Source organism: Endozoicomonas ascidiicola, assembly GCF_001646945.1.
Taxonomy (GTDB): domain Bacteria; phylum Pseudomonadota; class Gammaproteobacteria; order Pseudomonadales; family Endozoicomonadaceae; genus Endozoicomonas; species Endozoicomonas ascidiicola.
Genome location: NZ_LUTV01000011.1, coordinates 4,049 through 95,305 on the forward strand (window position 1 = coordinate 4,049; position 91,257 = coordinate 95,305).

Genomic DNA, 91,257 nt, shown 5'->3' on the forward strand with positions numbered 1-91,257 from the left:
ATCCGATATTTATCTGCGGTTTTATCGGGTTCGCATCATACATGGTTTGGGTCTGTGCAGTTTATAAAGAAGCCCGATCAAGTGGGGCATAACCCATGTTAGACCAACCAGTTGGTCTTTCCACATTAACAACCGTCCCAACAAAAAGCCCCTTCCGGGGCTTTTTTATGTCAACGATGCAAACAATTCCCGCTGCTGCTGCCGGTTCATCTGCCTTAGCTTGCCCATCATCTCCGTCGTGAAGTCCAGCGCCGACGGGGAGAGCGTGTGAGAAAAGGTCAGATGGGTCACAAAAGCGTGACCGCATTCGTGATTGTTGCAAGTGCAATACAGCGTTTTGAATTCGGCGCTGTCTTCTACCGAATCCTGAATAGTGGCAATCTCATTACAGCGATTGCAGCGAACCCTGACACTCATATCTGCACCTGAGTTATTATCGTATACGTTACATTGTATCTTATACGGGAGGTTCTTGCGTTTCAAAGGACACCTTGCCTATTTCGGGCAACCAATCGTTAATATCAAGCAACTGCTCACGAATGGGCAGCACCTCATTCTTTTCATACACCGCATCAACCTTGGTGATGTCCCCGAAGTTAGAGTTACCACTGGGCAATATACTAGCCATGGCTGCCGGTATCCGGTGCGCGGCGATGATGTCGTCCCTTGAAATGTTTTTGATTTTTTCCAGCTCATCCTTTGTGCTGAAATCGCCCACGGGCAAAATCTGAATATCTTTCTCCCTGCCCCCTGGCAGATGTAAAAACATATTGCGGAAGTTGCCTATGCCTTTGCTGCTCTGAATGGCTTCTTTAATAGCTTCCTGATCATCTTCACCCAGGCCTGCCGAGCTGGAATAGAAGATGTAGCCCATGTGCGCACCATTCAGGTAATACTTACGCCGGAACATGGTGGCATCTTCATTGAGCAGCATGGATTGAATGGCGCCCAGATACCAAGGCGTGCCGTAGATGTTTTGCACTACATCGTAGTTTTTGATGTGCAACACTTCGCCCTTTCGGAATGGCTTTAGCGTACCTTCGCTGTCCAGCCAGCCATATTGATCAGGCTTTTCCAGCCTGCGCATATTGATAGCAGGCAGGTGGATAGTCCGAACTACATCACCGGAATAATCCCTGACCAGCTGGAAGTACCCATTCAGAAACACGTTAAAGTCTGTCGCCACTGCGTGCATTACTCTGCGGCTAACCATGGGCGACGGCACAAACCCGCGCATCACCATATTGGTTTTGAATTCAAGTATCGGACCATGAAAAGCATTAGCCCGTAACAGTCGTGCCAGTCCTGCCAGTGGCGTTGGTGGATGGTAAAAACCTTCATCGGGGTCGAGGTGAGAGCCCATGGCGTCACTGACCGCACCCTTTAAAACACTTTCAGGCTGACCGAAAAAACTAAACGTCATTGATCCTGACGGAGCATTAGACGCATCGCTTCCGGAATCGTTAATCTCATTTTTAATGTTTTTATTGGCATTAAAGGCGCTCGCCTTTTTCCCAGCCTTCCGGCGGTTTTTCCTGCTCATGGTTTCTCCTTAGCCGAAAGCGACCCGACTGCAGTTCTGCCTGCCGGTGTCTAATGGTTCGTGAATCAGTGCGTGCATGGTTGCCCAGGCAACATCGGCATGGCCGGTGCTCATGGTTCGCCCTGCGCTGTAAGTCATGCCGCCACTATTTGTGCTGGTCTGTCGTATGGTCAGGAAGGCATGGGCAAAGTCAGTCCATTCTGCAGGGTATTCCATACGGCCTTCTTCCCAGACCGACTTGGCTTTTTGCACCAGTAGGTTCTTGCTGTTCACCGAGTAGTGAATCGACTGAGCAAGAGGGAAGAAGTTTTTAACCATATCGAACACACCCAAGCCGGGGCCGGTGGTGTCAACGCCGATGTGCTGGAAGTTGAAGCGCTCTGTTAATTGCTTGATCTGTTCTGCTTGCCATGTAAAATTTTTATCTTTCCAGTGGAACTTCTGCAGGGAACGGAATTTCCCCCCGGGCGTTAATGGCGGGGCAACTATGACAAAGCTGGCATCGTCACGGTGACGGCTGGGATCGTAGCCACCCCATACCGGCATATTGCCAAAAGGCCGCTGGGCTTTCGGGTCGAAGTCCTGCCAGTTATCCGGATCAACCGCGCCTTCCTGCAGGGTATTCAGTCGGAACACGCCGAGCGTGTCGTCCACAAAGTCACACATAAACAGCTGCTTGAATCGTTCAGGGCTGTATTCCTGCTGCAACTGCTTTTTATCAATCCGGTCAAAGCCGCCTTCTACTGCATCATCAAGGGTGATGATTTTGCGCCAGAAATTATCAGGGCAAAGCACGCCGCTTTGCAGTTCTTTAAATCCGGGAAACTCTACCCGCTTACGGGTAAATCGTTTGTTGTAAACCTCTCCCGACCAGAGCGGATAGGCTTCATGGTTGACCACCGAAGGTGTAGAAAAAATAGTTCTGGTCAAATGCTTATGTGTCGCCATGGCGGTTGCCACGTTATAGAGCTCATCAAATCCCCGTATCCAGAAAGCTTCATCAATATAAACATGCCCGCTTTCAGACTGGGCAGACATGGAGTTATTGCTGAGAAAGTGCAGGCCGCACTTACCGTTAGCGGTATTCAATAAAATGGGATTGCCAGAGAGCTCAATATCAAAGTCTTCTGCCACCAGTTTCCTGATGTACTTTCTGAACACTTCCGCCTGGCGTCTTGTTGCAGAAAGGAAAATCTGATCTTCCCCTTTCAGCACTGCCCTGATTAATGCTTCTTGTGAAAAGTACCAGGTAAAACCGATCTGTCGTGATTTCAGGCAGAACCGATTGCGGTGATGCTGGTTCTCGTAAAGATCCCGCTGACCTTTGTACCAGCGCTTAAACCATTTCTGCTCAAAGTCTTTTTCCGTCAGAAATGACAAATCGTTTTTAATTTTGTTCTTACGGTTTTTACTGCGCACCACTGCCGGAGCGCCTGCCATTTTCTTTCTGACATTCTGCATCATGTCGGAATCAGACGGCTCTGCTCTTAATTTAGTGTTACTGATTTCCGTTTGGCGATAACGACCGAGGGTATTTAACTGTTTAATTAGCCGGTCCATTTCGTTAAGGTGTTTTTCAGATTTGTCGTCTTTCTCAGCCAACAACGTAATACGGCGCTTGATCGCTTCTTCAACCGATTCATGACGCAGGAACGCTTCCCAGTCTCCTGCTTCCTGCCAGTAATAGAGCGTGCGTTTGGGTACCGATAATTCTAATTCGATTTCGGGAATGGTGTATTTCCGGAGATAGAGCGAACGGGCTGCTACTTTTATTTCTTCCGGATACTGTTTTTTACCCGCACTGGGCTTGCTACTGATAGACGACATACCCGAATAATAAAACCCATTGATCTATTACTCGTTTTATTCGCTTCTAATACCCTCTAAATCCGATTTAATTGAATGGTTGTTCTGACTCGCGCTAATTAAGATTCGATTATCAATCATTGAATTTTTAATTAACCAAAGCGAACCAGGACAATGTAAATGGCAAAGCTGGTAACCGATTGGGTCAAAGTGGCAGAAAGCGGGAAAACCATCGACGGCCGAGTTATTGAAGCGGCCTGGTTGCGTGATGCTGCTGAACAGTATTCAAAAGAAAAATACACCGCAGTCATTACCCTTGAACACTACCCACCAGAATATGCTGGCAACTACGGCACCATTGAAGCGTTGAAAGCGGAAGAAGCCGATGAAGTAGTCAGCCTATACGCGAAACTCTGCCCATCCGACAACCTGCGCTACATGAATAAGCAGGGTCAAAAACTCTTCACCTCCATCAAACTTCACCCTGATTTTCAAGGCACTGGCCGCTGCTATGTGATCCAGATCGGTGTCACTGACACCCCCGCTTCCATTGGCACCCAACAACTTGAATTCAGAGCGCAACCAGGTGAGCAGATCATGCCGGGTGTTGAGCTGTCGGCATTTAACTCTGTACCGGACGAACAAAGTTTACTGGAAAAAATCAAGGCGCTGGTCTTCAGCGCTCCAACTGAAGTGGACTCTGAAGATGAGGATGAGCCTATGAAACCTGAAGAACTGAAAGCCCTGCAAGACTCCATCACCAAAGGCTTTTCCGCACTGGCCGAGCAGCTGAAGCCAGCTGAAGCACCGGCAGCCGAACCGGAAGCGCCTGCAGCTGAAGAAGCGCCAGCGCCGGAAACCGTTTCCGCTGAGCAATTCGCAGCACTGCAAACAGAACTGGCAGACATCAAAACCCAGTTTACCGCCCTGACCGAAAAGCTGTCACAGGAAGTGCCGCCCACGGAAGTGGAAAACACCGGGCCTTCCGGTAACTCAGACAAGCTCGGATTCTAAGGAGAGAGCATGAACAAGGACACACGCAAACAGTTTAACGTCTATCTGGGCGACCTGCGGGAAGTGAACGACATTGAAGATACATCTGTATCGTTCAGTGTGGTACCCACTGCCGTTCAGGGCTTGCAGGATATGATTGTGGAGCAATCCACCTTCCTGCCAAAAATCAACGTCATTGGTGTTGAGCATAAAGAAGGTCAGAACGTAAAAACCGGCATTACCGGCCCTGCGTCTGGCCGCACCAAGACAACCCGCGACATTCGTCGTCAGCCAAAGCGCTCCATGGATCTGGCGGTCTATGGCTACAAAATGGAAAAGGTTGATACCGACCTTGAAATGACTTACGACCAGCTGGACGCATGGGCGCACCTGGGCGACCTGAATAAGCGCATTCGTCAGTACGCTGCAGAACAGATTGCCAACGACCGTGAAATCATCGGTTGGTACGGTGAGTCTGTCGCTGAAAACTCTGATCCATCCGAAAACACCATGCTGGAAGATGTGAACAAAGGCTGGCTGCAGTATATGCGCGACAACAAGCCAGAAAACGTGCTGTCTGAAGTCGTCGAAAGCAGTGGCGAAATTCGCATCGGTGCCGGTGGTGATTTTGAGAATCTGGACGCCGTTGTGGTTGATCTGATGGCAGCCATTCCAAAGTTCCTGCGCAAGGATTTAACGGTACTGGTGGGTGACGATCTGTTGATGCAGCAGAAGTCTCGCATCTACTCCGACAACTCCCTGACTCCATCCGAAAAGGCGCAAGCTATTGCCGCCCTGCGTGAGTTTGGCAGCCTGACCGCTGACAGCCCAAGCAACTTCCCAGAGCGTGGTCTGGTGATCACTTCCCTGAAGAATCTGTCTATCTACCATCAGACAGGCAGCCACCGCCGCAACATCAAGGAAGAGACCGAGTACAACCGCTGGATGGATTACAACTCCCGCAACGAAGCCTATGTGGTGGAAACACCAGAAGCGTTTGTCGCGCTGGAGTTCAAGAACGTCAAGCTGAAAGACGGTGATACCTGGGTGTAATTCGCCGAGATACCTTCGCAGCCGCTTGGGGGTGGTTTACCACCCTCCTTTTTAAAGGGCTTTCTGATACGGATGTCGGAGAGTTCTTTAAAAAGACCAATTAGAGCAAGGGGTGAGACCATGCAGTCAGTCATGAAACAGTACCAGACACGAATGAAAGGGAAGGCGCAACCCGCTATCCCTGACAAACCAAAAACGCCACAAAAGCCGGTTGGCTGCGTTATTCGTGAAAATCAAAATAATGCTCTGATGCACGCTGCCATGGAAGAAGACCTGAAAGGTCTGAAAGACATTCGCAGTGTTGCCCACAAGATTCAGTTGAAGCGTGAGCAACTGGTGCCTAAATACCGCTCGTTTGTTGAAGCCACCATGAACGGCAGCAAGACCAGCCCGATTTTAAGTCAGTTTCTGGTCTGGCTGTTCGACATCGGCGAAATCAGCGAAGCCACCAAGCTGGGTGAATACTGCCTGAAGCACAATATCCCACTACCTGAACGATTCCGCAGGAACCTCTCCATTTATATTGCGGACGAAGTGCTGGCATGGTCAGAGCGCGTTTGGGAGGAAGGACACAGTCCGAACCCGTATTTCAGTAACGAATTTAAGCGAACCGTTGACGACAGAAACGAGCGCCCTGATGAGCTCACGGCGAAGTACTTCCGATTAGCTGGATTGATAGCCCAGTCAGAAGGCCGTTTTGAAGACGCCGTCACCTGTCTGGAAGCCGCGAAGGAGCGAGGCGCAAAAGTAAAAACAGCGTTGAACAAGTGCAAAAGTGCACTGAAAGGACAAACCGAGGGTTGACCAACTCCTCACCCCACCCACCCGGGCGGCTGACGGTGCGAACAGTTACGCAAGTAACCGCCAAGCCTCAGTGGGTTAGCCCGGGAACTAACACGCAGTAGCAACAACAGGAACAGGTCCATGAGCGGATGGTCGGGCAAACAGAACACAGTAGAAAGCAAGCTGATTATCAATCAGCCGTTCTGGCCTGCGCTGGATCTGGCGGAGTTTATCAACCAGTACCGCACACCTTCCGATCTGCCGGTTGAAACGGTGGAAGCTGGCCTGATGCTCTCCATGGCATCGGTCAATAGTCGTTTAAACAGTTACCGCCAGCAGCAACAAGCAGCCGGCATCGATGCGCTGGACAATGTACCGACGGAACAAATCAACAATCAGTCCATTCAGCTGATTCTCTACAAACGCGCCGTATTCTGTCAGGCCAAAGCCTCCATTCTGCGAGACTGGCCCAGCATCGATCGACGCAGCGAAGCAGAGAATCAGGCACGCTCCAGCGAAGAAACCGAAGACCGTTATCTGGAATTCACTGACGAAGCCATCGCCCGTTTTCTGGGTCGTGGGTTTATTAATGCGGAGTCGCTATGAGCACAAAGCTGCAACGCCTCACCGAGTTTTTATTAGAGCACCGGCAGTGCCGCAAAGAAGACATCGACAGCTGGGTTGATCGTTGCACCCTGCGCCCGGAGTCTAGCTTTGAAGGCAAGTATCACCAGCTGCACATTGATCACAATGTCTGCTCTGTTTTAGTGGAACGCTTCTCCGGTAATGCGAACCTACTAAAGGCCATGGTCACCAGCTGGCTGCAGGATAACGACGACGTCAATATCCGCAATCGTTACGAATTGCCAGACCCATCCTTTGATATTGAAATGCTGGATAAATCCGGCAAGCGCTGGGACGTGGATATCACCATCGAATTCTTGGAACCGTTACTGGTGCAGGAAGACCCGCAAGGCGCTATCCACTGGCAAGGCTCTCGCTGGTCGGTGATTGATGCACCGATCATCGACACCGCCACCGAAGAAGACGGCGCGCACCCAGAGGAGAATGCACCATGAGCATCTCTTGCGATCCGAACCAGCGGCAATTTCTTTCCGCCAACCAATCCATGGATCTGATGTTACTCACATCAGGCCGCCGTAAGCGGGTACTGAAAAAGACCGCCACTGAAGTACGTCGCCGCAGTCGTCAGAACCTGGGCAGACAAAAGACCGTGGACGGACAACCCATGGCCGGCAGGAAAACCGGCAAGGGTCGTATGTTCCGCAAGCTGGGTAAAACCATGCAGGCCACGGCAACCACCAAACAAGGCAAGGTGAGCTGGGCGAACGCCATCACCGCCAAAATTGCTTACCGCCATCAACACGGCGTAGCGGAAACCTTCAATAAAGAGAAGATGGACCGCCGCTACGGAGAGCCGGATTACAACGCCCCAGCCACTCGCAAACAGGGCAAGGCGCTGCTGGAGTCCGGTTATCGACTCTATGCCGGCAAGAAGAAAGGCCGCACCAAGACAAAGAAACCCAGCCAACGCTGGATTATCGAGAATATGACCATCGGCCATGCGGGTTACCTGATCCGACAGCTGCGGGATGAAAAAGCAAAACGGAGCTGGACAGTGCGGACCCCCGCCCGTCCGTTCCTCGGGGTGACTGAAAAGGACGGCACCCGAATTCTGGCGGAAAACATAACAGCCGAGTGGGAACGCCAAGCCAATTAACAACGGACGAGGGATCAACCATGAGTTTGGGATCAGTCATCGTAAACAACCAGAACCTGATGCAGGGTTCGCCAACGGAGATCGAGCGCCTATACCTGTTTGTAGGTGTATTGGCTGCCGGACTCGCAGACAGCAATCTGGGCAAAGTGCACGCCATCGCCGCCCAGACCGATCTGGATGCACTGCTGGGTGAAGACGACAGCACCCTGAAAACACAAGTCAATGCTGCCCGTGAGAACGGTGGCCAGAACTGGTTTGCCTACGCTCTGCCACTGGCAGACAGTGCCGATCAACTGGAAGCCGTGGATTCAGCGATTGCGGAAGTGTCCGTGGAAGGCGTGGTGATGTGTGATCCGGTCGATCAAAAGAGCGACTTTGAGACCATGCACGCCAAGGCCGAAAGCATGATCGGCAAGTATCAGCGCCGTGTTCACTTCCTAGCCTGTTACCCTGCCATTGATAGCACACCATCCACAGGCCAAAGCTGGAGCGAATACGCCAGTGCTGCCAATGCCGCTACTGATGGCGTTGCTGCCGATCGCGTCTGTGCTGTAGCCATGCTTTACCCTGAATTCATCGGCGCACTGGCAGGTCGACTGGCTAACAAGTCGGTCACTGTTGCAGATTCCCCAATGCGCACCGCCACCGGTTCACTGATCGGCAGTTATGCGGAGCGCCCAAAAGACAAAGACGGACAGCCACTCACCAAGGCCGTACTGACTCAGCTGCACAATGAAGGCCGCTACTGCGTGCCAACCTGGTACGAAGATTACGACGGCACCTACACCAGTGACGGCTCCATGTTGGCACCGGTCACCAGTGATTACAGTGTGATCGAGAACCTGCGCCTTGCTGATAAAGCGGCTCGCAGAATCTACTTCCTGTTGGTTGCCAAGGTGGCAGACCGCAAGCTCAACAGCACACCCAAGAGCGAAGCCCAGCACATCACCTACTTTGGCAAGCCACTGCGGGAAATGAGCCACAGCACCACCGTGGGCGGTATCACGTTCCCGGGCGAAATCAAAACACCACAGGCGGGCGACATCGTCATTAGCTGGCCAACGCGCACCAAAGTGCAGGTGTATTTCAAGCTGCGCCCCTACGAAATCGCCAAGGAACTGGAGGGCAACATTCTGTTGGATCTCTCCACCCCGGCTGACCAGGCATAAGGACGAGGGATAACGAATGAGAATCTCAGGAAAGAGTTTTGACGTCACCATCGGCAGCAGCCTGGTGCATGTGGATGCCATGAGCGCATCCATCGAAGACAACCGCAGCACCGTTAAAGACGGTGGTGTGCCTAACGGTTATGTGGATGGCGATGTGGGCTGTTCCGGTGAGCTGGAGCTGGACTGGGACAACTTCCAACTGATGCTGGAAGAAGCCCGTCGTGCCGGATCATGGCGCGGCATGGACACCTTTGACATCGTCGTCTACGCCAACACCGGCAAGACCGAAGCCAAGGTGGAACTGTTCGACTGCCTGTTGAAGATCTCGGACTTGCTGGACATCGATCCCAACGGTGGCGAGAAGAGCAAGGTCAAGCTGCCCTTTGATGTGACCGGGCGGGACTTCGTACACATCGGCGGGCTTCCCTACCTGAGACCGGAAGAAATCGAAGACCTGAACTAAGGCCGTAAGGAGTAAACCGTCATGGATGATCTGGACAGAGCACAGCAAGTTGAAGAACTGGAACGGGCTGCTGCGCTGTCCTGTCGCCAGAGCGGGTTTGATCTTCCCAGCAACAGCGAGTGCGAAGAGTGCGGGGAAGAGGTACCGGAACAACGTCGCCAGCTGGGTGGCGTCCGGTACTGCATTGAGTGCCAGCGGTATTTTGAATTATTGCGGGAACCGAGGAACCGGAAATGAAGATAGGAAATCTATTCACCCTTTATGTTCAGGCAGTGCTGAATCAATTCTTTCTGCCCTGCTCTCCTGCGGTAGTGCAATTACTGGTGATGATTGCTGCCCATGAGTCCGGCGGTTTTCGTTACGTCAAACAAATGGGTGAAGGACCGGCAAAAGGTCTGCTGCAAATGGAGCCCATTGGTCTGCAAGAAGTGAAACGGTATCACCAGCTACGGGCTGAGCGGTTTGCATCGTTACCGGATCTGGAAGTGATCACGCTGGATCATCTGATATTTGATACCGCCATCGCCCTGATCTGCGCCCGAGTGTTCTTCATGGCAAAGCCGGAACCATTACCGGCAGAGGGTGATATTGAAGGGCTGGCCAAATACGCCAAGAAGTACTGGAACACCGAATCCGGCAAAGCCTCCTGGGAAGATTACGCAGAAGCGTATCGGAGGTATTGCTGATGGGTGTTATCTCCAGCTTTTTCAGTAAGTCCGCTGCGGAGCCTGTAGAAGCCGTTGGCAATGTTTTGGACAACCTGTTCACCAGTGACGAAGAGCGGCTGGATAAACAGGCCGTCATTGAACGCCTGAGACAACAGCCACAAATGGCACAGACCGAGATCAACAAAGTGGAAGCCAGTCATCGTTCCGTGTTTGTGGCGGGATGGCGTCCTTTTATCGGCTGGGTATGCGGTATTGGGCTGGCGTTTATCTTTGTGATCAACCCCATTCTGCAATGGTGGTCGGGCAAGCCCGGTCCAGCCATGGCAACGGACATATTAATGGAACTGGTGCTGGCACTGCTTGGCCTTGGCGCATTGCGCACCGTGGAAAAGAAACTGGGTATCAGTAAATAGGAGTAAGCCATGGATCTGGCTCTGTTAGACACATTAATCCGTATCGCTGTGCCGTTTCTTGTGGGCTGGAACGTGTTTCTGTTCAACCAGAGCCAACGCAACAAGGACGCCTTGCATACTTTCCAGCTTCACGTTGCTGAAAGCTATACCAGTAAAGCGGATCTCCAGAAGATGCTGACCAGTCTGGAAGAGCGTCTGGAAAAACAACTGAGCAATTTTTTCAAAACCATTCACAGGGGTGAATAACATGAGCGAAACCAAGAAAGCCGGCAAAACCGTTGAAGTGATGATGGGTGAAACCACCCTCACCTTCCAGATCGGGCTCACTGAGTACAACGACCTGATCAACAAAATGCAACCAAAGAACAAAGTTCAGCCTGCCCACAACTTCATGGTGCGCTGCTCCGCCAACGATGAGACCCGCGCCATCGTCAAGCAGTGCTACGAAGATGCGCTGACCATGGATCTGTTCGGCGAGGTGCTGGAAGGCTACAAGCCGAACGTGGAATTCGCGGTAAAGAAATAGAGGAACGGGCAAGGGCCATTAAAGACAACGGGATTGAGCAGCTGTTCTGCTACGCGCAGAAATGGCTGCCACACCACGAACCCGACGACGACACACTGGCCAGAGCTTTGTTCCTCGAACTGGACGACAGAGAGAACCTGGTGCACGCCGTCACCAGTGGCACCGTAAGAGCATGGAAGGGCAAGTGAGGAAAGAGTATGGCAAGAGGACTGGATAAACTGATGTTCACCATTGGCCTGATCGACAAGATCAGTGGTCCGGTGAGCAAAATTCAAAACTCCCTCGGCGGTATGGCCAACAAAGCCCGATCTGCCTTTGCGGCGATTGCCATTGGTGCGGCAGGCATTGCCGGTGCAGGCATGGCATTACAGGCCGGCCTGCAACCCGCCATTGAAATGAACCGAGCCATGGGAGAAGTAGAAAGTCTCGGGGTTCAGGGTGACGCCCTGGACATACTAAAAGCCAAGGCGCTTGATTTCTCCACCCAATACGGCAGCAGCGCCACGGAGTTTGTCTCCGCTTCTTACGATATTCAATCCGCCATTGCCGGGTTAAACGGCACCGAACTGGCATCGTTTACCGAAGCCTCTGGCGTACTGGCAAAAGCCACCAAAGCCGACACCGGCACCATCACCAGCTACATGGGCACCATGTACGGCATCTTTAAAAATCAGGCTGCCGCCATGGGGAATGATAACTGGGTAAAAGTGGTGGCAGGCCAAACGGCCAGCGCCGTGCAAATGTTCAAAACCACCGGAGCCGAGATGAGCAGTGCCTTCACCAGCATCGGCGCAGCGGCAACATCGGTGGGCGCATCCATGAATGAGCAGATGGCCATTCTCGGCACACTGCAAGCCACCATGAGCGGCAGCGAAGCCGGCACCAAATACAAAGCCTTTATTGCTGGTATCGATAAAGCCCAACAATCACTGGGAATGTCGTTCACCGACGCCAGCGGCAACATCCTGCCGATGATGGACATTCTCGACAAACTGAAAAACCAATACGGCGACACCCTCTCCGTCGCCGAATCCGCAGAACTGGCCAAAGCCTTCGGAACACAAGAAGCCGTGGGCATGATTCAGCTATTAATGGCCGACACCGACGGGCTGGCCAACAGCATCGAAAAGCTGGGCGATGTCAAAGGTCTGGATAAAGCCTCAGAAATGGCAGGGAAAATGGTGGACCCATGGCAACGCATGGGCGCCGGTATTGAAGCGGTAAAAATAGGCATAGGCTCTGCCCTGCTGCCGGTGCTGGAACCACTGGTGACTATGTTGGCAAACGGTGCAACCCAGCTCACCAAATGGACGCAGGAATACCCCGAAGTCACTAAATGGGTTGGCATGGCTGCAGTCAGCGTGCTGGCCATTGGTGCGGCATTGGCTGCCCTGAATATTGTAATGGGGCTGGCGTCGCTCATTGCTACCGGCTGGGGTATCGCCATGATGATTGCTACCTCGCCAATCACTCTGATCGTGCTGGGCATTGGCTTGCTGATTGCCGGTGTGGTGATGCTGATCAAATACTGGGATGAACTCAAAGCCGCTTTTCTGGATACCGCTTTCGGTAAACATCTAATGACCGTGATCGACGCCGTCAGAAACGCCATTGGCGGCATGATGGAAATGGCCGGCGGTGTATTAAGTTTCTTCGGCATGGGCGGCGATGAAACCGCCAGTGCGCCCAAAGTGAACAGCCTGCAAAGCAGCCGACAAGGTTCGGTGCCATCCGGTGGCGTGGGTAAATCCATCACCAATGCTATTAGCAACAACAAAGCCAACACCGTGCAGATCGGTTCCATTCAAACCAATCAACCTGCCGCCAGTATCGAGCAGGAACTGATGATGGCGGGAGCATGATATGGAACAGATAGAAGACATTCTGATTGTAGATCGTGATCTGGTGCTGGATGTCGCAGGCATCCCCACCAACACCCACGAGCGCAGCGTCATCGCCCAGGACTTGAAACACGCAATTATGGACACGGGAATTCTGGTAGAGCTGATAGCCGAAAGATCCCCGTTGAAGTGGGCGCAGAACATGACAAAACTGGCAGAACTGGCGGAAGAAGATCAGCGCATTATCCCCGGCACCGTGATTGTGGAACGCGACAAGGTCAACCCGGGGAGAGTGTTTATTTTTGCCGATACGAATCTGGGTCAGATCACCCTGAGCGGCACTACGGACGATGATCTGGAGACGGTTACCCAATGAACCACAAAGAAGACTTTACCCAAATCGTAAAAGACGCCGGCATCCCCACCACCGAAGCCGAGATGCAACAACAGTGGAACCAGATCAACACCGATCAGGGCAGCCTGATTAAAAACGACAACAAATATTCGTCTTTTTGGAAGCTGGTTTCCGCACTGGTAACCACGCCGGCCTTGTGGGTCGTACAGTTTCTGATAAACAACCTGCTGCCCAACAGTTTTATTAAAACCGCTGCCGGCAAGTTTCTGGATATTCTCGCCTGGGCGCTGGGGCTGGAACGTAAAGCCGCTGTGTTTACCCAAGGCATGATCACTTTTACCCGAGATCAGGTGGGTAATGTGCTCGTTGTTCCGTCTGGAACCGTGATTCAGACTCCACAAATAAACGGTGTCGTCTATTCACTGGTGACACTGGCGGACACTCAATTCCCCGATAATGCCGTCACAGTGGATATTGAATGCCGCGCCACCGGATCGGGCATCGCCTACAACCTGGCGCCGGGTTATTTCTCCATACTGCCGGAACCCATCGGCGGCGTGGTGTCCGTTCGCAACAACGACGACTGGATCACTGTATCCGGTGCCGATGCCGAAACCGACGAAGAATTACGCCTGCGCTGTCGCAACCAGTTCACCGCCGTGGGGCAGTTTCACCACGATGCCGCTTACAAAGCCATCATTTCAGAATTTGCCGGTTTACGGATTGACTACATCTGCTTTGAACACGGCGCACCCAGAGGACCGGGCAGTGCCAACACTTATCTGATGATCGATTCCGGCGCACCGGATCAACCCTTTGTGGATGCCGTCAATACCCATATCCGCGATAACGGCTACCACGGCCACGGAGATGATATGGAATGCTTCCCCATGCCCGAGGTGATCAATAACCTGAACCCTCACGCCTACCTGAACCCGAACCTGTCGCCAGAGCAACAGGCCATGGTGATGACCGGCATTGAAAACATGATCCGCTGCGCCTTCCGGGAGAATCAGGCCTTTACCGTCACCAAGACATGGCCGTTTACCCGTTTCTCCTTCTCGAAACTGGGGGAAGAACTGCACGGACAATTTCCGGATCTGATCAGCATCGAGTTTAACCAGGAAGATATTGTGACGCAGATGGAACTGCCGGTGATTGGCCAGCTGAACATGGTGAAACACTTGGGGGTTGAGGCAACATGATAAAGATCAATCTGAAATGGTGGATAGCCGGGCCAGAGCTGACCAAGCTGAAAAACGCCGCTGAAATCTGGTTTAACCGTGTCGCAGATTGGGCGAACTGGCCACTGCAACAGCTCGACCCGGAAACCTGCGCTCTCGGCTTGCTCCACCTTATCGCATGGCAACGAGGCATTGATCAGTTTGCCGGTGAGCCTGAGCGCCAGTATCGGTTGCGCACGAAATACGCTTATGCCAATGCATCCGACGCCGGTTCTAACATCGGCTTTGAACGCATCTTTGCCCGCATGGAACTGGGGGCGGTCTCCATCAATGAGCGAATGGAAGGCCGGGACTTTGACATTATCGAGCTGGAAGTCACCGACACCACCGTGGCCAACAATGCGGATTATCTGAACTGGTTGATTCAAACCTATGGCCGCACCTGTCGGCGCTATGAATGGAAGGTGGTCACGCCCATCAGTGTAGCGGTGAGACCCGGCACGTTTAGTTGTGATTATGGCACTTATTACTGCTCATAAACGGAGGTTTGCATGGCAGAACGATTAACCAACGCCGGCAGGAGTTTGCTGGCAAGCCACCAGGGCAACGGCACGCACCTGCAGGTGGATAAATTTATTTTGGCGAATATTCCCGGGCAGTTGCCGTCTGATGTGATTGATCCCGATCGGGGGATGCCATCGGCTGGGCAGATCGTCCATGAGCAGGTGGTGACAAAGGACGGATATGCATCACCGGATATGGTGGTTTATTCGCTGACGATGGATGCAACCGTCGGACCATTCACGTTTAACACACTCTACGTAGTGGCAAGCAGTGAAAACAACGCAGTGATTATGATCATCACGGTTCCGGAAACCTCAAAGATTGCCACGAATGTTGGTAGCGGTATTCGTGGTCAGTCAATGGTTCGCAATGCTGTGTTGGTTTATGACGATGCTGCAGCGATAACAAATATCACAGTGGAAGCAGAGGCATGGCAGTTTACTTATGAGCACGCCACAACTGAGATCAAGGGGCTAGGGGAAGTTGCCACAAAAGAAGAAGCCCTTTTGGGTAAGGATAACTGGAGATGGATCACGCCTTATACCCTGAAAGAATATGTGGCGGATTGGTGGGCAAAGTTGGACTTGGATTTAAGCTGGGATTCTATTACTGGGAAGCCTGGTTTTAAATCGGCGGCGTTGTTGGATGCAGGGCAGAATCAAGGGCAGGTTGCGTTGATTGGTTCTCCGTCAACCCAAGGGAGAACTGCTGTGATTGTATCTTCTGGTTCTAATGTTCATGGCTATTACCGGATTTGGAGTGATGGATTTATAGAGCAGTACGGTTTAAGCCCGGTGGTAACTCCAAATAACGAAGTTAAGCAAATATTTCCAGTTGCGTTTAACAGTCTTAAAAATGTCCAAGTGTCAGCGGCCGTCGGATCAAGTTCAGGCGGTAGTGTAGCCAGTGTCGGTAGGAGATCAGCAACATATTCTTATTTATGTAATGGGGATAGCGACACAGCTTTTTATATATTTTGGCGAGCAATAGGAGACTGAAATGGTTGATTTTTACAATCCGAAAACCAACTCACGACCTTCCTGGAATAAGGAAAAGCAATCCTTCAATCTATCCGACTGTGTCCATAAAGATGATATGCCTGCCGATTCTAAGGAATGGTTTGATAGAATTGCACGGAGTGGTTACGAGTGGGTTTGCCTAAACGGCAAATGGCCAGAAGAAGTCCCGGTTCAACCACCAAGCCACGAAAAACTATCCGAAACTGAACGCCAGTGGCGAAACCATGAGATAGGCCTGACTGACCGTGTTTTTGTTGCTGATTACGGCCCGGTCGGATGGACGACAGAGGACAGACAAACAGCACACGACACAATCATGGAATACCGCAAAGACCTGAAACAGTGGCCTGACCACCCGGAGTTCCCCAACAAAGAACACCGCCCAGTGTGGCCTGAATCCGTCCCGAGGCCTGCCGTATGATTCTACTGAATCAACAAAAAGTGCCCGGCCACGGAGTAAAGGTGCGGGCCAGCTTTCGCCTGGAAGATAAAGACCTTTCCGGCACAAGCAGCGCCACCGATACCGCCGAAGGGGGCATTAAACCCCAGTCGCTCTCGGTCTCCCTGAGCATCAAATACACCGATGACAGTGATTTAACTCGCCTGCTCGCCATGGCCAGAGCCATTGATACCCAAACAGGTAAACGACAGGTTTATAAAATCACCAACGGCACAGCCCAGGCTGGCAATATTCGCAAGGTGAAGTTTACGGAAAACTTCAGCTACGTGGAAAACGCCACCCTAAGAATGTGGGATGTGAGTTTCACCCTGAGAGAGTGTGAATCCGTACCGGAGAAGATCGAACAACGCCAGGCACAACCCGCCGCCACCGAACAAAGCGCCGAGGGTGACACCATCACCAGTGACGAACCGGCACCGGATACCATTACCGCCGTTGCCAACGCTGGCGGTGGTTCGGTGCAGGAAATGATGAAACGCTTTGAAGCCACACTGGGCCGCTGATTATGAAATTAATAAAGCGGTTATTAGTCAACGGTGAACCGGTTGAACTGATCGAAGAAGACACCCGTCTTTCATTAAAAAGCCCGGGGCGGGCAACCTATCGGGTAAAGACCAGCAAACCAATGGCGGGCGCCGTGGAGTTTTTTACCGGCTGGCAAAGTGAAGAAGGCGATCAATCGGTGCGGTTTTTTTCGGGCTTTATTGAAAACACCTCCACCGTGAACAGCAATGAAAAGCTGCTGTTTTGCCGTGAATCTTCCGCCCTGTTAAACCGTGATTTGCCCATGGGGTTGCGCAAAGTCACCGCCGCCGATGTGCTGAAACGCATCAGCAAAGAAACGGCAGCGCAGTTCATCACCAACAACCAGGAACACTTCAGCCGGATCTCTCCGTACTTCCATCATGTGGGCGGAGGCTATCAGGCCATGGACGCCATCGGCGATGTGTTTCAGATCCCGAACTATATCTGGCAACAACAAGGTGACGGCAAAATCTATGTGGGCAGTTGGGACAACAGCCGCTGGGCAGACCCGAAACGCCACGCCACCATTCCCGATAACTGGTTTACCGATCACATGGCACACAACACCGCCGCCATGACCATGATCCCCTGGGTGCGTCCGGGGGTAAAATTCAACCGGGGCATTATCACGGCGGTGCAACTGACACAGGAAAGAATGGTAATCACATGGAAGAAGCCATCAAACGCATTCTCCTGAGATTGTTTCCGGAGTTAAAGAACGGCTACCACAAACCCATGCTGGGCAGAGTGGAACGGATCGCCAACCCGCCGAAAGACGGCGGCGTCTCCACCCACGACGAACCCTTGCACGCCGTGGACATTCAGCCACTGGATGAACACTTCCGCCCAAAAGGCGAACTGCTACGCGACTTGGTATTCCCTACGCCGGCCAGCACCGGGGATTTTATGCCCTGCCGCATCTGGTGCATATTCGCGGGGTGATTCCGTGGGGTTTGGAACTGCCGAAAGTGGATGCTGGCGAGGCCATCTGGCAACACTCACAAACCTGTTATCAAAAGTACGACAAGGCCGGCAACTGGGACAAGATCGGCAAGGTGCACAACAGTGTCGCAGCGGTTAAGCAGCTGATGAAAGCGCCCAAGACTTGGGTAGGCTCTGATCAGGAGAATGTGCTGACGATACTTTCGGAGTTTATGGAAACAACAGCCGCCGCGCTGGAAGAACTGGCGGGGCATTCGCACCTGCCTAATTCGTTGCCGAATGTAAAACCTTCAGTTGAAGCGAAAGCGGCGAGTATTGAAAAGATTAGAGCCGGAAGGCTTGATCCTATAACTGAGTAGTAAGGATTAAATATGAGCAGTATGGAAACAATAAATGGTGCCAGTTTGCACCAGGGCGATTGCCTGCAAATCATGATGCAGATGCCCGGTGATTCAGTGGATGGCATTATCACCGACCCGCCCTATTCATCAGGTGGGATGTTTCGTTCGGACCGTGTGCAGACAACAGAAAACAAATACACCACTGGTGGTATTTTGTCGAAGTTTCCAAATTTTCCGGGAGATAACCGGGATCAGCGCAGTTTTGGTTTCTGGGTTTCGTTATGGCTTTCTGAGGCATACCGGATCTTAAAACCAGGTGCGCCCATCTGTTTATTCACCGACTGGCGGCAATACCCCATCATGAGCGATGTGTTGCAGGCTGCTGGCTTTTCATGGCGTGGTGCTTATGTGTGGGACAAGAAAAACGCTCGACCCAATAAAGGCAGATTTCGGCAGACTACTGAGTTTGTTTTATGGGGCAGCAAAGGACCAATGGCAAGCCATGACCGTGGTGTGGGTTGTTTACCAGGCATCACCAGTTGCGCAGTGAGCAAGGGTGGACGATTTCACCAAACCGGCAAGCCAGTGGAGTTAATGAAAGAGGTAATTTCTATTGTTGAACCTGGTGGCATTATTCTGGACCCATTCATGGGATCGGGCAGCACAGGGGTGGCAGCTCTGGAAACCGGCAGGCAGTTTGTGGGGATAGAGTACACCGAGCATTATTTTAATGTGGCGATTGAAAGGCTGGGGGGGGTTACCGTGGCGGCTTGAGTGGTGAACCGGGCGAGAGCCCGGGTTTTTATGTCAACGACATAAATGTCGTCAACATCACTTAACGGCTGCTTCCACTTTTGCCTGTGTTATTTCAACCGGCGCATAGTCAACACCAGGTGCCATATTCTTAGCGATGCCATTGGCGGCATACACCACACCATCCTTCACCCAGTAGCCAGCAGTTTCATTAATAACAACAGCAACCCCTTCATTCAAATCACCGCTGATGTAATTGTGCACGCTGCTTTTGCTGTCCGGAATAACAGACATAACATCAATCACTGCAGAGCCCATGCTGGGGCCATCATCACCAGAGGACGACCACAACCCAACAACAATCAGAATCGCACCCAGCACCATCATCTTTTTTGATTCTTCCGGTTTAACATTCGCCACTTCCTTTCCTTTCAGCTTTGCCAATCCAGCAAAAAGAAAGACCAGAAACCCGAGAACCAGCAATATTCCACCAAACATATTCACCCCTGATAATTTACAAAACCACAAACTCAGCATACGCCCAACAGCAACGTCAGAGAACATTCCACCCAAAAAAACCACGCCAGCCCAGAAAAACTCCCGCCTACAGAAAAAAATCACTCCTTCTCCCCACCTCACCTGCCGCGTTTTTGGCAAAAAATGCAATGGTTTTTAAGGTTTGTGCAGACAGAACAAAGGCTACAACCCAGAGAACACGAGGGGTTCAGATGTCAATTATTCATCGGGAGTTATTGCACAAACTGCAAGGTAATGAAGAAGAGTGCAAATTCATTGCACAACAACCAAACAACAGAAAACGTCTGAAGCCCTTGCAGGCTCTACAAAGAAGAAGTTTTTTTAAATATTGAAGCTGGAGGCGAGTACCGGAGTCGAACCGGTCTAAATGGAGTTGCAGTCCACTGCATAACCGCTTTGCTAACTCGCCTTAAAGAGATGGTGCCGCTGACCGGAATCGAACCGGTACGAGCTAACGCTCGACAGATTTTAAGTCTGTTGTGTCTACCAATTTCACCACAGCGGCTTTGCACAAACTTTCATAGCTTTTTATGTCGGTGTGTCACTTTGAAAGTTGACACGGATTTGACACAAATCACCCTATTTCACTGCTTTGACACACTAATGACACAGTTGAAAACTGTTGTCTTTTCCTTCTAAAACCCTTGCTATCAAAGGCTTTCGTCAGTCTTGAGCTTTTATCCACTGTCTTTTATAACAGCTATTTATGGATTTTAAGTCCCTTGTGTCTACCAATTTCACCACTCGGGCATAAGACCATATTACAAACTTATGCCATAAAAAAACAGGCTATTGCCTGCATTCTTTATGTAGAACATATAGAACGTTAAAACTGGAGGCGAGTACCGGAGTCGAACCGGTCTAAATGGAGTTGCAGTCCACTGCATAACCGCTTTGCTAACTCGCCTTCTATTAAAAACTGCAACACAGCTATTAATATTTGGAGCGGGAAACGAGGTTCGAACTCGCGACCTCAACCTTGGCAAGGTTGCGCTCTACCAACTGAGCTATTCCCGCTCTATCTCTCAAAACCTACTTAAGGAGTTACCTTCAAGAGTTGTGCTTCATACCGCAATACCAAGTTGTTTCTAACTATTTCAACTCGTTGCCACTGCCTGAGCACGAAGCGTATTTTAGGTTTTTCTCCTTTGATGTCAACCGCTTTCCGTCTTTTCAGTCAGGCTTTTGAAACGGCGACAGATCTGGCCACGCCGCTTTGAGATAAACGTACATTGACCACAGGGTTAAAACCACAGCCAGATACAGCAATACGATGCCCGCATAATCTGTCCAGGTATCCAGCGGTTTAGGAGACAATAGCAATAAAGTGATCGCCACCATTTGCGCCGTTGTTTTGGCCTTACCAATCATACTTACGGCAACACTGGTGCGCTTACCAAGTTCGGCCATCCATTCCCTTAAGGCAGAAATCACAATCTCCCTGCCGACAATGATCATGGCAGGTACTGTCATCCAAAAAGAACTGAACTCGTCAATCAGCAAACACAGCGCCGCAGCCACCATAATTTTATCCGCCACGGGATCAAAAAAAGCACCAAAGGGTGTGCTTTGATTCCATCGGCGAGCCAGATAGCCGTCAAACCAGTCGGTGACCGCCGCGAAGGCGAAAATCCCGGCACACACAAGATAGCGGGACTCGAAGGGTAAATAGAAAATGATTACCAGAAAGGGAACCAGAACAATTCTTGCAAGTGTCAGAAAATTTGGAACGTTCATGTTATGCCAAAAATTGATGCCGTTGTTATAAGCAGTAAGCAAACCGCTTAGTTTATTCAGTATTTATGCGGAGCATACGGTACACAGTACCTGACATTTTCGCTAGTCATTATGAAAATAATCATGAATCTGTTGAGCCATTTTACGACTAATCCCCTCCACCTTTGTCAGTTCATCGACAGAAGCATTATAAACGCCATCTTTACCGCCAAAGAACTTTAGTAGGGCTGAGCGGCGCTTGCTGCCAACACCTGGAATATCGTCAAGCACAGACCGATTACGAGCCTTCTGACGACGCTGACGATGTCCGGTGATGGCAAAGCGATGCGCCTCATCCCGAATCTGCTGTATGAGCAACAACGCAGCGTCATATCCTTCAGGGTTTAACTCTTTTCCATCATAAAGCAGTTTTTCAAGGCCTGCCTTTCGGGTGACACCTTTAGCAACACCCAGCATGGGAATCTGCAGCTCCAGTTCTGCAAGGGCTTCTGAGGATGCTGTCAGCTGCCCTTTACCGCCATCAATAATGATCAAATCTGGACGACCACCCTCTTCTTTCTCATCCTCCATGGAAGCCAGTCGATGATAGCGCTTTTTTAAGGCCTGGTTCATGGCGGCATAATCATCACCGGGTTCTATGCCTGAAATATTATACCGACGATACTCACTGCTCTTTGGGCCTTCAGCACCAAAAACAACACAGGAGGCCACTGTCGCCTCTCCCATGGTATGACTGATATCGAAGCATTCCATTCTGGTGATCGGCTTAGACAAGCCCAGCAATTTAGATAACTGCTGATAACGCTGAGTCAGATGACTTTTATTGGCAAGATGGCTCTCCAGGTTGTGTTGCGCATTTTTATTGGCCAACACTAACCAATCATGACGTTCTGAACGCACTCGATGTTTTATTTTCAGTTTTTTCGCTGCCAGTGATTCAACGGCTTGTTCCACCACTGAGGCGCCTTCAAACTCAAACGGCACAACAATTTCATCGGGAAAGTCTCGACTGCCAGCAAGCCGAACATAAAACTGAGCGACAAATTCTTCCAGGTAGTCAGCATTGGACGACTCAAGCTTAAACTCCGGAAAATAATACTTATGACCAAGCACATGGCCTGAGCGGATAAACAGCACATCAAAACAGGTCTTCCCTGCTATTTCGGCAAAGCCTATTACGTCCACATTACCCGATGCCTTCGTGACTGACTGCTGTTCTTGCACCGCTCTCAGATGTGAAATCTGATCACGAAGTGCTGCGGCAGCTTCAAAATCCAAAGACTCTGCCGCTGTTTCCATTCTTTTTATTAGTGAACGAATCAGTTGCTGGCTTTTTCCTTCCAGAAACTGACTGGTGTCGTGAATATCCTGAGCATATTCTTCTTCGGAAACCAGTCCTACACAGGGGGCTTTACAGCGATCGATCTGATACTGGAGACAGGGGCGAGTTCTATTTCGAAAGTAGCTGTCCGTACACGAGCGGATTTTAAACACCTTCTGCAATAGATGAAGGCTGTCTTTTACTGCAACCCCGCTGGGGTATGGACCAAAGTATTTACCCTTCTGTCGTTTACGTCCCCGACAGGATTCCATTCTGGGAAATTCATTATCATCAGAAATAAAAATATAAGGGTACGACTTATCATCCCTGAGCAGAATATTGTATTGCGGCCGTCGATCTTTAATCAGATTCTGTTCCAGCAGAAGCGCTTCGGTCTCTGTTTGGGTAACGGTTACCTCAATATCAACAATCCGGCTCACCAGCGCCATGGTTTTCGTGGTCAGGCCAGTGGCTCGAAAATAACTGGATAACCGGTTTTTAAGATTCTTGGCCTTGCCAATATACAAGGTTTTTCCATGACCATCGCGCATGTCATAAACACCTGGGCGCGTCGACACACTTTCCAGAAAGGATTTATGATCAAAAGGCTTGGAATCAGCAAGGCTTAACGGTTCACTGTCTGCCATATACATCCAGTTGGGCTACATATATCAGACCATTATATGGTATATGGGAGTCGGCTGCGCTATTGAACGGTATCAATCAATTCATGGCGAATCGCCAGATGGGTAAGCTCAACATCACTGGTGATATCCAGCTTTTCAAAAATACGGTATCGATAACTGTTCACGGTTTTCGGGCTAAGGCACAGCTTGTCGGAAATGGCCTGAACCTTTTCACAATTGACAATCATCAGAGCAATTTGAGTTTCACGATGGGAGAGTTGACCAAAGGGAGAGGCTGCATCCGGTTCCATGGATTTAAGCGCCATCTTCTGAGCAATCTCTGGGGATAGATATTTTTTCCCGGCATACACAGTTTGAATCGCTGTCACCATTTCCAGGATATTGGAACTTTTAGTGACATATCCGGAAGCACCGGCTTCAATCAATTTATTGGGAAAAGGATCATCAATACAGACGGTGACCGCAATGACTTTGGCCGAAGATTCAATCTGACAAATCTTTCGAGTCGCTTCAAGACCACCAATACCCGGCATTCTGACATCCATCAGTACTACATCAGGCTTTACTTCGCGAAAAAGGTCAATAGCCTCTTCCCCACTGGCCGCCTCAGCAACGATCTCAATATTGTCGATATCTGACAACATTCTTGAGATCCCGGTTCTCACCAGATCGTGGTCGTCCGCTAACAGAACTCGAATCACTGACTACTCCAGCACACTTATAATTATTATTCTGCATTTAAGGATTATTATGCATGGTATGGTCAGTTAAGAAAACCCTGCGGGCGTAAAAGACAGATGACTATTAGTCATCTGTCTATCTCTAATGGCTATTAGAGCTTGCCTTCCAACTCAGGCACCGCTTCAAACAAGTCTGCAACCAGACCGTAATCCGCTACCTGGAAGATAGGCGCTTCTTCATCTTTGTTGATGGCAACAATGACTTTACTGTCTTTCATACCGGCCAGATGCTGAATAGCACCGGAGATACCGACAGCGACGTACAGATTTGGCGCAACGATTTTACCGGTCTGTCCAACCTGCATATCGTTAGGCACATAACCGGCATCAACAGCCGCACGAGATGCGCCGACAGCAGCACCCAGTTTGTCCGCTACTTTGTAGAGAAGCTCAAAGTTCTCACCATTACCCATACCACGGCCACCGGATACAATAATCTCGGCAGCAGCCAATTCAGGACGGTCAGATTGAGCCAATTCTTCGCTAACAAAGCTGGAAACGCCAGCGTTGTTATCCGCAGCAATAGCTTCAATAGTCGCAGAACCACCTTCTGCAGCGGCTGGATCAAAACCCGTGCCACGAACGGTGATCACTTTAACCGCAGCGCTGGACTTAACCGTAGCAATGGCATTACCTGCATAGATTGGGCGCGCAAAGGTATCAGCACTTTCTACTTTGATAACATCCGACACCTGATCCACATCCAGCAGCGCAGCAACTCGTGGCATCATGTTACGGGCATCAGTGGAGGTAGACGACAGAACGTGGGAATAGTTTTTACCCAGCTCCGCAACCAGCAGGCTGACATTTTCTGCCAGATGGTGTTCAAAAGCAGCATTATCAGCCACTAGAACTTTCACAACACCAGCAACGTTAGCAGCTTGTTCAGCAACAGCACCGCAGTTAGCACCGGCAACCAGCAGATGGATATCTCCACCAATGTCAGCTGCGGCAGACACAGTATTCAGCGTCCCGGCACCCAGAGTTACGTTGTCATGATCAGCAACGACGAGTATGGTCATTAGATCACCTTTGCTTCATTTTTTAATTTTTCGACCAGCTCATCAACGCTGGCGACTTTAATACCAGCCTGACGTTCTGCGGGCGGCTCAACCTTCAGGGTTTCAACAGTGGACGACACGGTTACGCCCAGGTCTTCCGGCGTTTTCACGTCCAGAGGCTTACGCTTTGCCTTCATAATGTTTGGCAGGGACGCGTAACGCGGCTCATTCAAACGCAGATCCGTCGTCACCACAGCCGGGAGACTCAGGCTTAATGTCTGTAAACCGCCGTCTACTTCACGGGTCACATTCACTTTGCCATTATCAACATTCACTTCAGAGGCATAAGTACCTTGCCCCATGCCAGTCAGCGCTGCCAACATTTGACCGGTTTGGCCGTTATCGCTGTCAATCGCCTGTTTGCCCAAGAGCACCAGGTCTGGCTTTTCTTCATCCACAACAGCTTTGAGCAACTTGGCCACACTGAGAGAGCCTAAAGGCGCACCATCAGTTTGAATTTGAATGCCACGGTCTGCACCCAGTGCCAACGCAGTCCGTATCTGTTCCTGGCACTCTTTTGGGCCGATGGATACGGCAACAATTTCTGTTGCTACCCCTTTCTCTTTCAGTCTTACTGCTTCTTCTACAGCAATTTCACAGAAAGGGTTGATTGCCATTTTGACGTTGGTGAGATCGACGTCGGTATTGTCCGCCTTCACCCGAACCTTGACGTTATAGTCAATGACTCTTTTGACGGCTACTAGTATCTTCATAGGTTCGCAGCCTTCCCTTCTCGTTATTGGCTTGATTTGGAATGTTCAAACAGATAACGGAACAACCGGATGAATCATAATTGATTATTCAGTCACCTGTGTTCACACATCTGCGCAGACGCAGTCTACCAGCAGGCTTATAAGGGTTCAAACGTATGTTCCAAATAGTTCATACAAATGATTTCATTTGTATCTACGGCATTTATCATTTATAGCTCGGATTCTACGCAGCCTTTTACTATAAGGCAGTTGATGTTTACTTTTGCCTGCCAGGCTTTTTCCGTTTATAAGGTTTACGCACGTCCGGTTGCTTGAGATCAACACCAGCGCATTAAATATAGGCAACAATATTGCTCATTTCGGTAAACACTGATTATAATGCCAAGAAAATTCAAACACTTGTTTGAAAACGGCAGTAGAAAAGACCGTCTTCAGTGTTTGCCATAACCATTAGAAAATAACACTCCGACAGGGAGGAAGCTGATCATGGAACGCGAATCCATGGCATTTGATGTCGTTATCGTGGGTGCCGGCCCTTCGGGTTTATCGGCCGCCTGTCGTCTGATGCAACTGGCCCGGGAGCAAGAGAAAGAGCTTGCTGTCTGCGTTGTTGAAAAAGGTTCTGAAGTCGGCGCTCATATTTTGTCCGGTGCCGTTTTTGAACCCACCGCATTAAATGAACTGTTCCCGGACTGGAAAGACCGAGGAGCACCACTGAACACACCGGTGTCAGCGGACGATATTTTTGTACTCCGCTCCGAGACCAAGTCTATAAAAGTGCCCAACCTTTTTGTGCCGAAAACCATGCACAATGAAGGCAACTATATTATCAGCCTTGGTAACCTGACCCGCTGGCTGGCGGAACAAGCCGAAGCCATGGGCGTTGAGATATTCCCGGGCTTTGCTGCCCAGGAAGTGCTTTTTAACGACGATGGCAGTGTTAAAGGCATTGCCACCGGTGATATGGGTATTTCTGAGGCTGGCGAAGAGAAAGACAGCTATATGCCAGGCATGGAGCTCCACGCCAAGTACACGCTGTTCTCTGAAGGCTGTCGAGGCCACCTTGGCAAGCAGCTGATCAGTCATTTTGATCTGGATGCCAATAGCGATCCTCAGCATTATGGCCTTGGAATTAAAGAGCTGTGGGATATTGACCCTGACAAACATCAGCCAGGTTTGGTGGTTCACACGGCGGGATGGCCACTATCCGTTGCGGGTACAGAATCCACTGGCGGTGGCTTCCTCTATCACTTGGAAAACAATCAAGTGGTATTAGGCCTGATTACTGACCTGAGTTATTCCAACCCCCACCTGAGCCCTTTTGAAGAGTTTCAGCGTTATAAGCAAAACCCTGTGATCAAACAGTATCTGGAAGGCGGTAAGCGGGTTTCTTATGGTGCCAGAGCCTTGGCTAAAGGTGGCCCGATGTCACTGCCGGAAATGACATTCCCTGGTGGATTGTTGATTGGTTGTGACGCTGGCACCATGAATGGCGCCAAGATTAAGGGCTCTCATACCGCCATGAAATCCGGCATGATCGCAGCAGAAGAAGTGTTCAAGGCTATCGACTCTGGTGATGAGGGCGGCAAAAAGCTGGAAAGCTTTGATCAAGCCTTTAAAGATTCGTGGCTTTATAAAGAGCTGTATCAGCAGCGCAACTTTGGCCCAGCTATGCACAAGTTTGGCAACATTCTTGGTGCCGCGTTTGCCTTTACGGATCTGAACATCTTTAATGGCAAACTTCCGTTTACTCTGAGAGATAAGACGCCGGATCATGCGACCTTAAAGCCTGCGGCTGAAAGCACGCCAATCAACTATCCAAAGCCGGATGGTGTTATTTCTTTTGACCGATTGAGCTCTGTCTTCCTCTCGAACACCAATCACGAGGAAGATCAGCCATGTCATTTGAAGCTGGCCGATGACACAATTCCTCTTACTCAGAATCTGCCTATGTTTGATGAACCCGCTCAGCGTTATTGCCCGGCCGGCGTTTATGAAATCGTGCTGGATGATGTGAGTGGAGAGAAGCGATTCCAGATCAACAGTCAGAACTGCGTTCACTGCAAGACCTGCGATATTAAAGACCCCGCCCAGAATATTACCTGGGTCGCTCCGGAAGGTGCGGGTGGTCCAAACTATCCAAATATGTAACTCGATTACGCCATAAGACAGTGAGGGCGATTCATTCGCCCTCCTCTTTTAACACTCCGATCGAAAACAACTCGCCCCCGCTGGAAACCACAAGCTCAACACCCTCCTCAATCACTCGTTCTTGCGCATCGTTCACCAACTGATAGAAAACATTCCTATTCACTCGGGCATACAATCGATCACGAACCAAAACGTATAACATGTCAGCCAGAAAGCCTGCTCGCTCCCCAGAGAGTATTGGCGAACCCTTACCGACAACCACTTGATCACCGATATTTGTTGTAAGGTGATACTCTTTTCCAGCCTCACCATCCTGCACATCCGCAGCAATCACCACGAAAGGTACATCTTCCACTTGAATTCGCACCTTCTCCACCGGTGTAACCAAGTAGTAGTCATCATCATCCCGACGCATAACTGTGGCGAATAAAGAAACCATTTTCTCTCTGGCAATTGGAGAACCGTTGTAGTGCCAGCGCCCTTCACGATCGATGCGCATATCGATATCGCCACAAAACGGCGGGTTCCATGAGTGTACCGGCGGCAACCCTTTCTGCTTTTTCAGGAGCTGTAGGGATTTACCCACACCCTCAATACCGCTGACTTCATCCATTTAGGCCTCCCACAAAATACCTGTTACGGCTCATTAATCATTATTCATCGCCGCTATTTAAGAATACAGATTTAAAGTCAATTTATATGACTATTTAAAATCGATACCCACTGAAATGCTAACATAAAGTAATAAAAAACAGGCTTATGGACTCATAATGAAGCTCTTTAAGATACTCGCTGGATACCTCACTCGCTGGCTTAGCCACAATACCCAGAAAAAACACGCAGCTCTGTGTGATTTTGAGCGCATTCGTCATGAGGTAAAGCCCTGCGATGTACTACTGCTTGAGGGTCGAACCCGAGTCAGTCAGGTCATCAAGCAGATGACTCAGAGCCCCTGGTCTCACGCCATGCTGTACATTGGCCGAATCCATGATATTGAAGATGAGCAAGTCAGGCTAAGAATCAGCGAATCCTATGATGGCGCCCCGGACGAACAATTAATCATTGAAAGTGAACTGGGCGTCGGTACCGCCATTCGACCATTAAGTGTTTATGAAGGTGAACATTTAAGAATCTGTCGCCCCAAGGGGTTGAGCTACCCTGATAGCCAGAAAGCATTGCATTACGCGGTCAGCAGGCTGGGGATGGATTATAACGTTCGACAAATCCTGGATCTTGCTCGATTTTTCTTTCCTTATTCATTCCTGCCAAAACGTTTTGGCTCCTCTCTTTTTCATCATGCGCCCGGACAGGAAACCAAAACCGTTTGCTCAACGATGATCGCCGAAGCATTTAGCTTTATTCAATTTCCCATTCTGCCGTTGGTCAAACAAAGCTCCGAGTCCAGTGTTCAGTTATTTCAGCGCAACCCCAAACTATGCACGCCCAGCGATTTTGATTACTCACCTTATTTCCAGATCATAAAGTACCCATTTCTGGATTACGCACATCATTCTGACTACCGTCTACTGCCCTGGCATGGGCATGGAATACTTGAAGGTAAAGAAGCGGATATTTACATGTCATCTCTTCAAATGCAGCAGCTGCAAGAAGATGGTTTACCATCAAATCCAATCAACGAAAAAATCGAAAACACCCCTGATCAGCAAGGCCCGATCCACTGAACAAAAGCCACACAAAAAGAAACCCGCGCTTCTGGGGGAAGAAGGCACGGGCTAAGACCATTTAGGAGTAAACATCTGGCACACAATCAACGTACCACAGTCATATAGACCAAGACTGATTCAATCGTAGGGGGGAGTCGATCAAAATCAGCATGGTAATTATGGATCAAATTTCTAATACATCCACTCGAATTTAATATCTTTTCACGATATTAAGAATATCTTTACTTGTTAACTGATTATGACTGGGCGCAACAGCTGCTCAAACAGCTCATCGCAGCGTTGAGCCAACACTCTGTCTTTCTCAAAAACACCGCTCCCCTGTTTTGACTGATGAGTCCCCCAGGCAACGACAACCTTGCCCCATTCAACAACCATACGGGGATGATGCCCATTCAACTCAGCCAAACAGGCAACGGCATTGGCAAAGGCGAGCGCCGTGGAATACTTTTTAAAGGCGTAAGTGCGCTCAATATGCTCGATATCATCATATCGACAAATGTTCCAATCCTTCATGTATGCGCTCCCGCTGAAAGCTCAAATGAACTTAATGATTGATTTCACAGGATAGAAGGGATGCCAGCAACAGGAAAGGAATTTGTGCAAGGAAAAGGGAATATATCAATACTTCCGGCAACAACACAAAGCATGGGATTGAGTGGTTGCCGGTTATTGGGAATAGACGCTGCGATAGGCCTACTCCAAGACCAGAATCAGGCTTCTGCTTCAGCCTCTTCGGTTTTCTCGGATTCAGCTTTCAGCTGCTCCAGCTCCTGATTGGCGGTGTTCAGTTGCTGAGTCAATTGCTTCTGCTTGGTTTTCAGTGTTGCATTTTCGCCGGTCAGGGTGCGGTTTTGCTCCTGTAGACGCTTCACCTGCTTCTTCATGCGATCAGGATTGCTGGCGCGCAACTCCTTCAGTTCGCTCTCCATGTTTTTCAGCTGGGCTGCAGACTTTTCAGCTTTCTTTTCCGCTGTTTCCAGACGGGATTTCAGCTGACTGACTTCCTTGTTGTGCTGCTCTGTAATTTCAATAAGAGCGGCAAGACGCTGCTGTTCAATGATATCCATCTCATTGTTGGTATCAATATTTCCGCCCATGCTCAGGGTACCCATAGATGTGATTTCCTCCAGGAAATTCATTTGTCAGAAAAAGGGATAATACTTGCACCAGCGCACATAAAGTACACAGTAGTGTCGGTAGAAAAATTAAGTAGATCTGAATTATTCTTCATTAAGCGGCTGGCAGAAAGCAGAGTATCAAATAGATTAGGCGTGGCATTCTAATACATTAATTTGGACAATAAAAGCATTGCTCTGCAAAATAGTTGTATCAGGCCATGTTTTAACGGACATCAGTTTACACGGCCAGCCTGATTTAACAACCTTTTTAACGCAGTTTTTAACAAAGGCAAGCCACAAACTATGCAAGAAATTCTGACATTGCTGGCAGATTCAAACATTCTCTTCCCTGATCCTGAAAAAGCATTGGATGAACCGGACGGACTGCTGGCCGTTGGCGGGAACCTGAGCATTGATACATTACTACAGGCTTATCATAAGGGAATATTTCCATGGTTCAGCGAGGACGACCCTATTCTCTGGTGGTCTCCCGGCGAAAGAATGGTGCTGCACCCTGATCAATTCCATATTTCAAAATCCCTGCTTAAATTACTGCGTAAAAGTAAGTATCAGGTCACTATGGATCATGATTTCTCCGGCGTTATCCATCACTGCTCCACTTCGCGACAGAGACAGGAAGGCACCTGGATCACTGATGAAATGATGGCCGCCTACATTGATTTACACCGTGCCGGTTATGCCCATTCAGTCGAGGTCTGGCATGAGCAAACGTTAGTCGGCGGGTTGTACGGTGTTTCACTGGGAAGTTTATTTTTTGGGGAGTCCATGTTCAGTCTGCAAAGCAACACCTCAAAGATAGCCTTTGCCGCGCTGGCAAATCAGTTGCACCAATGGGGTTTTAAATTGATTGATTGCCAAATGCACTCGACTCATCTTGCATCACTGGGCGCCGTTACCATGCCTCGACAGGAGTTTACCGGATATCTCAACCGCTATTGCCGAACAACGCCCACAGGTGCACACTGGAAGAAAGCATGGCAATGGATTGACCATCAACAATGAGTGAACATAAAAACATTAAATTTTATGCCACACAGCCTCATCAGTGCAGTTATCTACCGGATGAAGAGGCGACCACCCTTTTTATTGACCCTAATATCACCACCGATCAGGCACTTTGCAGTAATTTATCTAATCTGGGGTTTCGCCGGAGTGGCCAACATTTATACCGGCCGCACTGCAACCAATGCAATGCCTGCATTGCATCCCGCATTCCAGCGACTGATTTCTCCATGCGCAGAACTCAGAGAAAGGTATGGTCAAGGAATAGCGATCTAAAGGTCGAAAAACGAACCCCGGAGTATTGTCATGAGCACTATGACTTGTATGAACAATACATCAATCAGTGCCATCATGATGGCGATATGTACCCGGCAACCGTTGAACAATACTCAGCATTTCTGATTGATAATCCCGGGTTTACGTCCTTTTATGAGTTTCGCCTGCAAGGGGAGCTACTGGCAGTGTCTGTGGTGGATGAATTACAGAATGCTTTTTCGGCAATCTACACCTACTACAGTCCAAAATATTCAAACCGAAGTTTAGGCAAATACTGTATCCTCTGGTTAATTCATCAGGCTAAGCAACAGCAGATAGATTACGTACACCTTGGGTACTGGATCAAAAACAGCCAGAAAATGAATTACAAAATTGAATTCCGACCCATAGAGCTATACATCAACCAGCAATGGCAGCTTTTAAAGTAAGGAAAAAAGCACAGAAATAACGCGACAAATCACTGCCATACACCAAGGGTACTTTGCTTTACAAATTATTTTCAGGCAGAATGCCCAGCAAAATCAATCACGCCGTACTAACACCTCTGAGGTAGCTATTTAATGGCAAAAGAAGAAAGTCTGGAAATGGAGGGTGTCGTTATCGATACCCTCCCTAACACAATGTTCCGTGTAGAACTGGAAAATGGGCACGTCGTCACCGCTCATATTTCAGGAAAAATGCGCAAAAACTACATTCGCATCCTGACTGGAGACAAGGTAAAGGTTGAACTGACACCTTACGATCTGACCAAAGGTCGCATCACTTACCGTTCTCGTTAAACAGGGGCCTTAAGCCCCTGTTTTTCTATCTACTGTCTAAACGTCCTACCGTCACTCTCCACTGTCCATCGCTTCGAGATCCGTTGTGCGCTGTTTCGTAGGTTCGTACTTCAAATGCAACTTTCCTTTGCGGACCGTCACCTTCACCATTCCACCACGCTCCGCCAGCTTGCCGAACAGAATCTGCTCAGCCAATGGTTTCTTGAGATGCTCCTGAATAACACGCCCCATCGGGCGTGCACCCATTTGGCGATCAAAGCCTTCTTCGGATAACCAACTACGAGCCTTATCATCCACATCCAACTGGACCATTTTCTCATCCAATTGGGCTTGAAGCTCGGTCAGGAACTTATCAACCACATGCTTGATGATGTCATCATTCAGTGCACCAAATGGAATGATAGAGTCCAGGCGATTCCTGAATTCAGGCGTAAATGTCTTCTTGATTGCCTCAGTACCATCAGTAACATGATCCTGCTCAAGGAAGCCAATGGAGCTTCGGGTCATTTTTTCTGCACCGGCATTGGTGGTCATAATCACAATAACATTACGGAAATCAGCCTTACGACCATTGTTGTCTGTTAGTGTTCCATGATCCATGACCTGCAACAAAAGGTTGAAAACATCAGAGTGCCCTTTTTCAATCTCATCCAGCAACAGCACGCAATGTGGCGTTTTATTGATGGCTTCTGTCAGCAGACCGCCCTGATCAAAACCCACATAACCCGGAGGCGCACCAATCAAACGGGACACGGTATGGGCTTCCATGTACTCAGACATATCAAAGCGCACCAGCTCAATACCTAACGCCTTGGCTAACTGACGACAGACTTCCGTTTTACCAACCCCCGTCGGACCGGAAAACAAGAAGGAACCCACCGGTTTTTCTGGTGCTTTTAATCCTGCTCTGGAAAGCTTGATTGCAGTAGACAGCGAAGTAATGGCTTCATCTTGACCAAACACAACCATCTTCAAGTTGCGCTCAAGCTTACCAAGCAATTCTTTATCAGACGAAGAAACCGATTTAGGCGGAATCCTTGCCATCTTGGCAACAATGCTTTCAACATCATCAACATCAATCACTTTCTTCCGCTGATCTTCAGGCTGAAGACGCTGATACGCACCGGCCTCGTCAATAACGTCAATGGCTTTATCCGGCATATGACGATCATTAATGTAGCGCCCTGCCAACTCAGCGGCAGCTTTTAATGCTGCATCCTGATATTCAATGCAATGATGCTCTTCAAACTTTTTCTTCAGGCCAAGTAATATCTGAAAGGTGTCTTCTACATCCGGCTCGACGATATCCACTTTTTGGAATCGTCTGGCAAGGGCTCTATCTTTTTCAAAGATCCCTCGAAATTCCTGGAAGGTCGTCGAACCCACACAACGAAGTTCACCGGATGTCAGCATCGGTTTTAGAAGGTTAGATGCATCCATAACACCGCCAGAAGCTGCACCGGCACCAATGATGGTATGAATCTCATCAATAAACAGAATCGCATGATCCAGTTTTTTCAGCTCACCCAGCAATTGTTTGAAACGCTTTTCAAAATCACCGCGATACTTGGTACCGGCGAGCAAAGAGCCCAAATCCAGAGAATACACAACACTCTCAGAGAGCACTTCTGGCACTTCACCGTCGACGATTCTACGAGCCAAACCTTCAGCAATCGCCGTCTTACCGACACCCGCTTCACCAACAAGAAGCGGATTATTCTTACGACGCCGGGTCAGAATCTGACAAACACGCTCAACTTCATCAGCACGACCCACCAATGGATCTATCCGACCTAAACGAGCCTGCTCGTTTAAATCAGAAGCGTACAGTTTTAATGGATTCTTCGATTTACCAGAGCTGCCAGGCTCTGATTCCATTTCTTCTGAAAGATCATGCCCAATTTCTTCCAGTTCCTGCCCAGGGGTTTTGGCAATACCATGGGCGATGAAATTGACCACATCAATTCGGGCAACATCCTGCTGTTTCAAAAAATAAACAGCTTGGCTTTCCTGCTCGCTAAAGATGGCCACAAGAACATTGGCGCCAGTGACTTCTTTCTTGCCTGAACTCTGTACATGAAAAACCGCACGCTGCAGCACTCGCTGAAAACCCAATGTAGGTTGAGTTTCACGCTCAGAGTCACCGTCGGGAATTAAAGGTGTTGTGGAACTGACAAACTCCATCAAATCCTGACGGAGTTTTTTGAGATCGATACCGCAGGAAATCAGCACTCTTGAGGCCGATTCATTATCGAGAAGAGCCAGCAAGAGGTGCTCAACCGTCATAAATTCATGTCGGTTTTCCCTGGCATCTTTAAATGCATTATTCAGTGTCGCTTCGAGATCTTTGTTGAGCATATGGTTCAACCTTGAAAATGCTAATCGGCCTTTTCTGTTTTACACAGCAGGGGATGGTCATTTTCTCTGGAATATTCATTTACCTGCTGTGCCTTGGTCTCTGCGATATCCTTGCTAAACACGCCACAAACTGCTTTTCCCTGCGTGTGTACCATCAGCATGGTCTGGGTCGCCTTTCCCTCTGGCATACTGAAAAATTTCTCCAGTACCTCAACAACAAAATCCATGGGTGTAAAGTCATCGTTCAGGAGTAAAACCTGATACATGGGCGGAGGCGCAAGTCTGGTTTTCTCCGGGGCTACAGCGACACCCAGATCTGCATCCAGATCACCTTCCTCTCTATCCAAGCTTAGACGAAACAGTTCGAGATTACTCATGGTTTATGGCTGTAACCTTAACATTCAAACTTACCTTCTGATTACTCATACCGCATCCGGAGCAACAAAAGCAACGATTAAGTCTTAGTACCAAGGGCCAATCATAAAATTCATTGAGCGTTAAAAAGCTGATCGGCACGCCAGGATAAGTTTTGACAAAATCTCAGGATTTGGCATCCATGCATTAAAAATTGACAATAACGATAGGTATTTTAACACTATCCATTGTCTGATGACGCAATATTAACGAGAGGCGATCAAAAAACAAGCAGCGAAAAAATAAATCAAGAAATGGAATAAACCTGATTTTACCCAATCAAAAAAGCCGGACATAAAATCCGGCTTTCGTGATCACAACATCAAACGCATATTACATATGCTTAATGATCTCATCACCAAACTCAGAGCACTTCACTAAAGTTGCTCCATCCATCAGGCGCTCGAAATCATAGGTAACGGTCTTGGCGCCAATGGCTCCATCCATACCTTTGATGATCAAATCAGCTGCTTCATTCCAACCCAGGTGACGCAGCATCATTTCTGCAGACAGAATCACTGAACCAGGATTCACTTTATCCTGACCTGCATACTTTGGTGCTGTACCGTGTGTAGCTTCGAACACAGCAGTCGGCGCACCAATGTTGGCGCCTGGAGCGATACCAATGCCACCCACCTGTGCCGCCAGGGCATCAGAGATATAATCGCCATTCAGGTTGAGAGTAGCGATTACATCGTACTCCTCTGGACGCAGAAGGATCTGCTGCAGGAACGCATCCGCAATGACATCTTTGATTACAATGTCTTTACCAGTATTCGGATTCTTGATGGTATGCCATGGGCCACCGTCCAGAGGTTCACCGCCAAAGAACTCAACAGCCGTATCGTAACCCCAGTCCTTGAAAGAACCTTCGGTGAATTTCATGATATTACCCTTGTGCACCAGGGTAACCGAGTCACGATTGTTGTCGATGGCAAACTGAATGGCTTTTTTCACCAAACGCTGAGTGCCTTCTTTGGACACTGGCTTAACACCAATACCGCAATCCTTGTCGAAGCGGATTTTTGTCACACCCATTTCATCACGCAGGAAGGCAATCAGCTTGTCAGCTTCAGCAGTGCCTGCCTTCCATTCGATACCTGCATAGATATCTTCAGAGTTTTCACGGAAGATGACCATGTCCGTTTTGCCAGGTTCTTTTACCGGGCTTGGAACGCCTTCGAACCAGCGCACCGGGCGAATACAGGCAAACAGATCCAATTCCTGACGCAGAGCAACATTCAAAGAACGAATGCCACCACCCACTGGTGTGGTTAGAGGCCCCTTGATACTTACAACATATTCTTTCAGGGCTTCCAGAGTTTCTTCTGGCATCCACGTGTTTTCATCATAAACCTGGGTGGCTTTTTCACCACAATACACTTCCATCCAGGCAATTTTGCGTTGCCCCTGATAGGCTTTCTCTACCGCTGCATCAACCACTTTCAGCATGGCTGGCGATACGTCGACACCAATGCCATCACCTTCAATAAAAGGGATAACCGGGGTGTTTGGAACATTAAGGGAGAGGTCCTCATTGACGGTAATTTTGTCACCGTTAGCAGGCACCGAAATCTTTTGGTATCCCATTATTAACTCCATTCTCTAATCATCGGGTTGGCCAGATGAATGCCGGGTTCTTTAATTTTTTGTCTTTATATAGGTGCAAGTCGCCTGACTGCGTGCCCTTCCAAGGCCAATTGTTTTGAAAATGCGATAACCGGCTGGCATTTTCTGACCCCGAAGTGAACGATAATCTATCCTCACGAACGCATTCATTACTCAAGTGGTTATACCAATTCTGCTTTTAAATTATGGGCTGCGCAGCCATTCTGATCGACTGGATCTGCGTTGAAGCTCCTCGCCATAGCTACGGCTATGACTCGTCTCTTCGCCTTGCCCAGTTGCCCAAAATAACTTACTCACTCCATAATTTTAAAGCGCCACTGGTATACTACCGTTCAAGGCGGTTTGAGACTGTGACTCGAATGCAATCAGACATCTGCAAAAACGCGTATACCATATACCATCCTTGATCAGGAATAAATTAAGTTTTGTTAAAAAACGAAACCGGCATCCGCAAAAACCTCTAACGTTAGCTCCATATAGATTCATCGGTGGCTTAACGGTAAAATGCTCTTTTTTCATAGGCAGTAGCATTTTCCCGTGAGCATGGAAACCTCTTCAGCAAACGCATCTTCAAGCGCTTCTTCAACAAAAGGTCGGGTTATCGTTGGCATGTCCGGCGGTGTCGACTCCTCGGTTTCTGCATTGTTGTTAATGCAGCAAGGGTACCAGGTTGAAGGCCTGTTCATGAAGAACTGGGAAGAAGACGATGGCACCGAATATTGTACGGCCATGACCGATCTTGCAGATGCACAGGCGGTGTGTGACAAGCTGGGTATCAAGCTGCACAAAGCCAATTTTGCCGCGGAATACTGGGACAATGTTTTCGAACACTTTCTTCATGAATATAAGAATGGAAGAACACCGAACCCTGACATTCTCTGCAACAAAGAGATTAAATTTAAGGCATTTCTCGATTACGCCATGACGCTGGGCAGCGATCTCATCGCCATGGGGCATTATTGCCAGCGAATTGATCAAGATGGCCATAGCTATCTGGTGAAAGGTACGGATAACAACAAAGATCAAACCTACTTCCTGCACGCCGTAAATGAAGCGCAGATTGCCCGTACATTATTCCCGGTTGGCCATCTTCAGAAGCCAGAGGTTCGTCGCATTGCTGAAGAACACGATCTGGTCACCCATAACAAAAAAGACAGCACCGGCATCTGTTTTATTGGTGAACGTCGATTCAAGGATTTTCTGAAGCAGTACCTGCCCGCACAACCCGGGGCCATTGAAACCACAGACGGTGACATCATTGGTGAGCACGCTGGCCTGATGTACCACACAATTGGTCAACGGCAAGGCTTGGGCATTGGTGGCCTGAAAAATGCCAGTGAAGCGCCTTGGTACGTACTTGAAAAAGACCTTGAGAGAAATGTCTTGATTGCCGGCCAAGGCACAGACCATCCAATGCTCTTCTCCAGCGGCCTGACCTGTTCCCATATTGACTGGGTGTCCGGCTCTGCTCCAGAATTGCCAGCAAAACTCACCGCCAAGGTTCGTTATCGTCAGCAAGATCAACAGTGCACATTAACAATGGATGCCAATGGTCAATATCAAGTGACGTTTGATGTGCCTCAAAGAGCCGTAACACTGGGACAATCCGTGGTTTTTTATGACAATCAAACCTGCCTTGGCGGCGGTGTTATTGAAACTCGTTACTCCTAATTTATAACCTTTACCACCTGCAGAGAACAGCATCGGTGCGACATTCAATGATGGATCAGGCGGCGGCCCTTTCTGGCGTATTCCAGGCCGCAGAGCTCGTCGACAAGCTAGCCAAGACCGGGCAGTGCGACAGTGAGGTCATGAACGCCTCAATCAACAGCATTTTTATCACCTCACCTCAAAGTGTGTCCGAGGTCTATGGCGGTTTTGAACATCTAAGCACAGGGCGTAAATCCCTTGAGTCAGTACTCAGCAGAAACAGCTCCGCTATTCAAGGAGATGTGGTCCGTTATGCTCTCGCCCTGATCCACATCGAAAAGAAGCTCAGCCGAAACTCAAAAATGCTGGGCACCATAAGCTCCCGGCTGGCACGCTCTCAGGAACAAGCCAATCACTTTGGTTCCAATCACGAGAACGTGATATCCAGTCTCGCCAGTGTGTATTTAGACACAATCAGCACCTTTAAAACACGCATTCAAGTGAACGGCGATGCTCGACACCTACAAAACACCATGAATGCCAGCCGTATTCGCGCTGTATTACTGGCCGGCATTCGTTCCGCCATGCTCTGGCGACAATGCGGTGGTAGCCGCTGGCATCTATTCATTGGCAGAAATAAGCTGCTGGGCGCCGTCAAACGTCTACCATCCTAACCCCATAAAAATAACGATGGGCTCTGACCACCCAAATGAGTCCATTGTTTAATCCTAAAAACAACCCGATTTCTTCTGCTCCCACCTACGATTACCACGCCATTTCAGGTATCATGCGCTCTTTCTTTTCCTCCGGCATAAGGCAAGAACATGGAGCTGAATGCACTGACCGCAGTGTCTCCCATCGATGGACGTTACGGTGATAAGACGCAATCTCTGAGAACCATTTTTAGCGAATACGGGCTGATTCGCTTTCGGGTGGCAGTTGAGGTTCGCTGGTTACAATCCCTGGCGGAGCATGCTGATATTCAGGAAGTCCCTGCCCTGTCGGCAGAAGCCAATCAATTACTGGATGCCTTGGTCACCGATTTTTCCATGACCGAAGCTTCTCGTATCAAGGAAATCGAGCGCACCACCAACCACGATGTTAAAGCCGTAGAGTACCTGATTAAAGAGCGTTTTCAGGGCAATGCAGAACTGTCTGCCATCAGTGAATTTGTTCACTTTGCCTGTACTTCCGAAGACATCAATAACCTCTCCCACGGTTTGATGCTGAAAACCGGCATGGAAGACGTGGTGTTGCCAGAGATGCGCAAGATTATTGCCGCCATCGAAAGTCTGGCAAAGACCCATGCTGACCAACCAATGCTGTCACGCACCCACGGTCAGACTGCTTCACCAACCACCCTTGGCAAAGAGATGGCCAATGTCGCTTATCGTCTGAAGCGTCAGATTCGCCAAATTGAAAGCGTTACCCCAATGGGTAAAATCAACGGCGCCGTTGGTAACTACAATGCACACCTGTCAGCTTATCCGGAAGTGAACTGGGCAGATCATGCCGAACAGTTTGTCACCAGTCTTGGTCTTGAGTTCAACCCTTACACGACACAGATTGAGCCTCACGATTACATCGCCGAACTGTATGACGGCATCTGTCGTTTCAATACCATTCTGATCGACTTTGATCGTGACGTGTGGGGTTACATTTCTCTCGGCTATTTCAAGCAGAGAACGGTTGCTGGTGAAGTGGGCTCCTCAACCATGCCGCACAAAGTCAATCCAATCGATTTCGAAAACTCCGAAGGCAACCTGGGTATAGCCAATGCCATCATGCAACATCTGGCAGCCAAGCTTCCGGTTTCCCGCTGGCAGCGTGATCTAACGGATTCTACCGTGTTGAGAAACATGGGCGTCGGTCTTGGTCAGAGTTTGATTGCCTACGCAGCGACGCTGAAAGGCGTTGGCAAGCTGGAGGCCTCCCCTGCCCGATTAAACGATGATCTCGACAAAGCCTGGGAAGTTCTGGCAGAACCCATTCAAACCGTAATGCGTCGCTACGGCATTGATCAGCCTTACGAAAAACTCAAGGCACTCACCCGTGGCCAAGATGGCATTACCAAAGCTACCCTCGCCACCTTCATCGAAGGACTGGAATTGCCAGGCAGCGTTAAAGCTGAATTAAAAGCAATGACACCGGCTTCCTATATCGGTAACGCGTCTGAACAGGCGCTGGCCATTGAAAGCCACTGAACATCATGAAACCTTCCGCTTAAACAGCGGAATCAGTGCTATCAATACAATATAAATTGCCACCATCACGGTGAAGCAATAAACAAACGCCAGCATGGTGGATTGCTGATGCAACATGGCAGCCATCTTTTCCAAAAACACCGTGCTGGTGACTTCCATACCTGACCATTTAGCATAATTCTGTAAAATCGGATTATCTGCGGTCAGACTTCCTCCCAAACTGTGCCACTCTTCCTGCTGAACATAGCTGAAGTAAGTATTGATGATAGCGATGCCGATGGAAGAACCAATGGTTCTGCAAAGGTTGAACATGGCAGTGCCACCAGGCACCCAATCTGCAGGCAGCGTGGCAAAAGCCAGTTTTGACAGCGGTGCAAACACCAACCCCATCCCTGCCCCTTGAATCACTGACGGTAAAATAAGCCAGAATTCATCCACTTCCAGAGGGTACTGGCTCATATGCCAAACACCGACCGCGTTCAGAGCCAAACCAAGCAGTACTAACCAGCGCGTATCCACCTTATCCATTAACGGTGCCGCCATCATCAGCACAATGGCTGACGCTATGCCTCGGGGCGCCATCATAAAACCTGCAGTCTGAACGGGGTAATTGTACAATTGCTGAAGCAGCATGGGCTGAAGCTGCAAAACACCAAATGTCCCCACAGCAAACAAGCTAACCACCAAACAGGAAATACCCAGATTGCGATTCATCAGCATCCAGGCTGGTGCAATATCTCCCCGGGTTTTGCAAGATCGAATGATAAATGCAGCAATCATCAACACGCTGGTGATGGAGGAAAAAAGAATAAAGTTCGAACTGAACCAGTTTTTCTCATTCCCCTGGGACAGCACCATCTGCAACAAACCAATACCCAGCGCCATGGTCGTAATCAACAGCCAGTCCATTGGGGCTTCTCCCTGATTGCTAATCCTGATATTTCTTAAAATCAGCAATACGCACAGCGCACCAACAGGAAGGTTGATGTAAAATACCCAGCGCCAATTGAGATGCTCCGTCAGAACACCGCCAATGGCGGGCCCCAGTACCGGCCCAACCATCACACCAATGGCAAAAATCGCCATGGCCTTGCCCTGCTCCTCTTTGGGATACACCTGTATCAAAACCGATTGACTCAAAGGAATGACAGGCGCCGCAAACAACCCCTGCAAAATCCTGAATACAATCATTTCCATTAACGAGTCGGCCTGACCGCACAGGGCGGAAAACAGAATAAAGCCCAAAATGGAATAGAGTAAAAGATGTCGCTCACCCAGCCGGCGGGTCAAAAAAGCGGCCAGAGGAATACAAATCGCTTCTGCCATGGCAAAGCTGGTAAGCACCCAGGTAATCTGTTCGGAAGTGGCTCCCAGCGCTCCCATCATATCCGGCAAAGCGACATTGGCGACGGTCATGTCGATCAGCACCATTAACGACGATGTAATAATCGTAATGGTCACCGCGGCTCTGGTGACATTATTGACCATGGTTCACCACTGCACTGCCAGCCCTTTTTTTTGCCGACGCTTCAGTAACAACAGTATCGACAGCCACCGTATCGACAACCACTGCAGCACTTGCTCCGACTCTGAGCGGTTTGTCATCATCAGCATCCAACCGAATGCTCACCGGAAAGCGCTGAGTGATTTTGACCCAGTTCCCCGTCGCATTCTCTGGTGGCAATAACGAAAACGCACTGCCACTGGCTGGAGAAATTGATTCGACGACACCTTTCATTGGACTATCCGGGTACATATCCAATGTCACACTGGCCGACATACCGGGTTTAATACGAGCAAGGTCGTCTTCTTTATAATTGGCCTGCACCCAGAAACTTCCGGCTTCCACCAAGGGAAACATGGCCTGCCCCATGCTAACCACACTGCCCGGATGCACATTGATCAACCCCACCTTGCCATCCACGGCGGCGGCAATATTGGTATAGGAAAGGTTCAAGGTGGCGGTCATTAAATCTGCCGCCGCGACTTGCACGGCCGGCGCATCTTTACCGACGGTTCCCTGCTCGGCAACCAACTGTTCCATATGTGCTTTGGCACTGGTGACCGTTTCCCGCGCCGTCGTTAATGCCGCTTTGGCATTGTCACCATCTTGCTTGGGAAGTACTCCTGAAGCTACCAGCGTCATGGTGCGTTTGAAGTTTATCTGGACTTTTCGAAGGTTGGCACCAGCAGTAACGACATCAGCACTGGCCGCATTAATCGCCTTGCTAGTCGCCAGATTCTGCTCTGCTGCCACCTCATAGGCTGCGCGGGCTTTTTTCAGTTGCGCCTCATAAGGGGCAGGATCGATTTGAACCAACAATTCCCCTTCATGTACATAATCATAATTGCCAGCATTAACTGTGCTGACCATGCCGCCCACCTGGGGAGAAACATAAATGATATTGCCGTGAACGTAAGCATTATCGGTGCCCGGATATTTTCGCTGATGTTCGAGGTAAAACCAGGCTGCAATACCCAGAGCGATAACCAGTAACAAACTGATTACCCAGTTCTTAACGGAGTGGGAAGACGTGTTTTCCATTTAACAACCAGACAGGACAATGAACGGGGAGGTTTGAAGGCAATCAACTAAACAATTGAAGGATCCAGAAAGCGTAGTTCAGGTCGTGACTGTGGTCGACTAAAAAACAGTGGTCGTCTGCTTATGATAAGAGGTTTTCGTAAAAGATCTGGTTCCCATGCTATGAGGTTGTCGCAAAACTCTCGATAAGTACGTGGAAGGAAGAGTGCTGAAAACAGCACTCTTTTACGACATGTGACAGGTTTTTACTTGGAGGTTTGCTGCGCTTTAAACTCTTTTCTGCGCTTATGGAGAACCGGCTCGGTGTAACCATTAGGCTGCTCACAACCTTGCAGCACCAATTCCAGAGCCGCCGTAAAAGCAACACTTTGATCGAAGTCTGGCGCCATCGGTTGATAGGCACTATCACCGGCATTCTGCTGATCAACCACCACAGCCATACGCTGCATAGTTTCCAACACCTGCTCTTCTGTGCACACCTTATGACGAAGCCAGTTAGCAATGTGCTGACTGGAGATACGCAGCGTTGCCCGATCTTCCATCAAACCCACGTTGTTGATGTCCGGTACCTTAGAGCAGCCAACACCCTGATCAATCCAGCGAACCACATAACCCAGAATGCCCTGGGCATTGTTATCCAACTCTTTCTGGATCAGCTCTGGCGTCAGGTGACTGGTATCCGACAGTACCGGAATCTCCAGAATATCATCAACACTGGCTTTCTTACGGCTGAACAATTCATCCTGAACCGTTTGAACATTCACACGGTGATAATGCACGGCATGCAATGTTGCACCATTAGGCGACGGAACCCAGGCGGTGTTGGCACCGGACAGAGGATGAGCAATCTTTTGCTCCATCATCTTGGCCATTTCATCGGGCATGGCCCACATGCCTTTACCAATTTGCGCTTTGCCCGGTAGCCCTGCTCTTAAACCGACATCGACGTTTTGATCTTCATACGCCTGAATCCAGGTGGATTGCTTCATCTCACCTTTTGGAATCACCGCGCCGGCTTCCATGCTGGTATGAATCTCATCGCCAGTACGATCAAGGAAGCCGGTATTGATAAAGACAATGCGATCTTTGGCAATGCGGATACATTCTTTCAGGTTAATGGAGGTTCTGCGCTCCTCATCCATAATGCCAACTTTCAAGGTGTTAGCCGGCATATCCAAAGCAATTTCGATGCGATCAAACAGCTTGCAGGTAAACGCCACTTCTTCCGGACCGTGCATCTTTGGTTTTACGATATAGACGCTGCCTTCACGGGAGTTGCGACGCCCACCGCTTTTCTGCAGATCGTGCATGGCGATCAGTGAGGTAAACATGCCATCCATAATGCCTTCAGGAATCTCATTGCCCTTAGCGTCCAGAATGGCATCGTTGGTCATCAAGTGTCCGACATTGCGAACAAACATCAGACTTCTGCCCGGTAATGTCAGTTCACCACCGTCCGCTGCCGTATAAACCCGATCTTCATTAAGCTGCCGGGTTAACGATTCACCGCCTTTGACGAACGTGTCTTGCAAGTCACCTTTCATCAAACCGAGCCAGTTGCGATAAACCAGTGTTTTATCTTCTGCGTCTATCGCAGCAACCGAATCTTCGCAGTCCATAATAGTGGTGATGGCCGCTTCAACCAGCAAATCCTGAACGTTGGCGGCATCACTCTTACCAATAACACCTTCAGCATCGACCTGAATTTCAATGTGTAAACCATTGTTTTTAAGGAGAACGGCATCAGGCTTGCTGGCTGCACCGGAAAAACCCACGAACTTTTCAGTGTCTTGCAAAGAGGTAACAGAACCGTCTTGCAAAGAAATCGCCAGGTTGTTTTCCAGCACCTGATAACGAACGGCATCAGCATGGCTACCGGAAACCAGAGGGGCCGCATCATCCAACAACTGACGACCAAATTCGATGACCTTCTGACCACGGATCGGGTTATACCCTTTTCCTTTCTCAGCACCACCATCTTCGGAGATGGCATCGGTACCGTATAAAGCGTCGTACAAACTGCCCCAGCGCGCATTAGCAGCGTTTAGAGCAAAACGGGCATTCATAACCGGCACAACCAACTGAGGGCCCGCTTGAAGAGCGATTTCACTGTCCACGTTTTCCGTCGCAATGGTGAAATCACCGCCGTCTGGCAGTAGGTAACCAATGTCTTGCAAAAAGGATTTATACGTCGCTTTGGTTTCAGCATTGAAGGTGTTTTTACGATGCCAGCCGTCGATCTGCTCTTGCAATTGATCACGACGGGCAAGCAATGCCTTGTTTTCCGGAGCCAATTCGATGACCAGCGATTCCAGGGACTGCCAGAAGCGATCTGGCTCAATGCCAGTACCTGGCGCAATATCATTGACCAGTAAATCGTGTAGGGTTTTGGCAATCTGCAGGCCACCCTTCTGGATACGTTCAGTCATCTGTGCCTCACTTCCTGATTGTCGTTATTGTTGAATTAGGAACATGAAACCCTCAGAGGATAGCCAAGCTTATAGCTAGTCCAAATGCAGGGTATATTCGGCACGATAGTATAGAAATAGGTGGATAATGCCAATCAGCAGGGGTTATGACGGGTATTTTCAATATGAATAAGAGCGCGTTAAGTAGAAGTAGCCCGCTCTTACGAAATTATGATGTCATTTGCTGATAGTACTCTGTCAATTGTCTTTTCCACTGAAGATCAACTTCCTCTGCAATATCATCTGCTTTCCCCTGCCTGTTTTGTAAGCCAAAAAAGCTGAGAACAGCAACATCGCTGGCAATCTCCTGCTCTAAATCCTGATCCAGTTCAGGATACTTCATATCATCAGGTTGCGTATCGATAACACGTTGATACACCTGTTGACATATACTCATTTGCCTCTTCATTTCATGGTTAGAAGCAACACGTCCAGAAACGCTTTCCGTTGGAAATTCCTGCATTGACTCCCATACAAACAATGCAAACATTCGCTTATCCAACGTTGAGATCTGGCAATTCTCAAGACTGCTGTTCATATCGATAATAAATCGAATGTAGTGGTTCTCTTTGAGAGCTTTGTCATTTTTTATTGTCGCTGTGGAAGTCAGTCGTGCTTTTTTTACATTTTCAGAGTAACTATTCTCATTATTTGAGGAGTACCGCCCGTGCTGACGCAGCTCACTTAATAACTCCTGATAACAATGCTTACGAACCCTTTCCGAAGTTAGAGGATCTGGTTTGAATGGCCGCAAATCCTTGATGGATTGCCACGAGCTTTTTTTCTGCTTAATCAGCAGACAACGCGAGATCATGTGCCCATCGTGCTGCTTACTAATAAATTTGAGCGCATTGACCGCCAGTACATTCAACATACTTCTTATGAAATGAATCCCCAATTCATTCTCTGGCTGCATTTCACCTTCAATCGCTGTAAAAAAATGCTGCTTATGAATTGCACCGGCAGCATGTACATCGCTTCCCTTCAGGCATACACCTGAATCGTCCGTCAGATCGAAGACATTTGCATATCTTTCATGTTCTGGTCCAATTTGAGAATGGTAAACATCCTGAAGATAGCTTTCGATAAACGGTTGAGGAAGCGTATCCAGCAAATATTTAAAATGACTTGATAAGTCGTAGTGTGTCAAAAGAATAATGTTCAGCTTATCTGCATCAGTCCAGAATTTGGATACTGTGGTATCGTCCGTATGGCTCTTCAAGAAATCGACTACATCCTGCAATAAATCAGGAATGAGCTCATAGGCACTTTGCAGAAAATCAATATTAACTTGGTGGCTCTCATTTATGATTGATTCATCACTGGATGAATCAATCATTCGCCCTGCATCTGCTTTATAGCTGGGAACCATAGTTCGATTATTTTTCCAATGCAGGAAGATGTTGGCCAGTTCCATTTGTCCATAGATAGCATTGCCAAGCGTATTAAAACTATTAGCGATGCGAGCCTTTTCATCAAAAAGCGAAGCATTCACAACACTATTGATCGTTTTACGAGTTTTTGCTGATGCCCAAGACTGACTATCCTGCTGCCCCTGATTATTTTGATAAAACCAATTGCTTAATTTTCCAGCTAGATGTTCACTCCAGGAAGTGTTTTCAAGAGGTGATGAAATAGTGCATTGCTTGCTACTATGGTTGCATACCATAGAATTGGCATCATAAGTGGAATAGTATTTTCCATCTTTTCCAAGGTTTACTCCAAAACCATCAGGCAGTTTACCATGATTTTTTTCATACAATGCCAATACCTGATTCCACGACTGAGCTTTTGTACCGGGCATGGTTAACGGATGTAAATCACCCTGTCCCATTACTGCAGTATCTTTATTCCAACGGTCCAGGGCTCTGCCGCCCAATTCGTGAACCGAGTTCAACGCTATTTTTCGTTTAAGCCCTCTTCTATTTGGTTTCTCCTGGGTCAGTTCGTGACGAGCTGGTCTGCTGATACCCTCACAGGGTGCTTTCTGATTCCCGCTGATTAATTGGCAGGCTTTTTCATCATTGCTTCGAAAGGAAACTGCGACTTGCCCTGGCTTGCAAGCCGCCATATCTTTATTACAGCTGCCAAGAACACTGGTTTCTATTGTAACTTTACTGATATCAGATCTGTTTGGCTGGCCTGCCTGATGCTGGGTACTGTCAGCATACTGATTCCACAGTTGCCCGCCCATTTTGATCAGCACAGTTCCACCCAATATCATTTTACGGGGTATTTCAGCAGCTTTAGCACATAGATACGCCATATGGTTAAAGGGGGAACCAAGCCGCATTGCAGAGTTTCTGTCAAATTCATCCCCCACACTTAATAAACGTCTACCAGGCATGGTTTGCCTTTCTGGTGTTAATGTCGTGTTTGCCACTCCACCCTCATCCACAATGGCTTGAATGGACAGTTGGCTTGTTACAAACGCTTCAAAGACAGACCGTGGAAGAGCAAGAGAATTTTTAAGCAGGTGGATCAAATCCTCCTTTTTCAATAGTTTTGAAGATTGTTCACAGAGCATGATTAATCGAACCAATTTATCCAGACCATGCTGACTTTCTTCAGCCAATCCAACTTCTCTGCAAGGCTGATATTGCCCATGGTTTAGCTGGTATTGAGTTACTAATATCTGATAATTCTCAGCATCGCCCTGGGTCAGGTCGTCTGGCCCAATGCTGCCTTCATCATCTTCACTACCAGTAACATCCAGTAACTGCCCCAGGATCACTTTCCAGTATTCACCATAACGGCTGGCGACAGAAATAGAACTATCAAGGCGCTCTTTGACAGTTTCTAGTGATACCAGGTGATTTGAAGTCAAGCATTCCTGAACATTTTCAGTTACAGCTGAGCTGATTGGTGTGATAACAAAAGTTTGCTTCGCATGCCCACGGTTTGCCTGAATAACATAACGCCCTGGCGGCAGTTGACCATGGACTCGGACACTGCCCGGTGGTTGGCTAATGTGTTCCGCAGGTATTGTGGTTATTACCCCCCCCCGATCATGCCCATCAGCAGTAAATAATCGCTTCAAGATTTTGAATACACCTTTGCTTGGATCGACCGGTTCCCGAAGGTGCAGCACTTGCTTTCGCTGGAAAAAATCATGATTCAAGCGAGCCAAATATCTGTATCCAGCACTAATTACTTCGCCGTCTTCATCCACTGGATAAAAGTAAAGCATGTAATACGTATGCGCACTAGAGCTGTACCGACTCATCTGCTTCAGATAAGCGTCTGAAAAAATGATTTTCCGCCTGTTTGGAATTATCTGTAATTCAGGTGAGTTAGATGAGTATGTTTCAGTTTCTCCTGTCTCATGATTAACGACCTTCTGCAAACTGATAGTAGTCTCCGAATTATGCCACGGAAGCATAGCATCGATGCCGACAATACAGGGGGCATCATCACAGGTATCAATGGCCTGAAACTGATGCTCAGATGAACTGAGAAAAGCGCCTTGTTTCACTATCTGGCCATCTGGCCCAATAACCGGGCGTTCTGTTGGCGTCATCGGCGTTCTGTTGCCAGAATCCATAATCGGAATGAGTCGACTCTCTCCAGTAATCTGTTGAAGTGCTAGCCGATAAACGTGTTTTCGCATCTCAGAAGAATAGTGTCGCCAGGCCCTTGGAGTATGAGGGTGATCAATGTCACCATTAAGTGATGACAGAAGTGCGCCAACAGATATCTGGCGTAGAATCAGCACATGTTCATTCGAGCCCGATACTTCATAATAAGTAAATGTCTGACTGTCGAGAAAGTCCTGATTTTCAGCCGTGCGGGTAGTTTGAATTTGCTCAAAAGTCAACGTTGGCACAACATCATCATAGGTACTGTGAAAGCTTTCTATATTTTTATCAGCTGCGTCATGACGGGCATGTCGACAAGTACCGAGAATATCTGGAACTGTTACAACGGAAGATTCAAAAGCATGTATCGACGGAGCTGAACTAGCCTCTTCATCGGTCGCTTCATAAAGGTTGACTGCCGGGGATGACTCACTGCTTTTAAACTCAACATCCGGATACAAGTGAAGAATATCGACTAATACCTTACCTGTATTTGTTGTGTAAACACGAAGATTCTGCTGCTGAGCCTGAGCTTTTTCAGTACCTTCTACTGGCAGGTTTTCACGTTCCAACCCTATATAGGCAGGCTTAACCCGTTTTCGATATTCAGGGTCAAGAAACTCGTAGATTGATGTCACCTCATCACGATACCCTTCATCGCCCTCTTTTAACATGAAACCACTGAACTGATTTCGTGCTTCCTGCCAATTCAAAGTGCCATTATGTGCTGCATACAAGGCTGTTGTTTTAAAGAATTCATGTGTTGCTGCTTCCTGACGTTTTGCCTCAAAGACAAATGAGGTGATGGGCTGCTCCAGTGCTGAATAAATAGGCTCAACCTTGGCACGGCTTTCGGCCTCCTTGGCTGCCTTCAAACCTGGAAACTCCCTGTTAAGTTTCGCTCGTTCCTGCATTCTTTTACGAAATTTCTGCTGAGGGCTTAACCCCTGCCATGGGTAGCGTTTATTGTTGATTTTCCTTAGCTCTTCCTGACGATCCAGTGTTTCGAATATATATTTCTGATTGATCGTATTGATCGCCCGGAAAGCCAGTGCCATTTTTTTATGCTTGGTGTTTAAAGTATCTAACACTGAAGAGGTAATCCCAAAATATGTCCCGGAAGCCAATACCTCTTGTGATTGCCCCTCCGCATTCTTGGTGATGACATAAAAATCCACTCGTCCCTTTGTCGTTTCACCCTGCAACAGTTGGTCAAATGCTTCCTGCTCTGAGTCGGTAGATACGGGCATATCTATTTTTTTATAAGAGGCTCGATACAGCACTGTGCCATCTGGAAAATCAAAACGTGCGTGCCCAACTCCCAGCGTCGGATCGGAAGCAATATCGTGCAACGCCTCAAACGCTTGTAACCCGGGTAGAGGAGACGCCGGCACTGCCATCCAGGGTACAAATCGATCTTTTATTTCATGGAGTCGTTCCAGGGCGAGCTCGGGAGCAATTTTTTGCCAGGCCATGGCAGCAGGAAAGAAGAGGGAAAGATAACTCATTATGTCATCCACCGTAGTCAGCCCCTGCTCATAAGTCTCTTGCTCCATCCACTTACCAATGTCCTGAGCAAACTGGAGGCCGATGGTGACGCCATAGGTAATTGGCAAAGCAGCATTCGAGCATGCCCCCAGTAACCTCACAGCTACTTTAGGAAAGAACTGGAGAGCCCTGATCAGGCTGGCAGAACTGTACCCGGGGTTTATCCAGTTTATTCTGGTGCTTGGCAACAGCCTTGCTATTGGTGATGTCGCAGGAAACACTCTCGACGTTCCGGTCCAACGGAGATTTTTCAGTATCTTCAGTTCAGACCTTGCTGCCCTGAAACCTGCAGAGGCAGCAACGGTTTCTATGCCGGGAAGGTCTTCGAAAATAACTTCTGGATCAACAAAATCAGCTTCATCAGCCGCGTTTTCTGTTTCAGTATTAGTACCTTCTTCGTCTTCAGGTCTTCTGGAACAACCTCCATCAATGCTTTTCTTACAACGAATTTTCACCTTCTGACCACCAGCTTCAGAGTCCTCAACCTCTTCTGCCTCTGTGTTTGGAATAAGTGGGTGGTTCGGTACATCTGGAAAATCAGGCATTTCAATATCTTCAGACTGCGGGTTGGCCTCAGGCTGGGAAACTGGCTCAGGATTTACAGGATCAATTCCCAATTCTTCAAGGACGGCATTCACCTCTTCATCAGTCACTTCTTCATCAACCAGAACGCCTCTGCCCGCGCCTGAATCACCCGCACTGGATATACGACTACTTACCGATTTATAGATACCTGTCACTGCAGCACCAAGAAGCCCGGCTCCTCCCAATGAACCCAGTACAATTTCTGTGGTGGATGAAGTGCTGGAGGAGGGTTTAGTAGCGAAGTAATCATTCATCCGGACCAACAGTGGTTTAATGACCGGATCATTCATGATCCCGGCAAATATCGGATTAACCTCCGGACTCAACAACAAAGATTCCGAACTCATATCCAAAACCTTTTTTATCCCGTATCTGGCGATTATTTTAGCTTCATCCGTTAAGGTAATACCTTCAGAACTACTGACGCCAGCCGGGAGATGCCCGGTCAGAGAGAAGAATAATGAACCAAAATTACGAAGCTCATTCATCAGAGCCTGTTCGGCCTGTAATTGTGTTTGATCACTGCTTGTTGCCGAAGACTGTTTTTTAAAGCCTGAAAGCCAAGAGGGTAAAGATTTTTTTTCCGCAAGAACACCTAGGAGATTCTTCTGCATCTGAAGTTGTTCATCGGCACTGAGTGCTTTCTTACTTCCTGTTGATGCCGAGTCGGAAACAGAAAGCTTTTCATGATTGGTGTCAAGTCGACTTTTGAACTTCTTTACTTGCTTTTTAAAGGTTTTTATTAAACTAGAAAAACGGGATGATCCAATCTTGTTTTCAGGCAAGTCCATCATTGACACTGAAAGTTCTGTAACACTTTCCAGAAACTGAGCATCAAACCCGTTAATGAACTGCTGGTCAGCCAGCTTTTCGATGACATTAAATACGCGTGAAAACTCATTAATAACATTCTTTACCAACATAATAACTGATTTATCAGGCAAAGCGCCCGTGGTCTCACATTCATTTATTGCAGTCAATATTTCACGAACTTGATAATCCAGAGGATCACTGGAAGAGACTTTCTCCGGATTAGGAACCTGTTTCTTTTTTGCGATATTAGTAAATGCATTATAGATTCTATTATCTTTTAGTTTACTAAATAGCTGCCTGTAATTTTCGAGTCTTCGTTTCTGCTCAAGAACAGGCACTGTATCGAAAGGCGCTCTGGCTATATCAGCTAAAGAAAGAGGGTTGGATGGGAGTATCTGTAAACGACTAATCCTTGATATTATCTCAGGAGTCAGCTGTATAATATTGAATTCCTGAGGGTGAGGATTTTCTAAATCACCTGTCTCTAATTTATCTAGTCTATCACCTACATGCACATCAAACAAATGTGCATGTGTTAGCAGAAATTCCAAACTATCTCCTGTCAGCGAAGTAATCCCTGAGTTTGAATCTTCAAAACACAAAGTTACACTACCATCGGCATTTTCTGTGACAGAGCCGATAGTTTCGTGCCCAGCATCTCCATAGTCTAAATGAATCATAAACGTTAATTGACTGATACTGCGCCCTGATTCAAGCGCTATACGTTTTGCTATTTTGTATTCCTTGAGCATGTGTCGCCCAAACCCAGAGGTGCTCATATCAGAAGTATTAATATTAACTGAAGGTAAATCTGAAATATCAGAATGTATTTCGTAGATATCTTCTTGCAATTTCTTTAAGAAATAGCTCTGAATATCAAAACCCTCTTTTACTAAAAGGTTTTGAACCCTTGATATACTATTAGATAATAAAATCCGACCTTCCGTATCAGTACTTTCAAGCATCATGTTGTGTTCCATTATTCCTAACCGAGAAATCAACTGAAGAATATTTGCAGTCGATAAAATTGGCTGCGTTTGAAAACTACCTATTTCAATAGCAGAGAATACATTTTTGTAATAATTTAGGTTTCCAGCGATTGCTTGAAGCAAAGCGGTAGCAAAACAATTCCCATCAGCATCTTTCTTTAGCTCAGAAAAATAAAATGGATTCCCCATTATAACAAGATTATATAGATTAGACGCATCGATGGAATTAATTTCCGTAACCACACTAAAGCTATCATCAAGCATGCTGGTCAATTGAAACTCACTTTCCATTGATTCCTTCTGAAATTTCTGTAGTGCTTTTATAGGGTTTGATGCCATATATGAAACCATTAACATCATGCTGGATACACAGGATTTTTGACCAGCTTGATAATAGTCATTACGTGAAAAGCACTCTTTTGTATTTGAAAGAAGGTTATTTTGAGTCTGTATATTAAATTTTTTCGCTTCTATTGCTTCACTCAGAGCCTGATCATCGACATCCCATTGATGTTCAGAATCATCATTATTACCTCGAAGCTTATTTAAAAAATGCGTTAAATAATCTTGATAGCCTCTGCAATAATCTGAAAAACCATTGGAATAAGGCTGTTGAAGCAATTTATCCATAGATGCTTCGATTGTACTTTCTAGTTGCTGCTGATCGTCTTCAATACTTCGTTTTTTTCTACCCCCTGATGTTTCCAAAGGGGCAAGACTTGATACGCTATTGTTAATATATTCAAGCAACTGCTGATACCCGGCTGAAGCATTATCCTCGTTTATACTCGCCAGACCTTTTTTGTAATTTCCTATTAATACTCTTAAAGTCGAGAGTTTAAGATAAGCTTTTATTATCGGAAGCGTATTAAGCAAATCATTAATCTCATTTTCAGAAACATTGGTAATTATATCCCTGTTGTTTTTTATATAGTTATCTACTTGAACAGCCCAGCGTTGATTCACTACGCTATTTAACAAATCATCAATAGCTTGGCGTTCTGCTACTATCATCATCACATTATGCGATGGTGTTGCTGATGTGGTTAGATTTGCGTGTAGATGAGCTTCATTAACAATCTGGGTAGTCCGATCAATATTTCGCTGCATCATAGAGACCTGATTCAAGCTTCTATCTACACTCTTCAAGTTGGGTAATAAAGCAACGATCTCCTCGCCTTCACTTGAAGGCAAATCTTCGTTAGTGACTGAAGCTACCTCAGGAGAAATTCCTAACTGCGAGCAGCCCAATTCATAAGCATTGATCAGAGCGATCATATGAGATTGCGAATCCGCAAGTGTTTCCCGTTGTCCATTGCTGGTTTTACAAGGTCTTGAATAGGACCGGCTGGAGAGCATGCGACTATGTACAGCTATTCGTTGTTCCAGAGCCTGCCCCACCTTGATAAGGTCGCTCAATATGCCTGCACTGTCTGCGTTCGCCTGAGTCAGGCTCGCTAAAAACCCTTTTCTACTATCAGTCGCTAAATCAATGGCTTTCAGATAGCTCTGCAAAGATCTAAGCTTATCAGTAACAGGGCTTGTAGAAGGTTGTGCATTCTCAATCTGAAAACGCTGAGGAATCTGAAAGTTCTTAAGATCTTTACAAAATGGACTGGTCGTTTTTTTTCCGCTGACATTCGATGTATCGGTACTGGCGTCAGGCAACTGTCGGGTTATTTTCCGCTGGGCTTGTGCGGATTGTTGCTGCAACTGGTGAACCGTTGCAAGTTCATTATTTTTTTCGGCGGTAGAACTGTTAGCCGATCTTACTGACCTTGTTCGTGTGTTCTCCGGCACAACACCATTGCAGCGCTTTAACTGCCTGCTGAGTGCAACCAGTGTGCATTTTTGGGATTTATCACTTTTGTTATACGCGCGACCTTTACGAGTCCGGCAGGGTTTATGTCGATGCCCCTCCATAAGCTTTGTTTTTCTATCAAACAGTGCTGCATCTATTTTTTTGATGGCTGCACTGCACTTTTTCAAAGCCTTGTTGTTACTTGATAAGTTACCATTATTAACGACAGTTAATGTGTTGCTGATTCTATCGGTCGCGCTATGATAGCGTTTCTCAACCTTATGAGCTGATGCACGAGTGCATTTTCGGGCTCGTAACCCATGAATTAACTGGCAGTGCTTGCTTAATTTAACGTTTCTCCGTGACGCTCCCAGTCTTTTTGCCTTACCGGACTGCTCCTGTTGAAGGCTGATCGATGATGAAAGTACAGGATTTAGTCCAGCTGCAGATGTTGTTAGCATAATGATTTCTCTCTACCTGTTACAGGCTTCTCGCTTACCTGATTCAGTCAAGTTACGCAATAGCTAAACAGTAGTAGGAATAGGAAACCAGAATAGAAGTTAGCGTTATAAAAATATTTGTTTTAGTTGAGATGGCTGTTTATCGTCAGAATCACTGTCCATAAAAAAACCACTTTTTGAGAGTGGTTTTTTTTGGTGTGTTGGTGAAGGATTGTGAGGTTTTCAGTCTTCCAGAAGCCTTTCACTTTGCTGTTCAGAAATCAGCATGTAATAGGACTCTGCCATAAATTCTTTGCACTCTTCAGCTACGTCGTAAAGTGCGTGTTCGGTATCAAGATCACTCAGCCAGTCCATGTTCTTCTCCTTCAATCCCACTGATTTTTGTATTTCTTTATTTGCTCAAAAAGCGTTGAGAGCCAGCCAGACATCTCATCAGTCACTTCTCAGTAACGTGGAGAAAGTAGAACATATGTTCACATCGATTAACAGATATATTTATCGCAAATGTTAACCGATGTGAGATCGTGTGATCACTGACAGTTATTGATGGATTTGATGATCTGACGCAGCCATTGATGGGCAGAATCATGGTGCAGTAGCGGGCTCCATGCCATGGACAAGTCGAAAGACGGAATTTCAAAGGGCGGAGGCACCACGGCAATCTTTGTATTGAACCGCTCCATCTCTGCGAGCCTGCTCGGCAGTGTGGCGATCAAATCATTCTGCGCACTTAGCAACATCGCTACCTGATAGTGCCGGGTGAAAACGCTGATTTTTCGTTTTTTCCCAGCCGCCGCCAGCGCTTCATCCACCCATCCAAGCCTTTGCACATCTTCTGGGTTAACACCAACACCAACGCCCATTCCAGTCTTACTGGCCCATATATGTTGAGACTCCAGATAAGTCTCCAGCGTAAAGTTTTTAAGTATTGGATTATCTTTACTGATTACACAGGAAAAATCGTCCTGCCAGACTCTGAGCTGATGGAACGACTGGGGTAAGCTGGCGAAACGGTTAATCGCCATGTCTACCCATCCCTGCTCAACATCGTGAAAACTGACGTCACTGGGCGTCAATATATCCAAGGTGACATTCGGCGCATTGGCACGTACTTTTTGTAACACCATGGGAATCAGCGTGGATTCGGCATAGTCCGAAGCCATGATCCTAAATACCCGCTGACTGCTTTCCGGCACAAAATCTTCTTTGGGCTGGATGGTTTTCTCCATGGCCAATAACGCTTCACGGATAAGAGGCTGTAGCTCCAGCGCTCGTTCTGTGGGTGTCATACCATCGCTGGTACGAATCAATAATGGATCACCAAAAAGCTCCCTTAGTCGTCTAAGGCCATTGCTCATGGCAGGTTGAGTTATACCTAACTGTTCAGCTGCCCGGGTCACATTGCGCTCCCTTAACAGTACATCCAGATAAACCATCAAATTCAGATCAACGCGTGCAATATTCATTATGTAAATACCCGAGATAACTCTTATAAATTACCAGAATTAAGGCTTTGTGTTTAGCATTCAATCGTGAAATCAAACGCATGTTTGAATCTGTAGGTCGTATAATTACACCTCGGTTTTGGAGGAGAAAAATAAAATGGCTCAATACAACCGCGCTGAAGAAATTGCCCGCATCGAGAAAGACTGGGCAGAAAATCCACGCTGGAAAAACGTAAAAAGAACCTACACGGCAGAAGACGTTGTTCGTCTGCGCGGCTCCGTAAAAATTGAAAACACACTGGCTCGCCAGGGCGCTGAAAAGCTGTGGGATCTGGTTTACGGTAATCAATCCAAAAAAGGTTATGTCAACTGCCTGGGCGCGCTGACCGGTGGTCAAGCTGTTCAGCAGGTTAAAGCTGGCATCGAAGCCATCTACCTGTCTGGCTGGCAGGTCGCTGCGGATAACAACTCCGCCAGCACCATGTACCCAGACCAATCTCTGTACCCGGTTGACTCTGTTCCTGCCGTTGTTAAGCGCATCAACAACAGCTTCCGTCGTGCTGACCAGGTTCAGTGGAAAACAGGCAAGCAGCCAGGTGACGAAAACTACGTTGAAATGTTCGCACCTATCGTTGCGGATGCTGAAGCCGGTTTCGGCGGCGTTCTTAACGCTTACGAACTGATGAAAAGCATGATCGAAGCAGGCGCTGCCGGCGTTCACTTTGAAGACCAGCTGGCTTCTGTGAAGAAGTGTGGTCACATGGGCGGTAAAGTACTGGTTCCTACTCAGGAAGCCGTACAAAAGCTGACCGCTGCTCGTCTGGCGGCTGACGTGGCTGACGTTCCAACCATCGTTCTGGCTCGTACCGACGCTAATGCCGCAGACCTGATCACTTCCGATTGCGACGCTTACGATGCACCATTCCTGACTGGCGAAAGAACACCAGAAGGTTTCTACCGCACCAACGCTGGTATCGATCAAGCCATCGCCCGTGGTCTGGCTTACGCACCTTACGCTGACCTGCTGTGGTGTGAAACCGCAACGCCTTGCCTGGACGAAGCGCGCAAGTTCGCTGACGCGATCAAAGCCGAATACCCAGATCAGCTGTTGGCTTACAACTGCTCTCCTTCTTTCAACTGGAAGAAGAATCTGGACGACGCCACCATCGCCAAATTCCAGCAGGAACTGAGCGACATGGGCTACAAGTACCAGTTCATCACCTTGGCTGGCATCCACAACATGTGGTACAACATGTTCGAACTGGCGCATAACTATGCTCAGGGCGAAGGCATGAAGCACTACGTAGAAATGGTTCAGGAGCCTGAGTTCGGTGCTGCTGAGAAGGGTTACACATTTGTTGCTCACCAGCAGGAAGTGGGTACCGGTTACTTCGACGACATGACGACCGTGATTCAAGGTGGCCAGTCTTCTGTAACAGCTCTGACCGGCTCTACTGAAGAAGAACAGTTCTAATCAAACAGAACTGCTGATAAAAAGCCCGCTTTAAGCGGGCTTTTTTATGGAACCCAATAAACACAGGTCATTTCTCGTTATACCTAGGTGATGTCATAGGCTCATTTCATACTGGAAGAGACTGAGAATAGCGCTTCCTTAAAAGTTGACTATCTTTCATAGAGGATTTTGCTTAACTATTTTTATGCAGTCACCATTATAAATGATCAACCTGTCAGCCCCCTCGCCCCTTCCGCAGTATGAACTGTTGCTTCAAGCCTATGAGCAAATAGAACCTTATATTCGAGAAACACCCCTCATTAAATCTGAACGTCTTAGCGAGCTAATTAATGGAGAAGTCTACATAAAAGCGGAATCGTTACAAAAGACCGGTGCTTTCAAATTTCGCGGTGCTATCTTCAGATTACTAAACCTGAGTTCTGTTGAGAAAAAACAGGGCGTTATTGCCTACTCTTCAGGGAATTTTGCCGCTGGGCTAGCCGCTGCCGGGCAGCTGTTAAAGGTCAATGTCACGCTCATCATGCCCCATGATGCCCCAACTGCAAAAGTGCAAAATGCACAATCTTACGGAGCCGAGGTCATATTGTGTCACAGTACAGAACCATCCCGGGAAGAAGCTGCAAGCCTTCTGGCCCAGAAAATGGCCATACAATATGAGAAAGTTCTTCTCCACCCTTTTGATGATCGGCAAATTATTATTGGCCAATCTTCTGTCTCGATAGAATTGTTCAGGCAATTAGCAGCGATGAAAAAACACTGTCAACATCTACTTTGCCCCACAGGTGGCGGCAGCCTGGTTGCCGGCGCAAGTCTGGTAGCGCCAGAGGCTTCAAATATTTGGGCGATAGAAGCGGATGGCTTCCAAGGTATGGGGCTTTCCCTCCAGCATAAGACCCGAACTCGGGCTAAAGGCGCCGGTAACTGCGAATGTGATGCGCTGATGGCATTGGAACCGGGCAAAGAAAATTTCAATATTACCTTACAGACAGGGGTAAAAGGTTTTTCGGTTACACACCCGTACATTCGTGAAGCCGTGAGGTTGCTGTTCAGCGAATTAAAACTGGTGGTTGAACCCAGTGGCACCGCCGGAGTTGCAGCCCTTCTTGAAGCTCCCCGGCTATTTAAGAGAAGCACCGTTGTTGCAATCGCCAGTGGTGGCAATGTCGATTCAGAAAAGTACTCTGACATTCTCTCCGTAAATTGGGGTAAATAAGTGCAGACTGGCAAACCATCTGCCCATTGTCACTCTCCACCCACTATTCCACACCAGCCCCCCATTCAAAATGGTTCTGTTAAGTGCTCAATCATTGAAATTTCACCCATTAATCATGTTCAGCAAAAGTCTCGTAATGACGTTATTCCTGATACTCAAATTATCAATAGATTTGCCCAAAAAACCAGTGACGAAATCATTAGTCACACACTCCTATCTTTTTCAGAAAAAGCCTCTGACGCTCACGTCTTAAAAGGAAAAACTAACCCCAACCAGGCCGAAATGGAGAAAATAACAGAACACGATGACTCGGAAATCATGGGTTGCAAGGAAGCTAATGCAGAAGTAACCACGATATGCATACCTGAAAAAGCAGAAAATAAAGATACAGTGACTTCAGCACAACGTGACAACGATCCACAGAGCCTATCCAGATCGGATTCTGTTGCAGACTTACTGGATGAATTAAATGCAGACGAAGAAGACCACACAGGCTCGTTAAGCTCAACAGACATTCGGAAAATTATCGGCAAACGAATGCTATGGAACTCCCTGATGGGTGTGACTTCTGCCGATGTTATAAACGACTTAGGTTACCCTAAGGCCGCAGGCTGCTGCATCTTGCTTAAGACGACAATAGGCTTTCTGGATGGAATGAACCGAATTGGGCAAAGCTGCCCTGATCAACAGACAGGCTTTTTAAAAGCCTCGAGGCGACTTCACCAGTACTTACATACTATCAGTGACTGTATCCCCGATAACTTTCGGGGTTATTTATCAAGACTGTATTATTTTTGTCCACCCACAGCCATGGGGTTTGCCATTGCTGCTGACATCATCCGTCATCTTCATGATGCCGGGATTATCACCGCATCAATGGCACAGGTGGTAGCCGGCCCTGCAATTATTATTGTTATTCCTGCGGCAGTAATGGCGATCGCCCTGCTGGTTCGCCCTGACTGTTTGAAAGATGAAACGTTATCAGAAACGCTTGGGCACATAAAAACAATCATTAAGAGAGTGTTTATCCATTCGGGAATTGGCACCATTCTTGGCGATATTCTTGGCTATACAGGACACCCAGTCGCTGCCGCTGGGTTTATCCTGTTGATGGCAATGATAGGTGTACTCTCTGGTTTGGATGAATGCGGAGAAAATTTGGAAAAAAAGGCAGGTTCAATAAAAACAGGACAGCATTTTTATAATGCCTGCTTAACGATGCATCAGCACTACCGGCCCCTGCAGTCAAAGCTACCGACAGCTTATCTGCAACAGTTTCATAAAAGCTATAAAGAAGCCGCCGTTGCCGGAACGATAGGCACCATTGCTGCAGATACTCTCTCCTATTTTGGCAAGGCCGGAAGTCCTATGATTGTTGCAAGCAGTGCTGTTGTTGTGAGCGGCTGTACGTTCACAGGTGTGTTATGGTCGTTCAAAGATCGATTCATGCAATTGTTTGAACCAATGACTGCACCCGTTTCACCGTTCGTTTATTCAAACCTTAATAACATCGACATTATCTAGAGGTTATCGTAAAACGATCGTACTCAGCGATGTCTGCTACTCAAAAAGACATTATTAATATGATTGATCAGTACGCTGACTTCGATTGGCTTTTGTAGGTAATCATCAGCCCCTGCCTCACGACAGCGGATTTCATCTTCCCTTAGCGGACTTGCGGTCAACATCACGGCAGGGATTTCACGAAAGTTATCCTGACTCTTCAGCTGGGTTAACAGTTCATAACCATCAACTTCTGGCATCATAAGATCCAATAAAATCAAATCAAGCGGTGGGCTTTGATTCAGGAAATCGATAGCCTGATGCGCATTTTCAGCCAGATGTACTTTAAGTCCTTTGCTCTCCAGCAGTCTGGAAAAGGCAAAGCTGTTCCTTAAGTCATCATCCACCAGCAGAACCTCCTGCCCACAAAAGTCAGGTGTCGTATCTACATTACCCGCTGCAACAAAGTTACTGTCAGATTGAGCACCTGCAGAACTCTGTGGAACCAGTGTGAGAGGAGGGAGTGTTAATGAGAATGTAGCCCCTTTACCGGCTTCGCTGTCCAAACTTAGCTGCCCACCGAGTAAGTGAGTCAGTTTTCTGGAGATTGATAAACCAAGCCCCGTACCACCATAACGCCGACTGGTGGAACCATCAGCCTGTTTAAACAGATTAAAGATGGTTTCGTGTTTATCTGCAGCAATGCCTACGCCATCATCACTTACATCAAAGACCAGACCTTCTGACGTATATTGGTCATCCAGTCTCCAGGTTTTTTTATGGATTCTTAGACAGACAGAGCCGTTTTCAGGGGTGAATTTGAAGGCATTGGACAAAAGGTTTTTTAAAATCTGTTTGAGTCGTTTCTTGTCCGTGTGTATTAGATCCGGCAATTTCGGTGCACAAACCACCTGGAACTCAATCTTTCTTTCTTTACTGATCGGCATAAACTGATCGTATAATCCTCGCCATATATCCCCCAGCAGCACATCGTCTTGATAGATACTTAACTCCCCTGCCTCGGCTTTCGACATATCCAGAATGTCTTCAATTATCTCCAGTAACTCATTGGCACTGTTATAAATAATTTGCAGGGATTGAAGTTGATCATCACTCAGATTGCCTTCGTGATTGCCTGTCAACATGCTGGCCAGAATCATCAGGCTATTGAGTGGCGTTCTTAACTCATGGGAAACATTGGCCAGAAACTGTGACTTGTGCTCGCTGACTTTTTCCAGTTCCGCTGCCTTTTCCTGCAGCCGCAGATTCGCCTCTTTCAATGCGGTTTGTTTTTGCCGAAGGGTATTTCTGGAGTCTGCCAGTCGTTGATTATTCGCCTCCAGCTCCGCTGTACGCTCTTCCACCTGATGCTCGAGACTTTCAGCTAACTGGGTTAGTTCTCTATTTCGCTGGTAGATTTCCCGGGTTTTTTGTTCGGCAATCTGCTCAGCCTGCAGCCTTGCCTGCTTTTCCCGCTCGTATCGCTTTTTCCAGAGTTCACCGTCCATGATGTGATCCTTGCTCAACTCCGGGTTAAGTGGAACATGGTTTCAGTACCCGCATCCGACAGCGGCTCTACACGAATGGATAGTCTTTCATCAAAATAGCGTCCAACCCCTTGAATCAACCCCAACGCCAGTGCAGCAAAAGGACGGTGGGATTTATAATGCAGCCGCATCTGATATTCATCAATGGACGTACATCGAATCTCCGGTGGAGAAGACTCGGGATAAAGTTTACGGACTTCAACGTGAATGTAATCTTCCACCCGCTCAAGCAAATCAAAAGAGGAGCGAATATCCTTGATAAATTGAGGGTGAGAGTCCGCCAGTCGTTTGAAAAGGTATTCACCAAAAGCCGTCTGTAGCACCTCAGGGTCTACCTTTGTCACTCGAGACAGATTGCTGACCAGCGATAGAATTTCTGCATGGGCATAAGTACCCAGGGACGTATAACTACCACCGGATGGCAGTTCGCTAAGCTCGAGAATCTCTTCAACCACTTCTGGAGAAAACTGCGTCTCCACCATCTCCAAAAACTCTGTAAATATCATCCCCTTCATGGGACACACTCCCGACACATTCGATCTCTATGTTATCGGCAGAGGTTTAGGTTCTGTTGACATAAGGGAGTAGATACAGAAAAGCAGGCACTAAGGCCTGCTTTTTAAAGTACGACAATAATCAGTAATGATTAATCGATGACATGGACAGAAGCAGTGTTGGTGGTACCAGACTCAACCAGAGCACCGGACACCATCACTACCACGTCGCCAGACTTGGCAAAACCATGCTTAACCGCCAGCTCTTTACCCATCTTGTAAAACGCGTCGCTGGTTTCCTGCTGTGGAATCACGCAAGTCGTCACGCCTTTGCTCAGGCTCAGCTGGTTTGCTGTCTTTTCAGAGGAAGTCAGCGCCAGAATCTGTGCTTTCGGGAAGAACTTGCGCAGAGAGCGAGCAGACTTACCCTGTTGAGTCGCCACAATGATCAGGCTGGAATCCAGGATCTCGGCAGTATTCACCGCACCACGGCAAACCGCTTGAGTGATACTGCGGGAATTATCGATTTCAGCATCAAAGGCATCAATACGGGAAGCCATGCTGCCATCGGTGCTGTCACAAATAGTGGCCATCACATGAACGGATTCAGCTGGATACTTACCTTTGGCACTTTCGCCGGACAACATCACCGCATCGGTGCCGTCCAGAATCGCGTTCGCCACGTCACCGGCTTCTGCACGGGTCGGGCGTGGATTCTTAATCATGGAATCCAACATCTGAGTCGCAGTGATAACCGGCTTACGCGCTTTGTTACACTTGTTGATCATCATCTTCTGGGCAAAAATCACCTGATCAACCGGGATTTCAACACCCAGGTCACCACGGGCAACCATGATGGCATCGGAGATTTCCAGAATCTCATCGAAATTATCAACGCCTTCCTGGTTTTCGATTTTGGAGATGATCTGAATATCGGAACCGCCATTGGCAGCCAATAATTCGCGAATTTCCAATACGTCACTTGCCTTACGAATAAACGACGCTGCAATGAAATCAACGCCCTGCTCGCAACCAAACACCAGATCCGCTTTGTCTTTTTCAGACAGTGCTGGCAGATTGACTTTTACGCCCGGCAAGTTAACGCCTTTGTTTTCACCCAGTTCACCGTTGTTTTTAACTTCACAGACGATTTCCTGAGCTTTGACGTCTTTAACGGTCAGTTCGATCAGACCGTCGTCCAGCAGAACAGTATTACCTGGCTTCAGGTCGTCAGTCAGTCCACTGTAGGTAACCGCGACACGGGTGTTATCACCAACAACAGAGGTATCTGTGGTCAGAGTAAAATCCTGACCAGCAGTCAGCATCACATCATTGCCGCCCTGCAATTTGACCGTACGAATTTCTGGACCCTTGGTGTCCAGCAGAATGGCAACACGCTTTCCGGTATCAGCCATCACTTCACGAATGCGGGTAATGCGAGCACCATGCTCGTCGAAATTACCATGGGAGAAATTCAGTCGCATCACATTCATGCCGTTGTTGACCAGCGTGGTCAGCATTTCATGGGATTCAGACTTAGGGCCGATGGTACAGACGATCTTGGTCTTTCTCACAGGAAGTTTCTCCGTCAGAGGTGGATTACGGAAAGGTGCTGTTCAGATTGTGATCTGAGCAATGGATGGGTGCGGATATTACCGTAATAAGAAAAGAAAACCTTGGTGTTTTTGCAATTAATTCAGGGATTTAGATCAGTATTTTCCGAACACTTGATGAAATAATAACCTACGGTAATAACTAATGAAAATACGTGTCAATAGCCGGGGCGAAACTAACAAAATCAGCTAAAAACTAACAACCTACCAGTGACTCTTATGGCAAGCTCCTGTTTATGAATGGGCTCGGTTTCAGTCTTTTCTCGCCATGGTGCTAATGTTGAGTATCTGGACTCGATCCACTCTTTCTTTTTTGACTCGAGCTTAGTTTTCTGCAATGTCACCTGCTGTTTTCCACCTTGGAATGAGAGGAAAGCACTTCGATTCAAAGTCATACCACGCAGTGTAACCTGAAGATTGAACGAGATTTTTCGCTGGTAAAGATCACCCCAATCATTGGGTTGTATAGATTGAGCATTCAAAACATCATCAGTGAGTTCTCGCTCAAACGTCACACCACCCGGTAATCGACTATCGGTTAATGCCCTTTCATAAAATACCTTTTCATAAATTAAGTGGCTTGTCAGATGATCACTTGCGCCTTTCTCTTCTGACACATCAACTGGCTCAATAGCCAATTGAGCAACTTGAACCTTGCTCTCCTGAATGGGTGCTGTTTTAACTGGCTTAATAGTTACTTCTACGGTTTGATGAACAATGAGCGCTTCTTCTGCCTTTTTCATTACTGGGCTTATTTTATCGTGATGCCGGCTAGTAAACGTTGAGCTTTGTGCAATCACTTGCCTGACACTGACTTCTGCTTTGATCGTTTCTTTCTGACTGACCACCGATGATTCGACGGGGTCTGTGCCATCACGTTTGGCAACCAGCTCTTGTTGAAGATCATGTTGAATACCCAGAGTGGGCAAAAGCTTGCCGGTGGCACCCAGAATCTGGTACCTGGCTTTTGCCGCTTCATAAAACTGTGAATTCAAGCTCTGAGCGGTTCTAAATTGCGTATTCTCTACATCCAGTAAATCCAGATGGGTACGTTTACCCAAATCAAATTGATGGTAATAATCATTAACGGTCTGCTGATTATTTTCCTTCTGTCGCTGTAGCCACTTCTTTTTCTCATCAGACAACTGATAAACTGCCCATGCCCGTCGTAATTCAGCTTTTACATTGAGGATTGTCCGGTTTCGCTTTGAACGAGTTTCTTCAACCCTATAAGCCGCTTCCTTGATTCGAGCCTGATTCCTACCGCCACTGAACAGGTTGTAGCGGACATTGATCATTGCCTGCACATTTTTACCCGAGCCTTTAGTACCATTTGCATTGTGATCTTCGGTCCAGTCAACTTCCAGATCCACCGTCGGCAGGTTCTTACTTTGTGCAACTTTATACCTTGACTGAGATGATTGAATTTCGTGATCTGCCGCCCGGATAGATGGGTTGTCATTATAGGCATGGGCTAAAGCCCTGCTCAGGTCTTCAGGCATCGGGTAATTCTGGTAGGCAGGCTCCGGCAATGCTTCCGGGATTTTACCGGTCAAATTCAGATATTCATGCTCAGCATCCAATAACCGATTCTGCGTACTCAAAAACTCCACATGAATACCTGCTAAACGGCCTTCTATTTCGGTTAAATCCGACCGTCTTGCCACTCCTTGTGCCAGCTGTATCTGGATTTTCTTATGCACTTCTTTATGTTTACTCAGGTTCTGCTCCACCAGCCTCATCTGGCCACGAAGCTCGAGCACTTCTAAAACCACATCGATTATATTGAGTGCCAACTCGTCATAGGTTTTCTGAAGTCGCCACTGTTCAGCCATAAGTAGCTGTTCTGCACCGCGCACGGCGTGGGTGGATTCAAAACCGGAAAATAGGTTTTGTCGAAAAGATAGGGAGGCTTCTCTTCTGGCCAGAGTGTCACCGTCCGTTTCGGAGGTGCTGCCTTCGGGATAGTGTTTTTCCTGCCTGCCACCACCAATGGTCAGATTCAGACTCGGAAGAAAATCGGCTTTTTCAGCACGATGGCGCTGCTGTTGAGCCTGCCAGCGATGATAACTTATTTGGGCTTCCGGATGATTTTCCAGCAAATCGATGATCACTGACTCCAGAGTTTCAGCCGACACTGAAACACTCCACGTCAGTAACATCAACATTATATAAAACGGAAGCGATCTAAGCGCTCTAACTATCATCCCTGACTCCAGACACACTCCAACACAAGCGGTAAGTGCACTGTCTAAGGAGGGATTTCAACTGCCAGGAGGGTTTACTTCAGGTTTTACATTAATTGTGCTGCAAAACGGTGGGCTTGATAACAGTTGAAAAGCTCCAAGACTTTTCTCAGTATTGGTTAGCGACCGTAACCTTTCAAACCCAGCCTTATTATCGTCAACAAGCTGTCATTGCATTTCAAATAAGCAATTCAGATGAAACAAGAACGCCATTTGTATCGGCATAGAGAAATTGCCCGGGAATAAAATCGGTGCCATGAAAGCGCACGGAAACATCCACTTCACCTAATCCTTTTTTATCGGTCTTCATGGGATGAGAAGCAAGGGCCTGTACACCAATCGGCAGTTTGGCAATCACCTCAACATCCCGGATACAGCCATAGACAATGATACCCTGCCAGCCATTTCTGACTGCTTTCTCAGCCAACATATCCCCCAGCAGCGCTCTGCGCATTGAGCCACCGCCATCAATGACTAGTACTTTTCCCTGCCCATCCGTTGATACCTGCTCGCGCACCATGGAGTTGTCTTCATGGCATTTGATGGTCACGATCTTGCCACTGAAGATCTGGTTGCCACCATAACTTCGAAAACCAGGCTCCACTACCTGAATTTTTTCAGGAAAATCATCGCAGAGATCCGGTGTTGTAAAAGACATTATTATTCTCCCTGAATAAGTTGTTAGCCACATGAAATCATATTTTCTGACCGATTGGATAGTCACTCTACAGCGTTACAACTCCGGTCACATAGCTACAGCTATGCTCCCTACGTTGTGCCTTGTATAGCAACTATCCAATCAGCCAGAATTATTCGATTCCAAATGGCTAACCACTTAAAATAAACAGACCAATAATGCCGATGCAATCGGTATTATTGGCAGTCATGAATCAAGCAATGAATGATAACGATATTAGCTGGAAAGAACACTACTCCTCTCTGCGCTCTTTCCAGTATTAGACTTACTCCGCCAGATAGAGCCAGGTTTCAATGACAGAATCCGGGTTCAATGACACTGTATTAATGCCCTGCTCCATCAACCAGCGGGCAAAGTCTGGATGATCGCTGGGGCCCTGACCACAAATACCAATGTACTTGTTCTGACGTCGGCAGGCTTGAATCGCCATGGACAACAGCTGCTTGACCGAGCTGTTACGCTCATCAAACAAATGAGCAATCAAGCCAGAGTCACGATCCAGGCCAAGGGTAAGCTGAGTCATGTCGTTTGAGCCAATGGAAAAACCATCAAAGTAATCCAGGAACTCATCCGCCTGCAGTGCATTGGAAGGAAGCTCACACATCATGATGATTCGTAAGTCATTTTCCCCACGACGCAAGCCGAAGTCAGACATGATTTTCACCACCTGGCGAGCTTCATCCGGTGTTCTGACAAACGGCACCATCAGCTCTACATTGCTCAGACCATACTCTTCACGCACTCGTTTCATGGCACGGCATTCCAGCTCAAAACAATCCCGGAAAGATTCAGAGATGTACCGGAACGCTCCACGGAAGCCCAGCATCGGGTTTTCTTCTTCCGGCTCGTAAATGCTGCCGCCCACCAGGTTGGCGTATTCGTTAGATTTGAAGTCAGACAGGCGAACGATGACTTTCTCTGGCGCAAAAGCCGCTGCAATGGAAGCTACACCTTCCACCAGTTTTTCCACGTAGAAATCCACTGGGTCAGCGTACCCAGCCATGCGCTCATCCACCTGATGCCGCACTGCTTCTGGCAGCTTGTCATAATTGAGCAAAGCTTTTGGATGAACGCCAATCATTTTATTAATGATGAACTCAAGCCGAGCCAAACCAACACCAGCATTGGGGATTCGGGAGAAGCCAAAAGCACGATCAGGATTGCCGACGTTCATCATGATCTTGAAAGGCAGATCCGGCATCGCTTCCAGATCTTTCTTCTGGTGCTCAAAAGGCAGCTCACCTTCATAAATAAAACCTGTGTCGCCTTCTGCGCAGGAGACAGTGACAGACTGACCATCTTTCAGGCGTCGAGTGGCATCGCCACAACCCACTACCGCAGGAATCCCAAGTTCGCGGGCAATGATGGCTGCATGGCAAGTTCTGCCACCCCGGTTGGTGACGATGGCAGAAGCCCTTTTCATGACCGGCTCCCAATCCGGGTCGGTCATATCCGTCACCAGAACATCACCGACTTTCACTCGATCCATATCCGCCAGATCATCCACCAGACACACACGTCCCTGACCAATGCGCTGACCGATACTGCGACCTTCCACCAGCACATCGCCCTGAGCCTTTAACTGATAACGCTCCAGGGTTCTCGATTCGGTACGGCTTTGCACGGTTTCTGGCCGCGCCTGAACCACGTACAACAACTGATCATCACCATCTTTCGCCCATTCAATGTCCATAGGACGACCGTAGTGTTTTTCAATGGCAATCGCCTGACGGGCAAGCTCCAGAACATCGTCATCATTAACAGAAAACTGCTGACGTTTTTCCAGGTCAACATCCACCGTCTGCACGGATTTTCCAGTTTCCCCGGCATAGCCGTACACCATTTGGATGGCTTTACTGCCCATATTTCTGCGAAGAATGGAAGATCGCCCTGCTTCCAGAGCTGGCTTATAAACATAAAACTCATCAGGGTTGACGGCGCCCTGAACAACCGTTTCACCCAAGCCATAGGAAGACGTAATAAAGACGGCATCACGGAAACCGGATTCGGTATCCAGAGTAAACATCACACCGGCAGAACCGGTTTCACTGCGCACCATCCGCTGAATACCCGCAGACAAAGCGACATCACGATGATCAAAGCCCTGATGCACACGGTAAGAGATGGCACGATCATTAAAAAGGGAGGCAAACACTTCACGAACCGCGATCAGCACATTCTGCTCACCACGAATATTCAAAAAGGTTTCCTGCTGACCCGCAAAAGAGGCATCCGGCAAATCTTCAGCGGTTGCAGAAGAGCGGACAGCAACGGGCATTTCATCATTACCACCCGCCATTTCACGGTAGCTATTAATAATGGCGGTTTCGAATTCCGGACGGAAAGGTTCATCCATAATCCACTGACGGATTTTGGCACCTCCCTGGGTCAGCTGTTGGATATCATCCACATCCATTTTATCCAGCAGATCGTGGATACGGTCATAAAGACCAGAGCTATCCAGAAAATCACGATAAGCCTCAGCAGTGGTGGCAAAACCACCAGGAACCCGGACACCGGCCTGACCAAGATGGCTCAGCATCTCACCGAGCGAGGCATTTTTACCACCGACGCGTTCCACATCACCATTGCCCAGGACATCCAGGCCGACCACAAACTCTGGTAAAGATGAACTATTCAAGCTGCACTCCTGCTATATCTTGTTGATTTACTGAATAATTCCACCTGTAATAGATCATCTTTGATGACCCGTTTTACCGACTGCAGAGAGCCTGACAGGTTGTTTTCGACACAGTTTGTTAGAAAATGTGAGAAAATGGAAGAGCTTGGAAAGATTTTTTACATTTAATCACACCCTACATTAGTGTAGGTTTAACCCTTATCCCGGCTGAGCTATCCCGGCTGAACTATCACCAAGAACAACATTTTCAGGAGTGCATGGGTGGAAAGGTCTGTTTTTTTTGTCTCTGATGGTACCGGAATTACGGCGGAATCCTTTGGCCAAAGCCTGCTGGCTCAGTTTTCCGGGCCACAGTTTATTCATCACACCCTGCCTTATATTGATACGCCGGAAAAGGCGATCAAAGCATTAACCCTGATCAAAGAAACCCATCAACAGGAAAACGTCCAGCCCATCGTTTTTATGACCGTGCTGAACGAAGAAGTCAGCACCCTCCTTTATACCAGTGGCGCTTATATGATTGATCTCTTTGCCACTTTCCTGCCCGGTCTCGAAAATGAACTCGGCTCGCACCCGTTGTACACCGTCGGTAAAAAACGATCTACCACCACCAGCGACAGTTATCACCGGAGAATCGAAGCCGTTCAGTTTGCCCTGGATAATGATGATGGTGCCCGCTTCAGGCATTACGAAAAAGCCGATATTATTCTTGTTGGGGCTTCACGCTCGGGAAAAACACCTACTTGTATTTATCTGGGGCTCCAGTTTGGTCTCTTTGCTGCGAATTATCCGATTACTGAAGACGATTTTAATAAAGGCATCAAGCTACCTGAATCGTTAAGGCCACATAAAGACCGATTGTTTGGCCTTACCATCAACCCTGGGCGTTTAGCAGGCATTCGTAACGAGCGTCGCCCAAACAGTCAATACTCTTCACTCCGACAATGTCAGTATGATGTGCAGATGGTTGAGCAGATTTATCAACAGGAACGTATCCCATATATCGATACGACAGAGTTTTCAGTCGAAGAAATTGCTACGCGGATTATGGATCAGGCGAGCCTAATCAGGCGGTTGAAATGACAACAACCCCGCCTACCCATAGCTAGCTCAACAGTGACATTTAATGCGGCTTTGGTGCAGAGCTGCAGTTTTGCAAAGTCGACATTAGAACCATCATCACAGGTTTTGTGGTAACAACGATCATATCCGGTATACAACATGACGGAAGGTATTGATTTATCCTGAAAACTTGCGTGATCTCCTACCCGGTACATTTTTGTTTTCGTAAATGGTATGTTGCGTTCAGAAAAATAATCCATGAACAATCTACTAATATTACGGGTTCCCTCTGCAATACGAGGAAAAAATTTATAGGGTAGATATTCCCAGAATCCTGTTTGTGAATCAGGGTCACTGATCACAATACCTTCTTTACCAGCTACATTCCCCGCGATCATATCCAAATTGATGTAGCCTTTTATTGAAAATGGGCCATTATTATCCATTCCAGCAGTGCTACTTAAATTGGCCAAAGTGACTTGGCTATTATTACCATTTAAAAACGCCCCAGAACCCAATAATGTTGTCCCAGCCTCTTCTGCTCCCCAGAAAGCAAATACTATGGAGTGCCGTGGCTCAACGTTTTCTTGCTTCAATATACGAATCATCTCAAGCAAAGCGACCACACCGGACCCATTATCATTCGCTCCGACAGTATTAGTCACCGTATCTAAATGCGCCCCTACAACCACACATTCTGTGCTTTGACCAGGCACCATGGCAAATAGGTTACTGGAAGTCTGCACCTGATCTCCTGAGCATGATGATCTTAACTGCGAGCCATGATAGTTATCATGATAACTAAAATCATTTTTGGTCACAGCGACATCCAATCCGCTCAGTTTTGTCTTTAACCAGTCTGAGGCCTTTAAAAATCCATTACTATTTGCATCACAAAAACTTGACCTTGAACCTATGGCTAATAATTCGGCCAACTCTTTTTTAAGGTTTGCTTGATTCACCTGAGACTCTATGTATCCCTGAAAGTAGGGATGGGCACCAATAGAGATTGGTGCCGTGGTGGCTGACACCTCCGAAAACATTGATGAATCCATTGTTATCGGTAGCGTCACATCAGAGCCATTATCTGCTCTCTGCAAATAGGGTGGAGGCAAGGTTTGTAGTGGGGCTACCGTCCTCCCCGCCAAAGCAACAGGTAGTGCAATTACCGCACCCACAATACCGGCACTGAAGAGAACTAAGCCTCCCAGTAACAGCTTACCTTTGTTTGATTTGGCATTGCAGATAAACCAACCTCGCCAACCTGCACTATTTTCAGCTGGTTGTGATTGCTGTTCAATGTCAAAATCGGTCAGAAAGCCCTCACGCTGTGAGCTTACTACGTCCGCCGTATTCATCAACAACACCTATCTAAATTAGGATTATTACTCTGAGTAGTTAACCATTTGCTTTCGAATAAAACACTGACCGACCAGCAAGTATCACTGATATTGTGACTACTTGAGTTAACAGTCCATCGAGGTAAACACAATTAGCCATAACCTCTCTATAACTATTGCAGCACATGTCATCAGCTGAATTAATATTCAATCGGTCAGGATTATTCGATTACATTTGATCAACTACTTACATGGAAAAATGCGCATAGAAATGGTTCATTACCTCAACTCCCGCTCATTTAGCCTGACGAGTTGAGTGGGACAATTGAAATAGCACTGCTGCCAAAGCAAATGCTCTTAGGGTAGACATTAAGGATTTATTTGCTGCTTCCAGTCTCTTCCAAGGACTGGAGAGATATCAATCAGCAAGAGGCTGCCAACTTAAAGCCGAACGTGGGACGAAAGCGACGTCTTACATCCGGTGAACAAGCTGACTCCAAGACCGAGACACCTCTGAAACGCCTGCGACACAAGGAAACTTGCTTAATGTCTACCCTAAGAGCAAATGCTATTGTTTGCATAATTAAAGGCTTCAGAAACACATTAGAATGTAGAACCTGGAATATGAACCACTCCTTCCATCAATATTCTGGCACTGCGGCTCATTATCGCTTTAGTCACCACCCACTTCCCATTTTCAAGCTCGGCTTCAGCACCCACCTTTAGAGTCCCCGATGGATGACCAAATCGCACGGCATTTCGCTCACCACCACCAGCGGCAAGGTTAACCAATGTTCCGGGAATCGCAGCAGCAGTACCAATAGCCACCGCAGCCGTGCCCATCATGGCATGGTGCAGCTTACCCATAGACAACGCACGAACCAGTAAATCTATATCGTTTTCACTGACTTCTTTACCGCTGGAAGAAACATAACGCTTAGGTTTTGCGACAAAAGCCACTTTCGGCGTGTGCTGTCGTGTAACGGCTTCTTCCAGAGAGGTAATCAATCCCATTTTCAGGGCACCGTGGGCACGAATGGCTTCAAAACGATCCAACGCTTCCTGGTCGCCATTAATGGCTTCCTGAAGTTCAGTACCCTGATAACCAATGGCTTCTGCATCGATAAATATGGTGGGAATGCCAGCGTTAATCATAGTGGCTTTCAAAGTGCCAACACCGGGTACCTCAAGATCGTCCACCAGATTGTCTGTTGGAAACATCGCGCCTTCACCATCGGCAGGATTTAAAAACTCAACCTGAACTTCAGCTGCCGGAAAAGTTACGCCATCGAGAACAAAATCTCCGGTTTCCTGAACGACCCCATTGGTCATGGGGACTTTGGCGACGATGGTCTTTTTGATATTAGCCTGCCAGATCCGAATCGTTGCAACCCCGTTTGCCGGAACCCGATCGGCATCTACCAAATCGCTGGTAATGGCAAAGGCACCCACAGCTGCCGTTAGATTGCCGCAGTTGCCGCTCCAATCCACAAACGGTTTATCAATAGAAACCTGACCAAACAGGTAATCCACATCGTGATCTGGCTGGGTGCTTTTCGAGAGAATCACCGTTTTGCTGGTGCTGGAGGTGGCACCACCCATGCCATCGATCTGTTTGCCATAAGGGTCGGGGCTACCAATCACCCGCAGCAACAAGGCATCACGAGCCTCTCCAGGCACCTGTGCTGCTTCCGGTAGATCTGACAAGTTAAAGAAGACACCCTTACTGGTGCCCCCTCGCATATACGTTGCTGGGATTTTTATTTGAGGGAGATGATTCATTTTATTAGCTATCCTCGTTCCCATGCTGTGCGTGGGAATGCATATCTCAATTTTCAAAGAGATAGTCATTTGGGTTCCCACGCACAGCATGGGAACCAGGGGTTTTGCGGCAGCCTTATAGCATGAAAGCTCGCATGGTTAAGCAGCCTCAGACGACTCCAAAAAGTCTTTGGCAAAACGCTGCAATACACCGCCCGCATCGTACACAGACACTTCTTCTGCAGTATCCAGGCGACAAGTCACTGGTACTTCTATGGTTTCACCGTTCTGACGATGGATCAGCAGAACCAGCGTCGCCCCCGGGGTTCGATCACCCATCACGTCATAGGTTTCAGTGCCATCAAGCTCCAGTGTTTTACGGGTTGTGCCTGCCTTAAACTCCAGTGGCAGAACACCCATACCCACCAGATTGGTACGATGAATACGCTCAAACCCTTCCGCAACAATGGCTTCGACACCGGCCAGACGAACACCTTTGGCAGCCCAATCTCTGGAGGAACCCTGACCATAATCCGCACCAGCGACAATGATCAGCGGCTGTCGACGATCCATATAGGTTTCAATGGCTTCCCACATGCGGGTTTCTTTGCCTTCTGGCTCCACTCTTGCCAAAGATCCCTGCTTGATTTCACCTTTGTCATCCAGACACATCTCGTTCAAGAGTTTCGGGTTGGCAAACGTCGCCCGTTGTGCAGTCAGGTGATCACCACGGTGGGTAGCGTAAGAGTTGAAATCTTCTTCCGGTAAGCCCATTTTTGCCAGATATTCACCGGCAGCAGAGCTGGCAAGAATGGCATTAGAAGGCGACAGGTGATCGGTTGTAATGTTGTCACCTAGCACGGCCAGAGGGCGCATGCCTTTCAGTGTTCGTTCACCGGCTAGGGCGCCTTCCCAATAAGGTGGACGACGAATATAGGTGGTATTGGGGCGCCAGTCGTAAAGTGGGCTTTTCGCTTCTGCCACTTTGCCCAGATCAAACATGGGAATGTAAATCTGGTTAAACTGCTCCGGCTTCACATGCTCACTGACAATAGCGTCAATCTCTGCATCCGATGGCCAGATGTCTTTAAGCGTGATTGGATTGCCTTCTTTATCGGTGCCCAGCACATCTTTTTCGATATCGAAACGCACAGTACCGGCTATGGCGTAGGCAACAACCAAAGGCGGCGATGCCAGAAATGCCTGCTTGGCATAAGGATGAATCCGTCCATCAAAGTTGCGATTACCGGAAAGTACTGCGGTGGAATAAAGATCACGATCAATCACTTCCTGCTGAATTTTCGGGTCCAGCGCGCCACTCATGCCATTACAGGTCGTACAGGCGTAAGCGACAATGCCAAAGCCCAGTTTTTCCATCTCTGGCAACAAACCAGATTCTTCCAGATAGAGCTTCGCCACCTTTGAGCCGGGAGCAAAGGACGATTTCACCCAGGGCTTACGAACCAATCCAAGTTCATTGGCTCGTTTCGCCACCAGACCAGCAGCCACAACATTTCGTGGATTACTGGTATTCGTGCAACTGGTAATAGCAGCAATGATGACAGCACCATCTGGCATCAACCCTTCTTTTTCTTCCCATTCACCAGCAACACCACGATTCTGTAATTCCGACGTTGGTAAACGACGGTGTGGATTGGATGGACCAGCCATATTCCGACAAACGGTAGACAAATCAAACGTCAGCACCCGTTCATACTCAGCTTCTTTTAGATCATCAGCCCAAAGCCCGTTGGTTTTGGCGTAGTTTTCTACCAGAGCCACCTGTTCAGCATCACGGCCTGTTAGCTTGAGATAATCAATGGTTTGCTCATCGATATAGAACATACCGGCAGAGGCGCCGAACTCTGGCGTCATATTGGAAATGGTTGCACGGTCACCGATGGTCAGCTTGGAAGCGCCCTCCCCAAAGAATTCGAGATAAGAAGACACCACTCGTTCTTTTCGCAGGAACTCGGTAATGGCCAAAACAATATCCGTGGCAGTAATCCCTTCCTGTCGCTTACCAACCAATTTGACCCCAATAATATCCGGCAGGCGCATCATTGATGGGCGACCAAGCATCACGGTTTCCGCTTCAAGACCACCGACACCAATAGCAATAACACCTAAGGCATCCACGTGCGGTGTGTGACTGTCTGTGCCTACACAGGTATCAGGGTACGCTACGCCATCACGCGCCTGAATCACTGGCGACATTTTCTCCAGATTGATCTGGTGCATGATGCCGTTTCCCGCAGGAATAACATCAACGTTTTTAAACGCAGTCTTTGTCCATTCAATAAAATGGAAACGGTCTTCGTTACGGCGATCTTCAATAGCACGGTTTTTCTCGAAGGCTTCTGGATCAAACCCACCGTGTTCAACGGCCAGGGAGTGATCGACAATCAGCTGTATTGGTACGACTGGGTTTACTTTGGAAGGATCACCACCCTGCTCTGCAATGGCATCGCGGAGTCCTGCCAGATCAACCAGCGCTGTTTGACCCAGGATATCGTGGCATACGACTCTGGCTGGGTACCAGGGGAAATCCAGATCGCGTTTTCGTTCAACAATCTGTTTAAGAGAGTCCGTTAATGCTGCTGGCTCACAACGGCGAACCAGCTGTTCGGCAAGAATTTTGGAGGTATAAGGCAGCTTTGCGTAAGCACCCGGCTGGATCGCTTCCACGGCTTCGCGGGTGTCGTAGTAATCCAGCTCTGTGCCGGGTAATTTTTTTCGAAAGTCAGTGTTCATACGTCGAACGTCCACCGGGCAGGTAATTATTGTTTTCTCGTTCTGGCTCCCGTGCTGTATATGGAAGCCCTGTATGCATTCCCACGCACGACCCAAAGGGCCTAAAAGCGTGGGACCGAGGATATAGAAGTAGGCTTGAAGGTTAAGGGCGATCCTGAATATCAACCCATTCAGCAGTTTCAGGGCCGGTGTAATCCGCAGATGGACGGATAATTCGGTTGTTAGCCCGCTGCTCCATCACATGAGCGGTCCAGCCAGAAACTCGGGAACACACAAAGATCGGGGTAAACAGTTTGGTTGGAATACCCATGAAATTGTAAGCAGACGCATGGAAGAAATCGGCATTACAGAACAATTTCTTTTCGCGCCACATGACGGCTTCAACCCGATCGGACACGGCATACAGGCATTCGTCGCCTATCTGCTCAGACAGTTTCTTAGACCACTCTTTAATAATGGCGTTACGAGGGTCAGACTCACGATAAATCGCATGACCGAAGCCCATGATCTTATCTTTGCGAGCCAGCATGCCCATGATCTTGTCTTCCGCTTCATCCGCTGAGCGCCAGTTCTCGATCATTTCCATGGCCGCTTCGTTAGCGCCACCATGCAATGGACCCCTCAAGGAACCGATAGCCCCAGTCACACAGCTATGAATATCCGACAATGTGGAGGCACATACACGACCAGTAAAGGTGGACGCATTGAACTCGTGTTCAGCATAGAGAACCAGTGACGCATGCATCACTTTAACGTGAAGCGGATCTGGCTTTTTATCGTGCAATGTCCACAGGAATTGTTCGGCAATGGAATCCGCCTCAGTATCGACATTAACTCGCACGCCATTATGGCTGAAGTTATACCAGTAGTTGATCATGCCCGGGAAGATTGCCAGCATACGATCAATATGATCCAGCTGCTCGGAGAAATCTTTTTCGGTTTCCAGATTACCCAGCATGGAGCAACCGGTGCGCATTACATCCATTGGGTGCGCATCGGCAGGAATGTTTTCCAGAACGGTTTTCAGTGCATCCGGCAGTGAACGCATACCTTTCAGGCGGGTTTTATAGGCGTCCAGTTCTGTCTGGTTGGGTAAGTTGCCATAAAGTAGCAGATAAGCCACTTCTTCAAACTGGGCGTTGTCGGCTAATTCTTTAATATCATAGCCACGGTAAGTCAGACCTGAGCCGGTTTTGCCAACCGTACACAGGGCCGTTTCACCCGCTGACTGGCCTCGCAAACCCGCACCGCTTAATTTCTTCTCTGCCATGGAACTTCTCCGTTTTTATAGTGTGTTCGCTTGCTGAGCGCAGGCGACAATCTACCAAAAGATTCACCTGCAAATTGTTGTATTTCTGAAAAAGAATCACGTACCCCAAATAGATTATGGGTTGAGAAATTCTTGGGTTTTCACTAGCTGTTCCCGCTCCTGAAACGTCATCATGCCGTCGGCAATGGCGCCGCTATTACCATCCCGCTTGATTACATTCAGCACTTCACGCATGGCCGTGACTGCCGCACGCTGCAGGTCTGAAGGAATAATGATGAGCTGATAGCCCATGGCTTTCAGATCTTCCGTTGGCACTAAGGGTGTTTTACCGCTGTAAAACATATTGATCAATTTAGGGCCAGGCGCCTGTCGTGCAATCTCTTCAATTTGCTCGATGGTTTGTGGCGCTTCCACAAACAACATATCAGCGCCAGAGTCTACATACGCACGGGCACGTTCAATAGCATCATCAAAACCAGTCACTGCAATAGCATCGGTACGAGCAATGACCATGACATCGCCAGCGTACTTTTTCGCTACAGCTACTTTTTTGCACATCTCTTCGGTAGATACCAAAGACTTACCGTCCAGGTGACCGCAACGCTTTGGAAACTCCTGATCTTCAAGATGGAAAGCACTGACGCCAGCATTAGCAAACAATTCAACGGTGCGTTTCACATTAACTTCGTTACCGAAGCCGGTATCCGCATCGGCAATCACTGGCAGCGAGGTGGCTTCCACAATCTGGCGAACACGGTCAACCACTTCAGTTAACGTCAACAGTCCAATATCCGGTACACCGGTGCTGCGGGCAATGGCGCCACCGCTGGCATACAGTGCCGAGAAACCCGCCTCACCACCCAAGCGTGCAGAAATACCGTCATAAACACCCGGTGCGGTAACGATGCCTTCTTTTTGGATGAGTTGAACCAGTGCATTAGTCTGCTTATTCAAGATGTTACCTCTCGTTCTTGTTGTTGTTTATTACTGCTCAATCGCGTTTTCAATTTCCCGCCGTGCACGGCCTATGTGCTTGCGCATCAGCAGTTCTGCTAACTCACCGTCCCGGTCTTGCAATGCCTGGAAAATCATTTTGTGTTCGATCAACGCGCGCTCCGGGCGAGCTTCACCCCTGGAGGTTTTTCGATAAATCTGGATCAGATGGTAGAGTTCATTACAAAGAAGGTTGATCAGCCGTTGATTGCCGGACGCTTTGATAATTCGATAGTGAAAATCGTAATCCCCTTCCTGATCCATGTAAGCTTCGCCATTATTTTCTTCAACATAGCGTCCATGGCGATCAATGAGTTGACCGAGATCAATCAACTCAGCATCCGTGATATTTTTCGCGGCTTCACGGGCGGCAACTCCTTCAAGGGCTTCGCGCATGGTAAAAATTTCCGCCAACTCCTGGCGCGTTAACCTGACGACTCTGGCACCCACATGGGGTTCACGCACCACAAGCCCCATGCCTTCCAAGCGAAGAATGGCCTCTCTGAGCGGGCCCCGGCCAATGCCATAGCGACGAGACAGCTCAAGTTCGGAGATCCGACTGCCTTCTTCCAACTGCCCGGACACAATGTCCTGCATCAGCAGATCAGTCACTTCTCTGGCCTGGGTCAGCGGTTTGACCGATGTTTTTTCAGCAGCATCACCCATAAGATTGTCTACAATTATTAATTTTCATGACTTTATATATAAAAATAGATCAAAAATCCACAAAGATTGTAAACAATCCCGAGCTTTTGGCATTTAGACATACGCACAACTCAGAGAAAATGGAACTTAACCATCACTGTTAAATGACAGAAAGCGCTTTCAGACGTTACACTTAGCCGCAGTTCTGTCCGGATAAATATATGAAGAGTCTGACAATTCTTGAACTGGAGTATAAAGATGACACCAGTCTCTATTTCGAGCATTTTATCGAGTTGCCCTACCCCTATTTTCTGGATAGCTCCGCCTTTAATGGTACCCACTCCATTTATAAGGATACTTTCAGTCGCTACGACATCATCACTGCAGCACCCGCCAAACACTTCACCGCTTTTCCCGGTGGAAAGCTGATTATTGAGGATTTTGTCGATCAAACCAAAAGACAGGTCACCACTAACACACCGCTAAATTATCTCTCAGAATCGCTTGAGCGCATGAGCCTGATTGAGCAAAGCGCTGAGAACAGCGACTTACCTTTTCAGGGTGGGCTGGTGGGCTTTTGGAGTTATGAGCTTTGCGAACAAATAGAACCTGAACGGATTCTACCGAGAGATAACGATACACCGCATATATCTGTCGGACTCTACCACTGGGCTTTAGTGACTGATCATAAAAAGCGATCAGCATCTCTGGTGTTTCATCCGGATATTCCTGAGAAGATTAAAGCGCAGGTGCTTCAGTCTCTCGATACCGAAAGAAAAGCAGTAAATCCATCATCATTTAAACTGCTGAAAGCCTTTGAACCGACACAGTCCAGAGCAGAATATCAGACTGCGTTTCAGGCGATACAAGATTATATTGCCGCTGGAGACTGTTACGAAGTCAACCTGACTCAACGTTTTACCACGCACCACACCGGCGATACCTGGGAAGCCTATAAAAAGCTGCGCACCACCACTTTGGCACCCTACTCTGCTTATATAAAGCGACCGGATATGGAAATTCTCAGCCATTCCCCAGAGCAGTTTATTCGGCTTAAAGACGGTAAAGTGTCCACCAACCCTATCAAAGGTACGCGACCAAGAGGCCTCACGCCAGAGAGCGATCTCGCCATTGCCAACGAGCTAAAGAGCAGTGAAAAGGATCAGTCTGAAAACTTAATGATCGTGGATCTTTTGCGAAACGACCTTGGCAAAGTGTGCAAAACCGGAAGCGTTTCGGTGCCCAGATTATTTGCCCTGGAAAGTTACGCCAATGTTCACCATCTTGTCAGCACCGTGAATGGTGAACTGGATGATCACCACAGCCCTGTGGATTTACTGGAAAGTACATTTCCCGGCGGCTCCATCACCGGTGCGCCAAAAATTCGCTCCATGGAAATTATCCGTGAGCTGGAACCCGTTGCCCGCACCATCTATTGCGGCTCCATTGGTTACATCAGTTGTGATGGCACTATGGATACTAGTATTGCCATCAGAACGATCCTCTCAAAAGATGGGGAGCTTCACTGTTGGGGAGGCGGTGCGATAATTGCGGATTCCGATTGTGATTCGGAGTATGAAGAGTCTATCACGAAAGTGCGTAACCTGATGAATGGACTAGAAGACCACTTTTTAGCCCGCTGATTGATACAGATGAATCAGAACTATTAGTCAGGAAAGCGAAAGGCGCTTTTAGAGCGCCCTTTTTATTAAACTTTACTGGCATCCAGCAATGCTTTCCTAAGCCCATCATAATGAGTGATCGCAGGGTATTGAGGAAACTCTGCAATCACATTATCCGGTGCCATAAACAGAAAACCCTCATCTGCTTCGGACAACATGGTGGTATCATTATATGAATCCCCCGCAGCAAAAACTCGATAATTCAGGTTCTTTAGCGCTTTAACAGAAGCCCTTTTTGGATCCTTCTGCCGCAATTTGTAGCCAGTAACTTTACCAGTACCGTCAACCTCAAGGCGATGGCAAAACAACGTAGGTCGACCCAACTGAACCATGAACGGATCAGCAAATTCATAGAATGTGTCGGACAGAATAATCAGCTGAAATTCGCTGCGCAGCCAGTTCACAAAATCCACAGCGCCTTCCAGAGGCTTCATACCTGAAATCACTTCCTGTATTTCATTCAAACCAAGACCGTGCTTTTCCAGAATCCCCAGACGCATGGTCATCAGTTCATCGTAATCAGGAATATCGCGGGTGGTTGCCCGTAGTTCATCAATACCGGTTTGGGTGGCAAACTCAATCCAGATTTCAGGAATCAGTACACCTTCCAAGTCAAGACAGACGACATCCATTAGCTATTTCTCACTGGCTGCTTTTTATGATTGTTGTGATATAAGAGTGCTATAAACATAGAGGACTCACCTGATCTTGCATCAGAATAATCAGACACCTCCAAGCCTCAGAAATATATCATATTAACCTAGCCATATAGGTATAAATTCTAATAAGGTACTGATCTTCGCCAGCACAATAAATGTAAAGATACTTAGGAGTACCCCCTATGAAAATCACCATGGTCAAAAAAGTGATGTTGGACGGAAATCTTTGCACCAAGTGCGAAGAAGTTCAGAAACGACTTGAAGATTCTGGCCATATCCACCGAATAGACCAATTTGTAAATGCCGTAGAAGGTGAACCCGGAAGCACTGGCGCATTGCTGGCGGATCTTTATCAGGTGGATAAAGCACCGTTTTTTATTGTGGAAGAAGAAGGAAAAGAGCCGGCGATTTACACAATCTATTTTAAGCTGGTCAAGGATGTTTTGCAGAAAGCGGCTTAGAATAAGCACCCAACCATATGAAATCATATTTTCTGACTTAATATGATCGGGTACTTAGCCGCTGTTTTTCAATGCTAATAAGCTTTAACAACTTAACGATCAGGCAGCTGTACATGGGAGAATAGTTCATCAACCTCCGCCTTGTTATGACGCAGTACTGCTTCCTGAACCACATCTTTTGTCAGGTGCGGCGCAAAGGCTTCAATAAAGTCGTACATAAACCCACGCAGGAAAGTACCACGGCGGAAACCAATCTTGGTAATGCTCGGCTCAAACAAGTGGTCAGCACGCAGCGGCACAAGATCCTGATCCAACTCTGGATCGTAGGACATTTTTGCCACGATACCCACACCCAAACCAAGACGCACGTAGGTTTTAATGACATCCGCATCCGTGGCGGTAAATACGACTCTGGGTGAAAGCCCTTCATTCATAAAGGCTTCATCCAGTTTTGAGCGCCCGGTGAAACCGAATACATAGGTCACCAGCGGGAACCGGGCAATGTCTTTCAGGGACAACTCAGAAATCTGCGCCAGAGGATGATTTCTGGGCACCAGCACACAACGATTCCAGCGATAGCAAGGCATCATCACCAGATCATTAAACAGTTCAAGTGCTTCTGTAGCGATGGCAAAGTCAACGGATCCATCCGCCGCCATTTCAGAAATTTGTACAGGCGTTCCCTGATTCATGTGCAGGGCAACATCCGGATATTGACTAATAAATTGTTGGATAATATCCGGTAATGCATAACGAGCCTGGGTATGCGTCGTGGCAATAGACAGGCTGCCTTTTCGCTCATCACTGAACTCTTGCGCCACCTGTTTGATGGATTCCACCATCCGTAAAATATCGCCCGCGGTATCAATTATTTTTTCGCCGGCCGGGGTAATTCGCGTCAGGTGCTTACCACTTCGAGAAAAGACTTCCACACCCAGCTCGTCTTCAAGAAGTCTGATTTGCTTACTGATACCCGGCTGGGAAGTGTAAAGGCTCTGCGCTGTTGCTGAGACGTTCAGGTCGTGGTGGGCAACCTCCCAGATGTAGCGCAGTTGTTGCAGCTTCATTGATGATGGCCTCCGGTCAGGCGGGTTGTTCTGACAAAAGTGGATAGGGTGAAAATCAATCCGTTAGTTCTATATAGAATAAAACAATGACATTAAATTCTTTTCCAGAATACAAGCCAGTCAATATAGTTACCAGCGAATCTCGCTAATTAGTCAACATTTTCAAACATCGTCTGGGCTACTTATAACTTTAGACCATATATTTCAGGATGCTTATGGACTTTCTAACATACATCGCAGCCGGTGCAGGCGTAGGCTTTGCCGTCGGTCTGACCGGAATTGGTGGCGGATCTCTGATGACACCGCTATTGCTGATGTTCGGCTTTCCTATGCACATTGCGATTGGTACAGACCTGATGTTTGCCGCCATTACCAAATCCACCGGTGTCATGGTTCATCACCGACAGCGCAGTATTGACTGGTCACTGGTTAAAATTCTTTGCGCCGGCAGCCTGCCTGCAGCCGCCCTGACGATTCTTTTGTTGAAGTTCTTTTTCGACAAGAGCGCTGATTATAGTCCGATCCTTACACTCTGCCTCGGGATTATGTTGACCCTTACTGCAATCTCGTTATTAGTGAAGCCTCTGCTCAAACAAAGGCAGCTTAAGGCGGAATCACGACTCACCAAAAAGCAACAACAGCTACTGACCTTCATTGCCGGCATATTCCTCGGATTTCTTGTAACACTGTCGTCTGTTGGCGCTGGCGCTCTGGGCACCGCAGTGATCGTATTGCTGTATCCATTACTCAAACCCGTCAAAGTGGTGGGCAGCGAAATCGCCCACGCCATACCACTGGCATTACTGGCGGGTCTTGGGCATATCTGGCTTGGGAATGTGGATTTCACCCTGCTTGGCTTTTTGTTGATCGGTTCCATTCCTGCCATTTCGCTGGGTGCAAAACTTGGAAATAAATTACCAGACACCCTGATGAGAACGGTATTGGCACTGATTCTCTTCACACTTGGCATAAAATATCTGTTTTAGCGGTATTTAATCCGAATGAGGCTTGCAGGGATGCGAGAGTTTGAATAAAGTGAAAATGCGTAAAATACTGCGGTATACCGGCAGAACTTTATGCAGTCTGTCCCATGACTCTTATCAAACAGAGAGAACGATCTTCAGGCTCTTTAGAACAAGCAGGTAGCACAGGCTTTAACAAAAAATTTCAGCGCATATCAAAACGGAACCGTATTAAATGGCAGTTTTACCCATTGAAGATTTAAACATCCAGTCACAGGAAGTATTGCTGACCCCTGAGCATCTGAAAGCTCAGATTCCCATGACCGATGCTGCCGCCAGAACCGTTTCCGAAAGCCGTGAGGTAATCCGGAATATTCTGGACGGGAAAGATCATCGTTTATTTATCGTGATTGGCCCCTGCTCTATCCACGATATTAAGGCGGCTCATGATTACGCCACCCGCCTGAAAAAACTCAGTGAAGAGCTAAGCGACACGTTATATCTGGTAATGCGCGTCTATTTTGAAAAGCCAAGAACCACCGTTGGCTGGAAGGGGTTAATCAACGACCCTCACCTGAATGATTCCTTCAAAATCGAAGAAGGTTTGCATATTGGCCGTCAATTGTTGATGGATGTTGCGGATATGGGCATTCCTTCAGCAACCGAGGCTCTAGACCCTATTTCACCTCAGTACCTTCAGGATCTGGTCGCCTGGTCAGCCATTGGCGCCAGAACCACCGAATCCCAAACACACCGGGAAATGGCCAGCGGGCTTTCCTCTTCGGTTGGCTTTAAGAATGGCACGGATGGCGGTCTTGAAGTTGCGATCAATGCGTTGCAATCTGTCTCCAGCCCGCATCGTTTTCTTGGCCTGAACAGCAAAGGCCAGGTTGCGATCACCCATACCAAAGGTAACCCCTATGGTCATGTCGTGCTTCGTGGCGGTAGTGGTAAGCCTAATTACGATTCGGTAAGCGTCGCTCTGTGTGAGAAAGAGCTGGAAGGTGCGAACATCAAACCAAACATCATGGTGGATTGCTCCCACGCCAACTCCAACAAAGATCCGGCTCTGCAACCTTTGGTGATGGAAAACGTGACTAACCAGATTATCGAAGGCAATAAATCCATTGTTGGCTTGATGGTGGAAAGTAATATTGGCTGGGGTAGTCAGAAAATGACCGATAAACCGGAAGATCTGAAGTACGGCGTATCTATCACCGATGCCTGTATTGACTGGGATACCACAGAGAAAACCCTGCGTTCCATGCACGACAAACTGAAAGATGTTTTGCCCGGTAGACGCAGCTGATCATCGACGTTACAAACCTCACAGAATCAGCTCGAATTGCTCGGGCTGATTCTCTTGCTTCTCCTCCTCTCCCCTCGCTACCAGCTTCTGTTTAATCTCGACGTATGACAACAATGACAGCTGAGAACTGGGGGCAACTTCCTCTTTAATTTCCAACTTCCTAATGATCACCGCCTTGCGCTCCACCGGCATATTACTGATCCGTCGGTCGAGAATAGCGGAACAGATCAAACAGACTTTTGACAGATGCTGATTTTCCAGTACCTGATACTGGCAATCACTCTGCAGCACCTCAGTGCACAGCGTATGGTCACTTCTTGACTCGATATCCAGATTCGCTTCCACCAGATGTCGCATGCCGCTACCATCTTCGGTGACAAAAAAATTGGATAAAATGGCCTGTTTATAACGCTTCACAGTTCAGTCGGACTACTGGGTGATTGATAACAAGAGGAATACAAAAAGGTCGGAAAAGATACACTATTATGACGATGAGTTATACCGGTATCTCTACCATTACGTAAAATTACCATTCCTGAGAGCACCTTGACCAGCACTCTATACAAATGACTTGTATTGGATCTTGTTTACGATCCAGAATCGATTCCCCGACGGCGTTTTTACCGCCACTTCATCATCAACAGCTTTTCCAACCAGCGCCCGGGCCATGGGCGAATCGATGGTGATATGATTCTTTTTCATGTCGATCTCATCAGCGCCCACTATACGACACTGCAGAATATCGCCTTCTTCACCCTCCAGCTCCACCCAGGCACCGAAGAAGGCTTTGCCTTCTTGCTCCGGGGAGTACTCAACCACTTTCAGCACTTCCAGCCTCTTGGTAAGAAAGCGAATACGACGATCAATCTCCCGCAGCAACCTTTTACCTTCCTTATACTCCGCATTTTCGCTCCGATCTCCAAGGGCTGCAGCCTCAGATACGGCCTGCGTTACTTCAGGGCGTTTGGTTCGCCACAGGTATTTCAACTCCTGCTCCAGGGTTTCTTTTCCGGCAAGCGTGATAAGAGGTGAGCGGCTCATATAATCAATTAAGCATCTGCATTAATAATGACGAAATAGTAACCGAGTTTATGAATGAGTTCGATGGAAAAAGCGTGAATCCGGCTGAACGATCATTCTCTGATAATCAAAACTCAATAAGGAGTCAAGACTGACAACCCGCTTTAGAAATGTTAAGGTTTTCCTACATTTATATAAAACTAACTTAACGTCCAATACCGAATGATTGCGGTAGTCGTAGGATCACCATGTTTATAAAGTCAGCACTGCATCAAAAAATCGATCATTATTCCAACATCAGCGATGATGCTAATCAGTTACAATAAGTACTGCATAATATGGAAACGGCTATTTCTGGCCAATGAGACAGTTACTATGCAAGGCGCAGCGTAGGGAGCATAGCAAGCTATGTGACCGAAGTTGCAACGCGGCAGAGTGGCTGGATCATTGAGTCAGAAATATCTGTTTTTAGATTATGCAGTACTTAAATACTGTAAAACCAAATAATGAACCATCAATGATTGAAGGCTCATTATTGCAGCTCATATTGATAGCCACTTTCTCATGAATGGACTCATAGAGACATAACGCTCTCAAGAGAAAGAAATATAAATACGATTAAAACCAATATGGAGACCCGTGCCAATCAAGCTCGGGTTTACAAAAATAATGACCATTTATTCAGAAGCCATTCAGGAAATGTCTGAATTGGCGTCAAATGAAGAAATTTGCCACCCGTCGGATGCCGTACAATTTCTGGAACGGTGCACCGAATTTGATCCAATTGCCGAAGGTGTTTATGCCACGGTCTACAACCTGCCAGATGAGCCGGACAAAGTGGTCAAAGTCTGCACCAGCCGAAAAGACGGCTACTATCTTTTTGCTCGCTGGTGCATGTCTCGAGAGAATCGAGAAAACCCACATCTCCCACTTATCCATCGGGAAGATATCGTTGAACTGCCAAACGGTTTAAAAATCCGCTTTTATGTCATTGAACGTCTGGAGGATATTACGGAAGATGGAAGCCATCCCGTTCAACCAGACCACTTTCATAACATGGACTTTGGCACACTCTGGAATGCCTTTAAAACCGTTGCATTCTCCTATGGCATGGACCACCGATCATTACCGGACGAGATAGAATCCCTGGATGCGTTTATTGCGGAGATCAAAAAAGCCAGCGAACAGTTATCTCAAAAACCCGGCAATGACTCTCTTCCTTCCTTGAAAGAGCAAACCCTTGAAGAATATGATGCTTTTTTGAGAACGTTATACGACGTTTTGATTCAGCTGTCCCCGGTGGGCGTTATGGATCTTCATGGCAATAACTTTATGCTACGGGGTGACACTATTGTTATTACCGATCCACTGTCTCATAAACATGCTGCGTAATTAAACAATTGATAAAAAATAAATGGGGGTTCCCCCCCAAAACAAAGTTATTTATAAAACGCATTATCCGTATTGGTATGATCCGTGACGTCACGAACACCTTTCAACTCAGGAATCCGCTCCATTAATGTCTTTTCGACCCCATCCTTTAGTGTAAGGTCGACCGCCGCGCAGCCTTGACAACCACCACCAAATTGTAGAATCGCCACATCATCTTCCAGCTCTACCAGAGACACCATGCCGCCGTGAGAAGCCAGACCCGGATTGACTTCCATCTGCAGGAAGTAATTAATTTTCATATCCAGCGGGCTGTCGTCATTAACCTTTGGCAGCTTGGCGTTGGGTGCCTTGATGGTCAGCTGACCGCCCAGTTTATCTTCTGCGAAATCCACCATGGCATCGTCAAGAAATGGCTCACTGACACCTTCCACATGGCAGGGAAAGTACTCCAGCTCCATCTTCAGATCCCCTTCTTTCTCCTCACCCGGCTTGCAATAGGCAAGGCAGGTTTCGGCATGGGGCGTACCGGGATTACTGACAAACAGACGCACACCAATGCCTTCAACACCCTGTTTTTCCAGCAGATTGGCGAGATACTTCTGTGCGGCTTCTGTGAATGTAATGTTCAACGCAACACTTCCTCTATCAGTTTCAGGACTATTCTATGACATTACTGAGTCGCAGAGAATCCCTACTATTCAACTTGGTTATTATTAAGTTTCTTTTAATACATTTATCAGTAAGAATAGTTCCCATTTGCACTTCATCACCAAAATGAGAGTCACCATGAAAGAGACCATCAGCATTCTGGGTTGTGGCTGGTTGGGCATGCCCCTGGGGGAAAGATTGGTAAACGACGGCTACCCTGTCAAAGGTTCCACCACCCGGGCAGAGAAAATAAGCAATATCAAAGCTGCCGGTATGGCGGCCTACAACATCAGCCTTTCCCCCGATCCCGAAGGTGACATTGCCGATTTTCTGGATACTGATATTCTCTTCATCAACATTCCACCCGGCAAAGGTGACGGCCAGCCGCATTTTTACCTGAGACAAATGCAGGCGCTTGCCAAACAGATTGACGAATCCAGAGTTAAAAAAATTATCCTTATCAGCGCCACATCCGTCTATCCGCAAAATAATGACGAAGTGACAGAAAACGACGCCATTCGTATAGAATCTCCATTCTCAGACACTGCCTGGCTGGATATTGAAGAGCTATTCACCCTGAATGAAGAACTAAAAACGACAGTGTTACGCTTCTCCGGGCTGATTGGTGGCGATTATCAACCGGGCCGCTACTTCTCCGGCAGAGAGCTGGGCGGAGCGGATGACCCGGTCAACATGATTCATCAGGAAGACTGCATTCTTATTGTTGAAGAGATTATTGCCAAGAACCTCTTTGGTGAAGTCTTCAATGCTTCGGCTGACGAACATCCAACCCGCCGCGAGCTGTACACCCGCTCCTGCGAAGTTCTGGGTATTGCGGCCCCAATATTTATTGATAAGCCCATGCCCTATCGTATTGTTAACTGCGATAAACTGAAAAAAGCACTGAACTATCAATTTACTTATCCAGATCCCATGCAAGGATTAAGTGGTTAACCACATGAAATTATATTTTCTGATCAAAATTGAATGCTCAGAAAATATGAACTATTTAAGCATTTAAAAAACTGCATGATAACGGATTCTGTTAATAGTTTTATCATGCAGTGAATTATTTTCATCCACACGTCAAGTATACAGGAGTATATCCTATGAATTCATTCCATCTAGTGTAGTGCGCCGTTCTTTTTGCTGCTTAAGCGGCAATTAGCTCGAACTACCTTCTCCAGTATGTCATTAGCCTTGGCTGTCCATATAAACGGCTTGGGCTTCTCGTTATGTTTTTCGATATATTCCTCTATTGCCTCCACAAGCTCTGGAACACTTTTGAATMCCCCTCGACGTAAACGCTGTGTGGTTAAATCTCGGAAAAACCTCTCAACCATGTTCATCCATGAAGCTGATGTCGGTGTAAAGTGAACGTGGAAT

The 91,257-nt window shown here is 47.8% G+C and carries 81 protein-coding genes, 4 tRNA genes and 1 pseudogene; 43 read left to right on the plus strand and 43 right to left on the minus strand.

Annotated features, from left to right (window positions below):
- Positions 1 to 165 precede the first annotated feature (165 nt).
- Genes AKL11_RS22920 through AKL11_RS22930 form a run of 3 tightly spaced genes read right to left on the minus strand, consistent with a single transcriptional unit; the run spans position 166 to position 3,370 of the window.
- On the minus strand, positions 166 to 417 hold the full coding sequence (locus AKL11_RS22920) for an ogr/Delta-like zinc finger family protein (protein WP_067522403.1): 252 nt from the start codon (positions 415 to 417) through the stop codon (positions 166 to 168).
- 40 nt (positions 418 to 457) lie between these two features.
- Positions 458 to 1,543, minus strand: coding sequence for a phage portal protein (locus tag AKL11_RS22925; RefSeq protein WP_216636838.1), 1,086 nt, complete (start codon positions 1,541 to 1,543; stop codon positions 458 to 460).
- Positions 1,544 to 1,552: 9 nt separating this feature from the next.
- Positions 1,553 to 3,370, minus strand: a complete 1,818-nt coding sequence (locus tag AKL11_RS22930) for a terminase large subunit domain-containing protein (RefSeq protein WP_067522405.1) — start codon at positions 3,368 to 3,370, stop codon at positions 1,553 to 1,555.
- A gap of 159 nt (positions 3,371 to 3,529) precedes the next feature.
- Between AKL11_RS22930 and AKL11_RS22935 the strand changes: the two genes are divergently transcribed.
- The 25 genes from AKL11_RS22935 (at position 3,530) to AKL11_RS23050 (ending at position 19,163) form a co-directional block, all read left to right on the plus strand.
- Positions 3,530 to 4,363, plus strand: a complete 834-nt coding sequence (locus tag AKL11_RS22935; protein WP_067522408.1) for a GPO family capsid scaffolding protein — start codon at positions 3,530 to 3,532, stop codon at positions 4,361 to 4,363.
- Between the two features lie 9 nt (positions 4,364 to 4,372).
- Positions 4,373 to 5,395 carry a phage major capsid protein, P2 family gene (locus AKL11_RS22940; protein WP_067522410.1) on the plus strand — a complete coding sequence of 341 codons (1,023 nt, stop codon included), beginning with the start codon at positions 4,373 to 4,375 and terminating at the stop codon, positions 5,393 to 5,395.
- A 132-nt stretch (positions 5,396 to 5,527) separates the two neighbouring features.
- Entirely contained in the window at positions 5,528 to 6,199 is a 672-nt protein-coding gene (gene gpM, locus AKL11_RS22945) for a phage terminase small subunit (RefSeq protein ID WP_157673734.1), read from the plus strand.
- A gap of 120 nt (positions 6,200 to 6,319) precedes the next feature.
- Positions 6,320 to 6,784, plus strand: coding sequence for a head completion/stabilization protein (locus AKL11_RS22950; protein WP_067522414.1), 465 nt, complete (start codon positions 6,320 to 6,322; stop codon positions 6,782 to 6,784).
- A complete protein-coding gene (locus tag AKL11_RS22955) occupies positions 6,781 to 7,257 on the plus strand; it encodes a phage tail protein (protein ID WP_067522416.1) in 477 nt (158 codons plus the stop codon). The genes AKL11_RS22950 and AKL11_RS22955 overlap by 4 nt, the downstream gene beginning before the upstream one ends.
- Entirely contained in the window at positions 7,254 to 7,919 is a 666-nt protein-coding gene (locus AKL11_RS22960; protein ID WP_067522418.1) for a hypothetical protein, read from the plus strand. The genes AKL11_RS22955 and AKL11_RS22960 overlap by 4 nt, the downstream gene beginning before the upstream one ends.
- A gap of 20 nt (positions 7,920 to 7,939) precedes the next feature.
- Positions 7,940 to 9,088 (plus strand): DUF2586 domain-containing protein, encoded by a 1,149-nt coding sequence (locus AKL11_RS22965; protein WP_067522421.1) that lies wholly within the window; start codon positions 7,940 to 7,942, stop codon positions 9,086 to 9,088.
- A gap of 16 nt (positions 9,089 to 9,104) precedes the next feature.
- On the plus strand, positions 9,105 to 9,551 hold the full coding sequence (locus AKL11_RS22970; RefSeq protein WP_067522423.1) for a phage protein: 447 nt from the start codon (positions 9,105 to 9,107) through the stop codon (positions 9,549 to 9,551).
- A gap of 21 nt (positions 9,552 to 9,572) precedes the next feature.
- Positions 9,573 to 9,788: a TraR/DksA C4-type zinc finger protein gene (locus tag AKL11_RS22975; RefSeq protein ID WP_067522426.1), complete on the plus strand. Its 216-nt coding sequence runs from the start codon at positions 9,573 to 9,575 to the stop codon at positions 9,786 to 9,788.
- On the plus strand, positions 9,785 to 10,237 hold the full coding sequence (locus AKL11_RS22980) for a hypothetical protein (RefSeq protein ID WP_067522428.1): 453 nt from the start codon (positions 9,785 to 9,787) through the stop codon (positions 10,235 to 10,237). The genes AKL11_RS22975 and AKL11_RS22980 overlap by 4 nt, the downstream gene beginning before the upstream one ends.
- Positions 10,237 to 10,632 (plus strand): 3TM-type holin, encoded by a 396-nt coding sequence (locus AKL11_RS22985; RefSeq protein WP_067522429.1) that lies wholly within the window; start codon positions 10,237 to 10,239, stop codon positions 10,630 to 10,632. The genes AKL11_RS22980 and AKL11_RS22985 overlap by 1 nt, the downstream gene beginning before the upstream one ends.
- Before the next feature lie 9 nt (positions 10,633 to 10,641).
- Positions 10,642 to 10,878: a hypothetical protein gene (locus tag AKL11_RS22990; RefSeq protein WP_067522431.1), complete on the plus strand. Its 237-nt coding sequence runs from the start codon at positions 10,642 to 10,644 to the stop codon at positions 10,876 to 10,878.
- A 1-nt stretch (position 10,879) separates the two neighbouring features.
- A complete protein-coding gene (locus AKL11_RS22995; RefSeq protein WP_067522432.1) occupies positions 10,880 to 11,158 on the plus strand; it encodes a putative phage tail assembly chaperone in 279 nt (92 codons plus the stop codon).
- Positions 11,071 to 11,346, plus strand: coding sequence for a DUF6890 family protein (locus AKL11_RS26830; protein WP_425387580.1), 276 nt, complete (start codon positions 11,071 to 11,073; stop codon positions 11,344 to 11,346). The genes AKL11_RS22995 and AKL11_RS26830 overlap by 88 nt, the downstream gene beginning before the upstream one ends.
- Positions 11,347 to 11,355: 9 nt before the next feature.
- The gene (locus AKL11_RS23000) at positions 11,356 to 13,020 is read left to right on the plus strand and encodes a phage tail tape measure protein (protein ID WP_067522434.1); all 1,665 of its coding nucleotides are present in this window, start codon (positions 11,356 to 11,358) and stop codon (positions 13,018 to 13,020) included.
- Position 13,021: 1 nt separating this feature from the next.
- Positions 13,022 to 13,375 (plus strand): DUF2590 family protein, encoded by a 354-nt coding sequence (locus AKL11_RS23005; protein ID WP_067522437.1) that lies wholly within the window; start codon positions 13,022 to 13,024, stop codon positions 13,373 to 13,375.
- The gene (locus AKL11_RS23010) at positions 13,372 to 14,559 is read left to right on the plus strand and encodes a baseplate J/gp47 family protein (RefSeq protein WP_067522439.1); all 1,188 of its coding nucleotides are present in this window, start codon (positions 13,372 to 13,374) and stop codon (positions 14,557 to 14,559) included. Before AKL11_RS23005 ends, AKL11_RS23010 begins: the two co-directional genes overlap by 4 nt.
- Positions 14,556 to 15,077, plus strand: a complete 522-nt coding sequence (locus AKL11_RS23015; RefSeq protein ID WP_067522441.1) for a phage tail protein — start codon at positions 14,556 to 14,558, stop codon at positions 15,075 to 15,077. Before AKL11_RS23010 ends, AKL11_RS23015 begins: the two co-directional genes overlap by 4 nt.
- Before the next feature lie 12 nt (positions 15,078 to 15,089).
- A complete protein-coding gene (locus tag AKL11_RS23020) occupies positions 15,090 to 16,100 on the plus strand; it encodes a phage tail-collar fiber domain-containing protein (protein WP_067522444.1) in 1,011 nt (336 codons plus the stop codon).
- Between the two features lies 1 nt (position 16,101).
- Positions 16,102 to 16,542 (plus strand): hypothetical protein, encoded by a 441-nt coding sequence (locus AKL11_RS23025; RefSeq protein WP_067522446.1) that lies wholly within the window; start codon positions 16,102 to 16,104, stop codon positions 16,540 to 16,542.
- On the plus strand, positions 16,539 to 17,084 hold the full coding sequence (locus AKL11_RS23030; RefSeq protein WP_067522449.1) for a baseplate complex protein: 546 nt from the start codon (positions 16,539 to 16,541) through the stop codon (positions 17,082 to 17,084). The genes AKL11_RS23025 and AKL11_RS23030 overlap by 4 nt, the downstream gene beginning before the upstream one ends.
- Positions 17,085 to 17,086: 2 nt before the next feature.
- Positions 17,087 to 17,803, plus strand: a complete 717-nt coding sequence (locus AKL11_RS23035) for a hypothetical protein (protein ID WP_067522451.1) — start codon at positions 17,087 to 17,089, stop codon at positions 17,801 to 17,803.
- On the plus strand, positions 17,773 to 18,048 hold the full coding sequence (locus AKL11_RS23040) for a hypothetical protein (RefSeq protein WP_067522453.1): 276 nt from the start codon (positions 17,773 to 17,775) through the stop codon (positions 18,046 to 18,048). Before AKL11_RS23035 ends, AKL11_RS23040 begins: the two co-directional genes overlap by 31 nt.
- Positions 18,049 to 18,059: 11 nt before the next feature.
- Positions 18,060 to 18,407: a hypothetical protein gene (locus AKL11_RS23045; protein ID WP_157673735.1), complete on the plus strand. Its 348-nt coding sequence runs from the start codon at positions 18,060 to 18,062 to the stop codon at positions 18,405 to 18,407.
- Positions 18,408 to 18,419: 12 nt separating this feature from the next.
- Positions 18,420 to 19,163: a DNA-methyltransferase gene (locus AKL11_RS23050; protein ID WP_067522459.1), complete on the plus strand. Its 744-nt coding sequence runs from the start codon at positions 18,420 to 18,422 to the stop codon at positions 19,161 to 19,163.
- A 57-nt stretch (positions 19,164 to 19,220) separates the two neighbouring features.
- On the opposite strand, the gene AKL11_RS23055 is transcribed toward AKL11_RS23050, so the two are convergent.
- From AKL11_RS23055 to AKL11_RS23100, 10 genes are all read right to left on the minus strand, one after another.
- Positions 19,221 to 19,640, minus strand: coding sequence for a hypothetical protein (locus tag AKL11_RS23055; RefSeq protein ID WP_067522461.1), 420 nt, complete (start codon positions 19,638 to 19,640; stop codon positions 19,221 to 19,223).
- Between the two features lie 374 nt (positions 19,641 to 20,014).
- Positions 20,015 to 20,088, minus strand: a tRNA-Cys gene (locus AKL11_RS23060).
- 9 nt (positions 20,089 to 20,097) lie between these two features.
- A tRNA-Leu gene (locus AKL11_RS23065) sits at positions 20,098 to 20,184 on the minus strand.
- 328 nt (positions 20,185 to 20,512) lie between these two features.
- Positions 20,513 to 20,586 (minus strand) — tRNA-Cys (locus AKL11_RS23070).
- A gap of 34 nt (positions 20,587 to 20,620) precedes the next feature.
- A tRNA-Gly gene (locus AKL11_RS23075) sits at positions 20,621 to 20,696 on the minus strand.
- Between the two features lie 156 nt (positions 20,697 to 20,852).
- Positions 20,853 to 21,416, minus strand: coding sequence for a CDP-diacylglycerol--glycerol-3-phosphate 3-phosphatidyltransferase (gene pgsA / locus AKL11_RS23080; protein WP_067522572.1), 564 nt, complete (start codon positions 21,414 to 21,416; stop codon positions 20,853 to 20,855).
- Positions 21,417 to 21,518: 102 nt separating this feature from the next.
- Positions 21,519 to 23,384 (minus strand): excinuclease ABC subunit UvrC, encoded by a 1,866-nt coding sequence (gene uvrC, locus AKL11_RS23085; RefSeq protein WP_067522464.1) that lies wholly within the window; start codon positions 23,382 to 23,384, stop codon positions 21,519 to 21,521.
- A gap of 59 nt (positions 23,385 to 23,443) precedes the next feature.
- Positions 23,444 to 24,085 carry a UvrY/SirA/GacA family response regulator transcription factor gene (gene uvrY, locus AKL11_RS23090; protein WP_067522466.1) on the minus strand — a complete coding sequence of 214 codons (642 nt, stop codon included), beginning with the start codon at positions 24,083 to 24,085 and terminating at the stop codon, positions 23,444 to 23,446.
- A 131-nt stretch (positions 24,086 to 24,216) separates the two neighbouring features.
- A complete protein-coding gene (locus AKL11_RS23095; protein WP_067522468.1) occupies positions 24,217 to 25,146 on the minus strand; it encodes an electron transfer flavoprotein subunit alpha/FixB family protein in 930 nt (309 codons plus the stop codon).
- A complete protein-coding gene (locus tag AKL11_RS23100) occupies positions 25,146 to 25,898 on the minus strand; it encodes an electron transfer flavoprotein subunit beta/FixA family protein (RefSeq protein WP_067522470.1) in 753 nt (250 codons plus the stop codon). The genes AKL11_RS23095 and AKL11_RS23100 overlap by 1 nt, the downstream gene beginning before the upstream one ends.
- Positions 25,899 to 26,384: 486 nt before the next feature.
- Between AKL11_RS23100 and AKL11_RS23105 the strand changes: the two genes are divergently transcribed.
- Complete coding sequence (locus AKL11_RS23105) at positions 26,385 to 28,049, plus strand: electron transfer flavoprotein-ubiquinone oxidoreductase (protein ID WP_067522472.1); 1,665 nt, start codon at positions 26,385 to 26,387, stop codon at positions 28,047 to 28,049.
- Between the two features lie 31 nt (positions 28,050 to 28,080).
- Here AKL11_RS23105 and AKL11_RS23110 read toward each other — a convergent pair whose 3' ends face one another.
- A complete protein-coding gene (locus tag AKL11_RS23110; protein ID WP_067522474.1) occupies positions 28,081 to 28,662 on the minus strand; it encodes a DUF1285 domain-containing protein in 582 nt (193 codons plus the stop codon).
- Positions 28,663 to 28,819: 157 nt separating this feature from the next.
- On the opposite strand from AKL11_RS23110, the gene AKL11_RS23115 reads away from it, so the two are divergent.
- Positions 28,820 to 29,731, plus strand: coding sequence for a YiiX/YebB-like N1pC/P60 family cysteine hydrolase (locus tag AKL11_RS23115; RefSeq protein WP_095210642.1), 912 nt, complete (start codon positions 28,820 to 28,822; stop codon positions 29,729 to 29,731).
- Between the two features lie 231 nt (positions 29,732 to 29,962).
- On the opposite strand, the gene AKL11_RS23120 is transcribed toward AKL11_RS23115, so the two are convergent.
- Both AKL11_RS23120 and AKL11_RS23125 read right to left on the minus strand, forming a co-directional pair.
- Entirely contained in the window at positions 29,963 to 30,247 is a 285-nt protein-coding gene (locus AKL11_RS23120; RefSeq protein WP_067522477.1) for a 4a-hydroxytetrahydrobiopterin dehydratase, read from the minus strand.
- Between the two features lie 197 nt (positions 30,248 to 30,444).
- Positions 30,445 to 30,846, minus strand: a complete 402-nt coding sequence (locus AKL11_RS23125) for a hypothetical protein (protein WP_067584706.1) — start codon at positions 30,844 to 30,846, stop codon at positions 30,445 to 30,447.
- Between the two features lie 309 nt (positions 30,847 to 31,155).
- Between AKL11_RS23125 and aat the strand changes: the two genes are divergently transcribed.
- The 3 genes from aat to infA all read left to right on the plus strand — a co-directional run bounded on the left by aat (position 31,156) and on the right by infA (position 32,930).
- Entirely contained in the window at positions 31,156 to 31,875 is a 720-nt protein-coding gene (aat, locus tag AKL11_RS23130) for a leucyl/phenylalanyl-tRNA--protein transferase (RefSeq protein WP_216636839.1), read from the plus strand.
- Positions 31,872 to 32,579, plus strand: coding sequence for an arginyltransferase (locus tag AKL11_RS23135; protein ID WP_067522482.1), 708 nt, complete (start codon positions 31,872 to 31,874; stop codon positions 32,577 to 32,579). Before aat ends, AKL11_RS23135 begins: the two co-directional genes overlap by 4 nt.
- Positions 32,580 to 32,711: 132 nt before the next feature.
- Positions 32,712 to 32,930 carry a translation initiation factor IF-1 gene (gene infA, locus AKL11_RS23140; protein WP_034842760.1) on the plus strand — a complete coding sequence of 73 codons (219 nt, stop codon included), beginning with the start codon at positions 32,712 to 32,714 and terminating at the stop codon, positions 32,928 to 32,930.
- A 51-nt stretch (positions 32,931 to 32,981) separates the two neighbouring features.
- Here infA and clpA read toward each other — a convergent pair whose 3' ends face one another.
- The 3 genes from clpA to icd all read right to left on the minus strand — a co-directional run bounded on the left by clpA (position 32,982) and on the right by icd (position 37,292).
- Complete coding sequence (gene clpA / locus AKL11_RS23145) at positions 32,982 to 35,288, minus strand: ATP-dependent Clp protease ATP-binding subunit ClpA (protein ID WP_067522484.1); 2,307 nt, start codon at positions 35,286 to 35,288, stop codon at positions 32,982 to 32,984.
- A gap of 20 nt (positions 35,289 to 35,308) precedes the next feature.
- Positions 35,309 to 35,665 (minus strand): ATP-dependent Clp protease adapter ClpS, encoded by a 357-nt coding sequence (gene clpS / locus AKL11_RS23150; protein WP_095210643.1) that lies wholly within the window; start codon positions 35,663 to 35,665, stop codon positions 35,309 to 35,311.
- 370 nt (positions 35,666 to 36,035) lie between these two features.
- Positions 36,036 to 37,292, minus strand: coding sequence for an NADP-dependent isocitrate dehydrogenase (icd, locus tag AKL11_RS23155; protein WP_067522487.1), 1,257 nt, complete (start codon positions 37,290 to 37,292; stop codon positions 36,036 to 36,038).
- A 582-nt stretch (positions 37,293 to 37,874) separates the two neighbouring features.
- Between icd and mnmA the strand changes: the two genes are divergently transcribed.
- The 3 genes from mnmA (at position 37,875) to purB (ending at position 41,185) form a co-directional block, all read left to right on the plus strand.
- Positions 37,875 to 39,002, plus strand: coding sequence for a tRNA 2-thiouridine(34) synthase MnmA (gene mnmA, locus AKL11_RS23160; RefSeq protein ID WP_067522490.1), 1,128 nt, complete (start codon positions 37,875 to 37,877; stop codon positions 39,000 to 39,002).
- Positions 39,003 to 39,037: 35 nt separating this feature from the next.
- Complete coding sequence (gene hflD / locus AKL11_RS23165; protein ID WP_095210644.1) at positions 39,038 to 39,655, plus strand: high frequency lysogenization protein HflD; 618 nt, start codon at positions 39,038 to 39,040, stop codon at positions 39,653 to 39,655.
- 150 nt (positions 39,656 to 39,805) lie between these two features.
- A complete protein-coding gene (gene purB / locus AKL11_RS23170; protein ID WP_067522495.1) occupies positions 39,806 to 41,185 on the plus strand; it encodes an adenylosuccinate lyase in 1,380 nt (459 codons plus the stop codon).
- Positions 41,186 to 41,188: 3 nt separating this feature from the next.
- Here the strand turns inward: purB and AKL11_RS23175 are convergent, their stop codons facing one another.
- The 6 genes from AKL11_RS23175 to AKL11_RS23195 all read right to left on the minus strand — a co-directional run bounded on the left by AKL11_RS23175 (position 41,189) and on the right by AKL11_RS23195 (position 57,439).
- Positions 41,189 to 42,673 carry a DHA2 family efflux MFS transporter permease subunit gene (locus AKL11_RS23175; RefSeq protein ID WP_067522497.1) on the minus strand — a complete coding sequence of 495 codons (1,485 nt, stop codon included), beginning with the start codon at positions 42,671 to 42,673 and terminating at the stop codon, positions 41,189 to 41,191.
- Positions 42,663 to 43,730 carry an HlyD family secretion protein gene (locus tag AKL11_RS23180; protein ID WP_067522500.1) on the minus strand — a complete coding sequence of 356 codons (1,068 nt, stop codon included), beginning with the start codon at positions 43,728 to 43,730 and terminating at the stop codon, positions 42,663 to 42,665. Before AKL11_RS23180 ends, AKL11_RS23175 begins: the two co-directional genes overlap by 11 nt.
- Before the next feature lie 245 nt (positions 43,731 to 43,975).
- Positions 43,976 to 46,159 carry a malate synthase G gene (locus AKL11_RS23185; RefSeq protein ID WP_067522502.1) on the minus strand — a complete coding sequence of 728 codons (2,184 nt, stop codon included), beginning with the start codon at positions 46,157 to 46,159 and terminating at the stop codon, positions 43,976 to 43,978.
- 208 nt (positions 46,160 to 46,367) lie between these two features.
- On the minus strand, positions 46,368 to 55,973 hold the full coding sequence (locus AKL11_RS23190) for a hypothetical protein (protein ID WP_067522505.1): 9,606 nt from the start codon (positions 55,971 to 55,973) through the stop codon (positions 46,368 to 46,370).
- Between the two features lie 222 nt (positions 55,974 to 56,195).
- Complete coding sequence (locus AKL11_RS26535; RefSeq protein ID WP_281180458.1) at positions 56,196 to 56,327, minus strand: hypothetical protein; 132 nt, start codon at positions 56,325 to 56,327, stop codon at positions 56,196 to 56,198.
- Positions 56,328 to 56,503: 176 nt separating this feature from the next.
- Positions 56,504 to 57,439: a LysR family transcriptional regulator gene (locus tag AKL11_RS23195; protein ID WP_067522507.1), complete on the minus strand. Its 936-nt coding sequence runs from the start codon at positions 57,437 to 57,439 to the stop codon at positions 56,504 to 56,506.
- 136 nt (positions 57,440 to 57,575) lie between these two features.
- On the opposite strand from AKL11_RS23195, the gene aceA reads away from it, so the two are divergent.
- From aceA to AKL11_RS23210, 3 genes are all read left to right on the plus strand, one after another.
- Positions 57,576 to 58,892 carry an isocitrate lyase gene (aceA, locus tag AKL11_RS23200; protein ID WP_067522509.1) on the plus strand — a complete coding sequence of 439 codons (1,317 nt, stop codon included), beginning with the start codon at positions 57,576 to 57,578 and terminating at the stop codon, positions 58,890 to 58,892.
- Between the two features lie 202 nt (positions 58,893 to 59,094).
- Positions 59,095 to 60,105, plus strand: a complete 1,011-nt coding sequence (locus tag AKL11_RS23205) for a threonine ammonia-lyase (protein WP_067522512.1) — start codon at positions 59,095 to 59,097, stop codon at positions 60,103 to 60,105.
- The gene (locus AKL11_RS23210) at positions 60,106 to 61,629 is read left to right on the plus strand and encodes a hypothetical protein (RefSeq protein ID WP_067522514.1); all 1,524 of its coding nucleotides are present in this window, start codon (positions 60,106 to 60,108) and stop codon (positions 61,627 to 61,629) included.
- Between the two features lie 23 nt (positions 61,630 to 61,652).
- Here AKL11_RS23210 and AKL11_RS23215 read toward each other — a convergent pair whose 3' ends face one another.
- The 6 genes from AKL11_RS23215 to ppsA form a co-directional block, all read right to left on the minus strand.
- Positions 61,653 to 63,116, minus strand: coding sequence for an ATP-binding response regulator (locus tag AKL11_RS23215; protein WP_067522517.1), 1,464 nt, complete (start codon positions 63,114 to 63,116; stop codon positions 61,653 to 61,655).
- 14 nt (positions 63,117 to 63,130) lie between these two features.
- Positions 63,131 to 63,670 (minus strand): heme NO-binding domain-containing protein, encoded by a 540-nt coding sequence (locus AKL11_RS23220; RefSeq protein WP_067522520.1) that lies wholly within the window; start codon positions 63,668 to 63,670, stop codon positions 63,131 to 63,133.
- A gap of 131 nt (positions 63,671 to 63,801) precedes the next feature.
- Entirely contained in the window at positions 63,802 to 65,223 is a 1,422-nt protein-coding gene (pykF, locus tag AKL11_RS23225) for a pyruvate kinase PykF (RefSeq protein ID WP_067522522.1), read from the minus strand.
- A gap of 224 nt (positions 65,224 to 65,447) precedes the next feature.
- Positions 65,448 to 67,400, minus strand: a complete 1,953-nt coding sequence (locus tag AKL11_RS23230) for a TolC family outer membrane protein (protein WP_157673736.1) — start codon at positions 67,398 to 67,400, stop codon at positions 65,448 to 65,450.
- Between the two features lie 286 nt (positions 67,401 to 67,686).
- Entirely contained in the window at positions 67,687 to 68,166 is a 480-nt protein-coding gene (gene rraA / locus AKL11_RS23235) for a ribonuclease E activity regulator RraA (RefSeq protein ID WP_067522526.1), read from the minus strand.
- Between the two features lie 304 nt (positions 68,167 to 68,470).
- Positions 68,471 to 70,846, minus strand: coding sequence for a phosphoenolpyruvate synthase (ppsA, locus tag AKL11_RS23240; RefSeq protein WP_067522529.1), 2,376 nt, complete (start codon positions 70,844 to 70,846; stop codon positions 68,471 to 68,473).
- A 261-nt stretch (positions 70,847 to 71,107) separates the two neighbouring features.
- Here ppsA and ppsR point away from each other — a divergent pair, with 261 nt between their 5' ends.
- Positions 71,108 to 71,929 carry a posphoenolpyruvate synthetase regulatory kinase/phosphorylase PpsR gene (ppsR, locus tag AKL11_RS23245; protein WP_067522531.1) on the plus strand — a complete coding sequence of 274 codons (822 nt, stop codon included), beginning with the start codon at positions 71,108 to 71,110 and terminating at the stop codon, positions 71,927 to 71,929.
- Here the strand turns inward: ppsR and AKL11_RS23250 are convergent.
- From AKL11_RS23250 to AKL11_RS23275, 6 genes are all read right to left on the minus strand, one after another.
- Positions 71,899 to 73,266: a M28 family metallopeptidase gene (locus AKL11_RS23250; RefSeq protein ID WP_067522533.1), complete on the minus strand. Its 1,368-nt coding sequence runs from the start codon at positions 73,264 to 73,266 to the stop codon at positions 71,899 to 71,901. The genes ppsR and AKL11_RS23250 overlap by 31 nt on opposite strands.
- Positions 73,267 to 73,851: 585 nt before the next feature.
- Complete coding sequence (gene prpF / locus AKL11_RS23255; protein ID WP_067522536.1) at positions 73,852 to 75,030, minus strand: 2-methylaconitate cis-trans isomerase PrpF; 1,179 nt, start codon at positions 75,028 to 75,030, stop codon at positions 73,852 to 73,854.
- Between the two features lie 138 nt (positions 75,031 to 75,168).
- A complete protein-coding gene (gene acnD, locus AKL11_RS23260) occupies positions 75,169 to 77,763 on the minus strand; it encodes a Fe/S-dependent 2-methylisocitrate dehydratase AcnD (protein ID WP_067522538.1) in 2,595 nt (864 codons plus the stop codon).
- A gap of 142 nt (positions 77,764 to 77,905) precedes the next feature.
- Positions 77,906 to 79,033 carry a bifunctional 2-methylcitrate synthase/citrate synthase gene (prpC, locus tag AKL11_RS23265; RefSeq protein WP_067522541.1) on the minus strand — a complete coding sequence of 376 codons (1,128 nt, stop codon included), beginning with the start codon at positions 79,031 to 79,033 and terminating at the stop codon, positions 77,906 to 77,908.
- Between the two features lie 114 nt (positions 79,034 to 79,147).
- Positions 79,148 to 79,987: an isocitrate lyase/PEP mutase family protein gene (locus AKL11_RS23270; protein ID WP_095210646.1), complete on the minus strand. Its 840-nt coding sequence runs from the start codon at positions 79,985 to 79,987 to the stop codon at positions 79,148 to 79,150.
- Positions 79,988 to 80,017: 30 nt separating this feature from the next.
- Positions 80,018 to 80,692: a GntR family transcriptional regulator gene (locus AKL11_RS23275; RefSeq protein ID WP_067522543.1), complete on the minus strand. Its 675-nt coding sequence runs from the start codon at positions 80,690 to 80,692 to the stop codon at positions 80,018 to 80,020.
- 200 nt (positions 80,693 to 80,892) lie between these two features.
- Here AKL11_RS23275 and pabB point away from each other — a divergent pair, with 200 nt between their 5' ends.
- Positions 80,893 to 82,314 (plus strand): aminodeoxychorismate synthase component I, encoded by a 1,422-nt coding sequence (gene pabB, locus AKL11_RS23280; RefSeq protein WP_067522546.1) that lies wholly within the window; start codon positions 80,893 to 80,895, stop codon positions 82,312 to 82,314.
- A gap of 65 nt (positions 82,315 to 82,379) precedes the next feature.
- On the opposite strand, the gene thrH is transcribed toward pabB, so the two are convergent.
- Positions 82,380 to 82,985, minus strand: a complete 606-nt coding sequence (gene thrH, locus AKL11_RS23285; RefSeq protein WP_067522549.1) for a bifunctional phosphoserine phosphatase/homoserine phosphotransferase ThrH — start codon at positions 82,983 to 82,985, stop codon at positions 82,380 to 82,382.
- 209 nt (positions 82,986 to 83,194) lie between these two features.
- On the opposite strand from thrH, the gene AKL11_RS23290 reads away from it, so the two are divergent.
- Entirely contained in the window at positions 83,195 to 83,473 is a 279-nt protein-coding gene (locus AKL11_RS23290; protein WP_067522551.1) for a hypothetical protein, read from the plus strand.
- 92 nt (positions 83,474 to 83,565) lie between these two features.
- On the opposite strand, the gene cysB is transcribed toward AKL11_RS23290, so the two are convergent.
- The gene (cysB, locus tag AKL11_RS23295) at positions 83,566 to 84,540 is read right to left on the minus strand and encodes an HTH-type transcriptional regulator CysB (RefSeq protein WP_067522553.1); all 975 of its coding nucleotides are present in this window, start codon (positions 84,538 to 84,540) and stop codon (positions 83,566 to 83,568) included.
- A 215-nt stretch (positions 84,541 to 84,755) separates the two neighbouring features.
- On the opposite strand from cysB, the gene AKL11_RS23300 reads away from it, so the two are divergent.
- Entirely contained in the window at positions 84,756 to 85,526 is a 771-nt protein-coding gene (locus AKL11_RS23300; RefSeq protein WP_067522555.1) for a sulfite exporter TauE/SafE family protein, read from the plus strand.
- 211 nt (positions 85,527 to 85,737) lie between these two features.
- Positions 85,738 to 86,811 (plus strand): 3-deoxy-7-phosphoheptulonate synthase, encoded by a 1,074-nt coding sequence (locus tag AKL11_RS23305; RefSeq protein WP_067522557.1) that lies wholly within the window; start codon positions 85,738 to 85,740, stop codon positions 86,809 to 86,811.
- Positions 86,812 to 86,829: 18 nt separating this feature from the next.
- On the opposite strand, the gene AKL11_RS23310 is transcribed toward AKL11_RS23305, so the two are convergent.
- The gene (locus AKL11_RS23310) at positions 86,830 to 87,228 is read right to left on the minus strand and encodes a hypothetical protein (RefSeq protein ID WP_067522560.1); all 399 of its coding nucleotides are present in this window, start codon (positions 87,226 to 87,228) and stop codon (positions 86,830 to 86,832) included.
- A gap of 141 nt (positions 87,229 to 87,369) precedes the next feature.
- The gene (gene greB / locus AKL11_RS23315) at positions 87,370 to 87,852 is read right to left on the minus strand and encodes a transcription elongation factor GreB (RefSeq protein ID WP_067522563.1); all 483 of its coding nucleotides are present in this window, start codon (positions 87,850 to 87,852) and stop codon (positions 87,370 to 87,372) included.
- Positions 87,853 to 88,500: 648 nt separating this feature from the next.
- Between greB and AKL11_RS23320 the strand changes: the two genes are divergently transcribed.
- Complete coding sequence (locus AKL11_RS23320; RefSeq protein ID WP_067522565.1) at positions 88,501 to 89,223, plus strand: hypothetical protein; 723 nt, start codon at positions 88,501 to 88,503, stop codon at positions 89,221 to 89,223.
- A 47-nt stretch (positions 89,224 to 89,270) separates the two neighbouring features.
- Here AKL11_RS23320 and nfuA read toward each other — a convergent pair whose 3' ends face one another.
- Positions 89,271 to 89,852, minus strand: coding sequence for a Fe-S biogenesis protein NfuA (gene nfuA / locus AKL11_RS23325; RefSeq protein ID WP_067522567.1), 582 nt, complete (start codon positions 89,850 to 89,852; stop codon positions 89,271 to 89,273).
- Positions 89,853 to 90,009: 157 nt separating this feature from the next.
- Between nfuA and AKL11_RS23330 the strand changes: the two genes are divergently transcribed.
- On the plus strand, positions 90,010 to 90,825 hold the full coding sequence (locus AKL11_RS23330) for a Rossmann-fold NAD(P)-binding domain-containing protein (RefSeq protein ID WP_067522582.1): 816 nt from the start codon (positions 90,010 to 90,012) through the stop codon (positions 90,823 to 90,825).
- A gap of 170 nt (positions 90,826 to 90,995) precedes the next feature.
- Here the strand turns inward: AKL11_RS23330 and AKL11_RS23335 are convergent.
- A pseudogene (locus AKL11_RS23335) lies at positions 90,996 to 91,257 on the minus strand (IS630 family transposase); the annotation flags it as partial.

Excerpts from the sequence above, each read along its gene's own strand:
- AKL11_RS22940 (WP_067522410.1), top strand. The coding sequence starts at position 4,373 with ATGAACAAGGACACACGCAAACAGTTTAACGTCTATCTGGGCGACCTG.
- AKL11_RS23050 (WP_067522459.1), top strand. The coding sequence starts at position 18,420 with ATGAGCAGTATGGAAACAATAAATGGTGCCAGTTTGCACCAGGGCGAT.
- AKL11_RS22965 (WP_067522421.1), top strand. The coding sequence starts at position 7,940 with ATGAGTTTGGGATCAGTCATCGTAAACAACCAGAACCTGATGCAGGGT.
- AKL11_RS23180 (WP_067522500.1), bottom strand. The coding sequence starts at position 43,730 with ATGGAAAACACGTCTTCCCACTCCGTTAAGAACTGGGTAATCAGTTTG.
- clpA (WP_067522484.1), bottom strand. The coding sequence starts at position 35,288 with ATGCTCAACAAAGATCTCGAAGCGACACTGAATAATGCATTTAAAGAT.
- prpF (WP_067522536.1), bottom strand. The coding sequence starts at position 75,030 with ATGAATCATCTCCCTCAAATAAAAATCCCAGCAACGTATATGCGAGGG.
- gpM (WP_157673734.1), top strand. The coding sequence starts at position 5,528 with ATGAAACAGTACCAGACACGAATGAAAGGGAAGGCGCAACCCGCTATC.
- AKL11_RS23030 (WP_067522449.1), top strand. The coding sequence starts at position 16,539 with ATGATTCTACTGAATCAACAAAAAGTGCCCGGCCACGGAGTAAAGGTG.
- prpC (WP_067522541.1), bottom strand. The coding sequence starts at position 79,033 with ATGGCAGAGAAGAAATTAAGCGGTGCGGGTTTGCGAGGCCAGTCAGCG.
- rraA (WP_067522526.1), bottom strand. The coding sequence starts at position 68,166 with ATGTCTTTTACAACACCGGATCTCTGCGATGATTTTCCTGAAAAAATT.
- clpS (WP_095210643.1), bottom strand. The coding sequence starts at position 35,665 with ATGAGTAATCTCGAACTGTTTCGTCTAAGCTTGGATAGAGAGGAAGGT.
- AKL11_RS22995 (WP_067522432.1), top strand. The coding sequence starts at position 10,880 with ATGAGCGAAACCAAGAAAGCCGGCAAAACCGTTGAAGTGATGATGGGT.
- AKL11_RS23320 (WP_067522565.1), top strand. The coding sequence starts at position 88,501 with ATGACCATTTATTCAGAAGCCATTCAGGAAATGTCTGAATTGGCGTCA.
- thrH (WP_067522549.1), bottom strand. The coding sequence starts at position 82,985 with ATGGATGTCGTCTGTCTTGACTTGGAAGGTGTACTGATTCCTGAAATC.
- AKL11_RS23120 (WP_067522477.1), bottom strand. The coding sequence starts at position 30,247 with ATGAAGGATTGGAACATTTGTCGATATGATGATATCGAGCATATTGAG.
- AKL11_RS22920 (WP_067522403.1), bottom strand. The coding sequence starts at position 417 with ATGAGTGTCAGGGTTCGCTGCAATCGCTGTAATGAGATTGCCACTATT.
- greB (WP_067522563.1), bottom strand. The coding sequence starts at position 87,852 with ATGAGCCGCTCACCTCTTATCACGCTTGCCGGAAAAGAAACCCTGGAG.
- aceA (WP_067522509.1), top strand. The coding sequence starts at position 57,576 with ATGGCTCAATACAACCGCGCTGAAGAAATTGCCCGCATCGAGAAAGAC.
- AKL11_RS22930 (WP_067522405.1), bottom strand. The coding sequence starts at position 3,370 with ATGTCGTCTATCAGTAGCAAGCCCAGTGCGGGTAAAAAACAGTATCCG.
- pabB (WP_067522546.1), top strand. The coding sequence starts at position 80,893 with ATGAAGAGTCTGACAATTCTTGAACTGGAGTATAAAGATGACACCAGT.
- infA (WP_034842760.1), top strand. The coding sequence starts at position 32,712 with ATGGCAAAAGAAGAAAGTCTGGAAATGGAGGGTGTCGTTATCGATACC.
- AKL11_RS22955 (WP_067522416.1), top strand. The coding sequence starts at position 6,781 with ATGAGCACAAAGCTGCAACGCCTCACCGAGTTTTTATTAGAGCACCGG.
- acnD (WP_067522538.1), bottom strand. The coding sequence starts at position 77,763 with ATGAACACTGACTTTCGAAAAAAATTACCCGGCACAGAGCTGGATTAC.
- AKL11_RS22990 (WP_067522431.1), top strand. The coding sequence starts at position 10,642 with ATGGATCTGGCTCTGTTAGACACATTAATCCGTATCGCTGTGCCGTTT.
- AKL11_RS23005 (WP_067522437.1), top strand. The coding sequence starts at position 13,022 with ATGGAACAGATAGAAGACATTCTGATTGTAGATCGTGATCTGGTGCTG.
- AKL11_RS22980 (WP_067522428.1), top strand. The coding sequence starts at position 9,785 with ATGAAGATAGGAAATCTATTCACCCTTTATGTTCAGGCAGTGCTGAAT.
- AKL11_RS22975 (WP_067522426.1), top strand. The coding sequence starts at position 9,573 with ATGGATGATCTGGACAGAGCACAGCAAGTTGAAGAACTGGAACGGGCT.
- AKL11_RS23025 (WP_067522446.1), top strand. The coding sequence starts at position 16,102 with ATGGTTGATTTTTACAATCCGAAAACCAACTCACGACCTTCCTGGAAT.
- pgsA (WP_067522572.1), bottom strand. The coding sequence starts at position 21,416 with ATGAACGTTCCAAATTTTCTGACACTTGCAAGAATTGTTCTGGTTCCC.
- AKL11_RS23205 (WP_067522512.1), top strand. The coding sequence starts at position 59,095 with ATGATCAACCTGTCAGCCCCCTCGCCCCTTCCGCAGTATGAACTGTTG.
- aat (WP_216636839.1), top strand. The coding sequence starts at position 31,156 with ATGCAAGAAATTCTGACATTGCTGGCAGATTCAAACATTCTCTTCCCT.
- purB (WP_067522495.1), top strand. The coding sequence starts at position 39,806 with ATGGAGCTGAATGCACTGACCGCAGTGTCTCCCATCGATGGACGTTAC.
- AKL11_RS23015 (WP_067522441.1), top strand. The coding sequence starts at position 14,556 with ATGATAAAGATCAATCTGAAATGGTGGATAGCCGGGCCAGAGCTGACC.
- AKL11_RS23040 (WP_067522453.1), top strand. The coding sequence starts at position 17,773 with ATGGAAGAAGCCATCAAACGCATTCTCCTGAGATTGTTTCCGGAGTTA.
- mnmA (WP_067522490.1), top strand. The coding sequence starts at position 37,875 with ATGGAAACCTCTTCAGCAAACGCATCTTCAAGCGCTTCTTCAACAAAA.
- AKL11_RS23000 (WP_067522434.1), top strand. The coding sequence starts at position 11,356 with ATGGCAAGAGGACTGGATAAACTGATGTTCACCATTGGCCTGATCGAC.
- AKL11_RS23190 (WP_067522505.1), bottom strand. The coding sequence starts at position 55,973 with ATGCTAACAACATCTGCAGCTGGACTAAATCCTGTACTTTCATCATCG.
- AKL11_RS23125 (WP_067584706.1), bottom strand. The coding sequence starts at position 30,846 with ATGGGTACCCTGAGCATGGGCGGAAATATTGATACCAACAATGAGATG.
- AKL11_RS23175 (WP_067522497.1), bottom strand. The coding sequence starts at position 42,673 with ATGGTCAATAATGTCACCAGAGCCGCGGTGACCATTACGATTATTACA.
- AKL11_RS23135 (WP_067522482.1), top strand. The coding sequence starts at position 31,872 with ATGAGTGAACATAAAAACATTAAATTTTATGCCACACAGCCTCATCAG.
- AKL11_RS23250 (WP_067522533.1), bottom strand. The coding sequence starts at position 73,266 with ATGAATACGGCGGACGTAGTAAGCTCACAGCGTGAGGGCTTTCTGACC.
- AKL11_RS23100 (WP_067522470.1), bottom strand. The coding sequence starts at position 25,898 with ATGAAGATACTAGTAGCCGTCAAAAGAGTCATTGACTATAACGTCAAG.
- uvrC (WP_067522464.1), bottom strand. The coding sequence starts at position 23,384 with ATGGCAGACAGTGAACCGTTAAGCCTTGCTGATTCCAAGCCTTTTGAT.
- AKL11_RS23290 (WP_067522551.1), top strand. The coding sequence starts at position 83,195 with ATGAAAATCACCATGGTCAAAAAAGTGATGTTGGACGGAAATCTTTGC.
- AKL11_RS23195 (WP_067522507.1), bottom strand. The coding sequence starts at position 57,439 with ATGAATATTGCACGCGTTGATCTGAATTTGATGGTTTATCTGGATGTA.
- AKL11_RS22935 (WP_067522408.1), top strand. The coding sequence starts at position 3,530 with ATGGCAAAGCTGGTAACCGATTGGGTCAAAGTGGCAGAAAGCGGGAAA.
- AKL11_RS22960 (WP_067522418.1), top strand. The coding sequence starts at position 7,254 with ATGAGCATCTCTTGCGATCCGAACCAGCGGCAATTTCTTTCCGCCAAC.
- AKL11_RS23305 (WP_067522557.1), top strand. The coding sequence starts at position 85,738 with ATGGCAGTTTTACCCATTGAAGATTTAAACATCCAGTCACAGGAAGTA.
- icd (WP_067522487.1), bottom strand. The coding sequence starts at position 37,292 with ATGGGATACCAAAAGATTTCGGTGCCTGCTAACGGTGACAAAATTACC.
- AKL11_RS23300 (WP_067522555.1), top strand. The coding sequence starts at position 84,756 with ATGGACTTTCTAACATACATCGCAGCCGGTGCAGGCGTAGGCTTTGCC.
- AKL11_RS23330 (WP_067522582.1), top strand. The coding sequence starts at position 90,010 with ATGAAAGAGACCATCAGCATTCTGGGTTGTGGCTGGTTGGGCATGCCC.
- AKL11_RS23010 (WP_067522439.1), top strand. The coding sequence starts at position 13,372 with ATGAACCACAAAGAAGACTTTACCCAAATCGTAAAAGACGCCGGCATC.
- AKL11_RS22985 (WP_067522429.1), top strand. The coding sequence starts at position 10,237 with ATGGGTGTTATCTCCAGCTTTTTCAGTAAGTCCGCTGCGGAGCCTGTA.
- AKL11_RS22970 (WP_067522423.1), top strand. The coding sequence starts at position 9,105 with ATGAGAATCTCAGGAAAGAGTTTTGACGTCACCATCGGCAGCAGCCTG.
- AKL11_RS23055 (WP_067522461.1), bottom strand. The coding sequence starts at position 19,640 with ATGTTTGGTGGAATATTGCTGGTTCTCGGGTTTCTGGTCTTTCTTTTT.
- AKL11_RS23185 (WP_067522502.1), bottom strand. The coding sequence starts at position 46,159 with ATGACTGAACGTATCCAGAAGGGTGGCCTGCAGATTGCCAAAACCCTA.
- AKL11_RS23220 (WP_067522520.1), bottom strand. The coding sequence starts at position 63,670 with ATGAAGGGGATGATATTTACAGAGTTTTTGGAGATGGTGGAGACGCAG.
- AKL11_RS23275 (WP_067522543.1), bottom strand. The coding sequence starts at position 80,692 with ATGGGTGATGCTGCTGAAAAAACATCGGTCAAACCGCTGACCCAGGCC.
- AKL11_RS22950 (WP_067522414.1), top strand. The coding sequence starts at position 6,320 with ATGAGCGGATGGTCGGGCAAACAGAACACAGTAGAAAGCAAGCTGATT.
- AKL11_RS23110 (WP_067522474.1), bottom strand. The coding sequence starts at position 28,662 with ATGGATGAAGTCAGCGGTATTGAGGGTGTGGGTAAATCCCTACAGCTC.
- AKL11_RS26535 (WP_281180458.1), bottom strand. The coding sequence starts at position 56,327 with ATGGACTGGCTGAGTGATCTTGATACCGAACACGCACTTTACGACGTA.
- AKL11_RS22925 (WP_216636838.1), bottom strand. The coding sequence starts at position 1,543 with ATGAGCAGGAAAAACCGCCGGAAGGCTGGGAAAAAGGCGAGCGCCTTT.
- AKL11_RS23095 (WP_067522468.1), bottom strand. The coding sequence starts at position 25,146 with ATGACCATACTCGTCGTTGCTGATCATGACAACGTAACTCTGGGTGCC.
- cysB (WP_067522553.1), bottom strand. The coding sequence starts at position 84,540 with ATGAAGCTGCAACAACTGCGCTACATCTGGGAGGTTGCCCACCACGAC.
- AKL11_RS23020 (WP_067522444.1), top strand. The coding sequence starts at position 15,090 with ATGGCAGAACGATTAACCAACGCCGGCAGGAGTTTGCTGGCAAGCCAC.
- AKL11_RS23115 (WP_095210642.1), top strand. The coding sequence starts at position 28,820 with ATGAAGCTCTTTAAGATACTCGCTGGATACCTCACTCGCTGGCTTAGC.
- AKL11_RS23035 (WP_067522451.1), top strand. The coding sequence starts at position 17,087 with ATGAAATTAATAAAGCGGTTATTAGTCAACGGTGAACCGGTTGAACTG.
- AKL11_RS23215 (WP_067522517.1), bottom strand. The coding sequence starts at position 63,116 with ATGGACGGTGAACTCTGGAAAAAGCGATACGAGCGGGAAAAGCAGGCA.
- AKL11_RS23105 (WP_067522472.1), top strand. The coding sequence starts at position 26,385 with ATGGAACGCGAATCCATGGCATTTGATGTCGTTATCGTGGGTGCCGGC.